This window comes from Enterococcus sp. AAFC-DPL-5146, from assembly GCF_058216635.1.
Genome location: NZ_CM177103.1, coordinates 1,960,311 through 2,075,653 on the forward strand (window position 1 = coordinate 1,960,311; position 115,343 = coordinate 2,075,653).

Here is a 115,343-nt window from a genome sequence, read left to right on the forward strand (position 1 = left end):
GTACACGCTCTTTAAAAATCTCAATAACATTTTTTCCTAATAATTCTTCCAGCATAAATCCCAGTAGAATCGTTCCGGTATCCGTATAAGCAACCTGATTTCCCAAGTTTTCCCCAGATCTTACTTTGGAATATGCCTCTCGTAATTCTTCTTTTGCCAACTCATCTCGATTTTTAATATAGCTTTGAATATCAGATGTATGAGTCAAAAGATGCCGAATCGTTATTTTTTCATCTTCAAATGCTGGATAATACGTTTGGAATGGTGCATCAATATCTAAAATTTTAGTTTCCATCAATTGCAAAACAACAGTAGTGGTACAAATCACCTTAGTCAAAGACGCTACATCAAAAAGCAATGATGTATTCAGTGCTTCGACAGATGGTTGTATTTGAGCGTTTCCCCAAGTATAGTCTTCGTCTTTACTTTCAGTTATAAAAGAAAAACTGACGCCTGAGAAAACCCCTTCATTCATAAATTCGTTGATTTTTTTTCTTGTCTCTTTATATATCATTATTTTTTCCTCATCCAAGTTTTGCTTTATAATTTTTTGATTGATTTAATCCCTCACAAACCACCATTCGATTTCACTAGGATCATAAATAGTTAAAATTTTTAATTTCTTATCAACAAAAAATTCTTGTTCATTTTTTTCTAGATGTTTTTTTAGTTTCTTCATCTCTTCCTCATGATCTAATGTCAAAACGAAAAAATCGACACCTAGTGATTCTTCACTATCTATTTTTTCCTCAGAAGATTTTACCCAATCATCTAAATGAAGCAAAAAACGGCCATCGTTCATCGATAATTTATCTAATGTTTTTTCTTCTGAGACCATCCCCAAAACATTTTGATAAAAATAATGATGTTCATCTTTGTCTTCAACACTTAGCTTAATTTGATCAAAGCGAACACCTGCTGAAAGACCTGAATACAAAATCTTACTTTGATTTATTAGCGCATCTATATCCAATAACTCAGTTTTTGCTTCATTCTGATCAGTATTCCCTTCTTGATAACTGATCGCAAGCTCATTACCTTCAGGATCTTTTAAAAAGATACTTTGCCGGTTTCCTTTTTTTACTGATTTTTTTATTGGGTAGTTATGATCAGTTATTCTTCTTAACACACTACAAAACTCTTCTTCAGTTGGCATTAATAAGGAAAAACAGAGCGCTTTTTCAAGAGACGTTGTTGGTCCTTCCTTAATGTTCGTTTCTTCTAATATTAACAGTCGACTATCTTTTTCTTGCGAACCGAATATCGATAAGTTATTTTCTTCTAACTTTAAAATAAAGCCTAATACATTCTTATAGAAGTTAACCATTATCTCCACATCGTTCACACGAAGCGCAATCGTCTTCACATATACATCTTGCGATAATTGAAACTTTTCCATCCGTCTTCCCCCTCCGAATGCCTTACTCTATTTATTCTAAACATCTCTAGTAATTTCGGCAAGCAAATGCTCTTTTCAAAAAAACATGTATACAAGAGATATTTGAGAATTATAAAGCTTATGTACCTATACCAATTGATTTATTTTATTTCTTCTTTTTACTTTTGTATGACCTTTACCAATTTAAATAAAATAACTTGTATGAATACTTTAAAGTACTCATACAGCAAAAAAGATGTTGAATTTCTTATTCAAACATCTTTTTGCAGCTCAGTTTTAGCCTAATAGTTTTAATTATAAATTGCTTTGATCGGGTCCATTCTTGATGCACTAATCGCTGGAATGATTCCAAAAATGATTCCCGTAAAAATAGAAACCAATGTTGATATAGCAAAAATCGATGGTGTCATAACTGGAATGATATCTACAAAGCCTCCGACTAATGTAGAGAGAAGGTAACCTAATCCAACACCAATTAGTCCTCCTAATAGTGTTATAAATGCAGCTTCTAATAAAAACTGCATTAGGATCATCCGTGGTTTTGCACCTATTGCTCTACGAATGCCTATTTCACGTTTTCTTTCAGTGACCGATACATACATGATGTTCATCACACCAATGCCGCCAACTAATAATGAGATCGCTGTAACAGCCATCAAGAACATCGTAATACCGCCAATTGCATCTTCCATTTGTTTTTGATTCTTCTGCTCTTGATCGTTTTCTTTAAAAATCCCCTTAACATCTGGATGGCTTTCATTTAAAATAGCAACGGCTTGCGCAATAACAGCTTGCTTATCTCCGCCTTCTTTTACTTTAAAATTAATACCGCTAATTGATTTTGAGGTCGCAAGTTTATTGTACGAACTCCTTGAGACAAAACTACTGTTGATAATATTCCAATCTAATGACATGGCCTCAGTATTGTCTATATTATCATAATCAAATGGTTCTAAAATTCCGATTACTTTATACATGTAGTTATTGATTGATACTGCTTTTCCGATTAATTCGCTTGGATCATCCATCTTCAAACTCGTATCAAAAACATCATGATTTAAAATAATCACATCTTTATTGATATCTCGATTATCAAAATCTCGCCCATATTTAATTTTATTCTGTCCTCGATTAGACGTAACCATTAAATTGGCTTTAGCACCGAAATAATCCAATTGCAGATTTAGATTGTCTCCCATTGTACCGTCTCCATATTGAGGATAAATAGATTCAACACCATCTACATCTCTGACCTTTTTCATGTCAACCCTGGAAAAACTAAAATCTGGTTGTTCGTAAGACATCATACCAGTAGAACTTTCGTCCTGCATTGTATAATGTAATTTGACAACATTTGTATTCATAGCACTAGTTGCAGACATTACTTGCTTCTTCATACCTTCACCAAGTGTCGAAATTGTGACAACAGACGTGATCCCAATGATAATTCCGATCATCGTCAGAAAAACCCTTAGTTTGTGTGCTCTTAAACTCAATAAGGTGCTAATCAGTAAATTTGAAATCATCGGATCACCTCTTCTTCAAGAAAACGGCCATCTTTCATATGAATCACGCGAGTCGCATATTTTTTCATATCTGCATCGTGAGTAACCATGACGATGGTTTTACCTTGATGGTTCAATTCGGTTAATAACTCCATGATTTCTATGCCTGTTTCACTGTCCAATGCCCCTGTTGGTTCATCAGCCATAATCAACAACGGATCGTTCACTAAAGAACGAGCAATTGCCACACGCTGTTGTTGACCGCCTGATAATTCATTTACTTTTGCTTTTGTCTTCTCACCTAAACCAACTAGTTCTAAATATTTTTCAGCAATTTTTCGTTTTTCTTCATTACTCTTCTTGCCTTCATAGACACATGGTAATTGGACGTTCTGACTAACATTCAATGAATTGATCAAAAAGAACTGCTGAAAAATAAAACCAAGATATTCATTTCTAAATTCAGATTTTTTATTTTCTGAGAGAGTCGAAACATCTTCTCCCTTAAAAAGATAATTACCATCAGAAACTCTGTCTAGAAAACCGATGATATTCATTAATGTGGTTTTTCCACTACCTGATTTTCCCATAATCATAATAAATTCACCTTCATTGATGGTTAAATCCAGTGATTTCAATACGTGCAATTTTTCTTTTCCAACTGGAAAATATTTGTTGATTGCCTGCATCTGAATGAGAGGTCGCGGGTTTTGATCTTGTTGTATCATATCTGCTTCCTCCTATTCTTTAGCTGCTGGAGCTGCTGCTTCTGATTCTTTATTGCCTTCTTCGATCAAATCTCCTTCTTTGACTTCTTTCTTAGAAGAAACAACAATTCGATCACCAGATTCTAAGCCTGAATTAACAACTGTATTATCACCTTTTTCTTCTCCCACTTGAATGTCACGACGGATAATTGAACCAAAATCATTGACCAATACGTATTTTTTACCATCTTGATCATGGATTGCTTTTTTAGGAACTTCAATTGGTTTATTTTCACCTAAGTTGATTGTCGCTTGCATATGATAGCCATTTTTGATTCCTTCTAAACTATCCAACGCTAATTTCACATTATACGTAGACATTGATGCTTGCGAACCGCTATCTTCTCCTTGACTTTGGTTTGCTTTAGCTTCTGGCGGATTATCATCAATATAAGAAATTTTCCCTGTCACAGATGTTCCACTTGATACCACTGAAAGATTAGCTTTTTGATCGATTGCGATTTTCATTAAATCTTTTTCATTCACTTTTCCAGCAACATATAAACCGTCTGATGTTAAACGAAGAATTGGTGCATTCTCATCTTTTACTTCCGGAATTGAGACACGACCTTTGAATTTTGATTTTGTTGAAATGTATTGTTTTGTTGATAAATCTTCAATCGTCTGATTCGAGAATAAGATTTCTTCATCAACTGCATCAATTTCAGATTGATGTTGTTCGTTGATAGCGGCGCCCGTTGTGCTTCGGTCTTCTTCTTTTGCTTTATTATAATTGTCGATTGCTCGGTTCCATTTATTATATATATTCTGTTTTTTAGTAGCTAATTTACTTAAAGTATTATTCTGAGTTTCAATCTCTTTGGTTACTTCTTTATCTTCATACGTAAATAACTCAGTCTCAGGTTCAACAACATCTCCGTTTTTCACTTTGATTTCCGGATTACTAGTCATTTTATTATCTTTTGAAAAAGCTTCTGCTTGTTCTGGCTGTACGACACCATTAATATAAACCTGTTCAATATCTGGAACTTCAAAATACTCAATTCCTAATTCATCGGAGGCTGTTTTCTTTTCCAGTCCAGCTTCTTTTTTTCCACCAAAAACACTTGGAAGAATAAAAATACCGACAAGTACTACTGCAACTACACCTATAATAATCATTGTTCTTTTCTTCATAACCCTTCTCCTCATCTCCTTTTGCTTAATAAAACGATCATTTCTTATCTATATCAGTGACCTTACTCTTTTATTTAACCATTATTTACTATGTCATACAAGTGACATTTTTGTAATTGAATGAACGTTCTGACTTTTTTTATAGCAACTAATTGGCAATATTTGAATAATTCGTTCTTCTCAGCAGCCTTAAACTAAGTAGAAAAAGAGAGCGAAACAAAACTAGAAATCAGTTTTGTTTCGCTCTCTAAATCCTAATAAACGTCAAGTAAGAAGCAACTTCCTCTTATTTCTCGGAGCTAAACACTTTTTTCTTTATCTCTTTTTATTTAATGCTCTTAAGCAACAATGAAGGATTTAAACATTGTATAAATCATTGCTATTTATATGCACCCTTTTTCAACCAGTTTAATTTGATTTTAAAGCTTTGAATAATAAAATCAATATCGTATGAAGGATCTTTTGCAAGTTCTTGGTAGCTTTCAGCAATTGAAGAGAATACATTATTCATAAGCATTTGCATCAACAGTTTAAATTCTTGTTCATTTTGAATGTTTAATTGAGAACGATTAATCAGTTTATAAAGCTTATGTCCAGGGTACTTTTTCTGGTATTCCTCCCTCTTTTTACCACTTGTTATAAATTGAGGAGAAATTCGCCTCGTCGACTGGTAGTCTATATTCATAAAAAAATGTTTATAAAACGACGCATTTTCCCCAGTCAATACGTCAAAAATCATTTTTGAAAAATACTTGTCCATACCTTCAAACAAATCCCCGTTTGCTTCTTGCATACATTTTTCAATATTTTTTTTGCTAGTTTGTTTCAATAGATCAAAATAATAAAAATACAAATCTTCCTTATTCTCAAAATATTGATAAAAACTTCCTCTAGGTATTTCAGCCAATGTAATTATCTTAGCAATTGACGCTTCTTGTAAAGATGTTCTTGAAAATTCGATTTTGGCAGCTTTTAATAACCTTTGCTGTTTCTCTTGAGTTAGATGAAAAAAAGTACTTTTTGGCATCTAGTGCACCCCTTCTTTCATAATAACAATAAGTCATATGACACGATGTCATTATAGCACCAAGAAATGGAAAATCAATAGAACTTATTTAAATAATTTTTTGAAAAAACTAGGGAAAACAACTTGTTTTCCCTAGTCTATATTTATTATATTATTTACCGCCTGCCTCACATTTTTGACAACCTCTTCATAAGGTTGATTGGCATCTATAATGAAGTAATTTGGATACGTCATTATTTTTAGTTTATTCTGAGATTCTTGATCGTATAACGCTGTGCGTTCCCTTATGATTGCTTCATCGTCTTCTCTATTCTGCAATCTCGATAATACGTTCTTTTTAGATACCTCTAAAAAAATTGGAATCACCATATTGCCAAATCTTTTTTCTATTTCTTGGAACCCTTTAATCGTTAGTACATCATATGCATAATGAGCCGTTGTTTTTTGAATCAGCTCATCAATTCCCACTCCATATTGATTGCCATGATACGTGTCATGTTCGGCTAAAGCATTTGTATTTAGTAAGTACTCAAACCGTTCTTTCGTCTCGAAATAATAATCTACACCCTCTTGTTCTTCTTTTCTTCTTAGCCGAGTTGTATGAGAAATCACTTTATATTCAGCGGGAAAAACAGCTTCTGCAACTTTGGTTTTCCCTGAACCACTTGGGCCAATGAGAACAAAAAAAGGATACATGAGTTTTTTTCTTTCCATTAGTTATTCCCCCTTTACAAACTCACTATACAACAACAGATGATTCTCTTCAATATAAATGAAAACAAGACTCAAAGATAAAACACGTAGCTTCATCCTTAAGTCTTGTCTATTTTTATTTTAAGTTTTGTCCATTTGTTTCAATGACTTGTTTGTACCAATTAAATGATTTTTTCTCATAACGATTCATTGTACCTTCACCGTTATCATCTAAATCAACATAAATAAATCCATAACGTTTACTCATTTCACCTGTCGAAGCACTCACTAAATCAATACAGCCCCATGGTGTGTATCCCATCAGATCAACACCATCTTTTACAGCATCAGACATTGCTTCAATATGTCGACGTAAGTAGTCAATACGATAATCATCTTCAACGTAGAAGTTTTCGTCTACTTTATCAATTGCACCTAAACCATTTTCAACGATAAACAATGGTTTTTGATAGCGATCATATAATTCGTTTAACGCAATTCTCAACCCTTCTGGATCGATCTGCCAACCCCATTCACTGGCTTTTAAGAATGGATTACGAACACCACCAAATAAGTTGCCAATGACTGTATCATCTTCTTCTGCCGTTTCATTGACTGCAGAAGACATATAATAACTAAAACCGATATAATCTACTGCATATTTTCTCATTAACTCTAAATCATCCGCACCGATTTCTAGCTCAGATACACCGTATTTTTCAAACATTCTTTGTTGATACGCTGGATATTCTCCACGAACTTGGGCATCTGTACAATAAAAATTGAATTCTTGATTTTGGGTAAGGGTTGCCATTTGATTGACCGGATTTGCATCAATGCTATAAGTTGTCGCATAGATAATCATACAGCCAATTTGCATATCTGGATTAATTTCATGTCCGATTTTCACTGCTTTAGCACTAGCAACAAATTGATTATGCCAAGCTTGGAACACATTTTGATAATCGCCAGCACCAGTTGCTTTGACCATTCCTTGACTTAATGCTGGGAAATGGAAAGCTGAATTAATTTCATTAAATGTCATCCAATATTTCACTTTTTTACCATAACGAGTTAAAACGACCCTCGCATAGTTTTCAAAGAAATCAATTAATTTACGGTTTTTCCAACCGCCATATTCTTTCGCTAAATGTAATGGCATTTCGTAATGAGAGATTGTAATTACAGGTTCAATCCCTTGTTTCAGACACTCGTCAATCACATGATCATAAAATTTTAAGCCAGCTTCATTTGGAGCTGCTTCGTCACCTTTAGGAAAAATTCTTGACCAAGCAATGGAGAATCTATAGCACTTAAATCCCATTTTCGCAAATAAAGCAATGTCTTCTTTAAAACGATGATAATGGTCGATACCTCGATGGTTCGGATAAATAAACTTGTCTTCATCGATTTCCCAATTGAATGTATCACTCCCTAAAACTTGAAAACGTTGTTTGCCACCTGGCATTGCATCTGCTACTGATAAACCTTTACCATCTGAAAGATAAGCACCTTCTAATTGATTGGCTGCAGTTGCTCCGCCCCATAAGAATCCATCCGGAAATACTGTTGTTTTGTTTGACATTCGTTTTTCCTCCCTATTTTATAAATATGATATGCTCGTTCAGACTTGATGACTTAAACTGTAAAACTAGCTCATAAAACTAGATAGTATTAATCCTGAACGAGCTAACGTAGCCTTTAATAAAAATTAAACCCTTTGATTAACGTACGATTGCTAAGAAATCTTCTCCGTGTAAAACATCTGTTTGATCCATGTCTAGTATATCTAAATAATCACCGCTATTAGTAACTACAACTGGCGTTACAATCGGATGTCCTGCTGCTTTGATTTTTTCAACATCAAACTTGACTAACAGATCTCCTTGTTTTACTTTATCTCCTTGTTTAGCAAATAACTCGAAGCCATCGCCGTCCATCTCGACTGTATCCATCCCAATATGCATTAATACTTCTACTCCATCTTCAGTTACAATGCCTACTGCATGTCCTGTTGGAAATAGTGTAGTAATTTCTCCATTAGCAGGTGCATAAAGTTCACCCACTGTTGGTTCGATTGCAATTCCTTTTCCTAAAGCACCCGATGAAAATACTTGATCTTCTACTTTATCTAGAGGAACGATTGTACCAGTTAAAGGACTTGTTAAAATAATTTTATCATTTTTTTTACTATTTTGTGTTTCTGAGTTAGAGTTATTTTCTTTTACAGAATTGTCACTGCCTGATTCTGGTTTATCTTCGAATTTCAAAACAAATGTTAATACAAACGCAATTACAAAGGCAATCACAGTTCCGATGATTGCTGCAACCATTCCAGAAGTGTCTTTTGTCTCTTGAGGAATGAATCCAGGTAAACTCAACAAACTAATCAAACCAAACACATAGTTTTGAACATGACTGAAACCGATAAAAGCACCACCAACAGCGCCACCAATACATGCAGCAATAAATGGTTTTTTCAATGGTAATGTGACACCATAAACAGTCGGTTCAGTAATACCAAACATCGAAGTGATTGTTGAAGATAAAGCTAAGCCTTTTAATTTAACATTTTTTGTCATAAAGAAGACAGCTAACGCTGCACCACCTTGTGCCAATACTGCTGGTAGAAGCATTGGTGCCATTGTATCAACACCACCGCCTGCTGCAGAAAGGTTCAACAACATAATTGGAACAAAGCCCCAATGCATACCGAACATTACAAATACTTGCCATAAACCACCCATAACTGCACCAGCAATAATTGGGCTAAAACCATAAATACCATCATAACCTTTTCCAAGTAAATCACCTAAAATCGTACCGATTGGACCAATTGCAATAAAAGTAACTGGTGCCATCACAAGGAAAACAGCTAATGGAACACAGATTATTTGTAAGAAAGTAGGAATGAGTTTCTTAAAGAAACGTTCTACATGACTTTGAACATAAACAGCTAGAATAATCGGGATAACTGACGATGTATAAGCACTCGCACCGATAATCACTGGAATTCCAGCAAAACTTAATGTTTGACCTGCTAAGGCTGTAATACTAGGGTGAACCAAAGCCATTGCTAAACAGACAGCTAAAAACTGACTAGTTTTGAATTTCTTCGCTGCTGTAAAGGCTAAGATAATTGGCAAGAAGGTAAAAATTCCATCTGCGATTGCAAAAAGAACAACATAAATTCCTGATTCAACAGTCAGCCAATCTAATGTAACAGCTAAGGTAAGAAAACCTTTTAAGACCCCCGCTCCTGCCATAGCGCCTAAGAAAGGTGTAAATATAGAAGAAATAATATCAATTAACTGATTAAAAATATTTCCCTTAGGTCCCTCATCTTTTTCTGAATTGTCGTCACCTAAATTACTATGAGCCATCAACTCTTTATACACATCACTTACATGGCTACCGATCACAACTTGATACTGACCACCACTACGAACAACTTGAATCACATCGGGATCTTGATTTAATTGTTCCGTATTCGCTTTTTCTTCATCTTTTAATTTGAATCGCAAACGTGTTGCACAGTGAACGACGCTATTCACATTCTCTTCTCCGCCAACTAACGTTAAAACGCGTTCAGCTATTTCTTGATTTTTACTCATTTTGTTTACCTCTTTTCCTTCATTTTTTATATAAAAAAACCTAAACTGAAAAAACAATAATCTACTATACTTTAAAAGACATAAATATAGATAAATCGTTTGTTTTTTCAATCTAGGTTTTGCCTGCTAATCAGTAACAATCCGCTTCGATTGAATGTTATATTTTTTTCTCTCCAACTACTCGTTGGATGTGAATCGTAAGATAAATTTGTTCTGCTTTATCAATTGGTTTTTCGTATTTCTTGATAAGATACTCGTTGATTCTCTGTACTGACTGAAATGCTTTTGGGTATTTACTTTGAATCAATTCATAAAGAAAATCATCTTCTTCATCATGTGCTTCATTTTGCAAATAACGTTGCGCAAAATATTGTAAGTGAGTCACGATTCTTTGATAGTTCAATGATTCTTCATCAAATGGTTTACCAAAATAACGACTGATGATTGTTAGAATATCTCGTACCATTTCAGTACCAGTCATTGTCATCTCCATGTTTCCATTTGCCTGCTCACTGTTCACAATATGAAAAGCAATAAAACCTGCTTCATTTTCCGAAAAATCAATACCTAACTTTTCCCTAATCAAAGCTACGCCTTTTCTAGCAATCGCAAATTCTTTAGGATAAAACTTTTTTGTCTCAAACATTAATGGGTTGGGCATCTCAAGCCCTTCTTTGGCCCGTATAATTGCATAGTGCACATGATCGGTCAATGTTAAATAAATATTTGATGAAAGCTCGATTCCTAAATCTTCTTCTGCTATATCTACGATTCTTTTGACAAGTTCAACTTCTTCTAACGGTATATCTGCAAATAATTGCTGAAACTGTCCTGAAGTAATCGAATCTTTAAGTACGAACTCTTTTTCAATAAAGGTTGGATCAATCACATCACCAATTTTTTTTTGAAAAGCAAGTCCTCGACCCATACAGACGATTTCTTCACCTGATTCATTTTTTGTCATGACGACATTGTTGTTTAAAATTTTTTCAATATTCATGATGAAACCTCACTTTTACAAATACAAATGAAAAAAACCTAGAATCCACCCAAAAATAAATAATATGGAAGATTCAGGTTTTGCCTGCCGAACAGTAACAATCCTTATTGCATGCATAGCATACCATTATTCTAATTCATTTGCAAGCCTTTTCAAACAAAAAAAACAAGGCTTATTTTTTAAACAACTATTAAGATTAATCCAAATTCAATTGTAAACTTTCTGAAAAAGAGTTACAATCTATCCCAGAGTTTTAAAAAATATATATTTTCAAAGGATGAGTTACATGTTTGAATCAATTTCAACACCCGATTTTGAAACACTTTATACTGAAAATGAACTTAACGTCATCGACATTCGTGAAACCGATAGTTTTATTCAAGGACACTTAGCTCACTCCATGTCACTACCTGCTACTGTTTTACCAAATATGTTAAAACAGCTAAATAAAGAAAAGATCTACCATATCATAAGCTACAGCGGACGACGCTCAAAAGTAATTGCGTCTTTTATGGCTTCTAAAGGCTTTCATGCTGTTCATGTTATTGGTGGTATGAAACAACTATCTAAAATCTAAAGCTTCTTAAACAAGTGTCCAATTATTGGATACTTGTTTTTATCTTCATAAAACAAATTTACTGTTAAAATGTTTATTTTTATCAAATTTACACAAAAACATTGCATTCCTTACTTTTTATTAGTAAAATGGTTTTGTTTATAAATAAAATGATACCTAGGTATTCAAAGGAGATTTTACATGTCAAAATTACTTGTTGTTAAAGCACACCCACTTACCAAAGAAGAATCTCGTTCTGTCCGTGCATTGGAAACCTTTTTAGAAAGTTACCAAGTACAAAATCCAACAGATGAGATTGATTTTCTTGACGTCTATGCTGACTTTATTCCAGAAATCGATGAAGAATTACTTTCTGGCTGGGGTGCATTACGCACTGGTACTGAATTCACTGCTCTAAACGAAAGTCAACAAACAAAAGTTGCTCGATTCAATGAATTGACCGATCAATTTTTAAGTGCTGACAAAGTGGTTATTGCCAACGCCTTATGGAATTTAAATGTCCCAACTCGTCTAAAAGCTTGGGTGGATACAATCAATGTCGCTGGAAAAACATTTAAATATACTGAAGAAGGACCTAAACCGTTAACTAATGGTAAAAAAGCCTTGCATATCCAATCAAATGGTGGTTTTTACGAAGGGCAAGATTTTGCTTCTCAATATGTAAAAGGAATTTTAAACTTTATCGGTGTTTCTGAAATTGATCAATTATTCATCGAAGGAATCGATCATCACCCAGAAAAAGCGGAAGAATTATTAGATACAGCAATGAACCAAGCAACAACTCTTGGAAAAACATTTTAAGATAAAAGAAGCTGAAACGGTCTAATCCGTTTCAGCTTCTTTTATTCTTCTAACCTCTTTAATTCCTCTTCTTCATGATACAAACTTGAAACATCCTTATACCATTCAAAAATGTGGGTAATAAGCACCTTAACTGCAGCATAAACTGGTATTCCTAGAATAACCCCAACTACACCAAATAACTTTCCAGAAGTCAACAACACCAATAAAATCGTCACTGGATGGATAGCAAGTTGGCTCCCTAACACAAGAGGTGAGATTACTCGTCCTTCAATCGTTTGCTCAATAACAAAAACGACTAAAACCTTAGCTAATAAAACCGGTCCGCCTACAATTCCTAAGAAGACCGCTGGAACCATCGCCAAAAATGAGCCCAGATAAGGAATCAGATTAAGAAAACCTGCTGTGATTCCTAATGTAATAGCATAATCCAAGCCAATAAATGAAAAGCCCAAAATAAACATCACAGCTACCGCAAAAGCCACGGTTAATTGACCACGGATATAAGAAGAAACTTGTGAATTCACTTCGCCTAGTACTTTTAATGTAGGTTTACGCATTTTATTGGGTAAAAATTTCATCAAATAAGGTGCTAACTGTTTCCCGTCTTTCAAAAGGTAGAATAAAATGAATGGCATCGTAATAATCGCCACCACAACAGTTGCAACAGCCCCAACAAAATTTCCTAGCCCTTGAACAGTAAATGTAGAAATATTGCGAATAATATCACCTAAAGAACTGATTAGTTTATCGCCCATATCCTCTAGTTGACTTCTAAACTGTGCAAAGAAAGGATCACTTAATATCTCTTGCATTTTTTTATCGATAGTATCAATATATTGAGGAAAATGATTTCCAAAACTGACTGTTTGTTCTTGAATTTTTGGCACAATTACAACAAGTCCCCAAATGATTAACGCAACTACAATAATAAATAGTCCAATAATACTCCAAATACGAGGTACTTGTTTTTTCTCCAAATAATCAACAACCGGATTCATTAAATAATACAATATCCCTGCCATGATTAAGGGTAAGCCAACAACACCAATAAATTGCCAAACAGGTTTAAATAAATAAGATACTTTAGTAAAAACTAACAGAATCAATAAAATCAACAATACAATCAATAATGCTGTTACTACTTGATTATTTAAAAACCAACGCCAAAACCACGAAAAACGTTTATCTTTCTCTTTTTCCATTTAATCACGCTCCATGGGAGATATATTCTAAGGTTGACCCAACCTTGATTATTGGAAACACACTTGGCGTAAGATACATTCCATTAACGATTGCATCATCTTCTGGAACGTCATCAAAAACTAGTGTCACATGAGCAATACTATTTAAGTTATTATTAGCAAATGGTCCAACATACAAAATTTTATATTCTTGTTCATCAATCTTTAATGAATCGCCTTTTCTCATCTCTAAAGATTGTGTCCCTTGAAATTTTTGAATTACAGAATATTCTTTTAATCCGTCTGTGGTGCTTTCGCCAAAAAGTATGATCATCGGCTCTTTCTCATCTAATGCTTGAGCACCAATTTCAGTAACTATAGCTTTCATATCGTAATCTCTCCCTCTCCCAATAATCAATCCTTATTATAACATATAACTTTTTTTCTTATTCAATAATTTGTATTTCAAAAAAGATAAAAAGACGAACAAGAATTTAATCATCCTGTTCGTCTTCTGATAAATACATACTTCATTATATATATGACACGTTTATGATAAAACCGTTACCTCTACCTGTTTTCTTCCCCACTGGATACATTGTGCTACATCAGAAAAATGTAAATCAATGATATTTCCTTTAATTGCGCCACCGGTATCACTGGCAATAGCTTCACCATATCCTTCAACATAAAGCTTTGTGCCTAAAGGGATGACAGAAGGATCCACTGCAATCGCCATTGGATCAACTCGAAGATCTTGTCCCATAGCTGTTAAATTTCCACCGCCAATATAACCTTCATTACATGAATAAGCAGTTGCTTCCATCATCATCTTTTGTCCAGTTGGTTTGGCATTTTCTATTTTTTCTTTATCTAATTGAGCTTGTTTCTCCTCAGCTTCTGCTTTTTCTTTAGCTACTTTCTCAGCTTGAGCTTTTTTATCAGCTTCAACTTTTGCTTTTTCAGTCTTTTCTTTTTCGATTTTTTCTTTATTTAAAATAGTTGTTTTTACTAGTTGAATTGCCTTACCTTCTGTCAATGAATAAATCATGGACTTAGATAAATTTTTTGCAGTATCCTCCGACACGACTTTGTAACTAGTTAAACCTTCAAATTCACTACTTTTATTTTCAGCTGCATATACTGGAATAACCGACCCAGTAATAAAACAGGTAATGATAATCAAAATTGGTAACCATCTTTTCTTCATTAAATTGTTTCCTCCCTAAAATTCGTACGAGAGCTATCATATCACGGAGTAAAACACTGATGGTTACTATTTAATTAAGGCTAGGTTACAGTATTCAAGGAAGCGTTTTATTGATTGTTACATTGGAAATATTTTCTTTTTTTTTAGTAAAAAATAGCAAAATGATATTAAAGAAGCTTGATGCATCGGGGTTTATATATTTTTCATTAGAAAACTCGCAAAAATAATTAACGGCCTCTTCCAGCGTTATATTTATACTTAATATAACAAATACATTCCTATAGAAATACCAAAAAATCCTTACATTACAGTAAGTTTACAAAAAATTCTATATGAACACCAAAAAAACTATCGTTATTTAATGGCAATCAAAAAACCATTACATACTGAAAACACAGCGTGTAATGGCCATCTACTTATACCTATTTAAAAAAGTCTAGAATATGAGTCCAAATCTCTTCTTTGAACACATCTTTTGGATGTCCTCCACCGATCACTCCATAACCGATCATGGTTCCGGCAACGAATAAAATGATCACTAAGGCAATCACTACTAAAACTTTCAACAAAGTCACTATAATATAGCGTGTCGAACTCATATCACTTTCCCCTTTTAACTAACAGTTGACATTTTCTTTTCTACAACTTTTTCGTCATTTACTCGTTCCACTTTTGCTCCTAATTTTTGAAGTTTTTCATGGAACTTATAGTAACCACGATCTAAATATTCTAGGTGAGATACACGTGTAATTCCCTCAGCACGTAAACCTACTAGAATCAAAGCAGCAGCGGCACGTAAATCAGTAGCTGCCACAGCAGCACCTTGTAATGACTGACTGCCGTTAATAATCGCAATATTACCATCGATTTTCACATCAGCGTTCATACGTTGCATTTCTTCCAAGTGTTGGAAACGATTTTCAAAAACAGTTTCTGTTACCACACTTGAACCTTCTGCCACCATTTGAATTGCAGTCATTTGCGCTTGCATATCTGTTGGGAATCCAGGGTGAGGTAATGTTTTAACATCAGTTGGTTTGATTACTTTAGAACCAACTACGCGTAAACCGCCCCTCTCTTCACGAATAACAGCACCCATTTCAGTTAATTTAGAAATAAGTGGTCGATTGTGTTCTGGAATAGCTTCTTCAATCAAAACGTCGCCTTCTGTCATTGCAGCTGCAACCATGAACGTTCCCGCTTCAATACGATCTTGAACAATTGAATGCTCAACAGCGTGAAGTTTTTCCACACCTTCAATACGCATCATTTCAGTTCCAGCACCAACGATTTTAGCGCCCATCTTATTAAGAATATTAGCTAAATCAACGATTTCTGGTTCTCTAGCAACGTTTTCAATAATAGTCATGCCTTTAGCTTTAACAGCAGCCATCATGATATTTTGAGTGGCACCCACACTTGGGAAATCTAAATAAATCGTATTACCGATTAATTCGTCAGCAATCGCTTCGATGTAACCATTCTTTTGAATGATTTTAGCACCTAATGCTTGGAAGCCTTTCAAATGTAAATCAATTGGTCGTTTACCAATTGCACATCCACCTGGCATAGCAACTTTTGCATGGCCATTACGAGCTAATAGAGGGCCCATAACAACGATTGACGCTCTCATTTGACTAACATACTCATAGTTTGCTTCGATGCCCAAAGGCTCAGTTGCATCGATTGTGACTTGGTTCAAGTCTTCATTAAATTCAATATCTACATTTAAGTGTTTGATTACTTGATTCATTGTAAACACATCAGAAAGAATTGGTACATTATTTAAAGTTGTTGTTCCTTCTTCAGCTAAAAGAGTCGCTGCTAAAATTGGCAATACTGCATTTTTAGCCCCTTCGATTTTCACAGTTCCTTTTAATTGGTTACCACCATGAACAATAATCTGTTCCATTTTGTTCCCCCCAAAAAAGTTAGAATTGGATACTTTAATCCAAAATCTTTTCTATTATACCACTATTCACCAACAATTAGTATCTTTTCTTTTTATTCATCTATCCTTATGGGAAAATTACAATAAATAAGTTACGGCACAATGCAAGAAACTCTAAGAAAAATGAACTTGCAGTGAAACCTATAACAATTGAAAAAAGGACAATCAGTAAACGCACTTGTGAGGTTTGATGAGCTTTAAAAAATTGTTCTACTCGAATGGATTGCATCGCCCAAAAACTAACGTAAATGAACATGATATGACTGATGATGCGAACCATTGCATCAATACCAAAAAATTGCATAAATTGTATCTCCTTAATTTTAAAGCTTAACGAGCTTATATAACCTCGGATAAGAAATGCGAAAAATTAAAAAATGGTGCTTTCGACAGTTACTGATTTTATCTTTTTTCCGAGAGGTTTGTTCATAAAGCTAAATAAGTAATATAAAGGTAGTTTATCATAAATTGTTTAAAACAAAAAATAAAGTTTCTTCATTCTCATAAAAAGAACATATGTACGTTTCTTCTAATTAACATAATAGAGGGCCGAGACAACAGAAAGTCCATTGCCTCAGCCACTCATAATTTTACGTATGTTTCGATACGTTGATTCGATTGATTGCTCGATGCAGTGCAACAGTTGCACGTCTCAAATCGTCCTTATTCGCATTTTCTTTTGCTTTTTCAATCATACGTTCAGCACGTTGTTTTGCACGCTCTGCACGAGACACATCAATGTCACGTTCACGCTCTGCACTATCTGCAATAATTGAAACAACATTATCACGTACTTCCATTATCCCACCATTAACAGCTATCCAATCGACATGAGTTTCAGAATCCGTTCTTTTCACTCGAACTTCATCGATTGCTAGAGGTACAATAATCGGTGCATGTTTAGGCAAAATACCGATTTCACCATCTGTCGTTTTAGCAACAACAATCATTGCATGATGATCATAAACTAGTCCATCAGGAGTCACCACATTGACAGTTAAATAATCCATTTCTGTGTCTCCTCCTTCTAGTAGTTCAATGTTTTAGCTTTTTCTATAACGTCTTCAATTCTACCTACACTACGGAACGCTTCTTCCGGTAAGTCATCATATTTTCCGTCAAGAATTTCTCTAAATCCTTTAACTGTATCAGCAACAGGAACATAAGAACCTGGTTGTCCAGTAAATTGTTCAGCCACATTAAAGTTTTGTGATAAGAAGAACTGGATACGACGAGCACGACCAACCAAGATTTTTTCTTGATCAGATAATTCATCCATCCCTAAAATAGCAATGATATCTTGCAGCTCACGGTAACGTTGCAATACATGCTGTACTTCTGTTGCTACAGCGTAATGCTCGTCCCCTACAACTTCTGGTGCTAAAGCACTAGATGATGATGCTAACGGGTCAACGGCTGGGTAAATACCCATTTCAGTTAAACGGCGCTCCAAGTTCGTTGTTGCATCTAAATGGGCAAACGCTGTTGCTGGAGCCGGGTCAGTATAGTCATCGGCTGGTACATAGATTGCTTGAATCGATGTAATTGAGCCTTTTTTAGTAGAAGTGATACGTTCTTGTAATTGTCCCATTTCAGTAGCAAGAGTCGGCTGATAACCAACAGCAGAAGGCATACGGCCTAGTAAGGCAGAAACCTCAGAACCTGCTTGAGTGAAACGGAAGATATTATCAATAAATAATAATACGTCTTGACCTTCAACATCACGGAAATATTCCGCAATTGTCAAACCAGTTAAAGCTACACGCATACGCGCACCAGGGGGCTCATTCATTTGACCAAAAACCATGGCTGTTTTTTCAATAACGCCAGAATCTTTCATTTCAAAATAAAGGTCATTTCCCTCACGAGTTCGCTCACCAACACCGGTAAATACAGAGATACCGCCATGTTCTTGGGCAATATTATGAATCAATTCTTGGATTAAAACAGTTTTACCAACACCGGCTCCACCGAAAAGTCCAACTTTACCACCTTTTAAATAAGGCGCTAATAAATCGATTACTTTGATCCCTGTTTCTAAAATCTCGTTACTTGTACTTAATTCATCAAAAGCAGGTGCTTTTTTGTGGATACCGCTACGTTCAGCGTCTTCTGGAAAGGGTTCTTCCAAATCGATCGTATCTCCTAAAACATTAAATACTCGTCCTAGTGTTTCTTTTCCTACAGGTACAGAAATTGGTTTTCCTGTATCAATGACTTCCATCCCACGCTGAAGTCCATCAGTGGATTCCATTGCGATGGAACGGATAACACCGTCACCTAATTCTAAAGCTACTTCTAGAACAACTTTTTGTTTTTCTTCACCGTTTTTATAAACGACTAATGCATTATTTATATCTGGTAAGGATTGATCTAATGAAAATTCCACGTCAACAACGGGTCCAATTACTTCAACAATCTTTCCTGAACTCATGTTTCTTTCCTCCGTTTCGTCTAAAAGAGGTTGTGAAAAACTAAGAGTGAACAGTTTTATAACTGAAGAAACTCTTACTATTTTCATACCGCTAAAGAGGTTGTAATAAAAACTTGTTTCCTCTATTACTTTGTAAAATCTTTAAGTCAAACTGATTGTGTGCCTGATTGTTATTCTAATGCTGCAGCACCCGCAACAATCTCAGTGATTTCTTGGGTGATGGCTCCTTGACGAGCACGGTTATAAGAAATCGTCAAATCACTAATAATATTTTGCGCATTATCAGTCGCCGTCTTCATTGCTGTCATTCCAGCGGCATGTTCTGCTGTTTTTGCATCAATAATTGCACCATAAATTAAGCTTTCTGCATATTGAGGTAATAAATTATCTAAGATAGCTTCTTTTGAAGGTTCTAGGATATATTCTTGCTCAAATGTTGTCGCTTCATCTGGATCTAGATCTGAAATTGGCAGCATTTTCTCTACACGAAATTGACTTGTTAATGAATTGATGTGGTGATTATAACAAACATATAACTCATCAAACACTTCGTTTTCATACATTGTAGTAGCCGTTGAAACGATTTTTCTGACTTCATCAAAACTAGGCTGATCCGTCAATCCTCGAAGTTCATATGCTACATTTATACCTCGAGCTTTAAAAAAATCTGCCCCAGTTCCGCCTATAGCAATCAAAACGAATTCTTCTTGTGATTTGTGATCATCTTCTATCATTTTCATGGTCTGTTTTAAAATTGAACTGTTATAGCCACCAACTAATCCCTTATCAGACGTAATCACTATATAGCCTGTTTTTTTCACAGGACGTGATGTAAGCATCATATGATAATTTCCAGTTTCTGATGCTCCTTCGCTGTCATATGCATCCAATTCTGCTAGATCACTTAATTGAGCTGCAACAAGATGAGTAACAACAGATCGAATTTTTGATGCATATTCTTGAAAATTTCTAGAAGCTGCTTCTGATTTTGTCAGTTTAGCACCAGAAACCATCTGCATAGCGTTGGTAATTTGACTAGTTTTTTTAGTTGAAGCAATGCGTTGTTTTATTTCATTTAATGAAGCTCCCAATTCTCGTCACCTCTCTTACGCATTTTGAATAGATTCAATTGTTTCTTCTGCTATAGAACCTTCTGAATTAGATGCACTAAAAATCTCTTTAAATTCACTGATTGCTGCATCTAAATCTTCTGATTGTGGTAAATCTTTAGTTGTACGAATTGTTTCAAATAATTCTGGATGTTTGCCGTCTAAAAAGTCGAATAATTCTGCTTCAAAATCCAAAATTTTTGCAACACTAATACTGTCTAAAAATCCATGTGTTAATGCATATAAAATCACTACTTGTTTTTCAACTGCTAGAGGTGCATGTAATTTTTGTTTTAAAATTTCAACAGTACGACGACCGCGATTTAATTTTGCTTGTGTTGCAGCGTCTAAATCAGAACCAAATTGTGTAAATGCTTCTAGTTCACGATAACTTGCTAAGTCCAAACGAAGGGTACCAGCTACTTTTTTCATTGCTTTGATTTGAGCTGAACCACCAACACGAGATACTGAAAGTCCCGCATCAACAGCTGGACGAGTCCCCGCATAGAACAAGTCGCTTTCTAAGAAAATTTGTCCATCAGTGATGGAAATTACATTTGTTGGAATATAAGCTGAGATATCTCCAGCTTGTGTTTCAACAAATGGTAAGGCAGTCATTGAACCCCCACCTAATTCATCACTTAATTTTGCTGCACGTTCTAATAAACGTGAATGGAGATAGAACACATCACCTGGATAAGCTTCCCGACCTGGAGGACGACGTAATAGTAATGAAAGTTCACGATAGGCTACAGCTTGCTTTGATAAATCATCAAAGATGATCAAAACGTGTTTGCCGTTATACATGAATTCTTCACCCATCGCAGCTCCTGCATAAGGTGCAATGTATAGTAATGGAGCTGGTTGAGATGCTCCTGCATTCACAATGATCGTATAATCTAATGCGCCATATGCTCTTAAAGTTTCAACTTGGTTACGTACCGTTGATTCTTTTTGACCGATAGCAACATAAATACAAATCACATCTTGGCCTTTTTGATTGATAATCGTATCAATGGCAATTGATGTTTTCCCAGTCTTACGGTCACCAATAACTAATTCACGTTGACCACGACCAATCGGTACAAGGGCGTCAATTGCTTTAAGACCTGTTTGCATTGGTTGATCGACTGATTTTCTTTGCATAACGCCAGGTGCTGCGGCTTCTACGGGACGAGTTTTATCTGTTTTAATCTCGCCTAAACCATCGATTGGCTGTCCCAAAGGATTTACCACACGACCAATCATAGCTTCTCCTACAGGAACTTCCATGATCTTACCAGTCCGTTTTACTTTGTCTCCTTCTCGAATGGTTTCAAAATCACCTAAAATAATAATCCCTACATCATTGGTTTCCAGATTTTGTGCCATACCGTATGAACCATTAGAAAACTCAAGCAGTTCCCCACTCATTGCGTTTTCTAATCCGTGGGCACGAGCAATTCCATCCCCCACATATGTGACAGTTCCAATTTCTTCAACGGCTAATTCTTGTTGATAATTTTCTATTTGTTCCTTAATCAAGGCACTGATTTCTTCTGCTTTGATAGCCATTCAATTCACCTCTTTATTGTGCTGAACGTTATTTTAATAACAATTCTTGGATTCGTTCTAATTGTTTATGGATACTGCCATCAATCACTTTATTGTTCGCTTCTATTACTACACCGCCAACAATAGCCGGATCGATCAAATTAATTAAATTCGCTTTTTCATAACCTAAAAGTTCAGCTGCTTTTTCTTCCATTAACTGATGTTGCTCTTTAGTCAATGGGATAGCTGTTAAAGCTGTTCCTAAAAGTAAACTCTTATGTTCATCGTAACGTCTTTCGTATTCATCGATCATCAGTAACAAATCATTCATACGTGAATAGTTGTAAACAACATATAAAAAGTGTTCAACGGTTCCTTCAAAACCATTAGTTAATTGTTTCATGATTTCATCTTTTTCGTAAGGTTCAAGACGTACATCACTTAAGATATCTCCTAAACCTGGAACTTCGTGAAAAACTTCTCTAAGCGTTAAAAGTTCTTGATAAATACTATCGGCTTCTTGCTTTTCAATTGCCAACTCAAACAAAGCTTTGCCGTAGCGTTTACCTACAGTATACTTATCTAACTTCATTTGATTTACCTAAACCTTCGATATAAGAATTGATTAATGATTCATGTGCATCAGGAGTCAATTCTTTGTTTAAAATTTTCTCTGCAATTTGTAAAGACAAATTCGCCACTTCGTCTTTAACAGATGCCATTGCTTCTTCATGTTCTTGAGAAATATCTTGACGTGCTTTTTCCCGTAAACGTGAAACTTCATCATTGGTCTCTGTTAAGATTTTTTGACGGTTTTTATCTCCGCTCTCTTTCGCATCTTTAATAATTTCTGCAGCTTCTGATTTAGAAGAAAGTAATTTTTTTTGACGTTCTTCTTGCAATTTTGCTGCTGCTATTCGAGATTGTTCTGCAGAATCTAAATCATTGGCAATTTTCTCTTCACGTTTTTTTAACATATCAGTGATTGCTTCCCAAGCGAATTTCTTGATTAGAAGCATCAGAATTAGAAAAGCGCCACTTACAACAATCATTGTGCCAATCGTTGTACTAGGGCCTGCTTCGCCGATTACTAAATAATCTAGCATGAAGTTTCAACTTCCTTTCTCTGCAATTCTCCGTGGTAATGTTGTTGAAATAGTTGATAATTTATTTTCTTTTTTATCAAAACTCTATTCTATAAGCTTTTATAGTTGCAAACCAAAATAATTTAATAACGTTCAATGTTCTTTTCGGTCTGCTTGATTTCAGCAGAGCTTGATGTTTTTTGTAATAGGTTACTTCTCTCACTGCATTCGTCAAGTACTGCTCAACATCAGCTCCGCCAATGGCAGTCCCAGTGTTTCGCAGCAAAGAAAGCAGTAACGCGTGGCGTTTTAAAAACTCAGCGTCCTGCCTTCTAAAGAGATTATTTAAGCACTAATAACAATGCAATAACTACACCTAGAATAGGAACCGCTTCGATTAAGGCAACCCCGATAAACATTGTTGTTCTTAGTTGTCCAGCCATTTCTGGTTGGCGTGTCATTGATTCGATTGTTTTTGAAATAACTTTTCCGTTACCGTATGCTGCTCCAACTGCTGCTCCGAAAACTGCGATTGCTGCTGCGATATAATTCATTATTGTTTTCCTCCTAAGAAATAGTTGTTTTAATTTATTGTTTATTCTTCGACTTCAACTTTGTGAGCCATGTAAACCATTGATAATGTTACAAATATAAATGCTTGAATTCCACCGATGAATAATGAAAAGGCTAACCAAATCATTTCTAGTGGTATTGCTAAAGGTATTGTCCAAAGTCCCACACTTGATACAAGTCCGGCAATCAGCCCCAATAATACTTCTCCAGCGAAAATATTTCCATACAAACGTAACGCTAAAGTAAGCAAGTTCGTAAATTCTTCCATCAACTTAATTGGCATTAGAAAAGATACTGGACTTAAAAAACTATTTTTGAAATATCCTTTTAGCCCAAAGCGACTAACACTGAAAAAGTGTGTTAAAGCAATCATAATCAACGCTAATGTTAAGGTGACCATTGGATCAGCGGTTGGGCTCTTCCAATAAGTATAATCACCAATTGCAACTTTAGTCACCAAACCAATGATGTTTGCAACTAAAACGAACATGAACATCGTGAATGCTAACAAGTGAAAGTTGGTTACTTCTTTACTCGGCATATTGTCAGTAATGATACTTCGAACAAAATCAATGAGATATTCAATAACATTTTGCTTGCCTTTAGGTTTGACTTGAAGGTTCCTTGTGCAGAAATATACTATCCCAAAGACAATGACACATGTTAGCAGTACCATTAAGCAAATAGTACCGTCAAACCAAATCGGCCCAATCTTGAAGAGTAGTGTCTTCTCTTCCAAATTATTTCACCTCTTTTCCAACAAACTTGCGAGAAGCTTACAAAGCTTCTATTTCTTAACCATCCGTATCATACCACCAACGATAAATAATTTCAAAAAAATTTCATGAAAATTCGACACTTCTTTTAATGTGACAAAATATTAAAAGAACAGGGTCTTATTAGTATTCGGCAGTAATAAGGGTGGTTACTGAAAAAACGATGAAAACTCATCAGTTCCCTTACACTCTATCAAATTTTCCACATAATATAAAGAAAAGAAATGAAATATGCAAAAAAGAATAAATTGGATGTTAAAACTGCTGACTATTGTTCAAAAACAATTAAATTTTGACTACATTATCTTAAATTATTTTTCAGTGTCCGACTGATTTCACGATTGATTTCTTTACGTTTCAAATCTTCTCGTTTATCATACTGCTTCTTCCCTTTAGCGAGACCAATCAGCACTTTTGCATAGCCATTTCGAATATAGACTTTTAGCGGGACGATTGTGATTCCAGTATTTTTGGTTTCAACAATCAATTTCGCTATTTGTTTTTTATGCAATAACAATTTTCTCGTCCGTAACGGATCGTGATTAAAGATGTTTCCCTGCTCGTAAGGGCTGATATGCACATTGAGCAGGTAAGCTTCTCCATTTCTGATTCTAGCAAAACCATCTTTTAAGTTGATTCGTCCATTTCGGATTGATTTAATCTCTGTTCCTTGTAACACAATTCCAGCTTCCATTGTATCAACAACAGTATAGTCATGCCTAGCTTTACGATTTTGGGCAATCAGCTTGCCTTCTCCTTTTGGCATAGCCATTCCTCCATTTTCTATTTTTTCTTCTGTTTCTTACCTTTTTTCTTTTTGGCCACTTCTTTGTAAAATGGCTTTTTGCCTTTTTTCTTATTTTTCTTTTGTGTGAAGGGCTTCTTATCTGCATCATTGCGATCTGAAGTTCGTTTCCGGCGCCCATCTTGACGTTTTTTTTGTTTTGGTGCTTCAAGTTTCTCTACTTCTTCTGCTTCAAGAAATTCAAAATCGATTTCTCTTGTTTCAGGATCGGCTTTTTCTACTTTAACTTTGACTTTTTGGCCAATCTTCAAGGTCATTCCAGTTCGTTCTCCCACAAGTGCCATATGATTTTCAATAAAGTGGAAATAATCCTGTTTCAAATTATTAACGTGGATCAAACCCTCGATCGTATTAGGCAATTCTACGAAGAAACCAAAGCGAGTAACAGAACTAATGATACCATCGTACTCTTCACCAATTTTATCTGCCATAAATTCAGCTTTCTTCATTGAGTCTACTTCACGTTCTGTTTCAACTGCCCGACGTTCCATTTTTGAACTATGATCAGCAATATCTGGCAAATCTTGTGCCCATTTTTCTTTTAATTTTTCAGAAACGTTTCCTTCATAGCTACGAATCAATCGGTGAACAATTAAATCTGGATAGCGTCTAATTGGTGAAGTAAAATGGGTATAATATTCTGCCGCTAAACCATAGTGTCCATAGTTATCTTCTGAGTAACGTGCTTGTTGCATGCTACGTAATAACATTGTATTGATAACAGCTTCTTCTGGTTTATCAGCTACTTGTTCTAAAACATTTTGTAGGTCTTTTGGTGTGATATCAGTCTTTGTTCCTTTGACTAAAATTCCTAGTACGGCTGCAAAATCAAAGAAACGCTGCATTTTTTCTTCTTTAGGCTGCTCATGTATCCGATAAATAAACGGCAACTTCAACTCATTATAATGCTTGGCTACTGTTTCATTAGCTGCTAACATGAATGATTCAATCAAACGTTCACCTACACCACGTGTTCTCAACAAAATATCGTGAGGATGACCATCTGCATCAACGAGAACTTTAGCTTCTCGATCCTCAAAAGAAATGGCTCCACGATTTTCACGCATACTCTCAAGGATATGATGTAATTCTCCCATTTCTTTAAACATAGGCAACAATTCTTTATAGCGCGCCATCGTTTCTGAATTTTGCTCTTCTAAAATTTCATTAACTGCTGTATAGGTCATACGTTCCGTTGTTTGGATTACACTTTGGAAAATATCATGCTTGACAACATGACCTTCTGGCGTAATCTCCATCTCACAGCTCATAGTCAATCTAGGAACATTTGGATTTAATGAACAGATACCATTAGACAATCGTTGTGGAATCATTGGTACAACACGATCGGTTAAATAAACACTGGTGCCACGTTCATATGCTTCTTGGTCTAATTCGCTGCCTTCTGTTACATAATAAGATACATCTGCAATATGCACGCCTAAAAAATAATTACCATTCTCTAATTTACGTACTGCTACCGCATCATCTAAATCTTTAGCATCTTCTCCATCTATTGTTACAATCTGCTGATCTCGTAAATCTCTCCGGCCTTTGATGTCTTCTTCTGAAATTGTATCTGGTACTTTATCCGCTTCTGCAATCACTTCATCTGGAAAGCTTGTGGGAATACCATGGGCCACGACAATTGATAATATATCCATGCCTGGATCATTTTTGTGACCAACCACTTTTTTCACTAAACCTTCTAAACTTTTTGGGTATTCTTTTTCAGGATAATGGGTAACTTCTACGATCACAATGCTACCGTCAACAGGTTTGATTCCTTGTGCAGCAATGTTAAACGTCAATCCAGCCATTTTTTTATCTTTAGGAACCGCATAACCATAAAGGTCTGTTTCGCTGACTTCTTTTTCATCATAGGCGATGAATTCACCTACGACTTGTGTGATTGCTCGTGTTTTAATTTCTATTACTTTACCTTCAGCACCTCGATCTGAAAAAGGATCTGCCGGCTGTATGATATCGATTGCTACAACATCTCCGTCCATTGCATAATTAACAGCTTCTTTTGGGATGTAAACATCTGCTTCTTCTGGATCGATGGTCACAAAACCAAAACCTCGTTCATTGGCACGAAACGTTCCTTCAATGGCACTATTTTTTTGTGGCAAACGAATCTTACCTTTTTTGTTAAATTCTACTGTTTTTTCTCGCTCCATCGCCGCAATTGTTTGAACTAGCAGTTTAAAATCTGCACTTTTTTGCAATTGCAACCCTTCAGCGATTTCTTCCATGGAAAAACTTTTCTTTGTATGATCTTCCATGAAGAATAGGATTTTCTCCTTGATTGTTTGTTTTGTCATTCTTTCTCCTCATTCCAAGACAACGTATCTAAAAATGCTACTACGTCTTGTTCTAATTGTTTATGATCTGGTCCAACAGTTAATACGTGACCGCTGTCTGGATACCAGTTTAATGTAAATCGTGTTTGAGATATGGCCAAAGCTGTCTTATAAACGCCCATCGGATCGATCATTTCATCTTTTCCAGCTTGTCCCATAAATACAGGAACCTTGACTTGTCCAAGTTTATTAGCGGTTCGTTCAGAAAAAGTCTCGATATCTTTTAATTGGTTATATGACGCTTCTTTGATTTTTATCATTCGTTGCGCTCGTTCTTGCTCCGAGACACCTGCCATTTTTAATACCCCTTCAGAATAAAGTACGAAATTTTCAGGCACATTATTTTTTACTGGGAAAATTGGTGAACAAAAAAATCCACCGCCGATGATTCCTTCTAATTGACTTGTTAAAGCCTCCATAGTAAATATACCACCCATTGAAAGGCCAAAAACAGCTATTTCACGATAGCCTTTTTCTTTTAAAAACGCAAGAGCATCAAGGGTGTCTTGCCACCAATCTTTTGTTGATTTCTCTAAAATATTTTCTGGTGACGTTGTCGCATGACCGGAAAAATTAGGAGAATATACGGTATAATTTTCTTTTTCTAAATAACGACTTAGCATACGGACATCATTGCTGCTTCCTGAATAAGCGTGCAAAAGTAAAACCGCACGAGAACCATTTTCTGTAAATAATGGTTTAGGTAGACTTATTTTTTTCACTGTTCTATTCACCTCATCCCCATTTTAGCACATTATCCTTCTAAAACCTTGTGAAAAGAAAGATGTTTACAGAACTTTTCAGAGATTATTATTGATTCGTTGACAGAAAAAAAAGCCCCTCAGTAAATGAGGGACTTCAAAGGTCTTACTTTGATGATAACAACACTAAAACAAATAATAGTAACATCCAAACAGCACCAATAATAGCTGTTGCTCGTTGCATAACAGCTTCAAATCCACGTGCTTTTTGTTTGCCGAAAAGTTTGTCAGCTCCACCAGTAAAGGCACTTGCTGCACTGTTTTGTTTACTTGGTTGCATCATTACGGCAATAACCATCACTACTGATAGGATGATTACAAGTGTTAAAATAAAATTATACATAGTCTAATTCTCCCTTATTCACAAAATACATCTATTATACTGTAGCATATTTTTCATACAAATACCAGTTGAATTTGTATAGGAACTAAAAAAATGATCTGAGTTGTTTTTCTCTTACTCAGATCACATTTCATTATTTTCTTAATACGTCACCATATTCAGGTTTTGTATCAAACTCTTTTTTAGCAAACGGACATAAAGGAATGATTTTTTTCCCTTCGCGTCGTGCTTTTTCTACGCCATTATAAACTAATTTTTCTGCTAGTTTTTGTCCTCTATAGGTAGGATCAACAAATGTATGATCAATAATCATCATTTCTGTACCAGCATCTGACCATGTCATTTCACCAATTTCTTGGTTTTCGTCGTTGAATAACACAAAACGATTACTTTCTTCTTTGATTTCCATAATTATTTTACGTCCTTTCGAATATACTTTAATGCACCACTTGGGCAGGTATTAATGACACGAATATCGTCTTCAACGCTACCATTATCTGTAATGATCCACGGTCTTCTTCCTACTTCAAAAACATCTGGATTACCACGAACACAATTACCGATATGAGCACAAATATCTTTACTATAGTAAATATCCAACTCTTCACCTGAATATTTGCGGTATCCTTCTTCTAAAAGTATCTCTTCGGTTACCGATTTTCCGTTGATTCTACTTCCATCCATCTTTTTTCCTCCTTAACTCAAAAAAGTATATCATTTTTATAATCTAATTCTAACAAGTAAAAAAGATACTTGCAACCGACTCTTCTCGTAGTAAATAAAAAACGCATTGCCAGTAATAGTAATAATTCCATATGCGAATGTTGCTTGATGTAAGACGAACTCAAAAATAAAGCTAAAATTCCAGTTACTATAGTAATAATCAATTTTGTTAGATGCTTCATTTACGTTTACGTCTTCATGTTAAGGTTACTCTCGGAAGATGAAATATAAAAGCCAAAAGGCTCAAATGATTGTCATTCCTTATTAGATTTATATTCAAAAAAAGCAAAGACATTGAGTTCGTCCTTGCTTTTACACCTTAAATCACACGTTTTTTCTTCTTAAGTTTTCTATTTTCTTTCCTTTTTTCAACTTCATAAACTGCTCTTGTCATAAATAGAGAGATATAATTGAAAATTGAACGACTCCCAAGAATCAATGGTAAGTAGAATAGAACATTCCTTGTAAACAACGATGTTAACATGAAGAAGTCACCGAAAAATAAGAAACAAACTATAAAGGCAACCAATAAAAGTCCAACCATGATCTGTTTTTTCAAATCTAATGGTCTTGCTGCTCTTAATAACACTTGAAAACCGACACAACCTGTAAGTAATACAGACATAGTGGAAACCTCTTCGTGAGGTAAATTAAACCAAATTCCTGCAGCTTGTAACACTAAAATATTAAAAACAACCGTCAAGGCTCCCGGAACTGATATTCGCAGTATATTGGTTAAAAAATGTCCTTTGATACGTTGATAATTCGGTTCTAGTGCCAAAATAAATGATGGTATTCCAACTGTCAACGTATTGATTGGCGTTAATTGTAATGGTGCAAACGGGTAAGGCAAGAATAAAAAGATAAACGTTACAGCAAGAACCGCTGAATAAATGGTCTTTACCATGTACATTGACGCAACACGTTCAATATTATTGATTACTCTACGCCCTTCATTCAGCACTTGAATCATCGAACTAAAATCAGAATTCAATAAAACAACATCTGATACAGCGCGAGCCGCATCGCTCCCGCTAGCCATTGCCACACTGACATCCGCTTCTCTTAAAGAAAGAATGTCATTAACACCGTCACCGGTCATACAAGTTGTATGACCATTTTGTTTTAGCGCTTGAATAAGCTCTCTTTTTTGATACGGTGTAACTCGTCCAAAGACGGTTGTATTTTCAACTAACTCATTAAAATTTGCCGAATCAGAAATAGTGCTCATATCGACAAAATTTTCCGCACCAGCAATTCCCGCTTGTTTGGCTATTTGTGACACAGTAATTGGATTATCTCCTGAAATAACTTTTAAGGTTACATCTTGTTTTGCAAAGTAAGAAAATGTATCGACAGCATTTTCACGAATTGTGTCAGAGATAATGAAAATAGCAACCGTTTCTTTATTTTGCGGCAATTGAGGACTCGTTAACTCTTCAGAAAAATGAACTAGAATCAGTACACGATCTCCTTGTTCATTATACGGAGCTAGCTTTTCTCTCAACTCTTCTGGAACTTCAGAATAAATAAATTCAGGTGCTCCCATTACAAAAGATCCTTTTTCTTCAAAGCTTACACCACTCCATTTACGATCAGAAGAAAATGGAATGACTTCTTTCACTTTCCACGTTGATTGATGTAATGGGAATCTTGACCTAAGGACTTTTGCTGTTGCATTTTGATCAGATAATCCAGCCATCATTTCACTCATGGCACGCTCGATTTCACTTGCTGGAAAACCTGCTTGTGGGATTAGTTCTTTAAAGGTTAAACTACCATCTGTAATGGTTCCTGTTTTATCCAAACAAATGGTATCCACTCGAGCAAGTGTCTCAATACAGGCTAAACGCTGAATCAAGGTTTGCTTTCTAGCTAAATTAGCTGCCCCTACGGCAAATGCAACGCTTGTCAACAGCATTAAACCTTCTGGAATCATGCTGATTAAGGCTCCTGAAACCCCTAAAACAGTTTTTGGAAAAGATTGCGTAGATTGATATTGGGACCAAAACAATAGCAACCCGATTGGAACGATTGCAAATGTTAATCCTTTAATCAAAAGATTCAACGAATTCATCAATTCAGAGGTGGATTTTTTCTCTGTTTTTGCTTCTTTTGATAACTTAGAAACAAAATTATCTTCACCAACTGCAGTAATTTTAACAAAACCTAATCCGGAAGTAATAAAACTTCCACTCATAATTTTATCGCCATTTTGTTTCGTGATCTTATCCGATTCACCTGTCAATAAAGATTCATCGACTTCCATGCCTTCTGATTCAATCACGATTCCGTCAGAAGGTACTTGATTTCCTAAAGTAAGAACCAGCACATCTCCTAGAACAATTTCGTCTTGGAAAATTTTTGATAGTTGATTCTCTCTTAAAACCAACACTTCCGTTTTATTGACGATGGATAGTTTATCAATTGTTTTCTTCGCATGGATTTCTTGAATCACACCAATTGCTGTATTAATAATAATTATCCAAAAAAATAACGCATTTTTAGGATAGCCCACTGAAAAAACAGCGACTGCTAAAAATAAGTTGATGAAATTAAATAGTGTCAACGAATTGTCAAGAATGATTTGTTTCGTCGTTCTAGATAAATCTTCAACCTCCATATTGTATTTACCTTGTGTATAAAGTTGGTCTACTTCTTGATTTGTCAGACCTTTGATATTGTCTGGAATTCGGATGTCAGTATGATTTATTGTTTGTTTTTCGTCGTCAGATGAAAGAAACCCTTCGTTGTCAATGTCTCTTTTTTTCCTAAATAACTTTTTCATTTTTTCCTTCACCTTCTTGTATAGGTATTGTTATGTTAATTGTAAAACATTTTCTTGATTATGTCTGATAACCTGTTTAAGTTTACACTTTTTTTAACCATTTGAACAAAAGGAAGATGTTTTTAATTGAAATTGGCTAAAAAAAAAGACTAGGCTAGTCTTTTTTAGATCTGATTATGATTTATAAATCACCTTTCTCCTTGATAACAGAGTAAGATGCACTTGAAGAAACTTTTAATCAGCAGTAAGCAGTATTTCAATCTACTCACTCAATAAAGAGTGAGACCGTGAAAAAAGAGTATTATCTGACATAAATCATCAAAATCTACCATTTCCCCACACAAATCAACAGAAAAAATTAAAATAAAATGAGGAAAAAGAAGAATTTAACTCTTTTTCCCCGAAAATCTGGTGCGAACCTCTCAGTGATTTTATGGGCACTTAGGGTTCGCACAAAAAAATTATTTGTCTTTTTTCTTACAAGTTTTTACTTCCAAAAATCATCAAAAATCGAAATAGGCATATGTCTTTTATGTTGCGTCTTTTTATACCAATTCTCAATAGTTTCTTTTGCTTTATTTGAGACTTCTTTTCCTTCAACGTAGTCATCAATTTCATCGTACGTTACACCAAGTGCTACTTCATCTGCTACTAATGGTTTATCATCTTCTAAATCAGCAGTCGGAATTTTTGTATACAATTCAGAGGGTGCACCTAACTCTTTTAACAACGCTTTTCCTTGACGTTTATTTAAACGGAATAATGGTAAAATATCTGCTCCGCCATCTCCATACTTTGTATAAAAACCGGTAATGTTCTCAGCAGCATGATCTGTTCCGATTACAGCTCCAGATTTCTCTCCCGCAATAGCATACTGAACAATCATTCGTTGACGAGCTTTCATGTTCCCTTTATTAAAATCACTAATAGAAACACCTGTTTCGCTAAGAGAAAGAACGCATGCATCTATTGCTGGTTTAATATTTACTCGTAAAGATACGTCTGGCTGAATAAAATCCAGTGCTTTTTTTGCATCTGCTTCATCTGCCTGATGACCGTATGGCAAACGAACAGCAATAAATTGATACTGCTCATCTTTGGTCTCATCACGCATTTCTTCCATAGTCAATTGAGCTAGACGTCCGGCTAGTGTTGAATCTTGTCCCCCACTAATACCTAAAACTAGTGTTTTTAAAAAAGGATATTTATATAGATAGCTTTTCATGAACTCGATACTTTTACGAATTTCTTCTTTCGGATCGATTTGCGGTTTTACGCCCAGTTCTTCAACAATTGATTTTTGCAATGGTTCCATCAAAAAACCTCCCATTTACTTATCTTCACTTAATGCTTTTACATCAACTCGAACTTTTTCTAGTAAACGCATTTTATGATTCCAACACTCAGTTGACAGATCCACTGGGTATTTCTGTGGATTAAGGTCACGTTTGTATTCTTCCCAGAGTGAATCAAGATTTTCTTTTGCATAGCTTTTGATTTCTTTCAAGGTCGGCATATCATATACTCGCTTCCCTTCAACAAAAATATCTTGTAAAACAGCTCTTGCATCAAAATCTCGAACCGTTTTATTGATAAATGTGTGTACGGGATGAAACATATAAATTTCTTCTTGCTTGCGAGGATCTTCATCCCACAATGTTACATAGTCGCCTTCAGATTTTTTATCTGATTTACGAGTGATCCGCCAAACCTGTTTTTTACCAGGTGTTGTCACTTTTTCGGCGTTGCTAGAAAGTTTGATTGTATCTTTCATCTGACCATTTTTATCTTCAATTGAAACTAATTTAAACACAGCACCTAAAGCAGGTTGATCATATGCCGTAATCAATTTCGTTCCTACACCCCAAACGTCGATTTTCGCTTTTTGCATTTTCAAGCTTAAAATTGTATTTTCGTCTAGATCATTTGATGCATAGATTTTTGCCTCTGTGTATCCTGCTTCATCTAGTTGCTCACGAACTCGTTTAGAAATGTAAGCCATGTCCCCACTATCAAGACGGACACCAAGGAAATTAATTTTGTCACCCATTTCATTTGCTACACGAATCGCACTTGGCACACCTGACTTTAAGGTGTCATAGGTATCCACTAGAAAAACACAATCTTTGTGGGTCATTGCATAAGCTTTAAAGGCATCATAATCATTTCCGTATGATTGCACAAGAGAATGGGCATGGGTCCCACTTACTGGAATACCAAAAACCTTCCCAGCTCGGACGTTACTTGTCGCATCAGCTCCGCCAATGTAAGCAGCGCGAGTTCCCCAAACAGCTGCATCCAATTCTTGTGCCCGACGAGTTCCAAATTCCATTAAAGGATCTTCTCCAATAACAGACTTAATCCGTGCCGCTTTCGTTGCAATAAGCGTTTGGAAGTTAACCATATTCAACAAAGCAGTTTCGATCAGTTGGCACTGAGCCAAAGGTCCCTCCACTTGAATCAATGGTTCATTATTAAAAACTAAATCACCTTCTAAAGCTGAGCGAACCGTACACTTAAATTCAAATTCTTTCAAATAAGTCAAAAAGTCTTCTGGGTAATTCTCTACTTCTCTAAGATAAGCAATATCTGTTTCCGTGAAGGTTAGATTTTCTAAATAATTCACTAGTCTTTCTAATCCGGCAAAAATAGCATAGCCATGATTAAAAGGCATTTCTCGAAAATAACATTCAAAAACAGAATGTAAGTCTGCACGTCCTAATTTCCAATACGTTTGCATCATGTTGATTTGGTATAAATCAGTATGTAATGTTAAACTATCGTCATCATAAACTTTCTTCATTTTATTATGCCATCCTTTACTTTTTATAAAACGTTCTTCTTATTATAACAAAAAATTATTTTTTCAACTAAAAACTGGTTTTCGACTTCACTTTATGGTGTTTTTTTCTTAAAGATAAAAAACTTACTGAAAAAGTAATTCAATACAACTACTGCAACTTGGGTCACCATTTTCGCCCAAAAATCTGAGATATGCATCACTTCTATCATTAGAATCATTAGCGCCATATCAACAATAAAGGACAAAACACGATACCAATAAAAGAGCAACATTTCTCTGATAAAAGACAACATATCCTGATGATTACTGGCAAAAACAAAATATTTATTTGTGAAAAATGCGAAAAGTACTGATAAAAACCAGCCGATAGCGTTACTTACTTTATAGTCTATTCCTAATACATCTTTACAGACAAAGAAAACAATTAAATTAACAATCGTTGTTGCCACTCCAAAAACTAAATAAGAAATCACTTCTCTATATTTATAAAATAATTCTTTCAACATTCACTCTTCCTTTCGGTTCTATTAATATTTTATCAAAGATAGAATAAAAAGCCTACTTCTTTTCTACTTTCTCATAATTCGTCTTACGCTGACTATTCATAAAAAAAACTAAATAAAAATCCCCCAGAGAATCAAGCGCTTCGTTTTCTCTGGGGGTTCTTATGTTTATGATGGATTTACGGTTTGTTGGATCACAATGATATCTTTTCTAGGTGCGCTAAAAGAATAGCCTCTTTTTTGCATTTCGTTCTTAACACCGATATGCACAGTCACTTCTTCTCTTGTCGTATTCAAAAGTTTCTTGATGGCATAATCCACTTCATTTTTGGTGATTTTCTTTTTGGTATTGATCATGATTATATCGATCTTATCAAATGCGTCTGCATATACAATCTGAGTTCGATCCAATGCATATAATTTAAAGAATTTAATTGCTTTAGTTCCAAAAACAAATTTAGTAATATTTGGATAAAAATATTCTAAATCCAAATTTCTATTGATAGGTGTTTCGATTAATTTCATTCCATCAGCTCCCTATTTCTTTAAACTATGTCCAGAAGACTTTACATAAAAATTTTACTATTTCCACCTCTTTTTGTAAATCAAATAATAAACATTCGTAAAAAAAAGATGAAATTATGTTATTCTATAAAAAACACTTGACCTTCACGTCAGGTAAAGGTTTATGCTAAGTTATACAGGAGGGAATTAGATGGAATACACAATAAAAAAAGTCGCAGAATTATCCGGAATCAGCACTCGAACATTGCGTTATTATGACGAAATCGATCTTTTAAAACCGGCGCGTATTAATTCTTCTGGTTACCGTATTTACGGGACGAAAGAAATCGATAAGCTGCAGCAGATTCTTTTTTACCGTTCATTGGATATGAAATTAGAAGAAATCCAAAAATTACTGGATACACCCAATTACGATCCACAGCTTTCGTTACAAAATCATTATCAGCAATTATTGGAAAAACGCCAACAAATCGATCATCAAATCCTAACTGTAGAAAAAACATTACGTTATCAAAAAGGAGAATTAACTATGACAGATAAAGAAAAATTTATAGGTTTTAAACAAGAAAAACTACAAGAAAATGAACAAGTTTACGGCGAAGAAATACGAGAAAAATATGGAGAAGAAGCAGTTGAATCATCTAATCAAAAATGGTTGAACCTCAGCAAAGAAGACTTTACAGGCATGGAAATCGCCGAAAAAGAAATGTTTGAAGCCTTAAAAATCGTGATGCAAACCAAAGACTATCAATCAAAAGAAGCTGAATCTGTTTTCTTCAATCATAAAAAATGGTTGAGCTATACATCACCTAATTATTCAGCTGAAATGCATAAAGGTCTTGGTCTGATGTATATCGGTGATGAACGATTTGCGGCATATTATAATGACCGAGCTGGAAATGGTGCAGCTGAAACATTAAATCAAATCATTCAAACTTTTGCAAAATAAACGATAGCGATTATTTTTAGGCTCTAACATAGAATGAAATAAAATAATAAGAAAGATCTGACTTGTATTTAATGTTCAGATCTTTCTTATTTGTTCAGTTTAAATAACACTGTCTTTTCGATTAAATTTTAATGACTGTAATATAAACGAAACTGCTTTGTCAGGGGCAATCAATTGATCATTCTTTTTACTATTGATCCTTAATGCTACTGAGCCATAGTTCCCCTCTGATTCAAAATAATAAGCATAGACTGCCATAGAGTTATCCTCTGAACTACTTATTTTCTCTTGTTTTGTTTGTTCCATATATTCATGTACAAAAATGTCAGAATGTAATGTCTCTTCTTTCTTTTCTACAGAAGAATCATCTCTGGTTTGAGTGGCTTTTTTTAAATAAGCAACAAAAGTAGGATACGCTGATTTTTCGACCATACTTATATCAAATGAAAATGTATCACTTATAAATGACTGATAGGAGCGCTCTTTTTCATCATCTACTTTTACATAGTATCCCTCTGTATTTTGATAATCTTTAGGTAAATCTATTTCTATCGTCTCTTCGCCTCTTGAAATAGAGACATTTTTAATCGTTGTTTTTTGTTCAGTCGTTTCTTCTTCTAAATATTCTCTTGCTTGTTTTTCAACTAATGATAAACGGTGCTCTTTTACATAGGTTTGCCAACTAAAATACAAGACTGTACCAACCAAAGCAAGACCAACCAGCGTCAGTATAATTGTTTTGATCCTTCTTTTTCTTCGTTTAGCAATAAAATTGGTGTTTTTCAATACCTCTTTTTTGTAATTTTCTGAATGTGTAATCTGAGTAATATCATAATAATAAAAATGAAGTGGCTGTTCAAATCGAACGTTATCTGTCTCAAAATTAAAGCCCACAAGTAGCGTATATTGACGAATTTTTGAAGGGAAATTACGAATATTTTTCTTATTTAACTTAACCAATTCCCCTTGATCATCAAGAAAATAGTAGGCTTGATTATCTTCTTGTATCTGGCTCTCTTCCATCAGCGGAAAGGCCTTAATTAATTTATCTGGAATTGTTTGATAATACGCTTCAAAAGAAACATCTCTTATAAACCTTAATAAATAAAATAAGCCAACAATTTCCGCTATAAAAATCAAAAGTAACAAACCTCTTAATAAGGAAGTAGAAATACTAATCCCTGTTACCGTCAATAGCATCGTTGCGATTAATCCCATGATATACATTTGATAACTTTTTATATACAATTGCCTGATTCCGGATTTATAGTATTCCAGATCATGTTTGATGTTTTCATTTCTTTCTTCCATTTGTAAACCTCCCAACTTTTACTCCTCAAAAATTACTCCTGAATATATCCTTTTAGTTCTTACTATTTTACAGGAACCTTATGTAAATAACAATAACAGCAAGCAGTTCGTTCTCATCTGGTTATTGCTATTTTAAAATAAGTTAAATAAAAAACTTACTTATCTATAATCAACTGATCAAAAATAAACTCTCCAACTCCGCCATCTTTACACTCACTCACAATATGCTTACATTTTTCTTTGACGCTGTCTTTTGCGTTGCCAACTGCTACAGCAACATCCACTACATCAAGCATTGCGATATCATTTTCTCCATCACCAATTCCATAGCTTTTAGCATTAGGAAATTTTTTCATAAACTCTTTTAATGCATAGCCTTTACTGCTAAATGGATTAACCATTTCTAAACATTGAATAAAAGACGAAAATACGTACATTGTTTCACTTGTTAATAATTCACGTAAGGATTCAAGCTCTTGATCATCAGCTTCCATCACCTCTATTTTTACAACTTTCACCTCTGGATGCGCCTTCAAATATTCTATTGGATCTTCTACATGTTGACATTCTTCGTTGAAATAGCCTTCTTTAAAGTCCATAATTTTTTCACCAGTTTCTCCCAGTGGTTTCAACTTTTCTCTCAAAGCTAAAAACTGTTTTTTATACTGCTGAATTGGTTTTAAAATAACACCATCACTTGTATGAACATGATAAAAAATAGTTCTAGATTCCAGAATATCGATTGCTTTTTGGCACTCTTCAATGGACAAATCATGTTGATAAACAGGCTCTTCACCAATCAATTTGTATCCTGCACCATTACTGAAAATAACATCACAGTCACTTTCTATCGAATCCATTAATTCCGTCAGCTGACCATAGCCTCGACCACTGATAAAAACAAAATGATCTCCTTGTTCTTGCAATGCATAAATAGCATCATAATTTATTTTTGGCACATCTACACCAATATCTTGAAATGTTCCATCTATGTCACAAAAAACCACATTCATCCCTATATCTCCTTTTAATTTATGTTCAATTAGTATAGCATAAAAGGGTTCCCGAAAAGATTGTTCTTTGAATTTTTAGTTAAACTGCTCTTCTTGTATGGTAAAATGATGTATCAAAACAATCTATTAAAAGGAGCACGTTTTATTGGAAACAAAAGACTTTTTCTCTGGCAGCCAATTAAAATGGATTGCAATCATTGCGATGTTGCTAGATCACACAGCAAAAATCATTTCCTTTCAATCAACACCTGGGATGTCTGTTCCTTATGCGGTTGAACCCAACCATCTACTTGAATCAATTCAAAGTATCTTTCCTATTTTTATTATGATTGGACGTTTAGCTTTTCCACTATTCTGTTTTTTACTTGTAGAAGGATTTATTCATACATCTAATATAAAAAAATATGTGGTACGTTTGTTTCTTTTCGCTTTGATTTCTGAAGTTCCATATGATTTGGCCTTTTCACATCAGTTGATTGATTTAGAAAGTCAAAATGTATTTTTCACTTTATTGATTGGTTTGTTGGTTATTATCGGGTTGAAGAAATTTAATACTTATACTGTAAAAAATGTCCTTATTTCTCTGATAATAATTGGAACTGGTATCTTTTTAGCGGAATGGATGCAAACTGATTATGGAGGTTGGATCGGGATTTTATCGATTGTTAGTTTGTATTTGTTTAGAAACTTTCCTCTGTTGAAATGCATTTTGGGTGGGTTGATCCTTTTACAAAATAGCTTTTTTGGCCCTTTAGCATTCATACTGATCTATTTTTATAATGGTCAGCGTGGTAGACAGTGGAAATATTTTTTCTATTGGTTTTATCCAGTCCATTTGTTGGTTTTAGTAGGGATTCAGCAGTTTTTGATTGCGCCATTTTTGAATAATATGTAGTATCCGGGAGGTAACTTGAAATTTGAATAAAAAGTTCATTTATTAATTGAGTAGAAATAAATATAGAAGTTTTTTTATTCTCCTAATATTCATCTTTTTAACCCTTTAAAAAGCACAAAAATCACCGTAAAAGATGATTTTTGTGCTTTTTACTATTTCACTTTTCTACTTTTTCTAAAATAATTTCCACATACCAAAAGGATAAATAAAACACCAATCATCATTAGTACGTTATTTTTATCTTCCCCTGTTTGAGGAAATGAATTACGTTGTTTTTTTGATTGATAGGTTTTTGATTCAGACTTCAAAGAACTATCAGCGGGATGTTGAGTCGTTGGCTGGCTAGCGATAGATTCGCTATTCCCTTGTTTTTCAGGTTGTTTAGTTTGTTCTGCCTCCGTTGAATTGTTAGTTGAATTACCAGTTGACGGTTGTTCAGGTTTTGTATTTTCAGCAGGTTCTTTTGGTTTTTCCTGCTCTGTAAACTGTATAACTGTTTTAACAATCTCACTTTGATTTCCAGCATCATCATGACTTTGGGCCCAAACTTCTGTTGCTTTTGTTTGTTCAAAAGGTGCGGTATATTCTTGATAGGTTTGACCCTTATCTAAGCTATAACGAAGATGAGTGTATGCCTCTTGCTCTTTTGTTAACTCTTTTTCATACGTAATCGCTACTTGAACAGGAGGAGTAAAACTTAATGTTCGTTTTTTTGAAGTAACATTTATAATCGGTTGTGCAGCTATTTCACTTTGAATGTTGGTGACTTCGTAGCTTGTTACCTCAGATGTATTCCCATAACGATCAACAGCATTAAAATACACTTTTTGATTTGCTACAACAGCGACTCCATCTATATAACGTTCGTAATACTCACCATCAAAACTATAAAATATTGTTGTATTATCTTCAGCCGTAGCTTTTAGTGTAACTGCTTGATTGGTTAAAGTTGTAGGACTTGCTGTAACTGTTGGTGCTTTGGGTAAGTCATTTTTATAAAAGACTGTAATGGCTTTACTTGTTGTATTTCCCGTGCTGTCAGTTAGTCCAACCTGTAAATGATTTTCTCCATCAGTTACTGGAACTTTATAATCGAAAGCAGCTGCTGGCTTTCCTTCAAAGAATTTTTCATCGAAAGTATTATAGTCAATGTCTGTATGAATATTTTCATTGTTTACAAATAATTTATAGCCAGAGAAATTATCTGAAATCAGCCCTTTTAGATGAAATGGATTTTCATTGGTGTAAACAAAATAGTTTCCTTTTTCATCAACATCTAAGTTATCCATTTGCAGCGTCGGCAAAACAGTATCAACAATTACATAGTAGCCTTCGTTGATAAGCGGCTCTCCATAATTTACTTTATCTAATTGAACATAGAAAGCAAGGCTTTGTTTTCCTTGTTTTAGTTCAATCGGGAAACTGAAGGTCAACGTTTTAGGATCATAAGAGACTTCTTGCTTATTGATTGTAAAATGATCCACTTTTACACCTAAACGTCCTCTAACCGTATAAATTCCAGTAGTTGAATCATAATCTGGATTCCCTACGCCAATAGAGGTAATACCGCTAACGTTGATATTTTCTAACGAGAGAATGTCCGTTTGTTGATACCCTGTTGTTGTAATCATTCGTTTTTGCACGGTTTGATTCCCATATTTGTCAATTGCACGAATTGAAATCAAATTTTGACCATGAACCAGTTTTAGCGTTGTTTGAAAGTGTCCATCTGATTGAATTGAGTCTGTTAAATCGATACTTTCATCGTTACTTGCCTGTTCTAATTCCAATCTTGTTGTTGTTTCTCCTGTGATTCCAGTCAAAGTATACACGATTTGCTCAGTCTGGCTATTTTCTTGACTCGGATCGATAATAGATAGGTCAGGCTTCTTAGTGAAAACCGTTATTGGAACTTTTTTAATGATCGAGTGTCCTTCAGCATCGTTAGAAAACGTAATTGTTTTAGTTTCATTTGTTAAAGGTACGGCTACTGTAAATAACTCTGCGTTGCTCGATACTTTAATACCATTGACAAATAATTCTTGCGGATATGAACCATTGATAGTTAAGGTCTCCTCCACAGTTGAAAAATTAGTAGTGTTGCTTGTGATCACCTGATCGTCTGCTAGATTAAACAGAACTAAACCAGCTTTTGTACCATATTGGATGTATTGATTTTTATACCCATAATTTCCTGCGTAATCCGTCACTAAAATTTCCACTTGATTTTGACCTGCACTTGGTTTTTGTGAATCTGCTAAAGGAATTGAAACAGTGCCTGCTTTTTGCTTGCTAAGATCATAGGTTTCGATTTTCCCGTTAATAGAAACGGTTACTGACCTTAAATCTACCCCACTTAATTGATCCGTTAACTTTATATTTAAGATTGGTTCTGTTAAAGAGTTTCCAAAGTTAATTTGCTCAATATTCGGTTCAGTAGTATCAACTTTTATCGGTAAATACATTTCTTGAGGTTTAGCATCAGCGATATCTGCTTTAGCGACAACTTTTAATTGATATTGACCATCTGGAACAACTTTATTTTTCCCTGTTTTTACATCATAAGTCGTACCATCCCAATTGGCGTTAGTAATAGTATGAGCCGAAAAACGACCTGTTCTGGAACTAAAAGTGTCTTTACGAATTTGTTTTTCTTCAGCTAAACGACGAATTACCTTTTTATTGCCATCAACAATTTCATAGGTGACATTCTTAGCATTACGTAAAAAATTCAACGTTGGTTTTGCTTCATCTTTACGATTATCTTGATTCGGTGAAATCGCAACTAAATCAGGATTGATTGTATTATTTTCAAGGCCTAATAATGTATTATTTTTATCTGTAAAATAACCAAATCCTTGGATTGAAGCCTCATCATAAATTGGTGCGTCAATAACAGGCGCGACACTGTAATCCCCATAAAATCCAACAAATGGCATTGTTAAATCGGGTTGCGTATCACTCGTAAACCCAATATAGCCTTCTACAAATTGCTGTTTTGGAAATGAATCTGGTAAGTCTAATTGAAGTTGAATTGTTTGTGTTTCACCTGGTTGAATTGTCATCTTTTTTTGATTAGGTGTGATTTGAGCATCTTTGATTTTTGCTTCATAGACTTCTGCTGTACTTGTTTGAGTTTCTGTATAAACACCACCAAAATCAGTAAATCGGTAAGTTGCCGCTTTCTTACCATTGTTTTGTAGATTAACAGAAATTGTGGTATTCTTACCGATTTGTTTTAGAGCTAATGCACCATCGCCATCAATTGAATCTGTTAAACTAGTGGTATTTTCAATTGCTTTATCCACCTTTATTTGACCTGCTCCTTGTCTGCGTGGCGAAATAAGCACATTATCATGGTCTTTATCTAACATTGGCAAAGCCGTATTCATTACTGATAACTTAGCAAAACGAGTTAGATCAGTTCCAGCAAGAGTCGTATTTCCTTTTTTCAACGCTTGATATATAAGAGCCTCCGAACCTGCAACAAAAGGTGAAGACATTGACGTTCCACTTTTTGTTTGGTAGCCGTTATTATTGACTGTGGAGTAAATATTGCCTCCAGGAGCTGAAATTTCTGGTTTAAATTCTAAATCAGGCGTTAATCCCCATGAAGAAAAGTCAGACATTTTCCCTGTTTTTGGATTAGCAAATTGATAACCATCAATATCAAAGCTAAACTGCTGATTTTTTGTTTCTTTCACTAATCCAACTAAAGCTTCTCCATCCTCTTTTGTGAGACTTAATGTTAAATAGGTAGGATCATCTAGTTGCATATTGATTGGAGGACTATTTGGTGCATTGTTGTAAATAAATGCTGCACTTGCGCCATGCTCTTTAGCGATTCGTTGTTTATCCGAAAAAGTGATTGAACCACGCTGAATCAATACGATTTTCCCTTTAACCTCTTTACCTTGATAATCACTTTCTATTCCCATCCCAACTTCAATTAAATCTGTCGTTTGATTTAATAAACTTGTATCGGCATTTGTTCCATTAGAAAAAACGATAGCACCTGATGGAGAAGTTGAGGTTTCCATTTTATGAATATGCTTTGTTCCATCATTATCAACTAGTTGAACAAGCAATCCGTCACTTGTAATATAAGTATTTTCTGCAGAAGCAACAGTCAAAGCTTCTGTAGTAACACCAGGAGAACCCAATGTTCCCGTATCAATCGTTCCCAATTTATTCTGAGGATCAACACTCGTATTGTCCGTTGTACTGATGCTACTATTACCAGCAGAAATCACAGATAATACACCAGCTTCAGCCGCTTGTTTAATGACTAATTGTTCTGGTGAATTAGGATCTACGGTACCAGAAACAGAACCTAAACTCATGTTTAATACATCGGCTCCAAGTTTCACTGAGTCTTCAATGGCAGCAATTACATCATCATCCAAGGCAGTCGCTACTTGAGTATTATTTGGAAAAACCTTCATTGCCAGCAACTGTGCTTCTGGTGCTACACCTAATACAGCTTTTGCTGGATCATCGCCAATCCCATTTGCAGCGACAATTCCTGCAACGTGCATACCATGCATATTCGTTCCTGGATTAGTATCTATAATGTCTTCATTATTATCGGCATAATTATGACCATAAGGTACTTTTCTTGTGAACGCTTGACCATATCCAATGTTTTTAACACCTTGCTCTCCTACTTGAAGAGAAATTTTTTCTTTTGTATTTTCTGATAAGCGTAAATCTTTATGAGTCGGATCAACCCCTGAATCAATAATGGAAACGACCATTCCTTCCCCTTTAAGCTGGTGATTTTGCCATACTTGCTGGACATTGGCTAATTGGTTTGCATCAATAGATGTTGGATAGTAGACTTTTGCAGCAGAAACAGATTCAACTCCACCCATGGATTGGATGGTTTCAACATCTTTGTACTTTGCATCAATTGAAAAACCATTGATTAAATAGCCAAAAGCACGGTCACTTTTATTACCTGTGAGTTTTTCGATTTTCTTTTTTACTGTAGATTGACTCTCAATGACAGAATCAGTTGCTTTTTCAATTGATTGAACGGATGCTTTAGAACCTGTGGGAGGGGCTAATTTTTCAATAGCAGCATCTTTTTTCAATTGTACGATTAAACGAATTTCTTGATTATCATCAAAAGCGTTTTCATTAAATTGACTCACATCAAAGCCTCGGCTTGCTAATTGAGCTTTTACATTTTCTTCGAAAGCTTTTTTGCTAAGGTCATTTGTAGATGACTCTTTCTTTTGATGAGCATCCACTAATTTTTGATAATTTGTATTTTGCTCTTGAGATGTGTTTTTCTCTCCCAAAGCAATTGTAGAAAAGGTACTAACACTTGTTGATAGCATTAAAACTGTTAGTAAAAATAAACTATTCCATTTCTGTTTTTTTGTGTTGCCAAACTTCCCCATATCAAAATCCTCCTATTTCATTTTTTACAAAAAGTTAAATAAAAATAATTATATATATTCTAATCTAATTTTAATTATAATTCAATTGTTTTTTTGTTTTAAAAAAAAGAAAAATGTACTTTTTTAGATCCGTTGTATTTATTAACCAATAAACTCCCTAATTCATAAAAAATTGCAACAAAAAAGAACCTTAAAAATATCAAGGTTCTTTTTTGTTCTCTACATCATGTCGCCAATAATCAATCCAAATAACTTATTATCCTGTACTAATTTTTCACATTAAACGGTATTCATATTTTTAATAAGTTACTGACTCATAGATACCAGGAGCTACTCCATCATATCCTTTAACAAACTCATTTCCTGAGTTATAAATAATATCTGCTTCTTTATTCGTCCATGCTGAATTAGATAAACCTATAGTATCTACATTTTTAAATCTAAAGTCTTTTCCTAAAATTAGTTTTGATACAGTTGAGTTGGCAAATAGACGGCTCATATCCGTTACTTTAGCCGTATTCCAATTGCTTAGATCAACTTCTTTTAATGATGTTGTATATCTGAATGTTTCAAACATATCTGTTACATTATTTATCGTTTCATTATTTAAATTGACACTTTGTAATCCTTCTGCTCCTCTGAACATATAATCCATACTACGTACATTACTCATATTTAATTGACTCATGTCTACTGTTTTAAGAGATATAGCATCCATAAACATGCAAATCATACTTGTTACTTTACTTGTATCTAAATTATTCAGTTGTTTAATTTCTCTTAAGTTAGTTAAATCTTCAAACAAACTATCAGCAGATTCTAACTTTAATTTCTCTGAGAAAACGATTATTTCTATTTGTTGTGGATCAATATTATTTTGTTCTGCGAATGTTTGCATTGTAAATTCATTCGCAAAAGTCCCTTTCTTAAAAGTGAGTGTTTTATTTGTTTGATCCCAAATGTGATCTGCAGTAGTATTACCAACTGTATAAGTTCCCGAAGCTGCTCCATCATATTCTTTGGCAAACTCATTTCCTGAGTTATAAATAACATCTGCTTCTTTATTCACCCATGCTGACTCATCTAACCCAATAGTATCTGTATTTTTAAACTTGAAGTCTTTTCCTAAAATTAGTTTTGATACAGTTGAGTTGGCAAATAGACGGCTCATATCCGTTACTTTAGCCGTATTCCAATTGCTTAAATCAACTTCTTTTAATGATGGTGTATATCTGAATGTTTCAAACATATCTGTTACATTATTTATCGTTTCATTATTTAAATTGACACTTTGTAATCCTTCTGCTCCTCTGAACATATAATCCATATTACGTACATTACTCATATTTAATTGACTCATATCTACTGTTTTAAGAGATATAGCATCCATAAACATGCAATTCATAGTTGTTACTTTGCTTGTGTCTAATTTCTCTAAACCAATGATTGTTTCCAAATCATATAATTCAGCAAACAAATCCTCAGAGCTTTCACCAGCTTTTACAGGTGTAGCAAATCGAATTTTTTTAATTTTTTTATTATTTAAAATAGTGTCTTTTTCAATTTCTTCAGCAATAGATTTCTCTTCTGGAAATTGACCACCATAAAAACTTAACGTTTGAGATTCTTCATCCCATCTCCATTCAGAAGTTCCAAATTTCCCCATAGCCTTACTATTAGTAGTGTACAAATTAATATCGAAAGCAGCCGGTTTGTTTTTACCTTCATCATTTGTTTTCCAGCTAATACGACGTCCACTTACTTCATCCTCATCAGAATATTTAGCATAATTAGACCCAAGGATATCCTTTTTTAAAAACGGGTACTTCTTGTAATCCATGGAACTATAATAATAATCTATGCTATTATAAGAAGGATTATATTTATATTTCACAACAACAGAAATACTTTCATCACTTGTAATCTTTATTGGTTTTTTTAATGTAACTCTTTTCGTCCCAGAACTCTCCATTACCCCTGAAGCAACTTTCTCATAATCCTTCAAAGTCGCTTTTTCATTGTTCTTTGGATTGATATAGATTTCATATGGAGCATTAGCTTGCTCACTTCTAATAGATACTGCAAAAATTGTCTCATCTTTACTTGCATCAACAGAAAAATCATTTGATAATAGTACTGATTCTGTTGGCTTCTCTAACCGTTCAAACCACCATTTCGTTTCACCTACTTGAGAAATATAGCTATTGTCATAATTTTTTTCATCGTAAACTTCAGAAATTGCTCCTATACTTCGACCAAATAAAAACATGTCTTCATAGGAAACATAGTAATACCCCTCCTTACCGAATCGGGTGCCCCAACTATTCTTCATCACAAAAGCACCATTATTATTAGGACGTTTTTCCTTCTTAAAATTGTCTTTATTATAATGATCGTCCCAACCTACCAGAATCGTTGAGTGATTTGTACCTGGAAATCCTTCATAACTATTATAAATTCCACCAGTTACTTCATTAATACTTTCTTGAAGGTTTGTATTATATTCATAGGTAACTGCACCATTTTCTTTAATTAGTTTTTTTATAAATTGAACAACTTTCTCTTTTTCCTCGTTAGTTGACTTGGATGAAGCATAAAATTTTACATAGGAAGCAACATCTAAATCTGAATTTTTACCTAATTCTTCAATTTTAATTGGATCAGTTGAATAACCTTTATCAAAATTTTGGGTAAGAACAGGTAATCTACCTTGTGTATATAATGGCATTGTACTTGACCAATTCCCCCAATCTCCTATATTTCGGCTTCCATGAATTGTATAAGGATTTTCGCCATCTGTTCCTGTTGCATTATTAGCTGAAATATAATCAACATATCTTTCCGAAAACTTATACTTCTTTCCTAATTTAGTAGCTGCTGCATGTTCAACTAAACCAGTTGATGCATATGCCCAGCAAATTCCTAATTGACCTTGATGTTTGATAGGTGTTCCTAATTTACCATCGAAATTAAACGTTTCGGGTAAATCATTCTTATATTTCCTAGCGTTTCTTTCAAATTCTTTTGGAAACTCAAATTTGTCTCGTTTAATCTCTTCGTCTTTAACAACAGGGTTATTTTTATTGAATTCATTAATAAAATTTTCTTGTTCTTTTGTTAATCCCTCAGTTGCATTGGCTCTAAGTGGAAAAAACATCCCTATACATAAAACAAATAACAACAAACTAATCTTCTTCACTAAAAATTCCTCCTTTTCGTTATAAATTTATTATAACCAATATGTCGTATAAAATAAACAAAAATATTAAATTTATGTATTTTTTATGTATTTTATATTTAAAAAATCATTGATCTCTATAAAATATATTCGTTAAAACTTGTATTTAATTAAACGAATCTTGTTATAACAAGATTGTAAAAAATAAATTCCATCTATACTGTAACTTTCTATAATTCACTTCCACTGTTTACTATTTTGATTATTATAATGCTGAGAACAAAAAAAAGAACCTTGAAATATCAAGGTTCTTCATTCATTCTTACATCATGCCGCCCATTCCCATTGAAGGGTCCATTGGAGGCATTGAAGCTCCTGCTGGCTCTGGTTTATCTGCAACAACAGCTTCTGTTGTTAATAATAACGCAGCAACTGATGCAGCATTTTGTAAAGCTGAACGTGTTACTTTAGTTGGGTCAACGATTCCTGCTTCTACCATGTTTACCCATTCACCATTTGCAGCATTAAAGCCAATACCTAAATCAATGTTTTTTAATTTATCAACTATTACTGAGCCTTCATATCCAGCATTTTCAGCAATTTGACGAATTGGTTCTTCTAAGGCACGAACAACAATTTTCACACCTGTTGCAACATCGCCTTCTGTATCTAAAGCAGTTACTTTGCCAATCACATTCACTAGCGCTGTACCTCCACCAGATACCATACCTTCTTCAACAGCCGCACGAGTTGCATTTAAAGCATCTTCAATACGTAATTTTAATTCTTTTAATTCTGTTTCCGTAGCAGCACCAACTTTAACTACCGCTACACCGCCAGCTAATTTCGCTAAACGTTCTTGTAATTTTTCACGGTCAAAATCAGAAGTTGTTTCTGCAATTTGGTTTTTCAATAACTGAACTCGAGCATCAATAGATACTTTTTCGCCAGCCCCTTCAACGATTGTTGTGTTGTCTTTATCAACAACAACTTTGCTTGCATTACCAAGATTCTCAATTGCAGTATCTTTTAATTCAAGCCCTAAATCATCCGTAATCACTGTTCCACCGGTTAAAATAGCGATATCTTCAAGCATTGCTTTACGACGATCACCAAAACCAGGAGCTTTAACAGCTACTACATTAAATGTTCCACGAATTTTATTTAAAACTAATGTTGGTAAAGCTTCTCCATCTACATCATCAGCAATGATTAATAATGGACGACTTTGTTGTAAAATTTGCTCTAACAAAGGCAAGATGTCTTGGATGTTAGAGATTTTCTTATCCGTAATTAAGATATATGGATTTTCTAAAACTGCTTCCATCTTATCGTTATCTGTTACCATATATTGTGATAAGTAACCACGGTCAAATTGCATTCCTTCAACCACGTCTAATTCTGTTTCGATTCCTTTTGATTCTTCAATCGTGATAACACCATCGTTACCAACTTTTTCCATTGCATCAGCAATCAATTGTCCTACACGATCTGAACCAGAAGATACAGCTGCTACTTGTGCAATTGCTTCTTTAGAATCAACCACAGTTGAGATATTGTGTAATTCTTCAACGGCTGTTTTTGTTGCTAGTTCGATACCACGACGGATACCTAATGGATTAGCACCAGCTGTTACGTTTTTCAAGCCTTCACGTACGATTGCTTGCGTCAATACTGTAGCAGTTGTTGTTCCATCTCCAGCGATATCATTAGTTTTAGACGCAACTTCTGAAACTAATTTAGCTCCCATGTTTTCAAAGTGATCTTCTAATTCGATTTCTTTTGCGATTGTTACACCGTCGTTTGTGATTAACGGAGAGCCAAATGATTTTTCTAAAACAACGTTACGGCCTTTAGGACCTAATGTTACTTTTACTGTATCCGCTAAAATATCTACTCCACGAAGCATTGCTGCACGTGCATCTTCTGCAAATTTGATTTCTTTTGCCATAATTCCTTCACCTCAAAAGTTTATTTTTCTATTTAAATGATTTGTTTCTGCTTGATAATGAATTATTCAACAATCGCAATGATGTCTTTTCCAGAAACGATCAAGTAGTCATTTCCTTCGTATTTTACTTCTGTACCAGAGTATTTTTCAAACATCACTGTATCGCCTTCTTTTACATCGGCAGGAACTTTTGTACCGTTCTCTAAAACACGGCCTTCACCGACTGCGATAACTTTACCTGTTTGAGGCTTTTCTTGAGCAGCTGAAGCTAAGACGATGCCTCCGACTGTTTTTTCTTCTTCTTTCGCGACTTCAATAACGACGCGATCGCTTAATGGTTTTAACACAATAAATCCCTCCATAAAAAATTAATTTCATTTTTAGCACTCTTGTCTACCGAGTGCTAACTCACACTATTTATAATACTCATTTCGCCTTCATTTTGCAAGTCTTTTGACCAATTTTATAAAATAATTGTTACTACATTAAAGGAACGGAAACAATCTGAAAATCAGTTCAAAAAATAAAGACATCAAGTTTCTTTAAAAGTTGATGGTCCACTTCCTCTCTCTTATCGATTTCATGATAAAATAAATGAAAAGAAAGAGAGGCGATTAAAATGAAACAACGAATCACAGCAGCTTTGATGGCAACTGGGCTTTATTTAATTATTGCTAATATTGGTAACTTCTTTTTTGGTGTAAACAAACGCTTTGATTGGACGACTACTTTGTGGGAAGCAGCTTTCTTCTTTGTTTTTATCTTTCTATTGTTAGGCTATCGCAATAATCATAAATAATTGGCGGATATTTTAAGAATAGTCAGTTCCAATAAACGTAAGCTATGGTATACTTTTTATATTCTACAAATTATTGGAAGGAGTTTTCTGTCTATATGACTACCAATCTGTCTATTAAAAAATTAAGCATTACAACAATCTTATTATATGGACTCGTCTTTTTGTCCCCTTTTATCTTTAGCCCCTTTTCACCAAATGTAGTAATTGGCGGCACAACGTTCACCTATATTATCGGTGCAACTCTAATGATTTGGCTTTATCTTAAAAATAAAGAATCTGCTGTTACTATGGTAGAAAGAGACACGAAGCTGACTTCTCCTGTATTTATGTTATTACTAGGTATCAGTGGGATTTTCATTGCGATGATCATTCAAGCAATTGTCTTTGGTATTGAAACAGCAATCACTGGCGTTAAACCTAATTCAGAAAATACGCAAAATATTATTACTATTATTTTATCCAATCCTCTGTTCATCTTAGCAACAACTATTGGCGGGCCAATTATGGAAGAATTTGTTTTTCGTCGTTCGTTGATTGGTTTGACTGAACCCTATACTGGTTTTTGGATTTCAGCTATTATCAGCTCTTCTCTCTTTTCCTTGATTCACATGGACGGGCATTTCTTTGTTTATTTTTTCATGGGCTTCTTTTTTGCTCTATTATATAAAATGACTGGAAAGATTTGGACTTCTATCATTGCCCATTGTGGAATGAATACACTTGTTGTGATCGCTCAACTTGCATTGCATTTTGGAAATATTGAATTACCTAAATAGAAAATAGTATAAAGCCCCTGTGATTGCATTTTAGAAAAAAGTGCTATCACAGGGGCTTTTTAATTATTCTTTTTCTTCTTCGATGTCAGTATCAGCTAGTTCGCTGTCATGATGCAAGAAGTAAATCAATGTTTGCAGTTCATTTGTCAAATCTACATTTTGAATTAAAACTTCCGGCGGCGCTACTAAGCGAGCTGCAGTAAAGTTTAAAATACCTTTAACACCAGCATCTGCAAGCTGACTGACAACTTCTTGCGCTTTTCTCGCTGGTAAAGTCAAAATTGCAACTTCAATTTGTTGTATACGAATCTGTTCCATCATATCTGTCATTGGATAAACTGGAATACCATCGACAATTCTGCCAACAATGTCATCATTAACATCAAATGCACAACTGACACGAATACTATTACTTTGATGAAATTTATACTTCAGTAAGGCACTTCCTAAGTTACCTACACCGATTAAGGCTACATTTGTTAGTTCATCATCGTTCAATGTTTTTGCAAAGAAGTTCATTAAGTTCTCTACATCGTAACCATACCCGCGCTTACCTAATTCTCCGAAATAAGAAAAATCTCGTCGAATCGTTGCGCTGTCTACTTGTACAGCTTCACTTAGTTCAGTAGAAGAAACTTTATTTTTGCCTGCATCATGCAGAATTCTCAAATAACGATAATATAGGGGAAGGCGTCTTGCCGTTGCTTTTGGAATAATTTGGTCTTTCACAATCGTACCTCCAATACTCTAAATATAGACAAATATCCACTTCTCATAATATCAGGTGTTCTAGATAAAAAGCAATATTACAGCTCACGAAAAGAAATAATTTTCAAATCTTTTTTATTATTCAAATAAATTTTGAGTCTATCTGTAGTATAGGTGCTATTTTCAGTCAATTTATGCTAAACTAAAAGTATTCAACTAGAAATGAGGATGCCCCATGATTTTACTCCAAGCAAACCAGATTGCCCGTTATTTCGGCGCAGATACTTTGTTTGAAAACATACAAATGGAGATTAGCACAAATAGCCGGATCGCTTTAGTTGGCCGTAATGGTGCCGGTAAATCTACTCTTTTAAAAATAATCGCAGGAATTGACGCGCCTGACGCTGGAACGATTGCTAAAAATAAAACTGCTAGTCTAGGCTATTTAGCTCAAGATACTGGACTAGATTCTGATAAAACCGTTTGGGACGAAATGTTGGAAGCCTTTGAAGAAGTTATCACAATGGAAAAACGAATGCGTGAATTGGAGCAAATTATCAGTGAATTGTTGCCTGAAGCTTCTAATTATGAATCCGTTATGAAGGAGTATGACCGTCTCCAACATGAATTTTCAGAAAAAAATGGCTATGGTTACGAAAATGAAATTCGCTCTGTCTTGCATGGATTTGGCTTCAAAGAGGACTTTTATGTCAAAAATATCAGCACACTTTCTGGTGGACAAAAGACCCGTTTGGCTCTAGCACGTATGTTGCTACAAAAACCGGATATTCTGATTCTTGATGAGCCTACTAACCATTTAGATATCGACACCCTTTCATGGCTGGAAAATTATTTACCTAGTTACTCTGGCGCCCTTTTGATCGTCTCTCATGATCGCTACTTTCTTGATAAAGTAGTAACAGAAGTTTACGAAATCAGTCGCCATAAAATGCGTTATTATAAAGGCAATTACTCTAAATATTTAGAATTAAAAGCAGAACAGCTAACAAGTGAATGGAAAGCCTATGAAAAACAACAAACTGAGATTAACAAACTAGAAGATTTTGTTGCACGAAACTTAGTTAGAGCATCCACAACCAAACGAGCACAAAGTCGCAGAAAAACATTAGAAAAAATGGAACGTTTGGATCGACCTCAAGGGGACGAAAAATCTGCTAATTTCCTATTTGCTATTGAAAAAATTTCTGGAAATGTTGTTTTGCAAGTTGAAGATGCAGCTATCGGCTACGATTCTCGTATATTATCGGAGCCTGTTTCTTTAGATATTCGCCGACAAGAAGCTATTGCTTTAGTCGGACCAAATGGAATTGGAAAATCAACGCTACTAAAATCGATTATTGGGACAATTCCCTTCATTAAAGGAAAAGCTAACATTGGTACAAACGTTCAGATTGGCTACTACGATCAAGAACAAGCTAATCTTCACGGTACTAAAACTGTTTTGGCAGAACTTTGGGATGAACACCCAACTACACCTGAAAAAGATATTCGCAATATTTTAGGTAGCTTTTTGTTTAGTGGAAATGATGTAGAAAAGACTATTCCTCTTTTGAGTGGTGGAGAAAAAGCTCGTGTGGCTCTTGCAAAACTATCCATGGATAAAGAAAACTTTTTAATTCTTGATGAACCTACCAACCATTTGGACATTGACAATAAAGAAGTGCTGGAAAATGCTTTGATTGATTATGAAGGAACCCTTTTATTTGTTTCACATGACCGTTATTTCATTAATCGAATCGCTACTAAAGTAATTGAACTTTCTGAAACCGGCAGTAAACTTTATTTAGGTGATTATGATTACTACCTAGAAAAGAAAAAAGAAGAAGAAGAATTAGCTCAGCTATTAGCAGAAAAGTCTTCTGGAACACAAGCTGAAACAGCAAAGCCTAAAAATGACTTCTATCAAAATAAAGAACAACAAAAAATTCTACGTAACTTGACTCGAAAAATTACCCAAATCGAAGAAAATTTGGCTACTTTAGACACAACAATCGATCAATTAGAGCAATCAATGAGCGATCCGTCATTAGTCGATGACCACGTAAAACTCATGTCTTTAAACGAAGAATTAGAAACGCAGCGTAAACAGCAAGAACAATTGCTAACAGAATGGGAAGATCTTAGTTTAGAACTTGAAGAACTAGAAGAAAATAATTGACGAAAGGTGGACAAACATGACTTCAAAACGCATGAATGTGACGAAACCTAAATATCAACAGATAGCTGTTGATGTAGCAGCAAAAATTGCCGATCAAACATTTATCGTTGGTGATAAAATACATGCACGCTCAACTCTCGCTAATAAATACAGCGTTTCTCCTGAAACTGCTCGTAAAGCTATCAGCGTCTTAGTTGATTTAGAAATCGTCCAAGCGAAACATGGCAGCGGATTTTATGTTCACTCAATGGAAAACGCTAAGCTTTTCGTCGATCAATATCAAGATGTTCAATCGATTCACGATTTAAAAGAAGATCTTATCGGAAGTGTGCAAAAACAAAAAGAAGAATTAAGTCACTTCTCAGAAATATTAGATAAACTTGTTGATCAGACAAAGCGATTTGACTCTTTCAATCCACTAAATCCAGTTACATTTACATTAACGAATGACGCCTCTCATTTGGAGATGACCATCAGTGAATTAAATTTATGGCAAAGCACTTCTGCCACATTGATTGCCATCAAACATGGAGATGAATTACTTGTCTCTCCTGGACCATACGCTAAACTTACTGCTGGAGATACGATTTATTTTGTTGGTCACGAATCAACATTACAGCGTGTTCAGAATTTTTTCTACCCTAACTCATAAAAGAAAGAGCAATCAAAACAATTTTGGTTTTGATTGCTCTTCTTTCCTTATGCCAGTGATTTGACAAAGTGACTACACGATGTTAACCTAGAATGGTCACTTTTTTTACAGAAAAGATAATGATTTTCTTTACATGAAAATCAAGATTTATAGCTCATCAGACTTGCTCCTCGGAAAAAAGATAAAAATGAGTGAGGCATAAAGCATCTCAATCATTTTTTTCTATTTTCAGTCGGAGCTAAATGAGTTCAATCAGCTTTTAAATTTAGGAGGAATTTTGTTTTGCCCAAAGTAAAAGTCTCACATTTAACAAAAATATTCGGTAAAAAGTCAAAACAGGCTCTGGATATGATCAAAGAAAACAAAGATAAAACCGAAATTTTGAAAAAAACCGGTGCTACAGTTGGAGTTTACGATGTAAATTTTGAAGTAGAAGAAGGAGAGATCTTCGTAATCATGGGACTTTCTGGTAGCGGAAAATCAACATTGATTCGATTGTTGAATCGTTTGATTGAACCAACATCTGGAAATATTTACATTGATGATCAAGAAATCGCAAAATTGGATAAAGAAGGTCTCAGAGAGGTTCGCCGTAATAAAATGAGTATGGTTTTTCAAAACTTCGGTCTCTTCCCTCACCGTACAATTTTGGAAAATACAGAGTATGGCTTAGAAGTTCGTGGTGTTCCAAAAGAAGAACGGACAGCTAAAGCAGAACAAGCTTTAGAAAACTCAAGCTTATTAGCATTTAAAGATCAGTTTCCTAATCAATTATCAGGTGGGATGCAACAGCGTGTTGGATTAGCTAGAGCCTTAGCCAATGATCCAGAAATCCTATTGATGGATGAAGCTTTCTCAGCTCTTGATCCTTTGATTCGTCGAGAAATGCAAGATGAATTAGTTGATTTACAGGAAAACGTGAAGAAAACAATCATCTTTATCACTCATGATTTAAATGAAGCCTTAAGAATTGGTGACCGCATTGCTTTGATGAAGGATGGACAGATTATGCAAATTGGAACAGGTGAAGAAATTTTAACCAATCCAGCAAATGATTATGTTCGCACATTCGTTGAAGATGTTGACCGTTCGAAAGTCTTAACAGCGCAAAATATCATGGTTCCAGCACTAACAACCAATATTGAAATTGATGGTCCTACAGTTGCTTTAACACGGATGCGCCAAGAAGAAGTGAGTATGCTTTTAGCTGTTGATAAAAAACGTCAACTAAAAGGTGTGGTTCGAGCAGAACGTGCCTTAGAAGCGCGTAAAGCTGGAAAACCATTAACTGACTATGTAGATACAGATATCACAAGTATTGATAAAGATATGCTCGTCAACGATATTTTCCCGATTATCTATGATTCACCTACACCAGTTGCAGTAACAGACAACAATAAATTGCTTGGTGTTGTTATTCGGGGCAGCGTTCTTGAAGCACTAGCAGAAACTGAGGTGACGATCAATGACTAATTATCAACTTCCTGTAGCCAGCTGGGTTGAAACAATCACAGAATGGATGACAAATACATTTTCTGGATTATTCAGTTTCTTCCAAACTACTGGTCAAAGTTTAATGGATGGAATAACCTCTTTATTAGTAGGAATTCCACCAATTCTATTTATTATTATAATGACAGCAATTGCTTTCTTTATTTCAAATAAGAAAATTGGCTTAAGTTTATTTACATTGGTTGGTTTACTTTTCATTTATAACCAACATTTATGGACTGACTTAATGAACACTGTAACTTTAGTCCTACTATCTAGCTTAGTTTCAATCGTTATTGGTGTTCCTCTTGGAATTCTTATGGCTAAAAGTAATAAAGCTCAGAGTATCATTACGCCTATCTTAGATTTCATGCAGACAATGCCTGGTTTTGTTTATTTGATTCCAGCTGTAGCCTTTTTCGGAATCGGTATGGTTCCTGGGGTGTTTGCCTCAGTAATTTTCGCATTACCACCAACCGTTCGTTTTACTAATCTTGGGATTCGCCAAGTACCTAAAGAATTGGTTGAAGCTTCTGATTCATTCGGTAGTACTGGTTGGCAAAAATTATTCAAACTTGAATTACCTTTAGCTAAAAATACCATCATGGCTGGTATCAACCAAACAACGATGTTGGCTCTTTCTATGGTCGTTATCGCATCAATGATTGGTGCACCAGGACTTGGCCGTGGCGTTCTTTCTGCCTTACAACGTGCTCAAGTGGGAAATGGTTTTGTTAATGGTGTCGCATTAGTTATTTTAGCCATCATCATTGATCGCTTTACTCAAAATTTAAATAAGAAAAAAACAGCACCTTCAACATCTAGATTTTCTAAAAAACAAAAAATCGTTGGTACTGTCATTGCTGCTATAGCTATTATTGGTTTAGTTGTTGCCCCTTCCCTTTTCTCTTCTGATAAACAGGAAGAAAAGAACATTTCTCTTTCATATGTGGAGTGGGATACAGAAGTCGCTTCAACACATGTAGTTGGCGAAGTCTTAAAAGATATTGGTTATAACGTTTCATTAACGCCTTTAGATAATGCCATTATGTGGGAATCAATCTCAAAAGGTGAAACAGATGCCATGGTTGCTGCTTGGTTACCTGGAACTCACGGTGAACAATACAAGCAATATAAAAACAAAGTAGATGATTTAGGTGAAAACCTAAAAGGTGCTAAACTTGGCATTGTTGTTCCTAAATATATGGACGTCAATTCCATTGAAGACTTAAAAGATCAAGCTGGTAAAAAAATCACTGGAATCGAACCTGGCGCCGGTGTTGTCGCTGCTGCTGAGAAAACACAAAAAGCATACAGCAACTTAGCAGACTGGTCAGTTGAAACTTCTTCTTCTGGTGCAATGACTGTCGCACTTGGACAAGCCATCAAAAACAAAGAAGACATTGTAATCACTGGTTGGTCTCCTCACTGGATGTTTGCTAAATATGATCTTAAATATTTAGAAGATCCAAAAGGAACAATGGGAAATGAAGAAGCTATTCATACCATGGCTAGAAAAGGGTTAGAAAAAGAAAATCCTGAAGCCTATAATATTTTGAAAAACTTCCACTGGACAAAAGAAGACATGGAATCTGTCATGTTGGAAATCAACAATGGAACTGAACCAACTCAAGCTGCTAGAAACTGGATTGACAGTCATTCTAAAGAAGTAGCTGAATGGAAGAAATAAAAAAAATGCAGCCATAATTTTTATGGCTGTTTTTTTGTATGTATATATAGGCTATTTAATGATAAGATTGTTTATATTTACTTTCTCTCACTTCGTTTTCCAAGTATTGTTCATCATCTGCTCTGGCTTAGCCAGTCTTTTGCTTTTACTACTTTTTATTTGTACTTTTATGAATCTCTCTTCTATTTTTTGTTTCAACGTTTAACTGTTGGCGATTCTCTAGTATGGTAACTTCGCTCACTTCGTTCGCCAAGTATTGTTCATCATCTGCTCTGGCTTAGCCAGTCGCAGTGATTCACAACAAAACCACTCGGCTGGGTGACCGAGTGGCAAGGAGTTCTTTTTTACTTGAGGAGTAAAAATGAAAAAGTGTTTAGTTTGGGTTTGTTATTGGGTATGTATTTATAATAGCTAAAAGTTTTGAAGAAACTATGCCTAAAAGATTGAGGTTTTCTATAGAATGATTAAGAAAAAGTAAATAGACACTTTAGCAAACTAAAAAAGCCAATAACAACATCAAACTATCCGTCCGACATTATTATTGACTTCTCTTATTTAGAAATTATTTTGGTGTTACGTAAGCTAGAGTATCTGCTGTATTTTTGTCGATAACTCTAAATGAAACCATGCCTAAACCAGCAACGTTCATTTCTGAAATTAGAATAGAACCATCTTCATAAACATGTTCTACAAAAGCAACGTGTCCATAAGTTCCATCTGCTCCAGCAACTGTTGGTTGGAAGCTAACCGCTGTTCCAGCTTTTGGTTTGTTTGATACTTCATAACCGTTCGCTTTTCCAGTTGAACCCCAATCCATTCCGTTACCCATGTTGGTTTCAACATAACCACCTAATTGAATAATACGATTGTAAACATACTCAGTACAGTTTCCAGCAGCGTATGCTTGTGATCCAGCAAATGTTTCACCTGAATACTCAGGGAAATCACTATCTACATGTGTATCTGCAACAATGATACCCGCTGCCGTCTTAGATGGTTCAGCCTTGTCATATTCAGTCAAGTTATATTCTTCGATAAAAGCATTTAGCTTTTTATCGTAACTTGTATCTGTTGCATAAACACCCGTTAAAGATTTTGTTGCTTCTTGATAAGTCGGTGCATTTGATTTCCAAGTTCCAGAATAAATTTCTGAATTGGAGTCAGTGCCTTCTTTCATCAATTTAGCGTAATCTTCAAAAGATTCTTTGTAGCTAGGATATTTCTTGAAGGCTGCATCAATTGTGTACATGTTTCCAGAACCATCGTCTTCTTGAGTAGAGAAGACAACATTCTCACCGTTGTACTCTCCTTTAATCCCAAAAAGATTATGATAAGGTTGTTGACTTAATTGGCTACCGCCAGATCCTGTTTCTAAAACAGCTTGAGCAATCATAACTGATGCATATAGCCCATGTTTTTGTCCGACAGATCGAGCCTTTTCACCAATGCGGCGAATAAATGTTTCTGTAGGCTCATTTTTCACGACAGAAATCTCTTCGTTTGACTGAACAGTCAACCCATTATCCAATACTTGTGGTAATGACTCAATAGGTGCCTCTTCATTTTGAACAACTGGCTGTTGTACTTGCGGCTGCTCCTGTTCATGATTGTTTGCAGGCGGTTGTACTTCTGTTGAAGATTCTGTGGTGGTACTTGATTCTGTTGTGCCAGTTTCTTCTCCAGCTGTTGATGAATCTGTCGTTGTTGTCTCTTCTGTAGAAGAACTTTCGGTTGTTTCAGTGGTTCCTTCTTCGATGGTACTCGAATCTGATTGCGTTAATTCATCTGCAAACCCAACTACGGGGATTAAATTAACACTAAGCAGAACACAAATCATCTGGAATGATAATAGTTTACGCTTCATTCAGTTTAGTTCCTCTCGTAAATAATAGTAAAGATTAAGATTCCTTGTCTTTCACAGAATCTATCACTTATCTTTTCGGGTTGATTCTTTTAGTATCAAATCTCTTAACTAAGAATCTTCCTTTTAGCAGTTCCGACTAGTAGTAATTTACAGTGTTTAATAACTACTGTCAGTGGAATTTTTTTGATTTCTCTCCATAAATCCACCTACCCTTTGTCTCTAAAAATCGCGTTTAACCTTCTATAAGTTGAATTAATTTTACCATAAGTATGGCGTAAAATCTTCCACTTGACTCAAAAGTTTGGAAAGTTTCGAAAAAAATTCACTTTTAGAGCAAAAAATAAACGATTTTTATCTATAATTCTCTTTAAAATCAAAATGAATCCCTTTAGTTCAGCAAAAAAATTGCTGTTCATTAAGGGATTCATTTATTTTATATTCACTTGCGGTACATATAAATCACCATATTCTGTTTCTTTCTTTTCAATTCTTACAGGTACTTTTCCTTTTTTTATCAGGGAAAATTGTCCTTTTTGAGGTTTATTATCTAAAGTCACTTCAATAGTTTTATTTGTTTCTACTACTACTTTTTTTAGTTCACCTTGATTAAATAAACCATCGGGCGCAGTCACTTCACTAATAATAACGGTTGTTCCTTGAGGAATATCATTTATTTGGCCCAGTCCGTTAGAATCTGTTATCACCTCTTTAGTTTGATTATTGTACTCAAATTTCAATTTAGCATTTGGTAGAAGTCTTCCAGTTTCTTTACCTTAATATTGCCATTTAGTTTCGCTTTGACATTCAGATTGAATTCACCCGCATTGGAAAGTTTAAAGGTGGCAACTTTTTGTTATTAGGCTTTGCATAAACAAAGCTTTGACCCACTGAATTGGAATAAGCAATACTATATTTAATGGTTCCAGATTCCTTTGAATCTTTCGTAGCAGTCAATGTTAGTTTATTGCCATTTTTCTCAATTTTGAGGTTAGCTGAATTACTAAGCTGCTTAACATATTTGGATAAGATATTGTTTTTATCTTCTAAAGTAACGGACTCACCAACTTTTAGATTGATGGTTTGGTTATTAAAAGTCGGTTTAATATTATGATTTTTGACTTGATTTACTATCTCATTTCTTCGGTTGTCAAAATTTGGAATATTTGTGGTTAGTAATTCATCACCAAATTCGAGCCAAACTAAATTTTGAGTAATTCCATAATTATCAATAGTTGGGTTTACTTGATAACCATAATACGCGATTAATGAAAGGCGTTCTTTTTCTGCGATAGTCAGTTCTGATGGAGTGAAGCTAGAGCCACCAGTAAGAAGTGTTCCATGTTCAATACAGAAATCAGGTTGATTGTCCGCTTTAATCATGTGGATTCCTTCATCAGTCCAATGTAAGCCACCTAATGATTTGACGTGCCATGTGGAAATATAGTTCGCTACTTTTTCATAATTTACTGTAGCAGCGAATGAAGTGATTGGGGGAATAAAAAAAGCGATTAGGACTGTTAGTAAACTAAACAGCGTAATCGCTTTGGTTCTTTGTTTATTCATTTGTTTTCTCCTTTACTTAAAAGTTCACTTGATTTAGATTGAAGTTGAAATTCTTGTTTTAACTATAGCAATTTCCTTCAAAATAAAAAACCTTGTTTTTACAAGGTTTTTAGCACTACTTACAATTAATGTTTCTTATCTTGATGACTTTTTAAAGTTTTTCCTGCATTGGATTTTGCAGACTTACTACTGCTTTTAGATGACAAAGTCTTACCCGCTTTCCCTACTTTTCCACCACTATGCTTAGCCATTTCACACCTCCTAATTTTTTTTCATTTGAACAATTTTTCCTTTATTACTATCACTTAGTACATCTAATGATATTCCAAGTAATTCAGCAAGAATATCGTTAGGCAAACTAATTCCGTACTGCCTATTTAAAAGTTCGGCTAATGTATCATTTCCAATTATATTTGCTTGCACTAATAGTTCATATGCTTGCTTCATAATTATAGGCTTAGGGACTGGATGAACTGAATCAAATGGTTCACTTCTTCTCCATCCTCTTGAGCTCATTCTTTTTTGCAACCTAAGATATTGTTCAGAAGAAATCAAACCCAAACTCTTAGATCGATAAACCATACTAGCTGCTGATACTTCCCATTTTGATTTTAATTTTAGATACATATCTAAATCATCTTCATATCCTCGAATATCCTTAGAAAAAGCTTCCTCAGGTAACAAAAAATTGGAAGCGAAAATATTTGCTTGTTTTTCCATCTCTCGGTATTCCTGCGGTTCTAGTTCTTGAGGATTAATAGATTTTGAATGCAGCATCCAGTGTCCTAATTCATGAGCTAAACTAAATTGTTGACGATAAAAAGAGTTATTATCCTGATCAATTAGAATACAATAATAATCTTTTCCATTAACTTTAGTTTGACTACCAAAAGCATCTACTTTTTCCGAACTAGAGTTAATAGCTGCTATTTGAAACCCATGAATTTCTAATAACTGAAGTATATTAGGAATTGGAGAACTACCTAATCCCCATTCCTTCCTTAAAAATTGAGCAGAAACAATAGGATCTTCAATGTGACTAAGTTCTTTTAATACTGGAAAATCCACATAACTTTCAAAAAAATTAGCCAACACTGCTAAATATTTTTTTAATAGCTCACTAGGTTTTTTTTCCGATTGAGTAGATGATAATCTACTTCTATAAAACGTTCCTAAATCATCATACGAAAATTCATCGCCTTGCTGGAAAAAGCTTAAAGGAAACCCAAGCGCCAACACCAATTTTTGATATGTTTTTGGACTTGGTTGAGCATCATTATGCTCATATTTTGAAATCATTTGCTTTGAAATATCTACTTTCTCAGCAAGTTGCGGTATAGACAGTTGTCTAAAACGACGTGCTTCTTTCAATCTTTCTCCGTTGAAAAGCATAGACATCGTATATCACTCTTTCTATTCTGTTTTTTTGATGCTTTTTAAAGTTACTAAAGGTCGTTCAGATTCCATTGGTTGAGTGCCATCATCGTCCATTACGATGTCACCTGAATACGCAGTATTTAGCATGAATGAGACATCTTTCTCAAATGACAGTTCAAAATTAGATGTATATTCTTGAAGTAATGCGGCAATTGCCTCTCCTTCATGGTAAGAAACACTTACCATAATAACCTTTTTTACATTTTCAGCATTTTTGCCAAGCATTTTTTCTATATCTTTTTGTCTCTTTAAATTCAATCTTTCAATTTCTTCATCCGTAAAAGGAATCAACTCTACTTTCTCACCGTCTATTGGTAATAGCCCCACGTTTTTTAGTAAGAAACTAACTGAATAATGAGTACTTTTACCTTTTTTCACGTATTTATTTCTAATTTGCGATAAAGTAGTATCTGAAAATAAAAGATAAATATTTCCAGTTTTCTTATCAAAAACAGGATCTATTTGCCATAATTTAGTTCTTTCAATGTGAAAAACTTCAATATCATCATATTTAGCAAATTGATTTTCCAGGTCATCGCTACGCCTAGCCCATACATTAAACGATAAACCATTTTTGTTAGTTTTTGAAATAGAACCTTTAAAATCGTCGATAACATCTTTTTCAGTAATTGACATTGCATGGAGAATGCCATCAGTAATTATCTGTTCCTTAGAGGTAGCGATATCCATCGAAAAAAACACTCCTAACATTTTTAGTATATATGCATTATACATCTATAAGTTGACTTTTTCAAGTGTTTTTCCTATAATATATGACAAAAAACGGATTTTTTATAATTTTGTCTACTGAAACTACTTACTAAATGAAAAATTTTTTAATAGAGTTTCATTCTCATTGAGTTACCATTCTTAAGGACTGACATTTAAATAGAAAATTAATCCATACACATCAAGCTTTCTAGCTAAAAATCTCTGGTAGAAAACACCAAAAAAGCGACAATTTCGTCGCTTTTGGTAGAATTTTGGAAAACTGGCAGTAAAAACGGTGGCTTATTCTCCTGAATTTTTGTTGATTTAACACGTTTTTACTGAGTTTTCCAATCATCGGCGGTACATCTTAAATTCAAGAAATAAATCATTGTAAATACCTAAATATTTTGAGCCTAAATCTTCATACACTTCTAAATGTTTAATAACTTCATCCTTTGGATAAAATTGTTCATCGCTAGAAATTTCCTTAGGCAGTAACTTTTTGGCTACTTTGTTTGGTGTAGAATAACCAATATACTCTGCATTTTGGGCTGCATTTTCTGGTCTTAGCATGAAGTTGATAAACTCATACGAACCTTTAATATTTTTAGCGGTTTTAGGAATAACGATATTATCAAACCAAAGATTCGATCCTTCAGATGGAATAACATAATGCAAATGCTCATTGCCATCCAACATTTCAGCGGCTTCTCCTGAAAAAGTCACTGCAACGGCGCTTTCTTCGTTAATCATATACATTTTGATTTCGTCTGCTACGATTGCTTTGACATTTGTTGTTAGTCTGTTTAGCTTATCGGTTGCTTTGCGTAGCTCTTGATTGTTTTTACTATTTAGTGAATAACCTAAACTATTGAGAGACAAGCCAAGAACTTCGCGAGCTCCGTCGATCAGCATTAAGTTGTCTTTCAGCTCCGGCTTCCACAAATCATCCCAATGTTTGATTTGATCTTTCCCGACAAATTTATCGTTATAGATGATTCCGAGCGTTCCCCAAAAATATGGGATCGAGTAGTTATTCTTCGGATCAAAATCAAGATTTAAAAAACGCTCATCAATGTTTGTTAAGCCTTTTAATTTTGAATGATCGATAGGTAAAAGCATTTTTTCTTTCATCATTTTTTGAATCATATATTCAGAAGGAATCGTAATATCATAAGCTGTTCCTCCTTGTTGGATCTTAGTAAACATCGCTTCATTTGAATCAAAGGTTTCATAATTCACTTTATAGCCTGATTCTTTTTCAAATTTACGCAGCAAGTCAGGATCAATATAATCTCCCCAATTGTAAATCGTCAATGTATCTGCACCAGCCATTCCACTGGCTTTTTCTAACTGATGAACCCCTAAAAATAAAATGAAGATAATCGCTAAAATCCCAATAAGCAAAGATTGTAGTTTTTTCATTTGAGTTTAGCCACCTCGCTTTGTTCCTGACGCATTTTTTTCAGTCTCTTAGGTGTATTGTCTTGGCTGATAAAATAATAGCCAATCACTAAAATCATAGAGAAAATGAACACTAACGCACTTAAAGCATTGATTTCTAAACTAATTCCTTGTCGCGCACGAGAGTAGATTTCAACTGAAAGCGTGGAGAAACCATTTCCTGTAACGAAAAAGGTCACTGCAAAATCATCCAATGAATACGTAAATGCCATAAAGTAACCAGCAATAATTCCAGGTGCTAAAAACGGTAAGATGATGTTTTTGATTACTTGAATGTTATTTGCCCCAAGATCACGAGCAGCATCCACCATTGAGTCATTCATTTCTTGTAATTTCGGTAAAACCATTAACACAACGATGGGGATACTAAAGGCAATATGGGAAAGTAAAACACTAGTAAAACCTAAACTGATAAACCCAACAGCCGTGAAAAATATCAAGAAACTAGCCCCAATAATTACATCTGGTGAAACTAGTAAAATATTATTAAAACCCATCAATGTTGTTCTCGTTTTTCTCCGGCGAGTATAATAGATCCCCATAGCACCAAACGTTCCAATAATCGTTGCTAATAATGCAGATAAAAAGGCCAACAAAAAAGTATTCAGCACAATAATCAACAATCGAGTATCCGCAAACACAGCCGAATAATTGGCAAGCGTAAATCCAGTGAATTTATTCATCGTATCTGTATCGTTAAAGGAGTAAAAAATAAGATAAAAAATCGGCGCATACAATAAAGCAAAAACGATGATCAAGTATATATAAGACCATTTAAATTTTTTCTTTGTCATTTCACACGCCCCTTTTTCTTCTTCTCACCTGTCAACAGCATCACGACAAACATCGCAACAATTAAAATCACACCAATTGTCGAGCCCATGCCCCAGTTTTGTGTGACTAAAAAATGCTCTTCAATCGCTGTTCCCAATGTAATCACTCGGTTTCCGCCAATCAAACGAGTTAACATGAATAACGAAAGAGAAGGAATAAAAACGGCTTGTACGCCACTTTTCACACCATTTAAGGACAAAGGGAAAATCACGCGCTGAAAGGTTTGAACACTATTTGCACCTAAATCACGACTGGCACTGATTAATGAAGGATTCATTTCTTCTAGTGCATTAAAAATCGGCAAGATCATAAACGGAATTTCAATATATGTTGCCACAAATAAAAAACTAAAATCGGTAAACAAAATCTGCTGAGAACCAATTCCAATAAAACTTAAAAACTGATTAACATTCCCATGAATACTAAAAATCCCAATAAAAGCATAAGCTTTAAGCAAAAGATTTACCCACGTCGGCAAAATCACCAACATCAGCCACAACTGCTTGTGCTTTAATTTCGTTAAAAAGTAAGCAGTAGGATAACTGATTAATAAAGTAAATAAGGTAATCAAAAAAGCGTACCAGACAGAATTCAGCGTCATACTTAAATAAGTGCCAGAAGTAAAATAGGTTTGATAGTTAGCTAAAGTAAAGTACCCATTCATATCAAAGAATGACTGATAAATAATCATTAAAACCGGCGCAATGACAAACAATAACAGCCACATCATGTAAGGAATCGAATAAATTCGACGCATTGTTTTCATTCTTCTTCCTCCTATTCTTCGTAGCTTTCTAAACGAGCATCGAAATCTTCTTCTGACTCATTGAAACGCATAACATGAATATCTTCTGGTTCAAAGAAAAGACCCACTTTCCCGCCTTCTGTCGCTTTTCTTGTTGAGTGAACCATCCATTCATTATTGTCTTCATCGTGACAAATAATTTCATAATGAACGCCACGGAATAATTGTGTATCAACTGTTACCACAAGTTTTCCTTTATCTGGTGTTGTAATCGTCAAATCTTCTGGTCGTAAAACAATTTCAACAGGCTCATTTTTACGCATACCGCCATCCACACATTCAAAACGTTTCCCAACAAACTCAACTAAATTATCTTCGATCATCGTTCCATTGACGATATTACTTTCCCCTACAAAGTCAGCTACAAAATGATTGATCGGTTCATCATAAATATCAACTGGCGTCCCACTTTGAACGATGTGCCCTTTGTTCATCACAAAAATTTCATCACTCATTGCCAGCGCTTCTTCTTGGTCGTGAGTCACAAAAATAAATGTGATTCCTAAACGCTGCTGCAATTCACGTAATTCATATTGCATATCTGTCCTAAGCTTCAAATCCAAAGCCGATAACGGTTCATCTAACAAAAGAACTTTTGGTTCATTAACGATCGCTCGAGCAATTGCCACACGCTGACGCTGACCACCAGACATTTCACTGATTTCTCGTGTTTCATACCCTGGTAATTGCACCATTCGTAAGGCGTCTTTAACTTTCTTTTCGATTTCTGTTTTTGGTGTTTTTTTGATTTTCAAACCAAAAGCGACATTATCAAAAACATTCATATGAGGAAACAATGCATAATCTTGAAAAACGGTATTCACTTGACGTTTATTCGCTGGGATATCATTGATTCGTTGACCATCAAAATAAATATCACCTTCAGTAGCATCTACAAATCCTGCTAAAATCCGTAAAATCGTTGTTTTCCCACAACCAGACGGGCCTAATAGCGTATAAAATTTTCCCTGTTGAATGTCAAAACTCACTTTTTTCAAGACTTTCTCATCGTCATATTGTTTGACGACATTTTCAAACGAAATAATATTTTTCTTCACGCATTAATGCCTCCCAGATAAAAGTATAACGGGCTCTCTTAGCCCATAAAACTAGCTATTATAAATAAGATTTGGTTGCTACAATCAATACTCGGCTTTTGCCTTTTGAATGATTGATTAGCTGATGAGGTTCGGCCGCTTGATAATACATTGCCTCCCCTTTTTTGGCAGAATAGGTTGCTTCACCTAATAATAATGACACGGAACCGTCAATCACATAAATAAAGGTTTCTGATAAAGAGGGTTCAAAGGTTTTATACTCACCATTTTTATCAAAGGTCAACACAACTGGTTCCATCTCTTTTTCATTTGATTCTGGAATCAGCCATTTTAATTCATAGCCGTTTTCTTCATCATAATAAATCGTACTGTCTTCATCTTTATACACGATTTTTTGTTCTACGCTTCCTTCACTGAAAAATTCTTCTGGTGTGATTCCTAACACTTCCAAAATAGTAAAAAAGGTCTCCATCGAAGGCGAACTTAAATCACGTTCCAACTGAGAAATATAGCCTTTCGTCAAGTCAGTACGCTCACCTAGCTCTTCTTGAGTCAAATTTTTTTGTATGCGCAAATTGCGCAGCTTCTCGCCAATCTCCACCTAACCACCTCGTTTCAATTTATCAAAATATCTATAAAAGTTTTCTAATACTAAACTACAAGTTTAATTTTACCTTCTCTAGTATACGAATTTTTCAAAAAATAGCAATAAATTTTAGCAATAAATCGTCATTTTTTTAGTTTCATCTCATACTTTTATACTAGCACTGATCGACGGATTTTGACAAAATAAAAAAGCGTCTGCTATTCAGACACTTTCTCACTTTTCCTACCTATTTTCAGCGGAATAAAATAGTTCACTAACAGGGCTATCCCCATACCGATAAAGCTATCCACTACTCGATCAAATGCATAGTCATAAGAGCGATCAGCTGGGATCATGAAAACAATCGTCAATAACGTTGCACAAGCTCCAACCGTTCCTTCCTGATAGCCAAAACTAGCTAATAAAGCAATCATCACCATGATAATCAATGGAATAAAGATCAGCTGTACAAGTTCTGTTTTACCTAACAAATTGAAAACAGCAATCACCGCAACCGACATCACCGCCCCAAGTACATTCCCGATGATTCGATGTTTCCCGTATTTCAACGTATTTTCCATATCTTCTCTTAAAGTAAAAATCGTTGTAATTGCAGCCACCACATAGGTCTCTCTTTTCAATAAAATACTGATTAAAATACAAAAAAAGACACTTAACGCTGTTTTAAATGTTCGCATACCAATTTTAAATTTCAACAAAACAAATTCCTTTCAAACGATAAAAACTATCTTACTTCTTATTTTCGGCTTAATATACTTAAACACATCTTCCCTATTCTAACTCATTTTTCTCCTATTAAGAAGGGGACTTCAAGAAGAATTTGCTAAAGATAAAAAGAGAATATGTTATGATAGTAACAATAATACTAAATTTTGTTTGTCTAACTTTTCTAAGAAAGATAAATGCCACGTTTAAATCTACCATGAAAGATAATAAAGGAGGATCTTATGGAAAAATTTTCTGGATTTACTGTGAAAAAAACAGATGAAATAGTAACTACAAGTATAGAAAAAATGGAACTGAACGAATTATCTGACGGGGATGTACTTATTAAAATTGCATACTCTTCAGTAAACTATAAAGACTCTTTAGCAGCAATACAAAATGGTGGTGTCATTCGCAATTATCCCATGATTCCGGGAATTGATTTAAGCGGGACTATTTTGACTTCAAAAGATGCTCGTTTTAAAGAAGGACAACAGGTTTTAGTGACAGGTTATGGACTAGGGGTAACTCATACAGGAGGCTTTGCGGAAATCGCTCGTGTTCCTGGAGATTGGGTGGTTCCCTTGCCAGATGAATTAAGCTTAAAAGATGCGATGGTCTTTGGTACAGCCGGCTTTACTGCGGCTTTATCTGTCCAAGCACTTGAAAATCATGGCTTAGCGGAAAATAAAGAAGCAACTATTTTAATCACTGGTGCCTCTGGTGGTGTAGGTAGTTTAGCGATTGCCATGCTAAAACAACTAGGCTATAAAAATATTTTAGCCTTAAGCCGGAAAAAAACAGCCGTCGATGCTTTGAAAAAAATCGGAGCGACTGACGTTCTTTTATTAGATGACTTTATGCCGGAAAAAATCAAACCTTTAGCTAAACAAACAATTGATTTTGCTATCGACACAGTTGGCGGTGACATAACCGCTGCGCTATTGCCTCAACTTCATTACGGAGGTAGCGTTGCTATATGCGGAAATGCGGCAGGAATCAAGCTGAATACAACTGTTTTACCTTTCATCTTGAGAAGCGTAAATTTGTTAGGCATCGATTCAGTCAATGTCCCAATGGAACCACGTTTAGCTATTTGGAAACGATTAGGTACTGATTTAAATGTCAGCCGTCATGAGCTAACAAATCAAATAACCTTATCAGAACTTCCAAAAACTTTGGAGCAACTGCAAGCAGGCACGCACATGGGTCGTACCATCGTTAAAATGAATTAAAGGAGCCAGTTATATATGAATATTTTAATCACAGCGGGGGGAACCTCTGAAAAGATCGATAACGTTCGTTCCATTACTAATCATTCTACCGGTCGTTTAGGTAAAGTAATCGGCGAGACATTTTTATCTCACGGACATCACGTGACTTACGTGACAACGCCTCAAGCAGTCCGTCCAACTAATGAAACGAATTTAACCTTTATTGAAATCGAAACAACAAAAGAGTTAGAATCCGCACTGCTTGACCAATTTCAGCAACAAACATTTGACAGTATCATCCACAGCATGGCCGTCAGCGATTTTACAACTGAAACCACGCTATCAGAAGAGACTTTTATCGAAAAACTTGCTGCAAAGCTAGTAAAAGATCAGGATCTATCTGATTTAACCACCTTAAAAGAAGCACTTTCCAACAGCTTAGATGAAATTGGTGAAACGATTCAGAATGAAAAAAAAATCCCCTCTGGAACCGATCGTCTCTTGCTTTTTTTAAAGAAAAACCCTAAAATAATTGCAATGCTTCGAGAAAAACAACCTCAGGCAGTTCTTGTGGGATTTAAATTATTGGTTGGCGTTTCTACAGAGGAATTGATTCGTGTCGGTGAAAGTATTCTTGCTAAAAATAACTGTGATTTCGTGTTAGCCAATGACCTTGAAGATATTTACGGCGAACAACACAAAGGCATTTTAATCGATACAGACGGACGCACTCAAACAGCTGAAACGAAAGCTGAGATCGCTCAGTTAATCGTAAACAGCGTTGAAGAAAAATGGAGGAACCGATGATGAAAAATATATTATTAGGGATTTCCGGCAGTATATCCGCTTATAAAGCCGCCGATATAACTAGTCAGTTCACTAAGTTAGGCTATAATGTTGATGTCATTATGACCACCAACAGCACAAATTTTATCACGCCTTTAACACTACAATCTTTATCAAAAAATCCTGTCCATACAGATGTGATGGAGGAAATCGCACCAGATAAGATCAACCATATTGAACTGGCGAAAAAAGCCGATCTCTTTTTAGTTGCGCCAGCCTCAGCGAATATCTTAGCGAAACTAGCTAATGGGATTGCGGATGATATGTTGTCGACCGTGGCTTTAGCTTTAAAAGAAGACGTTCCGAAATTTATTGCTCCTGCCATGAACACTTATATGTATCAAAATCCTATCACTCAACGAAATTTAACAACCCTAAAAGAAGTTGGGTACCAAGAAATCGATCCTCGAGAAGCACTATTGGCTTGTGGTGATTTTGGTCGAGGCGCCTTGGCAACAGTTGAAGAAATTGTTCAAAAAATCAATGAAGTATTAGCGAAATAATTTTGAGGAGTCATTTATGAAAAATACAAAAACATTTACATTAACTGCTATGTTTTTAGCGATTTTGATTTTACTAGCATCTGTTCCATTCTTAGGCTTTATTCCAATTGGCCCTATCAATGCCACGACAATGCATATTCCTGTCATCATTGCTTCTATCGTTTTAGGACCAAGAATTGGTGCCTTCTTAGGTGGCGTCTTTGGTATCATTAGTATGATCCGCAGCACAGTTGTCTTAACGCCGCTATCCTTTTTATTCTCTCCATTTATCCCTGTAATTGGAACAGATCAAGGGAGTTGGAAAGCGATCATCATTGCCATGGTTCCACGTATTCTGATTGGTGTGGTTCCTTACTTTGTCTTTATGGGATTGAAAAAGATCACAAAAAATAAACCAACCTCGCAAACTTTTAGCTTGTTTCTTGCAGGTTTTCTAGGTTCAGCAACAAATACGATTCTTGTCATGAACTTGATTTATTTTTTATTTAAAGATGCTTATGCACAAAGTATTGGAGCAAGTGGAACAGCGATTTATACAGGGATTCTGACAGTCATTTTTACCAGTGGAATTGTTGAAGCGATTGTTGCGGCAATTGCTACAGTTGCAGTGACTTCGGTGTTGTTGCGTTTAGTGAAGAATAATGCGACACAGAAATTATAAGCAATAGGGTCATGGCTTGAGATAAACTAGATGGATAGTTTATCCCAAGCCTTTTCAATCGGCTTCCTCCAAGATAAATTCATCCGTGATAAATCAAACGTTCCTGAAACTTGATTCCACGCCGCACCTTTTTCTACTTCCGCCAATCCTACATCTAAATTAGCCAATTGTGCTTCAAATTCTGAAAATAAATTGGGTGAACTCGCATTAAACTCATACAACTTCTGTAATTTTTCCTCATTCTTTTGAATCGAACTCTTTACGCCCATATACCGTTGTTCTATTCGTGGATTGGGTTCTTTTTCTTTCGCCATCGTGCGTGCCATATTCTGCAATAAGGCTTGTCCTTGTGCAATCTCTGCTTTTAATCGTTCTTCAATCACATCACACGTATCAACCGATGACTGAAACTCTTCCGGAAATTTACTATGCGCTTCAATTAAGGCCTCACATGCTAGTATAAATCCACTTGCCAAAGATGGATAAACCGCTGAGAAATAAATTTTCGCTGAATCGTACGTTTTACTAGAGAGCGGTGCATCCATAAAACTGTTCACACTAGCTTTCAACATTCCGCAAAACTGGATGTACTCATTTGCCATTTGTTTGGCAGCGGCGCTTTGGGATTTCACTTCGCCTATGTAAAAATCAAGAGACATAGCACGTTGCCTCCGCATCTTCTATAAATAATTTTCTTCGTACAATAGCTAGTTCTTTTTCTTTATTTTGTAATTGTACTTCTTCATTGACTAAACGTTCTGCTATGTCTTCTAACCGTTGGCGCTCATACTGGTGTAGTCGAATAGCCTCTTCATCTAATTCCATAAAATGTCCTACATACTGTGACCCTTGATTATTCCCAATCAATTCTTGATAATAGCGTTGTTCTTGTTGATGGATCGAAAAATAATCCGCTTCCAACTCTTCTAATGCAAGAATCTCACGACGATTGTCGTCTTGATCAAAGTTTATTTGTTGAAGTTGTTGATTGATTTTTAATTCTTTTTCTTCTACATTCATCGACCAATCCCTCCAAGAGTTGGAGAAAATAGTGGTAACTCAACGTTTTTTTTGATTTTTTGATCGATTTTGCTGAATTCTTTCGCTACTGAATGAATATTATTGCCATCACGGGCAATCGCATTTGCCACACGTAATCCTCTGTTATGAATACTCGTTAAACTATTTTTTGCATGATTATTCCCACTAACGGTCGTTCCTTCAGCTTTGCTTGCAGCTTGATTAACGGCGGAAAATCCACTTGCAACTTGACGAAATTGTGCCGAAACGTCTCCTGCTACAGTTAGACTACTTTTGATTCCAGTCATAGTACAAACTCCTTCACCTTGTTGTTCTCGTTTCCCTTACCTTCTATTTTGACATATTTTTCTGTCTTATAGTTATCATCTTTTTCTCTAAGAGGCTAAGAATTTGGAAATTTGAAAAATGTAGTACAGATTTTGGCTAGGAAAAACTATTGCTCATTATTGTCTCTTGTCTATCTGACTGGCTTATTTAAACCTAAATTTTCGGTTGTAGTTGAAAAAAATTTTGTTATTTTTCTTTATATATAAGGGAGCGGATTTTGATGTTATTTAATGGGTGGAAATGCCGAATTTCGTTGCGGTGGGTGGTGTCTTTCTGTATAATAAATTGTGTAGGATAGAAATTCGAATCGTTGAACGATTCAAGACATATAAATAAAAATTGGCACTTCAATCGTTCGGCGGCAACCTTACGATCGAAGCCTTGTTAAGACGCCCAAAGCTGTCCAAACAAGTTGCCAATAGCGCTAGCAACTTGTACTAGCTTCTTTATTGTACCTAAAATAAGTTGAGATTTCTAGAGAATCTTTGCTTTTTCTGGGTGTGATTGGTTGTTGTGTATCTGGGGTTAGACTATTGTCGACGGTATTGGGCATCTGCTCAATGCCGTTTTTTTCTGTCCTATGACTATTTTTGAAGGGAGGTAAGGTTTTAAGAGTTGATGAAAAACTGGATAAAACAAAAAAGGCACTTCACCATTTGGCGGCAACCGAATGGTGAAGCCTTGAATAGACACCCAAAGCATGTCTACACAAGTTGCCAATTTGCTAGCACCGAAGCACTAGCTTCTTTATTGTACCTAATTTTCTTTTGAAATTCTAGTTTGTTTTGGGAATTTCTTAGAATTGATGGTTGTTTAGAGGGAATTGTGGGTTTGGTTTGGCTGATTGATGACGGTATTGGGTTTAGGATGATAGAAAGTTATAAGACACATTGAACATTTGATTAGATACAAAGGTAGCAACAACTGTTTTACAGTTCTTGTCCTTTTCATCATCAAATTACTTCGTTCTTTGTGATTCAAAGCAACTTTTTCTCACTGATTACTTTAGTATCGTTTTTTGTTTTACTCTGGGAGAAGGCGTTATGAATACCGCAAGGCTTTGAAAGTCGTTTGTAGCGCTGGATTATAGGTTTGCCTCGTTAATGCGCATATAGAAAAAGATCTGTTGAAGCCAGAAATTCAGCGGAAAAAATGGCGGGAGAAGTTGTTTATCAACTTCTCTCAGCCTCATTTAAAGGAGATCAGGAGAATGGATAAAAAAGGACATAATTTAAAGGCAGTTACTTATCAGGATATTATTGAGTTGAGGGATTTTATGGAGAAGATGGCTTCTTGGCAGGAACCGTTGGCTATTTTGGATCATTTTTTTCAGTTTCGGACTGGGCCGATTAATAAGAAGCGGATTGTTAAGGAGTATTATGCGCGGGGGCAGATGTTTCATGCGTTTTATGAGGATTATAATCGGTTGATTGAGGTTGGGGATGAATTGGTATTGGAGATGGTTAGGGCTGAGAAGGTTGAGACTGGGTTTGAGGTTAAGAAAATGGATTTGGAATAGATTGCGTATGTTTTAAAAGAGGATGGGAAATGATCCATCCTCTGAAAAAGTTATTTTTGTTTTATGAAATCGTAAGTTTCTAATGGAACTGCTTTTATCTCATTTACCGTACATAAGAAAAATACGTAAAAAAATTACTATAAACTTATTGAATTGTGCACAAAAAAAGGTATAATCAGAACGTATGTTTCATCCCACAACTACCTAGTTACTTTTTTAATAATTATAAGTTATAATACTTAAATGATAAGGAGAGATATTATGCCGTACGTTATAGATCTGTTTTGTGGTGCTGGCGGTTTTAGTGAAGGAATCATTCAGGCCGGCTTCGATATTGTTTTTTCTAGCGATAAAAGTTCTGAAGTCATGACAACATATAAAAATCGACACCAACAACTTGGTCTTATTGAAGGTGAAAATACTCATTTTGAGTTAGCCGATATAAGAGAATTAACTGGTGACAATATATTTAAAAAAATAAACAAACTGAAAAAATATAAAGATATGAATTTTAAACGTGGTGATATTGATGTTACGTTTGGAGGTCCGCCATGTCAAGGTTTTAGTAGAGCTGGTAAAAGAGATTCTAGTGACCCTAGAAACATGTTATTTCACGAGTACTTAAGAATTATTCACGATGTTTATCCAAAATATGTTGTTATGGAAAATGTCGAAGGTTTTATGGATATGCAAATGTTAGACTTTCCGAGTGTTTTATCAAAAAACAAAATTTATGAAGGGCAAAGATTAGCTAAAGACATTTTAGAAACTGAACTAAAAGGTTTAGGATATAATATGTTAAAGCCTAAACTTCTAAATGCTTCGGATTATGGGGTTCCTCAAAATCGAAAAAGAGCCGTATTCATAGCTTGGCGAGATGGCATGAATGAGCCTGAATATCCGACAAAAATTAACCAAAAAGTAACTGTGAAAGAAGCTTTATCTGGAATCATGAACAACTATAGATCTGAGTATGCAAAACAATCTAAATCTGGTAGAACGCCAAACACCATTGGTAATTATATTTCAGCAACTAAAGTAAACAATCAAGAAATGTCAACACACACGAAAAGTGTAATTCAGCGATTCTCTATATACAATCAAGGAGAATCAACCCGAATGGCTAGTGAAAGATTAAAGCAAACAGGATTAGATTTACAAAACAGATATCCAGAACTTTTTTTTGAGACTCTTTTTAATGTTAATAAGTCATCCAACATATTAATAATTGAAGATATTATACAGGAACTTGAAATTTCACTTGAAAACTCAAAAAAAGAAAGATGGCTGGGTGATACTAATAAAGTACTAAGTATTTTATTTATGGCTAAACCAAAAGAAGAAATATACCACATATACTTTTCCAAACTAAAAAATCGTATAAATTCTAGTGAAGAAACTACACAAAAATTTCTTAATATGTGTCATAGTAGGTTAAATCGTAAAATTAGCTCAAGCCAGCTTTCTAAAGCATGCATAAGTGGCTCTGGATTGACTGATGACATTTTAGAAGCTCTGTTTACAAAAAAAAATAGTAGGAAACGTCTTGATTCTCTTGGTCAAGCTCCTACAATGGTTACTTTACCAGATGATTTTATTCATCCTTTTGAAAATAGAATTTTGACAGTTAGAGAAATGGCTAGACTTCAGTCTTTTGATGATAGTTTTGAATTTTTAGGAAAAAGAACCACTGGAGGAGATAAAAGAAAAAAAGAGGTTCCTCAGTATACCCAAGTTGGAAATGCAGTACCTCCTCTTATGGCGAATGCAATCGCTAATTCTATCATGGACTCACTTAATAATAATTAAAAAAGCAATTAAAGTTCAATATAATTTTGAACTTTAGTTGCTTTTAATTTTAGGCTTCGATATAAAAACTAATTTTTTATTATTTTAATAGTTCAATTACCTCAATATTGCCAAATAAGTACTGACGATATTTACTGCGTATTCGCCAAGCATTTCCATGATTTTTACCTTTATAAGCTCCTTCTGGAGAAATATATCCTCTCCAATCATAAGTAATGCCACCTGACTTAATTAATGAAATAAAAGTTGAAAATTGTGGAGATCTTGATAGTTCTGCTTCAGTGTAACAAAATTCAACAATATCTCCAATAACTCGTTTCTCAGCTTTGACCCATAATGTAGCCGGGTGTTTTATATATAATTCTTCTTGTAGATCAGAGAAAAACCAATAAGCTGTGACCTCTCTTTTTTTTGTTATTGGATCTTGCCCCCATATTTCAACTCGTCGGTCTTCCTCATTAACTTCTAAATAAAAGTTTCTAGCGTTTTGTGGAGCTTCCTTTGAGCCAATAGTGATATACAAGCTTTTATAGCCCTCATGTTTATCGGAATCATAGCCATAATATCTTGCAAAAGCTGATACTCGATTTCTATCTTTAGTTTCATACTTTTCTATTTTTGTCCCATCAAATCTAGGTCGTAAAGTAAATAATGTATCTAAAGTTTTCGCTAGCTTAGTTTTTATTTCGATTTTCCCTTCAAAATCTGCTTCAGGATTATTATTAGTTTTTATTCCTAAAAGATATTCAAGTGTATCTCCTGAATCTTTTGGAGATAACTTTCCTACTCCTTTTGAATTTCTATGATATCCTAATTTTGCTATAGATTTCACTTGCGGAATTAACCTGCTTGCAGAGTCAGCAATTTCATCTATACCAAACATTTTCTGTAACTCTACTTCAGTTGGAGTATTATTTGTAAGATTAATAATAATTAAATCATTTTCAATTAGATTGGAAAATGAAATGTATAATAGATCACCAATGTTAACTTTGCCCTCTTTAAGAAGTGCACTAAGACCATATATAGAAAATCTACGATCACCACGAGTCATAGTACGGTAGAAATTCATTTTTACACTAATTTGTGTATCATTCAATAAAAATTCCGCATTTTTCTTAACTCCATTTTTCCCACCATTCAAAAGAACTTCATATTTTACAAGTCCTTTATTACGAAGTAAATCTCTAAAAAGTGCATTTGCATCGATATTATTTTTTTCGATCATAGTAGCTGTTAATCGAATCAAAATATACTCAGTTTGGTTATACTTATGTATAGTATTTATAACTTCCATTTCATCAATGTAAGGTTCAAATATCATCTTCATGTCCTCCTCTTGTAAATAGAATACTCAAATCTTTTTCAATGCTATTTGCTATGGAAACTAAGGAAGATATTTTGGGATTAGAGACATTTCCAGTAAAAAGATCACTAATTGTGGATTCTTGTATCCCTGGGCTAGTCGATAGTGACTTTTGTTTTTTTCCTTTGATTATTCTTTTAACATTTCCAGTAAAAATAATTAGGTAGTTATCTTCTTTGAAAAAACTAACTTTGCTAGCATCAAAATTCCGACTAAATAAGTCAGGAAAGTTATAATCTAATGCTCTAGAAATACTTATTGCTGTTTCTAATGACATATCTTCATTAGCTTTCCTATTAAGACCTAATACCTTATTTACAGTTTGCCTTGTTAGCCCTGATTGCTTAGCTAAATCCTCTTGTGTCATACCTTTTTGATACATAATTTTTCCTATGTTTTCACTAAATACAGCTTTCATTTTTATACCTCCTAAAAATTTGAACTGTCTTTGTTTTTAATATACCTTTAAAAGCCACGTTATAATTCATTTACCTTTACATTTAAATGGTTTTAAACATTATTTTTCATAGATATATAATATCTTTTGAAATTCCAAAACAAAAAAGCTGTTAAGAAAATCTTTTTTCTTAACAGCTTTTTACTTATTCCATGTGGAAAAAGATAAATATAAACAAGCACATTTACAATAAAAACTACAATAGTTTTTTTCCTCAGAACTCTTATTTTTAAGATACGGCCACCAGTGCCACTTCCAAGCCTAACAGAGGTTATCTTAATTATTATTCTCCGTACCATTCTTCTTTATAATACCCATATATTTCTCTAAATTCTTCTGAATATTTCGTTACTAGTTTATTTTGAATTCTTAAATCAGCTTTGAAGCTGATATAAGTAGGTATCAAAGAAATAATTATCATAAAAAATGCCCCTGCAATTACGATTAACGTCATACTTATACCTAAACCATTTATTGAGTCATTTATACTGTCTTTATTTATCCAACTTTTATTTATTCTATATAACTGAACAATTACTATTCCTAAAATCATTATTATTCCAGCCATTTTTATCAAGAGAGAAAGATTCTTATTGGTTTTATACTCTTTTTCAAACGTTACATTAATATATTCTATTAACATATTCTTTTCCACTGCGTAATATAGATATAGACAAGTAGGCACATAGATAATTATAGTAACCAAATTAATAATATAATTAGAATCTACAGTTCCTATGGAACCACAAATATAAGATAAAATAAAATTTTCAAACTAGAATATATAAACTCTTTGTAACCATAGTTTTTAAGATAGTGTCTACTTTTAAAATATGAAAATAGTGCTATTAAAATAAAGCTTATGGCTGTTGTTACTGCTATAGTTCTAGAGAATAAAGTTATTACTATGTTATCTTTAGCACTTGTATAAGACATTATCATCATAATAGGCATAAATAAACTTATGGCTAAAAAGCCTATCTTTTTTAATCTAATTGGAAATTTTGCATCAGAATTGCCTTTAATTAAATAGTCAATTTTGTTTCGACCTATTTTAACGTACGCTTCTTCAAAACTGATGTTGTTAACATAGTCCTCTATTTTCTTCATAAATCCGCCTACTTAATTTATTTTACCACTCAGGTAATCCTGTATTAAATCTGACTGTAAGGACTAATTGATGAAAAAAATTATTTTCACACCATACAAAGCTCTACTGGCATTTCCATAAGCTGGGCTTTTAGTATTGCTGTATTCATTGCGGACTAAACTATCCAAACTAAAGTCATCTCCTAAAACTTTTTCAACTGCTCTATATTTTTTAAAATTCGGCTACTTTTCCTAGCATGTTCAACTTATTGAATCCTATTTTTGTTCCTGCGATAAGGGCTGATTCTGGTGTCGATTTGAATACTATATTAGCCACGTGACTTATACGTGCTAATACAGCCCAACTATTTAATAAGGTTTCTATTTTTCTCGTTTTGATGGTTCTCGTTTTTGATTAAGTAGGGAGTTTGTTATTAATTAATCTCGTTTTGACCTATCTAGTGATACGAACTGAAAAAGCTAATTATCTCCATACCACTCTTTTTTTGAATAGTCATATCGTTCTCTAAATTCCTCAGCATACTTTTCAACTAACTTATATTTAACTATTTTATCTGGTTTTATCAATAAAGTAGGTAGAAGAGTTAGTCCTATTAGAAGAAAAATTAATCCTCCGCCCCACAATATATATTCTGTAATGCTTACACTCTCAAATGTTATATCGACATTTAATAACCACCATCTATTAATACGGTAAATTATTGTCCCCAAAATTATCAGAATTACAAAAATTTGTAAGAGTTTTGATGTTTTTGTTGCAAATAACTCACTTTTTTTGCTCCATTTATCATTTCCTAAGTTATATTTGGCTCTTAATAGACTCAATGTTTTAAAATATACAATAAAAAGAGAGAGCATGTAGCTAATTATTATATATATTATTGGAACCATATGATACGAGTCATTTTTTATATATAAAAAAACCGTAAGGAAAAAAATAATGCCCGTTTGTAATATCATGTATAGATAAGTATTGTAGTTAACTACTTTTTGAAAGTTGTCTAAAGTAAGATATTTTATTAAAAGAAAAACAATTATGCTTAAAGAAACCATAGATATACCCCAGTAGTAATTTAGTGATGGGAGGCTTATCAGCGCTGAAAAAAGAGAAGAGAATATAATTTTATTGGTGTACGAAGAACTATTAGATGACATAGAAACAACTGTTTCTATGTCATCTAAATATATGTCTTTTTCTGCTTCTTCAAATGCTATTTTATGCATATTTACCACCTCGGTAATCCTGTATTAAAATCTCCTGTATCAACACGGCCCTTTTGTTTTCCAAACCAATCTTCTTTAATTGCCCCAATTTCTCCACTCTCCAAGTTTTCATGTCTTCTATCATAAATTTCATATTGTTTTTCTATCCATCTATCAATATCTTCTTTTGTTCCAAATCCTGCTATTCCATCCCATCCGATTTTTCCATCATCACCAAATTGTTTAAATGGAGTTTTTATTTTTATTCCTTGTACAACTGTGTTCATTGTACCAGCAATAGCTCCTGGAATGAATCCGTATTGTGCCCCTTCTAAAGGACCAATTGATACAAAAAATTTATTTTGACCACCATACAACGCTTTACTAATATCTCCATAAGCTGGACTATCAGGATTGATATATTCATTGTATGCTAAGCTGCCTATACTAAAGCCATCACCTGCTACCCCTACAACTTCTCCAACTGCTTTGTATTTCTTTAAAAAGTCGGCTACTTTTCCTAGCTTTTTAAACTTATTGAATCCTATTTTTGTTCCTGCGATAAGGGCTTCTCCCGCTGACGATTTGGATAATAGATTGGTCATGTGACCGATAGGTGCTAATACCTCCCAACCCTTGTCACTCAAATTTATCAACACTCCATATACTTTAGCTTGTACATCTATGGATTGATCAATCAAATATAGACCAAATTTTGGATTATTTAAAATTTTTGTTGCCAAATCTTTAGGTAACTTATTCCAACTTTCTTGCGCTATGAAGATATCGAGTACAGTATCTTGTATACCTTTAGGTAATTTTTCCGAATCTAAGAATGTAATAAGGTACTCAAATAGACGTTTATTATTCTTTACTTTCTCAATTGCTGCCATTGGATTTTTAGAATACAGATCATTGATTTCTTTCATTGCCTTTTCTAAAGCCGTTTTTTCCATTTTATCTATATCATTAGAATTTTTTAAAGAATTAAACCAACTGAGATCAACACCTTTAGGTAATTGATAGGTCCCATCACTATTGACTACCGTATTATTCAATACTGTTACACCCTGCATAGCAATTTTCATATCATTCAAGCTATTGCTAAAAAGTCCATTTGTTTGTGAAGAAAATTGTTGTAGTTTCTCTAGCTTCTTTTCTAATTCTCGAATATCCTCTTCAAAATCATTCGACATACGAGTCAAGCTTGACTGAACATTTAATAACGCATCTAAGACTTTAGCAACTGGATTATTTCTAGATAATGCTCTTGCTATTGCTGCAGAAGCATCCACAGAAGCTTTCATTGCTTTTTTAGTTGCAATTTGTTGGTTTAATTTGTCCTCATCTAGCGTTCCTTCTGATGAAACTAAAAGATCTGCTGATACGTACGTTTGCAATTCGCTTTCAATAGTATCGATGGCAGAGGTTACTTTACTAATAGTTGGTAAAATTAAATCACTAAATAAGCCTTTTCCTGCTGTGTAAGCTGCACCAGAAAGTGTTTTTCCATCTACAGCAGAAATTACTTTTTGACTTCCTGCTTTTAACTGTTCAGAGGCTTCTTTTCCACTTTGTAGATTTTGCTTTAGTGCAGACATTAATTGCAACGAATCGGAACTTGAATAAATTAATCCCAAGGAATTGCCCCCCTTTTTTTATAAAGATCCTCAGTTTCTTTATCGAGTGTTTTTCGTTGTTCTGCATAATGATCAGATAACGTTTCTTCTGCCTCTTGTAATTGGCGTCTAAAATATCGCTCTTGTTCTTCATTTTTTCGTTGCATACGAATACCTTCATGGTTCTCACTATGTACTTCTTCTTCGTTTATCATTGCTAAGGTATGATAGCCTCGTTGTAAATCTTCTTGTAAGTTTCGTAAACTGTCTTCTATTTTTCGTTGTTCTTGTTTCAATTCATCATTGATATTTTCTTTTTCTATAATCAAACGGCTGTATTTTACTCGCTCTTGATCATTTTTATTCTCCACAACATTCTCCTTAGAATTTAATTTTGCTATCCTCTATAGCGATTATTTCAGCGATTTTAGGGAATTTTTGACTTTGCTCCTTCACGCATTCAATCAATTGTGATAGATCTGAAAGTAACTGATTATTTACTTCTGAACCTTGTTTCATACTACTGACATTGCTTTTTCCTAAAGAAACTTGTGTCCCTTTATTGACAGGTACAGCATTTATACTTGAAACTGCCCCAGTCGCAACCCCAATATCTGAAGCTATATTTACCATTGTAACACTCCTATACTTAACTTTTAGTCATGTATAATTTTATCATAGACTGAAATTCTAAGATACTCTTTTTTATTCCCTGGTAAACATAAATAATCTTTGTTTTTTGAAATCAAAATATTCTAAGAAAAGAGATTAGAGAGGTAATTACGACTGCATGAAGTGCGTAAAAACATTGATCTCACGCCCCTAACGATATAATGAAAAAAGCTACATCGAAATCATTCATCGATGTAGCGCTCTTACTATTTCTTATTGCCAATAAGCTGGAATCTTCGCTTCATAAGCCGCAATCTCATCATCATGCGTCAAACTAATCGCAATATCATCCAACCCATTTACCAACTTATGCTTCCAAGTGCTGTCAATTTCAAAAGAATATATCCCATTCGGCGTAATAACTTGTTGCTTCGGCAAATCAATCGTGATTGTCTCATCTGCCCCAAGTCCTGCCAATGCATCCAACTCATCATGGTTCAAGACAATCGGCAGTAAGCCATTTTTTGTAGCATTCATATAAAAAATATCACTAAAACTACCAGCAATAATCGCTCTAAACCCATAATCATCTAACGCCCAAGCCGCATGTTCCCTCGATGATCCTGAACCAAAGTTATCCCCTGAAATCAAAATCGTCGCATTTTTATATTTAGGTTCATTCAACGTAAACTCAGGGTTTGGCGTACGATTTGGTAAATAACGCCATTCGTCAAATAGAAATTCACCAAAACCGGTTTTTTCGATTCGTTTTAGAAATGATTTTGGAATAATTTGATCCGTATCGATATTGTCGTTCATTAATGGAACCGTGGTTCCAGTATGTTTTGTAAATGCCTCCATTATGCACCAAGCTCCTCTCTAATGTCTACAAATGTTCCTACGATTGCGGCGGTTGCTGCCATTGCTGGGCTGCAAAGGTGAGTTCTTGCTCCTTTGCCTTGGCGTCCTTCAAAGTTTCGATTAGAGGTTGACGCACAATGTACACCTGCAGGTACTTGGTCTGGGTTCATACCTAGACACATAGAGCATCCTGGCTCACGCCATTCAAATCCTGCTTCAGTGAAGACTTTATCTAAACCGATTTTTTCAGCTGCTTTACGAACAGGTCTTGAACCTGGTACTACGATTGCAGTGATTCCTTCTTTGACTTTTTTTCCTTTAACGATGCGGGCTGCTTCTTCCAAATCAGACAATCTGCCGTTGGTACAAGAGCCGATAAAAACGTAGCCGATTTCAATATCTGATGGGCGTTGCCCCGGTTTTAGATCCATATAATTATATGCACGTTCATCATTCATATCTGTAATTTCTGGGAACGTTCCTGTGATTGGAATTCCCATTTCTGGATTGGTTCCCCATGTCACAAAGGGAACTAGTTCCTCTGCATTCAGTTCTAGATTGGTGTCATAAACAGCATCTGGATCACTTGGTAGTTTTTTCCAATCAGCAATCGCCGCTTCCATGTCTTTCGGAGCATATTCTCTACCACGCACATAGTCAAAGGTTTTTTCATCTGGCGCCATCATCCCCATTTTTGCGCCGCCTTCAATAGCCATATTACAAATGGTCATCCGTTCTTCCATCGTTAAGTTTTCGATTGTTTCACCATAAAATTCAACTGCATGTCCTACACCAAAATCAACCCCATATTTTGCGATCAACGCTAGAATAATATCTTTTGCGTAAACGCCTTTCGCTAGTTTTCCAGTGATTTTGACTCCCATTGATTTAGGTTTATTTTGCCAAATACATTGTGTGGCAAAAACGTGTTCCACTTCGCTTGTACCGATTCCAAATGCCAATGCACCAAATGCGCCATGTGTGGCGGTATGTGAATCTCCACAAACGATGATTTTACCAGGTTGAGTCAATCCGGTTTCAGGTCCTACCATATGAACGATTCCTTGACGGTCACTGCCGTTATCACAAAGTGTTACACCGAATTCTTCACAGTTTTTCTGCAAGGCTTCGATTTGTTTTTTTGCTACTAGGTCAGTGATATTAAAGATATCTTTTGTTGGTACGTTATGATCCATTGTGCCGAAGGTTCTGTCTGGTCGACGAACTTTTCTGCCAGCTTCTCTTAGTCCTTCAAATGCTTGCGGAGATGTGACTTCATGGATTAGATGAAGATTGACGTAAAGTAGTTGTGGTTCTCCAGCAACACCTGATACCACATGTTGTTCCCAAAGTTTATCAAATAGTGTTTTTCCCATATTAGGCACCTCTCAATTCTTTTATGACTGCTTCTGTAAATTCTGTAGTCGTTGCATGTCCACCTAAATCTGTGGTCAAGATTCCCTGATTCATCACAGATTCACAGGCATCTTCAATTTTTTTCGCTGCGTTTTCTAATCCAAATGATTGACGCAACATCATCGCTGTCGACAAGATCATAGACATTGGATTGGCGATATTTTGATTGGCAATGTCTGGAGCCGATCCATGGATTGGTTCATATAATGACGGACCCGATTCACTGTGACTAGCACTTGGCATCATACCCAATGATCCTGGGATTACCGATGCTTCATCACTTAGGATATCGCCAAATAGATTTTCTGTGACAATTACATCAAAGGCTTTTGGTTTTTGAATCATCACCATCGCCGCTGAATCAACTAATTGGTGTTCCAACGTGCAATCTGGAAATTCTTGTGCCACTTCTTCGGCTGTTTGGCGCCATAATTTACTGGTGGCTAGAACATTTGCTTTATCAACTGATGTGACTTTTTTGTTTCTAGTACGGGCAATTTCAAAGGCTTTGCGAATGATACGTTGAATTTCAGCTTTTGAGTAGGTACATAGGTCAGAGGCTTCTGTTTCGCCTAAATTTTTTTCCCCAAAGTAAATACCGCCAGTTAATTCACGAACAACAATAAAGTCAACGCCACGAACGTTTTCTTCTTTTAAAGGAGACAAATGAACGACAGCATCTGGTACCGAAATTGGTCGAATATTTGCGAATAGACCTAATGCTTTTCTTAAACTAAGTAATCCTTGTTCCGGACGTTTTGGTGCATTGTCCCATTTTGGTCCACCGATGGCACCTAGCAAAATAGCATCTGCCTTTTCGCAGGCTTTTAACGTTTCTTCAGGTAATGGATCGCCTTTTTCATCAATACCCGCACCGCCAAAAGAAAAGCGTTCAATGTCAAAATCTAAATTATCTTGAATCATGATTTCTGCTAAAATCTTTAGTGCGCTATCCATGATTTCTGCTCCGATGCCATCTCCTGGCAATGCTACGATTCGTTTACTCATTAGGCTTTCCCCACTTCTTTTTGAAATTGTTCGCTGGCTTTGACATAGGCTTTGGCTGACGCTTGAAGAACATCAAAATCAATACCGATGCCGTTGAATTGTTTGTTATTTGTATCAGCTAAGGTTACGTGAACTTCGGCTTGAGCGTCTTCACCGCCTGTGACGGCTTTGATGTAATACTCTTTTAGTTCTGGTTTTTGGGCTAGTATTTTATCGATAGAATTATAAATTGCTTGGATACTTCCTGAACCGATAGCTGATTCTGTTTTTGTTTCATCTTCTCTTGTGTTGATAGAAACAATTGCACCTTGACTGCCGTCTGAAACGTATTGTAATTGTACACGTTCTAAGCGATAGGCTTCATTACATTCTTGGGATTGTCCGATCATCAATGCGATCAGATCATCTTCTGTGACTTGTTTTTTCTTATCGGCTAATGATTTGAAGCGTTTGAAAGCATCTTTTAGTTCTTCTTCTGTTAGTTGGTAACCAAGAGCTTCCATTTTGGTTGCAAAAGCATGTCGACCAGAAAGTTTTCCTAGCGGCAATGAGTTTTCGTTTACGCCAACTAGTGACGGTGTGATGATTTCGTATGTGTCAGGATTTTTCAGTACGCCGTCTTGGTGGATTCCTGATTCATGAGCATAGGCATTTGCTCCTATGATTGCTTTGTTTCTTGGTACGGCCACACCAGACAAACGGCTGACGAGGTCACTAGTTCTTTTGGTTTCCTTCAAAGTGATATTGCTTTGTGCTTTGTAGAAATCTTTTCTAATGTAAAGAGCTAATGCAACTTCTTCAAGAGCAGTATTACCCGCTCGTTCGCCGATGCCGTTGATGGTTCCTTCTACTCGACGCGCGCCATTTTCAATTGCTGCTAAGGCATTGGCCGTCGCCATTCCTAAGTCATCGTGACAATGGGAAGAGAAAATGATTTCTTGGTTGCTTTGGATATTTTCGATCAAGAATTTAAATAGTGCCCCGTACTCAGTAGGGTTAGAATAACCCACAGTATCAGGAACGTTGATGATTGTTGCTCCGGCGTCGATTGCAGTTTGAACAGCTTTTAGTAGAAATTGTTTTTCTGTTCTAGTCGCATCTTCTGGTGAAAATTGGACTTTCTCGAATTTGGTTCTTGCATAGCTGACATGTTCTTTAATAGAAGCGATCACTTCATCTGGTGTCATTTTTAGCTTGTATTCCATATGAACCGGGCTTGTTGCTAGAAAAACATGAATTTGTGGGTGCTTGGCATTTTGCAAGGCTTCATGAGCACGATCAATGTCGGCTTTTTGACAGCGAGCGAGTCCAGCGACTGTCATCTTTTCGGCATTCTCTGCAATGGCTTTGACTGCTTCAAAATCACCAATTGATGCAATCGGAAATCCCGCTTCGATTGTATCAATCCCCCATTTTTCTAGTTGTTTGGCGATTTGAACTTTTTCTTTTGTGTTGAAATTCACGCCTGGTGTTTGTTCCCCGTCTCTTAGAGTGGTATCAAAGAATTGGATACTTTTCATTTTTCATACATCCCTTCTGAATTGAGTAATGGTTTTCTTCATTTTTTAGGTTAAGAGAAACGAATGAGACTTCTCTCTCTTCGTTCGCCAAGTATTGCGCAACATCAGCTCTGCAAGCAGTCGCTGTGTTTTGCAATAAAAAAACATCCCACGAATATGGGATGTCTGGTCATCCCGTTCATGCAATGCGAAAACAGGACTCTCAACCTCTGATAAGAAAAAGCTGTGCTTCAGCTAGTTTCTATAAATCAGTGTGATGAGTCCTTCAGTAATAATAAGAATGTAATTGTCGTTGTCTGCTTGTTCATCATCTTCAACATCCTTTATTGTCAGAATTTTTGGATAATTCAAACTATAATGTTAAAGATACAGAACTTTCAAATCAAAGTCAATAGTTTTATGGGAATTTTTTTAAGAAAGTCAAATTTTATTTATTAATGATGATATTCATAAACTGCATCGTTGTACTAATCCAGAATGTGTATTACTTTTTATGGATTGTACAGGACGTAGAAAATGGTGCTCAATGAAAATTTGTGGAAATCGTCATAAAGTTGAGGCTTTTGCAAAAAGAAAAAAACAAGTGTCAAATGAGGAGATAGAACAAAAAAGGTGAACAAAACATATAAACGTTTTGTTCACCTTTTTACTATATTTTTTCTAATGCCTGTTCCAAATCTTTCAGAATATCATCAATATTCTCAATTCCAATTGATAGACGAATCAATTCTGGTGAAGTTCCAGAAGCGTTTAATTCTTCTTCACTTAGTTGAGAATGTGTTGTTGAAGCAGGATGAATGATCAGTGATTTTGCATCTCCAACATTAGCTAAGAGTGAAAATAGTTCGACATGATTGATTAAGTTCTTCCCTGCCTCGGCTCCACCTTTCACACCAAAAGTAAACACTGAACCTGCGCCTTTAGGTAAATATTTTGCTGCAAGCTGATGATAACTATTATCAGGTAAACCCGGGTAATTGACCCATTGAACTTTCGGGTGTTTATTCAAAAATTTCGCAACAGTCAGAGCATTTTCTACATGACGTTCTAATCTCAAAGATAATGTTTCTAAACCCAAAATCAATAAGAAACTATTAAATGGCGAAATTGCGGCTCCTGTATCTCGTAATAAAGAAACTCTTAAACGAGTGATATACGCTGCGGCTCCCACGTCTTTTGTATAAGAAAGTCCGTGATAACTTGGATCTGGATCAACTAATTTAGGAAATTTACCATTTGCCCAATTGAATTTGCCTGAATCAATGATGACACCGCCTAAAGCCACACCGTGTCCGCCAATAAATTTTGTTGCTGAATACACAACTATATCCGCACCAAAATCAAAAGGACGATTTAAATAGGCTGTTGCAAAAGTATTATCGACAATCAATGGAAGCTCATGTTTATGGGCGATTTCTGCAATCGCTTCTAAATCTGCCACGTTCGTGATAGGATTTCCAATTGTTTCTACAAAAATCGCTTTTGTATTTTCTTTGATGGCTTCTTCAAAATTAATTAACTGATCTGGATCAACAAAAGTTGTTGTAATGCCAAACTCTGGCAATTTATGGGCAAATAAATTAAAGGTTCCACCATACAACGTTGAAGCCGAGACAATGTGATCACCACTACTTGCAAGATTCTGGATTGCATAAGTAACAGCAGCCGTTCCAGATGCTACTGCTACAGCTCCGACACCACCTTCTAATTCGTTTAAACGATCTTCTAAAACTGCTGTTGTAGGATTTGTAATCCGGGTATAGATGTTTCCTGCTTTAGATAACGAAAATTTTTCAGCTGCATCTTGCGTATCGTCAAATGTATAAGAAGTTGTTTGATAAATCGGAACAGCCCTTGAATTTGTCTCTTTATCCGGTGTATGTCCACCGTGGATTTGGATCGTTTCGAATTGATAGTTAGTGTTTGTCATTATGCTTCATTCCTTTTCTGTTTTTTATTTTATTTATCTTTTTTACCTTACTGATGCACATGTCATCTTCTTGCATAATGACCACCTCTTTTTATTTATTCTCATTAAAAAGGAACTAAAAAAGCCGCCCCCTACTAGCAATATGCTAGTAAAGGGCGACTGTCGCGGTACCACCTTTATTGGAAACAACTTCCATCTCAACCCAAACGCAGAATTTCTTCTTGATTTGGTGCTTTGTTAACGGTGGCTGCCGTAAAAATCAATATGATTTTTCCTCTCTAAGATCATTTTCGACAAGTGTTCATTACTTTCTTTCACCAAATGAAAGCTCTCTAGTTCCAGCTAAAAATAAATTCGTTCAGCTTGGTTTAAATGTCTGCTTGTGTACTCTTCTTTTCACTGAGTTTTATTATTGAAATCAATATTAAAATAAACTTATTTTTTTGTCAACTTTTTTCCTTTTATTTTCATTTTTTATAAATTTTTAAGTAAAACAGGGTGTCCCATTTCTCTTTCTATCTATTTTTTATTATAATTAGGAAAACTGGAGGTCGATTTAATGTCAGCAAGTAATGAAAAAGTGGAAATACTTTTGTCTTATCTATCTGAAATTCACACAAAGAGTTTATCTTTATATGATCTTGTTACTAGTCGTACGCATTCTGAGGATACTCGAATCCTTTTGAATATGAATGAAGTATTCACCTATTATCATAGTGTACGTGTTTTTTACTTTAGTAATAGTGAGTTGAACGCACCACAAGTACACTCATTCTTCAAGGCTTTTGAAGATTTTTATTTTGAATTAAAACAGCTCTTCTTCCTTGAAGATGATGATAGCGCCCTACTTTATAATAAGTTAACAGCTATGCAAGATTATTTTGAGCAGTTGACGAATGAATTTAATGTTTTATAATAGAGTAGACAACACGTAAAGAAGGTGCCCAAATGGATCAAAGCGAAGTAGTAGATCGCTTACGCGAAGAGTTGGAAATTCCATTTTTTAATGGAACAATCGAAGAACGTGAATACACAGAAGCAGAGTACCAAAAGATCAAATCTGACCTTGTTCAGTATTTTGATGACTATGTCCGTAATGTAGAAAATTGATAGAGCTCTTACGTTATTATTTAAAAAGTCTAATCCAACGCTTATTCACGTTGGATTAGACTTTTTATATTTCTCACTTTTAATTAAAAAAACAAGCAAATAATCTGTCCGATTAAAATAGAATACAAATAGATAAAATAACTTTTCTTTATTTAAAAATAAATAGAATAAATATATTATCATAGAAATTATAATATGTTGATTTTTGAAAAATAAAAAACCACCGGCTGAAAAGGCCGATGGAAAAGGAGTATTACTCAATAAGAGTAAAATGAAAAATAAAAAGGTTGTTGTTGGTATGAACATATAATACAACACAATTTTTCTTTTGTCTACTAAAAATAACATTAAAACAAAATTAAGCATTCCTTTTTTTAGTCATTTTTTTGTTTATCTTTTTATTTATTTAACAAAAGATTACTCATTCGTGTAATTGCAAACGAAATATCGTCAGTTGCTTTGTCTTGTTTTTCTTCAGAGTTGTTGAATAAATCAACATCTACACCTTTTTCTGGATCTAAAGATAAAATCATTTCATTACATCCAGCTAAATATTCGATATATGAACGCTCGAATTTTTTATGAATCCCCATTACACGTGCTGGCGGACGTAATTGCGTGACTTTCTCCAACATCGCTGTATACTCTTTCGTCCCATCTTGAAAAATACGTTGAATTTCAGCGATTCTTTCAGGAGCTAGCTCAGTCACCTTTCCTTCATCAATTGCTTTACGTACTTCTTCGTAGTAGTCGTTCATTTTTTCTCCGACTTCTTCTGTTTCTTTTACAATATCATTGATTTTTTGAACATAATATCCTAAGTTTGGTTTCACTATCTTTCCTACTTTCTTTTAGTAATCACTTAATTTTAACTTTTTCACCTTCACATGACAAGGACTATCTGCAAATCCTTAATTTCAAGTCAAAAAAAACTGCAAACGGCTTTGTTTGCAGTTTCTTAATCTTATTTGATTTCGTCACTTGTTTTGATGATTTTAGAAATCATGCCGTAATCTTTCGCTTCATCAGCAGACATCCAAAAGTTACGGTCTGTGTCTTTAGCAATTTTTTCATAGGTTTGACCTGTTGCTTCAGCAATCAAACGGTTCACACGTTCACGCATGCGGATGATTTCTTTCGCTTCGATCTGGATTTCTGTACTTTGTCCTTGAACACCGCCAGCAGGTTGATGAATCATATAACGGGTATTTGGCAAGCTGTATCTGTTCTTGGCATCAGCTGCTAGATAAATTGTAATTCCAGCACTTGCAACCCAACCAGTACCGATCACAATAACTTCTGGTTTTACAAATTTAATCATATCATGGATTGTATCACCCGCTTCAACGTGTCCACCTTGGCTATTAATAAAAATCTTGATTGGTTCATCTCCCATTGCTGCTAGTAAAAGCAATTGAGAAGTGACTTCTCTGGCTAAATCTTGATTGATTTCACCGTAAATCAAAATTGTTCGTTCTTCAAAAAGTTTTTTCATAAAGGCATTTGGTTGTTGTTTTTCTTCTGTTTCTTCATTTTCATCTAAATAGTTCATGTCTAGTGACCTCCTTATTTTTAAAAGCAGAATGGGCTCGGTTCTATTTTTTACGAAAAAGCTGACCCATGCAGCTAGATAACATACAAGCTGAATAAAATCATTTAACATGTAAAGTTAAATGTCTATATTAATAATACCGCAATCTGAAAATTTGTCCACTTTTTTGACTTGTTTTGACCTTAAAAAATATAATTTGAATCTAGTAAAAATTATACCAATAAAAAAGTAGAAATGCATCTAAAGACACATTTCTACTTTTCATTTTTCTAAATAAATTGTATTAGATTTTACCCATTCTACGTTGAACAAACTTCACGATTTCCACAATAGGAACAATCGCAAATGATGTTCCGGCAACTATTGCCCATTGGTAAGCATCTAAAGATGTTACGCTAAACAAGTCATTGAAGCCTGGAATCAAGATCGTCGCTGCTAATAGTAGGAACGATACCAAGATTGCCCAGTTGAATGATTTGTTTCTAAACAAACCAACTTTAAAGATTGATTGGTAAATAGATTTCACGTTAAAGGCATGGAACAATTGAATCAAACCTAATGTCGCAAAAGCCATGGTCAATGCATCTCCATGTTGTAAATCATATAAAGCCGTTGCAGATAGGTTTGGCATATTGGCTGCTGTATGTGCTGGGAATTCGATTGCCATTTTGTAAACGATCAGTGTCAATGCACCTTGTGTAATCCCTTGATAAATGACACTGCTCAAAACACCACCAGAGAAGAAGTTTGATTTTTTCCCACGAGGTGCATGGCTCATAACATCACGTTCTGCTGGTTCCACACCTAAAGCAATCGCTGGGAATGTATCTGTTACTAAGTTGATCCACAATAAGTGAACTGGTAGTAAGGTGTCCCAAGCTAACATTGTTGCAATAAATAATGTTAATACTTCCCCTAAGTTGGCAGAAAGTAGGTATTGAATTGTTTTTTGGATGTTAGAGAAGACTTTACGTCCTTCTTCAACAGCGACGATAATTGTAGAGAAGTTGTCATCAGCTAAGACCATATCAGAGGCGCCTTTTGATACTTCTGTACCAGTAATCCCCATTCCGATACCGATGTCTGCTGCTTTCAAGGCTGGCGCATCATTCACACCGTCACCTGTCATTGCAACTACTTTTCCTTCTTGTTGCCAAGCTTTTACGATACGTACTTTATGTTCAGGTGATACACGTGCATAAACAGAGTAATGTCCAACGACTTTAGCAAATGCTTCATCAGATAACTCATTTAATTCAGCACCTGTAATGACCGCATCATCGTCACCTTCTTTGATGATTCCTAGACGAGCAGCAATTGCTTCTGCTGTGTCTTTGTGGTCTCCGGTAATCATGATTGGACGAATACCAGCTTCTTTAGCAACTTTAACCGCTTCTGCCGCTTCTTTACGTTCTGGATCAATCATGCCGACAAGTCCAGCAAATACTAAATCTTTTTCGACTAAATCAGAATCCATTTCACCAGGAACTGCATCAACGATTTTGTAGGCCATTCCTAACACACGTAGAGCTTGTTTGGCCATTTTTGTGTTGTTCGTTAAAATATCTTTGCGTCCTGATTCATCTAAAGTTGTTGTTTGATTATTTAATAGGACTTGATTACAACGTTTCAATAACTCATCTGGTGCACCTTTTACAGAAACTAGGAATTTTCCATCTGTTAATTGGTGAACAGTTGTCATTAATTTACGATCTGAATCAAATGGAATTTCAGCAACGCGAGGTTCAGCTGCAACTTTTTCAGTTACATTGAAGCCATGGTCTAAACCATATTGTACTAACGCTGTTTCGGTGGGATCACCAATCAACGTACCGTCTTGAGCAATTTTTGTATCATTCGTAAATGTCATAATTTTTAATGCCATATTATCCATTGATACATCTGCAGTAGCTGGTGCTACGTTATTATCAGTGTATAGTGCTTCAACGGTCATTTGGTTTAGTGTTAATGTTCCTGTTTTATCAGAACAGATAATGTCTGTACTTCCTAATGTTTCAACAGCAGGAAGTTTGCGGACAATTGCGTTTTTCTTGGCCATTTTTTGTGTTCCTAAAGCCAAAATGATTGTAACGATTGCAGGTAATCCTTCTGGAATCGCTGCAACGGCTAATGAGATAGACGTTAATAACATATCAATCCATGTACGACCGTTCATCATCCCTACAACAAACATCACTGCGGCGATTACTAATATCGCAATCGTCAACATTTTACCTAATTGGTTTAGATTTTGTTTTAATGGTGTTTCTGTTTCTTGTTCGTTAGCTAGCATACCGGCAATTTTACCGACTTCTGTATTCATTCCAGTTCCAACAACCACACCGATTCCTCGACCATAGGTAACGTTACTGTTTGAGTAGGCCATATTGATGCGGTCACCAATACCAATATCATCTGCTGTTCCTTGCAAAACAGCTATTGCTTTTTCAACAGGAACAGACTCACCTGTCAATGCAGCCTCTTCTATTTTTAGAGTAGCTGCTTCTAATAAACGTAAATCCGCTGGTACAACATCTCCAGCTTCTAATAAAACAATATCACCAGGAACTAATTCATCACTTTTGACTGTGATAACATGTCCATCACGACGAATATTTGCATTAGGTGAAGACATTTCTTTTAGTGCTTCAATTGCTTGTTCTGCTTTAGCTTCTTGAATCACACCAAAAATGGCATTTAAAACAACAACCAGTAAAATAATAATCGAATCAACCACATCATGTGAAAATACTGCTGAAATCACCGCAGCAAACAACAAGACAATAATCATAAAGTCTTTAAACTGCTCAAAGAATTTTACAACGATTGATTTTTTCTTGCCTTCATCTAATGCGTTGGCACCATAACTTTCTAATCTTTTTTTCGCTTCTTGATCTGATAGACCTTCTACAGTCGTATCAAATTTTTGTAAGACCTCTTCTTCTGACTGCGTGTAAAATGCTTCAGATAGTTGAACCTTTTTTTCTTCTGACATGTTCTTCCTCCTCTTTAATTTTGCAGCTACTTAAATCTATTTTACTTCATAAAAGCAAAACGAACACGTTTTTGAACTTCTGACTTAACAGGATGGTTCGCAGCAAAAACGAAAAAAAATAGACCTCTGTATGCTACCTAAATAGAACATACATAAGTCTCACCGTTTAAGACAACACCAGAAATTGCTTTCGGAGTTGGTGATGTTGTCGCAGCTAGCGCCGCCAGTTACTCCCTCATGAAATAATATGGTGGTGATTAAAAACGTGAATCACCAATAATTATTGTTACATTGATTATACCTGTTCTTTTCATGTTTTTCAAATGAAATCGTAGTAATTTTCAGAAAAGTCTTTGTTTAATTTGAAAAATAAGTATAGCAGATAGTTGACTTTAATCATTAAAAATCCCCTAAAGTATCAACTACTCTAAGGGAATTTGTTCCGTGTGATCATGTTAGAATTTTAGATTTTCTTATTTTTACTCCATCGGTTTCATTGATTTCATCCAGAAATTTCCAGCTGTTCCCTGTTCCATACTCATAATAAATTTCTCTCGAATATCAGGATAGTTTTGAGCCAAACCACTTACAAGATGTTTGATTTCTTCCCGTTTCGTTTTCTTATCAACTGGACAAGGATTGAAAATCACTGGTAACTCTTCTCTTTTAATAAACTGAATGATTTGTTTTTCTTCTACATAAAGCAAGGGACGAATCAATGTGATATCTGTTTTTGATAAATAGCTGATTGGTTCAAAGCTAGCCATTTGTCCATGAAATAAAAAATTCATAAAATACGTTTCGATTGCATCATCTAAATGATGACCTAAGGCAACTTTGTTACAGCCCATTTCTTTTGCTTGCTTGTATAAAATCCCACGACGCAATTTGGCACACAAGGAACAAGGGGAACGTTCTTCTCGAATATCAAAAACAACTTGGGCAATATTTGTGGGAACTACCTCTAATTCATAGCCTAATCCTTCTACAAATTCTTGCAGCGGAGTAATATCCATATCAAAGCCCATTGCCAAGGTAATAGGAACGATCTCAAATTCAAAACCTAAGCGTTTTTGTTTACTAATCATGTCTAGAAAATACAAAAGGCTGGTACTGTCCTTACCACCACTCATTCCAATAGCCACTTTATCACCGGGCTGAATCATTTGATGGTTCAAAACCGCTTTACGAATTGGATTATAGTAGGTTTGATTATCTTTCTTTTTAAAACTCATCCTGTTCTCCTTTTTAATCACTTAACTCAATTAAAAAAATCAGTTTTTAAACTATACTTTTTACCAGAAACAATATCATATTGGATCAAGCGATAGTCTTTATATAATTCTTCTTGCGTTTCATTCAAGGTAAGAGTTTTAGTCCATTTTTTATCTTTATAATAGAAACCTTTTTCAAAAGCAGGGACTTGTTTTTCCAATTCAGCTAGCATTTGGTAAAATCCTGTCATCTGCATACCGCTTTGATCAAATAATGTTGGTGCAAAGTAAAATGGACTGCTAAGCGCATCATGGGTATTTCTTCCAGTTAGTTTTCCTTGATTATCGTACATTAAAAATTCCGTTTGATGCATTTTCACTTCAGCATTTTCAGCCTTGATTTCATCTGAATAAATACTTGGTAAATGATCTCCCCAGAAAACAACTAAGGTTCGTCGTTTTATATCTTTTAATGCTGTTGTGAACTGTTTCAATGCTTCACTGCTGTATGCGACATCTTGCATATAACTGTCGATTGCTTGTTTATTTCCTTGGCTTTTCGAAGAATAATTAGAAGTCTTATATTTATCACTGTATGGCATATGGGTTTGCATCGTCACTAAATGCACAAACTGCGGAGTCCGATCCTCTTCCAATAAATCTAATACTTCTTTGTATGCTGACTCATCGGAAATATACGGATTGTTTTGAATCGTCTCCTTATATTTCATTGTATCTTCGCTGATAAACTGGTCAAAGCCCATTTTGTTGTAAACATCCTTACGCTTATACATGGATGTATTATATGGATGGATTGCTGTTGTTTGATACTTCTGATTTTTCACCAGTGAAACAATAGATGGAATTTCTGTCATTTTCGGAATCAGCATAGTATAAGGTGTCGTCAATTGCGGGTTAAATAGTTCCATCGAGAAGCTGGTTAAGGCTTCAAATTCGATATTTGCTGTTCCACCACCATAGTTTTGTGACAGCATTTGTCCGCTATAAGTTGTTTTGGCAATATCGTAATAGTCCTTTAATGGATCTGAATTAGCCGTTACACCTTTTAAATTCTGAGGATTTGAGAAACTTTCGCTCATAACAAAGATAATATTTGGCTGTTCTTCTAATAAACCATTTGTTTTTTTTACTTTATTTGTGTATTTATTCGTAATTTTTTCGATATTTTTTTGAGAATAATTTTCTGGTTCATCCATCGCTTCTACTTTTAAATTATATAAAAAACCGCCCATAAATCCCGTATTGTAGTAATTCATTTTTTGGCTGTAAGGAATCCAAAGTGCTGTCCGATCGTAAGCTTTTCTCAATAAATTATTCGAGTTGTTAAAATTGCTAGTATAAATCAATAAACCCACTGTTACCACTAAAACTGAGAAACGTATAATCTGTATTTTTTTCGATAATAGTCGACTTTTATAAACGGCTCTTCCAAAGAAGAATAAACCAACTGCGGCAATCAGTAAAATTAAAATAAAGGGTACTGTTCCGATCATTTCTCTAAGTAAGCCAAACTCTGTAACCATCTTTAAATCATCTGGGTAAATCGGCTCTGTTCGATAAAACATTTTTTGGTAATCAGCGAAACCTAAAATTCCGATTGTAATCGTATAAAGTAAACTCCCTAAAGCAAGGGATCCTGCTAAACTACACAAAAATAATAAAACGATCATCAAGACTAGACAACCTAATACAAATTTTTCTGTATGCCATGAAAAGGCAAATTTAAACACTAAATCCATTGATAATTCATTTTGACACCACTGTAGATACAAGTTGCTGATAAAAACTAGCAGGATCATTCCAACAATGATCAATGGATATTTAACTGATTTTTTTTTAACTATTTTTAGTTTTTCTTTCACACAATTCTCCCTTTTCTCTTTCTAAACACGTCCTCTAATATTTTATGCTTAGACGAAAAAAAAGTAAAGCTCCTTCATTGAGGAACATTACTTTAAGATTAGTTATAAGTACTTATTTTGTTAATCTTTTGAATACCAGAAGCGTTTCTTCTAGCCTACATATATAGCATATATCCCTTAGAACGAACAGTTTTTATAAAACTTGGATCGCTTCCACTTGATTCTATTTTTTTGCGTAAATGAAAAATGAGATTCGCAATCCGATAATTTCTACCATCAAGATCTGTTTCAAGTGTCCATAATTTTTCTTGAAATTCTTCATATGAGACAGTTTTACGTGGTCTACTATATAAAATTTCTAGCGTATTATATTCTTTTTTGGTTAATGAAATTTCATTTTTTCCATCAATCAATACACTCAAATTATTAGATATTAGTTTCACTGCTTTTTCCTTGGAATATTCTAATCTATTCTCTAGTAACTGATTATCTTCACTTTTAGAAAAATGCATAAGTAAATTCGTTAACGTATAATAAAGCTCCTCAGGATCCATCTTGGTCGAAAAACAAGCTTCCACTCCTAATTGTAGATAAACAATATTTGAATGAGACTCATCAATTTCAGATAATAAATAAATTGGTAAATTTGCATGTATTTTTAGTTCCATCAGCCAACGACAAGTTTTTGACATGGCAACATCGAAAATAACAATAGCATCTAATTTATTCTGCTGCTCTAACGTATCATTTATATTGATTATGGGTAAATCCCAACCTTTTTCTATCAAAAAATTTAGATGCATATTATCTTCTAATTCTTTTTCTGACAAACATCCAATCGTAAACATAAAATATTCCTCCATTTTTTATTTAAAATTATTTTATTTTATCTATATTACACTTAATTAAAGATAAAAAAAACAACAAGTATACGCTTTCAAATACCAATTATACTTTTTTTATAAATACTCTATACTCTAACTGGTAAATAAACAATTGAGGCAAAGGTAATGCCTTCGGAAATAAGAAAAAACTCACAAAAATTTGAAGAACAATTTTCGTGAATTCCTTCTTATTTCTTAGGATTTAATAATTCTGTCCTAAGCTCTTCTTTTATAAGGCTAGGTTCTAACTAAATTTCACTTTATTTAGATTACATAAAATTGAACGGTTTTAATTTCAGTGTTTCCAGCAGAATTTGTGATACTATAATTTATTGAATAGATTCCAGAAACAAGAGTATTTACTTTTCCGCTTACCTTAATATTTTTACTGATATCTCCATCTTCTTTGTCCCAAGCTTTCGCATGTTTTAATGGTTTAAAAGAAGTCCCTTTAAGAATCACTCGAGCAGTAGCCTTTATTTCTGGTTTGTTATTAGTTAATGCTTTCAAGGTTGTTGTTCCATCCTCAAAAATGTAATGTCCGTGACCATCAAAAACAACAAAATACTGTGTATCTGAACTAACTTTCCCGTTGCTAGACACTAATGACACACCTTTTAGCGGATTAAATTGCTTATCTAAAGGTATTGTTCTCTCTTTCTCCTCACTAAATTCGAGTTGTACTGCTGTTTTACTATGAGCATTTGCTTTTACTTTAGCAATCTTTGAAGTTAAATTTGTACCAAGTACAACTCCCGCTAGAATACTCGATACAATAACAAACTCACAAAATTTTTTCATAAATACCCCCTCCTAGATAAACAACTATCGTTATATTAACTGCTATTTAAAACCGAGAATCCAAAGTTATACTTTTTTTTCTCGGTCAGTGCAATTATTCCCTTCCCGTTGGCGCATCTACTAATTGCCATTCAAGTTTCCCAGTATAAGCATCTTTATAGTTACCAGTAGTTGACTGTTTATAAAATAATCCACTTTTATCATTCCACTCTTTTGATACATCTATTGTTCCCGCATTTGGTTCGCTCGTTCCACTTTCAATCGTTGTAAACGAGTCTCCAGCTAAAATTTCTACTGGTACACCCTCTTTTGCTTTATAAAAGTAACTTCCTGACATTGTTCTCGTTTTGCTTTTCAGTTTACTTGGCTTAATCTTTAATTGCCACTGGCTATTCAAGCGATTATCAAACACACTTAAACTATCTTTACTGGAAATTTTCACTGGTTGATGCTCAAAATCACCTAATTTCAAATCCAGTGATAACGTTTTAGGTACTTCACTTAATTTATATTCGCGAAGATTTACCCCAAATTCAATACTATTGTTTGGATTTTTAACAGCATCATCCATCACCACTTGATAGATTTTACCAGAGTCAATTTTAATTTCCGTACTTTTAATTGCTTGCCCATCATATAGTACTTGACCATTCTCTTTATTGATAATTTTGAATGTATGTCCTGAATACAGTTCAACATCTGTCATATCCTTTTTTCGTGCCCGAAGGTTAAGAAAGCCTTCATTGATCGAATCAAATGGTTTTATGATTGCTCCATCATCTGAAATTAGAAAACTCTTATTGCCTGTCAAGGCTAGACTATTCTTCCCTACAGCAAATGTTTGCTGATACTGGATTTCATTACTAATGAAACTTGGACTATTATTTTCATTATACGTTAGCTGAGTATCTCGTATGTCAAAATTAGAAAATGGTCCTAAATTAAATGTAGGTAGAATCCCAACGAGTGCATTTTTATTGATATACACTTGTTTTAGTTTCGTTAATTTTTCAAGTCCAGAAGGAACTGTTCCTGTCAGTTTGTTATCATCTAGAGCCAGAAATTCAAGATTTTCTAATTTTGATACTGTTTTGGGGATTTCTCCTGTAAAACTATTCCCGAATATTGATAGTTTCTTCAAGTTTGTTAAATTTCCTAACTCATCTGGCAAACGTCCACTAAGGTGTTTATCTTTTAAATCTATTACTTGCAAATTTTGAAGAGCCTCTATATTTTTTGGAATATGTTGGTTAGGAAAATCTGCTCCTGTTCGGTTAACGATTGACGTAATATCTAATAGATCTAACATATATAGATTTTCATCTATTTTCTTGCCTTTACTTGAAAACTGGCGATTTATTTCATCAATCAGCCAGACTTGATTTTCAAAATAATCTGACGTAACAATCGGATTTGGCAAAATAGTTACAGGGACATCGATCTTAACTGTTTTATATTTATTTTTAATTGAAACAACTGCAATCTGATTCCCTTCAAGGCTCGTATCTAGCTCCAATCTAGTAATTTCAATATTACTGCCAATTTCATCTTTTAGGTCCGTTACAAAATCACTAGCTTTTAACGAATTGATATCTGTGTATTGTTCTATTACTTGAGGTTTAGGTTTCCCAACAGGAGTGGGATATGCAATCTTATATTTTAAGGCTACTCTATTTGATTGAAACATCCCATCACCCCTTGCAGAAAACTCCACAAAGTGCTCTCCATCTCTATAATCTGAAGTATCTACTTGTGCTGAAAAGTTTTGTGTTCCATTCTTTATAGGGATGTTTTGTTCAATAAGCTTTGCCGCATCTGTATCAAATTGAGCATATAAATCAAATTGTTTAAATTCTGAATCCGTGTATCTTCCATTAACAGTTAATTTTTCGCCTGCATAAAAGGTATTGCTTTCTCCTGAAATAGTTCCTATTACTTTGATATTATCTATAGTTGGAATTGCTAACTCTTTTTTCTTTTTTAGAATCCATTGCTGTCTATAGCTTGCATCGCCACTACTTTGATATCCTTGCAGTTGTAATGCTCTACCCAAAGTATCTCCAGCAATAGTATCAGTAATACTGTAATACGTTCCATATTGAGCGTTTTTTATTATGACAACCATGTCGCCATTTATTTCAGTCTCTTTTGAAAACCCTAATAAATTTTTTTTCTCATAATTATCCATAAATCCTAAAGAATTTAACATAGTGTTTGGTGGGCTTGTAGCACTTGTTTGATTAAGTAACAATCGCTTATCTCCTGCATTTGATAAGATATATTGATTATCATTAGGCTTAAATAGTAAAAACCATTCTTGATTTTTCTTTGATGCCCCCCCATAAGGATAAGCAATAATATCTCTGTTTGCTCCAACACCTCCATTAATATCCCACACCATATTCGGATTATAACGATTACTAATTGTATAAACCCCCAACATCGTTTCAAGTTTATATAACTGTGAATCATCATTCATATATGGTTTCAAAGTTATATTAGTAGATACCTCACCAGTATTTGTAATATATAGGCCAGTTTTTCTATTTGATAATGTATAATACTTTCCAGTTACCTTTTTTATATCCCATATTAATTCATCTTCCAGAACACTTAAGCTATTCACTACATTTGTTTGTTTAGCAACAGATACTTCTTTTTTTATAGCATCAGCCTTTAAAAGTTCTTGTTCATCTCTAGATAATTGGATAATATATCCGTCTTTTTCTGGTCTGTACTTAAAGGAAAATAACTGATTCCCTAATCCATGATAGGGATAGGTAATCAAACTTCCTGTATATATAGAGATATCTAAAACATATTTCTCATTTTTTTTTGAAAAAGCAACATACATGTTATCGTTCACTGTTTGTTGAGCATTTACAACCGTAGGCTTCCCCCATACAACTAAATATAGTATGAATAAAAATAAAATATTGAGCGCTGTTTTTTTTATCAAATAATGTTGTTCCCCTCTCTTTAATCTCCACATGGAATTCATCTCATACCAACCTTTCTTATACGGTAAATTTGTTAAATTAATAGTATTATCAAAATTAAAGTAGATTCCATTTACATATGAAACGCAGTGAATTTCAAGACTATTTCCAGCTTAGAAACAATGCCATTATCATTAATTAGCAAAGAGACAGAGATCAAAACAGACTTTATTCTTGACTATCTCCTGTCGGCGCATCTACTAATTGCCATTCAAGTTTCCCAGTATAAGCATCTTTGTAGTTACCAGTAGTTGACTGTTTATAAAATAATCCACTTTTATCATTCCACTCTTTTGATACCTCTATTGTTCCTGCATTTGGTTCGCTCGTTCCACTTTCAATCGTTGTAAACGAGTCTCCAGCTAAAATTTCTACAGGTACACCCTCTTTTGATTTATAAAAGTAACTTCCTGACATTGTTCTCGTTTTGCTTTTCAGTTCACTTGGCTTAATCTTTAATTGCCACTGGCTATTCAAGCGATTATCAAACACACTTAAACTATCTTTACTGGAAATTTTCACTGGTTGATGCTCTAAATCACCTAATTTCAAATCTAGCGATAACGTTTTAGGTACTTCACTAAGCTTATATTCGCGACGTTTTGCTTCAAACTCAGTACTATTGTTTGGATTCTTATCAGCGTTATCCATCACCACTTGATAGATTTCATCAGAATCAATGGAAATTTCGATTTCTGGATTTGCGGGTCCATCGTAAATTATTTTACTGCTTTTCTTATTTATAATTTTAAATGTATGACCTGAGTAAAGAGCTACTTTTTCCTGATTTTTTTTTTGTGCATGAAGCTTAAGAAAGCCTACATTATTGGGATCAAATGGTTTTATTTTCGTGCCATTATTAATAATTGGTAGATTGGAAATACTTGCTAACGATACATTATTATCGCCTGGTATGAACGTTTGTTGATATTGAGCAGTTTTAGATATAAAACTTGGCGCAAGTTTATCATTGTATGTCAACTGAGTATCACTTATATCAAAATTCGTAAAAGGCCCTAAATTAAATGTAGGTAAGATCCCAACGAGTAAATTTTTATTAATATAAACTTGTTTTAGTTTCGTTAATTTTTCAAGTCCAGAAGGAACTGTTCCTGTCAGTTTGTCATCATCTAGAGCCAGAAATTCAAGATTTTCTAATTTTGATACTGTTTTGGGGATTTCTCCTGTAAAACTATTCCCGAATATTGATAGTTTCTTCAAGTTTGTTAAATTGCCTAACTCGTCTGGCAAACTTCCACTAAGGTGTTTATCTTTTAAATCTATTACTTGCAAATTTTGAAGAGCCTCTATATTTTTTGGAATATGCTGATTTAGGAAATCTGCTCCTGTTCGGTTAGTTATTGACGTAATATTTAATAGATCTGCCATATAAAGATTTGCGTCTATTTTCTTACCTTTAGTTGAAAACTGGCGATTTATTTCATCAATAAGCCAGGCTTGATTCTCAAAAAAAGCTGAGGTAACTGGTCGTGCAATGACCTTAGCTGGAACCAATATCTCTTTTTTTATTCCTAATAGTCCACTTTTCAACGTTATTGGGATACTTACATTGCCTACTGTATTAAATTCAACCTTATTTTTAAAGGTTGCAATTACTGTATCATTTGGAAAATTACTAGATACATTCGTGATAAACTCATTTTCACTATAATTATTAGTAGAACTTTCAATATCTACTGTTTTATTATTCCCATCTGCTTTTAATACCAGAGGAAATTTAACAATGGCATTATTTGTCACTTCAATTTCTGTTTTACTAACAGAATTTTTTATACTAGTACTTTTTAGTCCCAATGGAAATTTAAAATTCTGCTTGGCTGTGTCATAATACGATAACGTCTTTTTATCTGAATAATCAATGTCGCTGCTGAATTTTATTTGTACCTTTTTTCCTGCATATTTTTTTAAAAATGAATTGGGTAAGATCACTTTATTGTTACTAAAATTATACTCGTTAACTGCAATAACCTTATTCTCAGAAAAAATAGTTGGTTTTGACAACCTTAAGTTACTTGTTCCTTTAGAGTAATCTAGTTCAAGTTTTTCGGGATAATAGACAGTGAGTTCTTGTTCAGGAACTTCTTGCTCGATTATATAATTTAAATTACCCGATTCGTTATCAATTGATGTAACTGACACTTTATTATACTCTTGAGGGCTGATTATTTTAGACTGAGAATCAAATAAACTAAAACTTGTACTATTAAAGCCGTCACTAACATAAGAACCTAACTGTATTCCTTTATTTAGAGGATGTAACAAACTCATCTCAAATACTTGATACTCAGTCGTCGCTCCTCCTACAGCAATACTATTAAAATAAGTATTAAATTTAGATCTAAGTAAATTTTTTTCTTGGCCCTTATCTGAAACAATTAAAGGAATATCATATGGGATTACCATAGCTGTTATGTAAGTAGACCATCCTGATATTATTCTGATAGGCATCATGACTTTAACGTTATCGTTTATTTCTTGTCCTGATTCCTGATCTACCAAAGAGTAACTTATTCTTGGTGTAGCTTTCACCATTGAAGAAGACCCATTCTGAAAGGTCATTAGAGCAGTATTATTTTCTCTAGAGGCTATCCTTACAGACAGCGCTTCTAAGGACGTAATTCTAATTTCCAATGCTTTACCTTTATAAATACCTACATTTTTAAGACGTAGCTCCTGACCTTTAGAAAAACTAATGTAAGCGTTTAGTTTTGGCAAAGAATTTTGAATTCTAACATCTTCTTCTAATTTTGTCCCAAAATAATTCAAATTAATAATATTCGATGTTAGATCAATTTTTTCTTCTGTTTTTAGATTAGAAGCGATCCCCTGATTATTTAGAATATATTCATTTGGCAAATACCCAAAACGACTCCACCCAGTCACATCTATAGCATAACTTATCTTCGGTAAAATTAATAAACTAGCCATAAACAAGACGATATATAAAATACAACCTATTTTTTTCCGTACCATTATTTATTCAACTCCATTTTAGATTACCCTCATTTTTTACGACGCCACAATAAGAAGAAGATTACGAACAAAAGAATAGTAATTAAACCAATTGATAAAATGATGATCCACACAAATTTATTGCTCGTTTTACTCTCAACTTCAATAGCTTCTTCGTTCAAACGAGCAGCTTCTTCATCCGTGATTCTAAATTTTTTAGTAAACGTCCATTCATCATCTTTTGAATGTGCAACTACATCTAACTCATAACTTCCTGCTGCTAATTCTTGATTTTCTAATGAAATTGGAAAATTGAAATTAGAATTAGGAGCCATCGCCATTTCGGATTTTTCTGCTTCATAAAGTACTTTACTTGAGTCATTCTTTCTGATTTTTGCTGTTAATGTTAAGTCACTAACAAAATCCGATTTGATGTTCTGGATATTTGCAGTAATTGCCGTTCGGTAATTGAACAAACCTGCTTTGACTGTATTTAGCTTAAGTTCTGGTTTGATTTTATCCAACTTTTCCCGAAGTTGTATCCCAATCACAACAGAAAAAACATTTTTTATTTGAACATCATTTTTCTTTGATTCTGACTCTTTTGTTGCCTCATTTGCCTCATCGTAAACGTTAAAGCCTCCAACTATTTTCCCTTCAAACGCTTTTTTTGGCATTTTTAAACTAAAGGTCACTCTTTTTGTTTCTTTCGGTTTTAGTGTCACTTTTTGTTTTCCTGAAATTAGTCTAGTAATTGGATAAACTAACGTTGAATCATTTTTTTCAGGTTCCACACTATATTCTAATTCTCCATTTTGATTGGTTGTGCCTATGTATGGTACTACAGCTAAATTTAACGTCTCTTCACTAGAACTTTTTATTTCTAACTCTATATTCTGGGTTTGTCCAGGGGTCATCTTCAAGTCAAAGTACGTTTTCGATTGATCTATTTGATTTTCTGGAATAACCGCTTGGACTGAATAGCCCATTCCATCCGCATATGCACTTTCACAAACACTTACGAACGTCACCATTAAAACTACCGTTAAGCAATTTTTTATTGTTTTAAAAAATGTCATCTATTACTCTCCATCTAATTTTCTGCACTCGGAACATCTGCTAATTTCCAAGAGATTGTTGCCATGTATTCTCTTCCTGCCTTAGCAGTATTAGGCAAAATGTCCAGTGTAATCTTTTTATTTACCCCTTTTTCACTTTTCCATCTTGTTGCCCAAACCCCTTGACCAGCGTTTTTATCGGCTGTCATCACTTTTTGTAAATCTTTGTTCAGTGAAACAGAGTGGCTTTTGGGAGGAGCGGCATATTCAGAGTTGTGTTCTTGAATATCTCCTTTTTGTATCGTTAAATTCGCTCCACTTAATAAGTATCTTTTTTGATTTGTTGTTGTAGGCTCAGAAACAAAATTAGATATCTTCGCATAGAGTGACCAGCCGCCTAAGTTTCCTCTTAAATCCGACACTTGGATATATGGATTAGAATTGATTGCGTATTCTTCTTGATATAGCCCACTTCTAATCACTTTCCCAAAACTAAAATTTGGGACTCGATCAATTTTTAATAAGCCCGAACTGTTGGTACCATTGTTTGTTGGATCTTCTGGATCTTGACCAAACGATGGGGGGACGGGACTCTCTTTCCCTTCGATAATGACTGCATCAATATCTGATTTTAAAGCATCGCTTGTTTTTGCTAAAACAGTTTCTGCTACAAAAACTGGTGATACAACTAAACCTACTAAAGCAACTTTTAAATATTTTGATTTCACTATTATCTATCCTCCCATTTTTTGATTTACCAACAAAAAATTCTTATCTCAGTTTTAATTTGGTGTATTTGTTAATGTCCAATTCAGTTTTCCGATATAGCTTGCTTTACGTGCTGTATTAGGAATAGATAACTGAACACCAGTTTTTCTAGTTACTTCTTGTTTGTCGGCATATCGTTCAAAAATATTCGTATAACGACCCATTCCTTTACCTGCATCTGCTTTGAAAACTACGCCAGATAAAGTGCCTGATATCTTCGCTTCTTTTCCGACTGGTGTATTTTCAGGTCGGATGGACGCACTTTTTGAGGTAACTTCAGCTGTTGGGATTGTTAATTCCCAGCCCTTTAAATCTTCTCCGTCATTTTCTCCGCCTTTGACTTTAAAAGAATCCATCGATACTTTGACATTCCAGCCAGTACCATTTCCCGTTACATCGACTACTTCAAGACCATATGCTTTATCTTTGGCAATTGTTGCTGCTCTTGTTTCCCCTAAAGGTACGGATGGATAATTAAAATCAGAGACTCCTTTGATGATAAACTCTCCTTCACGAGCTGGTTTATCTGAGATTTCCTCTTCCGTTGGCCCTGCCCCTGTTCCAGCATCAACATTTACCGTTATATCAGATTTTAACTCATCTGCTTTGGCTGCAACTGGTAATACTGTTGCACCAAAAGTGATTGCTATAATTAAAGTTGTTATTCTTTTTTTGTTCATAAACATTTCCTCCGTCATTTTTTCTCTATTCAACAGCTTACTACGACAACTTCCCTCAAGATTAAAATATTCCGTATTATGTTTTTTTATTTTTTATATGTTTAAATTAAATTGTATCTTCTAAAGACCAGCTAACAGTACCTGTGAATTGTTTGCCATTCGCATCGTCTTTTTGACCAGAATTTACAGCTAACTGAACATTTCTAATTTCAGCTGCAAAACCTTTACTTCCAGGTTTTGTTCCAACCATGATATCTGAACTACCTGTAGCTCCTGCTACTAGAGATACCTTAGTAACACCAGTCACTTTATCTTCATCATATTTTTTCAAATCTGGTAATTTTCCAATAGTCGATGGCAATTTACCCGTTTCTTTATCTCTTTGATCTGTTAAATCAAAAGTAGAAATATTTGCTGAATTCATCGTCATTGTTGAAACTAATTTTTTAGTTGCATCTGTTGTACTAACCAGATCAGACAATTTAGCAGTCAATTTCCAGTTTGTTTGTTGAGCTTCATCACGATCTTCATATACTGCGATGTATTGTTTTTCTTTTAATTGTTGGTAGTATACAGAGCTAAGTGCGCTTGCTTCATTTTCCGTACCAAATTTGAAAGCAGTTGGTTTGTTAATCAAACTTAATGCTTCATCATAAGGTCCAGGGATTACAGTATTATCATCGTCATTGCTAAATCCAATACCAACTCCTGTATTTGCTTCTCTTTCCGCTGCTTGAGCTGCTTGTGGCAATAAAACTGCGCCAACTGATAAACCTAAAACTAGTGTTCCTAATACTTTTTTATTCATTGATTTTCTCCTAACATATTTTATCTTTGAGGAAGTTACCGTAGTAAACTGTTGAAAGAGAAATGTTTTTTAACTCAGATTAAAAATATTGATTTGTTTTTGAATATACATAAATACATAGATCAGCAAAAGAAAACAGATGATCGAAACAGCTAATAAAAGCCAGTTTACTAGTATTTTTGTTCTTTTAAATTTTAGTTTTTTTAATAAAATATTGTCTCTATTTAAGGAGAAGAGAAACATTCCTAAAGAAATTGCGCTACATGCTCCTAAAATATATAGCCATATATGGACTCTCATAAAAAATATTCTCCCTTAATCAAACTTAAAGCGACTCTTTTCTTTACACATGGATTAATGGTTACTTGCCTTAATTTGTTTATCTAAAATGACTGCAAAACTAATCACGATTAGAATCATTCCACTTATCAATAACGTCAACTGCTTTACTGTTTCTCCAGTATTTGGAAAACTAACTCGTTTATTCGTCGGTTTGCTTTTATCTGCTGTAAGTGTATTATCTCGCACAGGCGGCGGGGTCTCATCTTCTGTTTCTTTAAAAGTGATCCCAACTTCTGCTTCTCCCGCCTCATTAGCAAATACAGATGGTGCTAAAAAGAGGTTTAGGCTAAAAAAGAGTATTATTGTGACCAATCGTTTATAGGATAGTTTGTTAAGACTCGGATTCATCGGACTCACTCTTTCACTCGTTTATTTGTTTTATTTTTAACTCGTTCTGCCTTCTTTCGTTTAGCTTTTTTCGCTTTTCTTTTTTTAGCACGTTCTTGAAGCATTTTTTTCCACCGCTTATTTCTAATTGCCAAAATAACAAGTACTAATATAAGTGAACCAATTGCTAAAATAACAACATAAGGTAACCAAGCAGGCGATTCTACCTTAAAAACTGTCTCTTCATTCATTTTCTTTGCTTTTTCTGCTGAAACGCTGAAGTCTTTTGCCCATTTCCAATCTTCTTCATCATTTTGTGCATGAACGTTTAGTATATATTCACCAGGGTCTATCGCATCAATTCCCCAATCCACTGAAAATTCATACGTACTATTTGGCGCCATCCGGGCATTTTCAACTGTTTGTTTTTTTAAAATATTTTTTGATCCTTTTTTAGTGACGGTCGCCTCGATTTTTAAATTATCGGCTATTTTAGGGTCTGGATTATGTATAACTGCTGAAACTTGCTTACGCCCAAGTTTTAAACCAAGTTTAGCTGAAGTCAGCTCTAGATTTTTAGCATTTTCGTATTCTTCTCCTGTTTCTGTAGTAATCAATCCAATTTTGTATTGATACTTACTAGATATTGTTTGATTCTTTGTCTGCTCTTTATCTTCGACAGATTGGAAAACAATTGCTCCTAGTTTGATTCCTTCGTAACTTTCTTTCGGTGGAGTTACAGATAATTCAACTATTTTTTCTTCAAAATTTTCTAACGTGATTTCTGAATCCTCAATATGAACAAATTCTGTTAGTGGATGCTTCAAGCTTTCATCAAATTCTTTTGTTGGTTTATCGTATTCAATATTCCCTGTTGAACCTGTTGTCCCATTCGCCACAAAGATATTTATTTTCAGTGGATCTTTTTGCGTCGATTTGACTTTCACCTTCAGTACTTGTGTCTCTTCCGGTTTTGTTTCAATAGAGAAATAAGATTTGTTCGTTTCAATTTGTGTATCCGGTCTAATTGCTTGAACGACAAAACCTAATGGGTCTGTCTCTTTTTCAGCCGCAATCGAATGAATAGGAGAAATAAAAAGTGGGATACAAATAAATAGAAACAATCTGTAATAATTTATGATTTTTTTTAACTGCACAATAATCTTAACTTCCTTTCTTAGTTCATCAATGACCAGAACTACATTGTTTTTTATACCTTGTTCATATTTGTTTATCAATGAACTCATTCATAGTACAATTAGCGTATAACAAATAAAACAGCAAGTAAGCGTTTCCAAATTACATTTCATCTTTTTATTTATTAATTTTATTTTTACAAAACGAAAAACTGACAAGTAAGCGTTCTCTTATTACATATACAACCTTTTTCATTTTTAATCTATTTAAACCTTTCTTTTTCTATCATTCTATTCTAGAATATATTAAAATTATTTATTTTTAATTTTTTACTTTTTTAGGAGGAAATATATTGACTTATAATACAACCATTTATGTAGTTGAAGATGATAATCTTTATAGGAAACGAATCATTTATTATCTTGAAAATTATCATTCAAGCCATTTTCACTATAGAATATCCCCATTGGATAATCACTTACTTTTTATGGAAGATATTCCAACACTTAACATCTCTGACAATGATATTTTCTTTTTAGATATTGATTTAAAAACCCAGTATTCGGGAATTGATTTAGCTAATAAGATTAGACAAGTCAATTCAAAGTGTAATATTATTTTTCTAACTAGTTTCGAAGACAAGGCTATTTCGATTATCAATAGTGATATCTTCCCACTTGGGTATCTCGTAAAGAATCCTGTTGATTCAACTGAACTAAAATCAACGATTGAAAATGTTCTTATGAAAGTTGAAAGTTTGACTAAAACAACCTGGAGACAAGATCAAGATATCGCAACTTTTATGAATGGATATGAATCAATTTATATTAATTGTAAAGATATCTTATATATTGAGTCACTTAAGGGGTTAAAAGGTCGTGTACTTATTAAAACACTTACTGAAGAATTGATCATAGAAGGAAAAATCGGTAAGGTCAAAAATAATTTAAAACAAGCGTACTTATTTTCCGCTCTTCAGTCTTACATAATCAATCTTGAAAATATCACTTTAATTAATCGTAAAAATGGCACAATTACTTTTTCAGGAGATAATGAACTTTTTGTAGGAACAAGAATCATTGATAAAGTAAAAAAAGGATTGCAGGAGTATCAATATGTTGGATAAACCTTTTTTCATTTCATTGATTGCACTGAATTTTTTGCAACTTCTTTGGTTGTTTGCTTATAAAAAAATTCTATCTTTTAGAGAAACGATGTTGCTTAGTGTTATTTTGATTGTTCAGATCATCATTGGATGGTTGATAGATGATCATTTTATTCTTTTGCTGCTGATTCCTTTTTTTATTCTACAGTTTTTATTTCCTGCAAGAAAAGTAAAGAACTGGATAATTCCAGCTTTATTTTTAAGCTTTGAAAATGCGATTGTTTTGCTTTCATGGCTTTTGACTTTAGATTTTTGGGATATTTTATTAATCAATCATCAGATATCCCCTGAAACATACTCAACATACCTAAAGTTCTTTATTTTTCTGCAACAATTTGTTTTCTACTTGCTTTTGATTTTTGCAAATTATTTAAATAAACGGTTTAAAGTAACAAAAACGCTTCATCTTTTACCTAAAAAATATCGCTTATTATCTGTTTTACTTTTATTTTTTTTATTTACAACAATTGTACTCCAACAACTTAGTGTTTTAGAAGGCTATCCACCCTCTTACTTCTATAGTTCTTTTATGATTATTTGTTTCACTGCTTTTCTCAGCTGGAATATTCTACTCGTAGTTAAACAACAAAATGAACAACAATACATTGCTATTCTTAATAAAAAATATGAACAGGATAAAGAAAAGATTGAACGTTCTAATGAATTTCGTCATGACTATAAACAGCTTTTAATTGGACTCACTTCTTATTTAGAAACAGACGATACGCAACAGGCACTGCGTCTACTTCATACGATTATTGATTATTCCAATTCACTGCTCACACCAAACTTATATAAAACGATTGCTGTAATCAATAATCCTCCGATTCAAGGTCTTTTGACCAGTTTCCTTAAACGCTGCTCAGAAACCGACGTCCAGTTAAAGATTCAAATCACTGAAAAGTTAACAAATATTGATATAAGTATTGTTGATTTTATTCGTTGTTTTTCTATTTTATTAGATAATGCTTATGAAGCAGTTCAAGAAACAGATAGTAAGCTTATTGAAATAACTATTACAGGAGATTCACAGTTTGTTAAAGTCATCGTAAAAAATAAGTATAAAGAAGTGAAAGATATCTCGTTCCATTCTTTTTTACAAAATAATTTTTCAACTAAAGAAAACCACCAAGGAAAAGGTCTTCATATTTTTGCAAAATTGATCGATAAATACAAAAAAGCAAGTTATCAAATTTCAAAAAAAGAAGATTATTTTATCGTTAGTTTTTCAGTTCCTAAACTAACCAAACAATAACTCATAACCAAATAAAAAAATGTAGGAAAGTGACTGTTACTCACCTTTTTCTACATTTTTTGTTATCTTTAGGGTCAGTATCACCAACCATTGTTTCTCCACTCTATTTCAATCGATCATTTTTCTGATTACTATTTATAATTTGAGACTTTCAATGGTTTTTGATATGATGAAATAAACCTACGATTTTTCTACGTAAAGGAGTATCCGATGCCATGGAAACCTATTTAGCAACTGAGTTATTTGCTATAAACTATCTCCAGCTTATTTGGGCTTTGCTCAATAAAAAATATATTGGTAAGAAACAATCAATCACTTTGTCTATCCTAC

Annotated in this window: 106 protein-coding genes, 1 pseudogene and 1 other annotated feature (2 of these 108 cut by a window edge); of the genes and pseudogenes, 22 read left to right on the plus strand and 85 right to left on the minus strand. The window is 34.5% G+C overall.

All coding sequences use genetic code 11. The features are described 5' to 3' along the window. The 10 genes from AC4BB2_RS08970 to licT form a co-directional block, all read right to left on the minus strand. A protein-coding gene (locus tag AC4BB2_RS08970; protein ID WP_490474686.1) for a serine hydrolase domain-containing protein crosses the window boundary here: on the minus strand, positions 1-511 show its beginning. 527 nt of this gene lie to the left of the window's left edge; 511 of the gene's 1,038 nt are visible here — the first part of the coding sequence; its start codon is at positions 509-511; the stop codon falls past the left edge of the window. Positions 512-559: 48 nt separating this feature from the next. Then, positions 560-1,399 carry a VOC family protein gene (locus AC4BB2_RS08975; protein ID WP_490472598.1) on the minus strand — a complete coding sequence of 280 codons (840 nt, stop codon included), beginning with the start codon at positions 1,397-1,399 and terminating at the stop codon, positions 560-562. A 290-nt stretch (positions 1,400-1,689) separates the two neighbouring features. Then, positions 1,690-2,925, minus strand: a complete 1,236-nt coding sequence (locus tag AC4BB2_RS08980) for an ABC transporter permease (RefSeq protein WP_490472599.1) — start codon at positions 2,923-2,925, stop codon at positions 1,690-1,692. Next, positions 2,922-3,632: an ABC transporter ATP-binding protein gene (locus AC4BB2_RS08985; protein ID WP_490472600.1), complete on the minus strand. Its 711-nt coding sequence runs from the start codon at positions 3,630-3,632 to the stop codon at positions 2,922-2,924. The genes AC4BB2_RS08980 and AC4BB2_RS08985 overlap by 4 nt, the downstream gene beginning before the upstream one ends. A 12-nt stretch (positions 3,633-3,644) precedes the next feature. Continuing rightward, the gene (locus tag AC4BB2_RS08990; protein WP_490472601.1) at positions 3,645-4,808 is read right to left on the minus strand and encodes an efflux RND transporter periplasmic adaptor subunit; all 1,164 of its coding nucleotides are present in this window, start codon (positions 4,806-4,808) and stop codon (positions 3,645-3,647) included. A gap of 379 nt (positions 4,809-5,187) precedes the next feature. Continuing rightward, positions 5,188-5,835 (minus strand): TetR/AcrR family transcriptional regulator, encoded by a 648-nt coding sequence (locus tag AC4BB2_RS08995; RefSeq protein ID WP_490472602.1) that lies wholly within the window; start codon positions 5,833-5,835, stop codon positions 5,188-5,190. A 132-nt stretch (positions 5,836-5,967) separates the two neighbouring features. Continuing rightward, a complete protein-coding gene (locus AC4BB2_RS09000) occupies positions 5,968-6,549 on the minus strand; it encodes a guanylate kinase (RefSeq protein ID WP_490472603.1) in 582 nt (193 codons plus the stop codon). A 115-nt stretch (positions 6,550-6,664) separates the two neighbouring features. Continuing rightward, entirely contained in the window at positions 6,665-8,113 is a 1,449-nt protein-coding gene (locus AC4BB2_RS09005) for a glycoside hydrolase family 1 protein (RefSeq protein ID WP_490472604.1), read from the minus strand. A 139-nt stretch (positions 8,114-8,252) separates the two neighbouring features. Next, on the minus strand, positions 8,253-10,142 hold the full coding sequence (locus AC4BB2_RS09010) for a beta-glucoside-specific PTS transporter subunit IIABC (RefSeq protein WP_490472605.1): 1,890 nt from the start codon (positions 10,140-10,142) through the stop codon (positions 8,253-8,255). Positions 10,143-10,299: 157 nt separating this feature from the next. Further along, positions 10,300-11,142 (minus strand): BglG family transcription antiterminator LicT, encoded by an 843-nt coding sequence (gene licT, locus AC4BB2_RS09015; RefSeq protein WP_490472606.1) that lies wholly within the window; start codon positions 11,140-11,142, stop codon positions 10,300-10,302. A 286-nt stretch (positions 11,143-11,428) separates the two neighbouring features. On the opposite strand from licT, the gene AC4BB2_RS09020 reads away from it, so the two are divergent. Together AC4BB2_RS09020 and AC4BB2_RS09025 are read left to right on the plus strand one after the other, a co-directional pair. Continuing rightward, positions 11,429-11,719 (plus strand): rhodanese-like domain-containing protein, encoded by a 291-nt coding sequence (locus AC4BB2_RS09020; RefSeq protein WP_490472607.1) that lies wholly within the window; start codon positions 11,429-11,431, stop codon positions 11,717-11,719. Between the two features lie 180 nt (positions 11,720-11,899). Beyond that, positions 11,900-12,520, plus strand: coding sequence for an FMN-dependent NADH-azoreductase (locus AC4BB2_RS09025; RefSeq protein WP_490472608.1), 621 nt, complete (start codon positions 11,900-11,902; stop codon positions 12,518-12,520). 41 nt (positions 12,521-12,561) lie between these two features. Here AC4BB2_RS09025 and AC4BB2_RS09030 read toward each other — a convergent pair whose 3' ends face one another. The 25 genes from AC4BB2_RS09030 to AC4BB2_RS09150 all read right to left on the minus strand — a co-directional run bounded on the left by AC4BB2_RS09030 (position 12,562) and on the right by AC4BB2_RS09150 (position 35,992). After that, complete coding sequence (locus AC4BB2_RS09030) at positions 12,562-13,725, minus strand: AI-2E family transporter (RefSeq protein WP_490472609.1); 1,164 nt, start codon at positions 13,723-13,725, stop codon at positions 12,562-12,564. A 4-nt stretch (positions 13,726-13,729) separates the two neighbouring features. Then, positions 13,730-14,092 (minus strand): PTS glucitol/sorbitol transporter subunit IIA, encoded by a 363-nt coding sequence (locus AC4BB2_RS09035; RefSeq protein ID WP_490472610.1) that lies wholly within the window; start codon positions 14,090-14,092, stop codon positions 13,730-13,732. A gap of 162 nt (positions 14,093-14,254) precedes the next feature. Then, positions 14,255-14,914, minus strand: coding sequence for a 3D domain-containing protein (locus AC4BB2_RS09040; protein WP_490472611.1), 660 nt, complete (start codon positions 14,912-14,914; stop codon positions 14,255-14,257). 422 nt (positions 14,915-15,336) lie between these two features. Beyond that, positions 15,337-15,513 (minus strand): DNA-directed RNA polymerase subunit beta, encoded by a 177-nt coding sequence (locus AC4BB2_RS09045; protein ID WP_490472612.1) that lies wholly within the window; start codon positions 15,511-15,513, stop codon positions 15,337-15,339. 14 nt (positions 15,514-15,527) lie between these two features. Next, on the minus strand, positions 15,528-16,826 hold the full coding sequence (gene murA / locus AC4BB2_RS09050; protein WP_490472613.1) for a UDP-N-acetylglucosamine 1-carboxyvinyltransferase: 1,299 nt from the start codon (positions 16,824-16,826) through the stop codon (positions 15,528-15,530). A gap of 106 nt (positions 16,827-16,932) precedes the next feature. Further along, positions 16,933-17,169: a DUF1146 family protein gene (locus AC4BB2_RS09055; RefSeq protein WP_490472614.1), complete on the minus strand. Its 237-nt coding sequence runs from the start codon at positions 17,167-17,169 to the stop codon at positions 16,933-16,935. 286 nt (positions 17,170-17,455) lie between these two features. After that, the gene (locus AC4BB2_RS09060; RefSeq protein ID WP_490472615.1) at positions 17,456-17,875 is read right to left on the minus strand and encodes a F0F1 ATP synthase subunit epsilon; all 420 of its coding nucleotides are present in this window, start codon (positions 17,873-17,875) and stop codon (positions 17,456-17,458) included. A 17-nt stretch (positions 17,876-17,892) separates the two neighbouring features. Beyond that, positions 17,893-19,299, minus strand: a complete 1,407-nt coding sequence (gene atpD, locus AC4BB2_RS09065; protein ID WP_490472616.1) for a F0F1 ATP synthase subunit beta — start codon at positions 19,297-19,299, stop codon at positions 17,893-17,895. A 170-nt stretch (positions 19,300-19,469) separates the two neighbouring features. Next, positions 19,470-20,390, minus strand: coding sequence for a F0F1 ATP synthase subunit gamma (locus AC4BB2_RS09070; RefSeq protein ID WP_490472617.1), 921 nt, complete (start codon positions 20,388-20,390; stop codon positions 19,470-19,472). A 15-nt stretch (positions 20,391-20,405) separates the two neighbouring features. Then, entirely contained in the window at positions 20,406-21,962 is a 1,557-nt protein-coding gene (gene atpA / locus AC4BB2_RS09075; RefSeq protein ID WP_490472618.1) for a F0F1 ATP synthase subunit alpha, read from the minus strand. Positions 21,963-21,990: 28 nt separating this feature from the next. Then, on the minus strand, positions 21,991-22,533 hold the full coding sequence (atpH, locus tag AC4BB2_RS09080) for an ATP synthase F1 subunit delta (RefSeq protein ID WP_490472619.1): 543 nt from the start codon (positions 22,531-22,533) through the stop codon (positions 21,991-21,993). After that, complete coding sequence (atpF, locus tag AC4BB2_RS09085) at positions 22,520-23,047, minus strand: F0F1 ATP synthase subunit B (protein WP_490472620.1); 528 nt, start codon at positions 23,045-23,047, stop codon at positions 22,520-22,522. The genes atpH and atpF overlap by 14 nt, the downstream gene beginning before the upstream one ends. Positions 23,048-23,367: 320 nt before the next feature. Beyond that, the gene (atpE, locus tag AC4BB2_RS09090; RefSeq protein ID WP_069645169.1) at positions 23,368-23,580 is read right to left on the minus strand and encodes a F0F1 ATP synthase subunit C; all 213 of its coding nucleotides are present in this window, start codon (positions 23,578-23,580) and stop codon (positions 23,368-23,370) included. Positions 23,581-23,621: 41 nt separating this feature from the next. Beyond that, a complete protein-coding gene (gene atpB, locus AC4BB2_RS09095; RefSeq protein WP_490472621.1) occupies positions 23,622-24,338 on the minus strand; it encodes a F0F1 ATP synthase subunit A in 717 nt (238 codons plus the stop codon). A 338-nt stretch (positions 24,339-24,676) separates the two neighbouring features. Next, positions 24,677-25,141, minus strand: a complete 465-nt coding sequence (gene smpB / locus AC4BB2_RS09100; RefSeq protein WP_490472622.1) for an SsrA-binding protein SmpB — start codon at positions 25,139-25,141, stop codon at positions 24,677-24,679. A gap of 17 nt (positions 25,142-25,158) precedes the next feature. Beyond that, on the minus strand, positions 25,159-27,507 hold the full coding sequence (rnr, locus tag AC4BB2_RS09105) for a ribonuclease R (RefSeq protein ID WP_490472623.1): 2,349 nt from the start codon (positions 27,505-27,507) through the stop codon (positions 25,159-25,161). Next, positions 27,504-28,280 (minus strand): alpha/beta hydrolase, encoded by a 777-nt coding sequence (locus AC4BB2_RS09110; protein WP_490472624.1) that lies wholly within the window; start codon positions 28,278-28,280, stop codon positions 27,504-27,506. Before AC4BB2_RS09110 ends, rnr begins: the two co-directional genes overlap by 4 nt. 133 nt (positions 28,281-28,413) lie before the next feature. Continuing rightward, entirely contained in the window at positions 28,414-28,650 is a 237-nt protein-coding gene (secG, locus tag AC4BB2_RS09115; RefSeq protein ID WP_490472625.1) for a preprotein translocase subunit SecG, read from the minus strand. 133 nt (positions 28,651-28,783) lie between these two features. Next, positions 28,784-29,059: a GNAT family N-acetyltransferase gene (locus AC4BB2_RS09120; protein ID WP_490472626.1), complete on the minus strand. Its 276-nt coding sequence runs from the start codon at positions 29,057-29,059 to the stop codon at positions 28,784-28,786. 2 nt (positions 29,060-29,061) lie between these two features. Continuing rightward, on the minus strand, positions 29,062-29,334 hold the full coding sequence (locus tag AC4BB2_RS09125) for a (4Fe-4S)-binding protein (protein ID WP_490472627.1): 273 nt from the start codon (positions 29,332-29,334) through the stop codon (positions 29,062-29,064). 358 nt (positions 29,335-29,692) lie between these two features. After that, positions 29,693-32,161, minus strand: a complete 2,469-nt coding sequence (locus tag AC4BB2_RS09130; RefSeq protein WP_490472628.1) for an HAD-IC family P-type ATPase — start codon at positions 32,159-32,161, stop codon at positions 29,693-29,695. Between the two features lie 487 nt (positions 32,162-32,648). Continuing rightward, positions 32,649-33,476, minus strand: a complete 828-nt coding sequence (gene nadE, locus AC4BB2_RS09135; RefSeq protein WP_490472629.1) for an NAD(+) synthase — start codon at positions 33,474-33,476, stop codon at positions 32,649-32,651. Positions 33,477-33,491: 15 nt separating this feature from the next. Beyond that, a complete protein-coding gene (locus AC4BB2_RS09140; RefSeq protein WP_490472630.1) occupies positions 33,492-34,964 on the minus strand; it encodes a nicotinate phosphoribosyltransferase in 1,473 nt (490 codons plus the stop codon). Between the two features lie 92 nt (positions 34,965-35,056). Next, a complete protein-coding gene (locus AC4BB2_RS09145; RefSeq protein WP_490474687.1) occupies positions 35,057-35,467 on the minus strand; it encodes a GtrA family protein in 411 nt (136 codons plus the stop codon). A gap of 168 nt (positions 35,468-35,635) precedes the next feature. Then, on the minus strand, positions 35,636-35,992 hold the full coding sequence (locus AC4BB2_RS09150) for a DUF1827 family protein (protein ID WP_490472631.1): 357 nt from the start codon (positions 35,990-35,992) through the stop codon (positions 35,636-35,638). 190 nt (positions 35,993-36,182) lie between these two features. Between AC4BB2_RS09150 and AC4BB2_RS09155 the strand changes: the two genes are divergently transcribed. Then, positions 36,183-36,941 carry a MerR family transcriptional regulator gene (locus tag AC4BB2_RS09155; protein ID WP_490472632.1) on the plus strand — a complete coding sequence of 253 codons (759 nt, stop codon included), beginning with the start codon at positions 36,183-36,185 and terminating at the stop codon, positions 36,939-36,941. Positions 36,942-37,040: 99 nt separating this feature from the next. Here AC4BB2_RS09155 and AC4BB2_RS09160 read toward each other — a convergent pair whose 3' ends face one another. Further along, positions 37,041-38,252, minus strand: coding sequence for a hypothetical protein (locus AC4BB2_RS09160; RefSeq protein ID WP_490472633.1), 1,212 nt, complete (start codon positions 38,250-38,252; stop codon positions 37,041-37,043). A gap of 155 nt (positions 38,253-38,407) precedes the next feature. Continuing rightward, on the minus strand, positions 38,408-39,265 hold the full coding sequence (locus AC4BB2_RS09165; protein WP_490472634.1) for an HAD-IIB family hydrolase: 858 nt from the start codon (positions 39,263-39,265) through the stop codon (positions 38,408-38,410). Positions 39,266-39,410: 145 nt separating this feature from the next. Between AC4BB2_RS09165 and AC4BB2_RS09170 the strand changes: the two genes are divergently transcribed. Continuing rightward, positions 39,411-40,160: a TraX family protein gene (locus tag AC4BB2_RS09170; RefSeq protein ID WP_490472635.1), complete on the plus strand. Its 750-nt coding sequence runs from the start codon at positions 39,411-39,413 to the stop codon at positions 40,158-40,160. A 152-nt stretch (positions 40,161-40,312) separates the two neighbouring features. On the opposite strand, the gene AC4BB2_RS09175 is transcribed toward AC4BB2_RS09170, so the two are convergent. The 4 genes from AC4BB2_RS09175 to groES all read right to left on the minus strand — a co-directional run bounded on the left by AC4BB2_RS09175 (position 40,313) and on the right by groES (position 51,044). After that, a complete protein-coding gene (locus tag AC4BB2_RS09175; protein WP_490472636.1) occupies positions 40,313-45,568 on the minus strand; it encodes a S8 family serine peptidase in 5,256 nt (1,751 codons plus the stop codon). A 298-nt stretch (positions 45,569-45,866) separates the two neighbouring features. Beyond that, positions 45,867-48,767: a BspA family leucine-rich repeat surface protein gene (locus AC4BB2_RS09180; protein WP_490472637.1), complete on the minus strand. Its 2,901-nt coding sequence runs from the start codon at positions 48,765-48,767 to the stop codon at positions 45,867-45,869. Positions 48,768-49,068: 301 nt separating this feature from the next. Further along, a complete protein-coding gene (gene groL / locus AC4BB2_RS09185) occupies positions 49,069-50,697 on the minus strand; it encodes a chaperonin GroEL (protein WP_490472638.1) in 1,629 nt (542 codons plus the stop codon). Between the two features lie 62 nt (positions 50,698-50,759). Beyond that, positions 50,760-51,044 carry a co-chaperone GroES gene (gene groES / locus AC4BB2_RS09190; RefSeq protein ID WP_086312420.1) on the minus strand — a complete coding sequence of 95 codons (285 nt, stop codon included), beginning with the start codon at positions 51,042-51,044 and terminating at the stop codon, positions 50,760-50,762. A gap of 272 nt (positions 51,045-51,316) precedes the next feature. Here groES and AC4BB2_RS09195 point away from each other — a divergent pair, with 272 nt between their 5' ends. Beyond that, positions 51,317-51,496: a hypothetical protein gene (locus tag AC4BB2_RS09195; protein WP_490472639.1), complete on the plus strand. Its 180-nt coding sequence runs from the start codon at positions 51,317-51,319 to the stop codon at positions 51,494-51,496. 107 nt (positions 51,497-51,603) lie between these two features. Further along, complete coding sequence (locus AC4BB2_RS09200) at positions 51,604-52,272, plus strand: CPBP family intramembrane glutamic endopeptidase (protein ID WP_490474688.1); 669 nt, start codon at positions 51,604-51,606, stop codon at positions 52,270-52,272. A gap of 63 nt (positions 52,273-52,335) precedes the next feature. Here AC4BB2_RS09200 and AC4BB2_RS09205 read toward each other — a convergent pair whose 3' ends face one another. Then, the gene (locus AC4BB2_RS09205; RefSeq protein ID WP_490472640.1) at positions 52,336-53,001 is read right to left on the minus strand and encodes a redox-sensing transcriptional repressor Rex; all 666 of its coding nucleotides are present in this window, start codon (positions 52,999-53,001) and stop codon (positions 52,336-52,338) included. A 214-nt stretch (positions 53,002-53,215) separates the two neighbouring features. Between AC4BB2_RS09205 and AC4BB2_RS09210 the strand changes: the two genes are divergently transcribed. The 4 genes from AC4BB2_RS09210 to AC4BB2_RS09225 all read left to right on the plus strand — a co-directional run bounded on the left by AC4BB2_RS09210 (position 53,216) and on the right by AC4BB2_RS09225 (position 58,992). Continuing rightward, positions 53,216-55,159, plus strand: coding sequence for an ABC-F family ATP-binding cassette domain-containing protein (locus AC4BB2_RS09210; protein WP_490472641.1), 1,944 nt, complete (start codon positions 53,216-53,218; stop codon positions 55,157-55,159). Between the two features lie 16 nt (positions 55,160-55,175). Further along, the gene (locus AC4BB2_RS09215; protein ID WP_490472642.1) at positions 55,176-55,811 is read left to right on the plus strand and encodes a GntR family transcriptional regulator; all 636 of its coding nucleotides are present in this window, start codon (positions 55,176-55,178) and stop codon (positions 55,809-55,811) included. Between the two features lie 282 nt (positions 55,812-56,093). Continuing rightward, the gene (locus tag AC4BB2_RS09220) at positions 56,094-57,284 is read left to right on the plus strand and encodes a quaternary amine ABC transporter ATP-binding protein (protein WP_490472643.1); all 1,191 of its coding nucleotides are present in this window, start codon (positions 56,094-56,096) and stop codon (positions 57,282-57,284) included. Continuing rightward, positions 57,277-58,992: an ABC transporter permease/substrate binding protein gene (locus AC4BB2_RS09225; RefSeq protein WP_490472644.1), complete on the plus strand. Its 1,716-nt coding sequence runs from the start codon at positions 57,277-57,279 to the stop codon at positions 58,990-58,992. Before AC4BB2_RS09220 ends, AC4BB2_RS09225 begins: the two co-directional genes overlap by 8 nt. A gap of 562 nt (positions 58,993-59,554) precedes the next feature. Here the strand turns inward: AC4BB2_RS09225 and AC4BB2_RS09230 are convergent. From AC4BB2_RS09230 to AC4BB2_RS09285, 12 genes and pseudogenes are all read right to left on the minus strand, one after another. Next, entirely contained in the window at positions 59,555-60,856 is a 1,302-nt protein-coding gene (locus AC4BB2_RS09230; RefSeq protein ID WP_490472645.1) for a glucosaminidase domain-containing protein, read from the minus strand. Between the two features lie 428 nt (positions 60,857-61,284). Further along, a pseudogene (locus AC4BB2_RS09235) lies at positions 61,285-61,611 on the minus strand (SpaA isopeptide-forming pilin-related protein); the annotation flags it as partial. Between the two features lie 49 nt (positions 61,612-61,660). Then, entirely contained in the window at positions 61,661-62,419 is a 759-nt protein-coding gene (locus AC4BB2_RS09240) for a thioester domain-containing protein (RefSeq protein ID WP_490472646.1), read from the minus strand. A gap of 125 nt (positions 62,420-62,544) precedes the next feature. Next, on the minus strand, positions 62,545-62,670 hold the full coding sequence (locus tag AC4BB2_RS09245) for a hypothetical protein (protein WP_490472647.1): 126 nt from the start codon (positions 62,668-62,670) through the stop codon (positions 62,545-62,547). A 10-nt stretch (positions 62,671-62,680) separates the two neighbouring features. Next, a complete protein-coding gene (locus AC4BB2_RS09250) occupies positions 62,681-63,790 on the minus strand; it encodes a helix-turn-helix domain-containing protein (protein ID WP_490472648.1) in 1,110 nt (369 codons plus the stop codon). A gap of 42 nt (positions 63,791-63,832) precedes the next feature. Next, entirely contained in the window at positions 63,833-64,546 is a 714-nt protein-coding gene (locus AC4BB2_RS09255) for a DUF5986 family protein (RefSeq protein ID WP_490472649.1), read from the minus strand. Positions 64,547-64,918: 372 nt separating this feature from the next. Continuing rightward, positions 64,919-65,992 carry an ABC transporter substrate-binding protein gene (locus tag AC4BB2_RS09260; protein WP_490472650.1) on the minus strand — a complete coding sequence of 358 codons (1,074 nt, stop codon included), beginning with the start codon at positions 65,990-65,992 and terminating at the stop codon, positions 64,919-64,921. Continuing rightward, the gene (locus AC4BB2_RS09265) at positions 65,989-66,825 is read right to left on the minus strand and encodes an ABC transporter permease (protein ID WP_490472651.1); all 837 of its coding nucleotides are present in this window, start codon (positions 66,823-66,825) and stop codon (positions 65,989-65,991) included. Before AC4BB2_RS09265 ends, AC4BB2_RS09260 begins: the two co-directional genes overlap by 4 nt. Continuing rightward, a complete protein-coding gene (locus tag AC4BB2_RS09270) occupies positions 66,822-67,631 on the minus strand; it encodes an ABC transporter permease (RefSeq protein WP_490472652.1) in 810 nt (269 codons plus the stop codon). Before AC4BB2_RS09270 ends, AC4BB2_RS09265 begins: the two co-directional genes overlap by 4 nt. Positions 67,632-67,642: 11 nt before the next feature. Further along, on the minus strand, positions 67,643-68,728 hold the full coding sequence (locus AC4BB2_RS09275; protein ID WP_490472653.1) for an ABC transporter ATP-binding protein: 1,086 nt from the start codon (positions 68,726-68,728) through the stop codon (positions 67,643-67,645). 58 nt (positions 68,729-68,786) lie between these two features. Further along, on the minus strand, positions 68,787-69,329 hold the full coding sequence (locus AC4BB2_RS09280; RefSeq protein ID WP_490472654.1) for a helix-turn-helix domain-containing protein: 543 nt from the start codon (positions 69,327-69,329) through the stop codon (positions 68,787-68,789). A 203-nt stretch (positions 69,330-69,532) separates the two neighbouring features. After that, positions 69,533-70,030 carry an FUSC family protein gene (locus tag AC4BB2_RS09285; RefSeq protein ID WP_490472655.1) on the minus strand — a complete coding sequence of 166 codons (498 nt, stop codon included), beginning with the start codon at positions 70,028-70,030 and terminating at the stop codon, positions 69,533-69,535. 252 nt (positions 70,031-70,282) lie between these two features. Here AC4BB2_RS09285 and AC4BB2_RS09290 point away from each other — a divergent pair, with 252 nt between their 5' ends. From AC4BB2_RS09290 to AC4BB2_RS09305, 4 genes are read left to right on the plus strand one after another with little or no spacing between them, the layout of a single operon-like run. Continuing rightward, complete coding sequence (locus tag AC4BB2_RS09290) at positions 70,283-71,275, plus strand: oxidoreductase (protein WP_490472656.1); 993 nt, start codon at positions 70,283-70,285, stop codon at positions 71,273-71,275. Between the two features lie 15 nt (positions 71,276-71,290). After that, positions 71,291-72,061 carry a phosphopantothenate--cysteine ligase gene (gene coaB, locus AC4BB2_RS09295; protein ID WP_490472657.1) on the plus strand — a complete coding sequence of 257 codons (771 nt, stop codon included), beginning with the start codon at positions 71,291-71,293 and terminating at the stop codon, positions 72,059-72,061. Next, entirely contained in the window at positions 72,061-72,603 is a 543-nt protein-coding gene (gene coaC / locus AC4BB2_RS09300) for a phosphopantothenoylcysteine decarboxylase (protein WP_490472658.1), read from the plus strand. Before coaB ends, coaC begins: the two co-directional genes overlap by 1 nt. Before the next feature lie 16 nt (positions 72,604-72,619). Further along, on the plus strand, positions 72,620-73,264 hold the full coding sequence (locus AC4BB2_RS09305) for an ECF transporter S component (protein ID WP_490472659.1): 645 nt from the start codon (positions 72,620-72,622) through the stop codon (positions 73,262-73,264). Positions 73,265-73,290: 26 nt separating this feature from the next. Here the strand turns inward: AC4BB2_RS09305 and AC4BB2_RS09310 are convergent, their stop codons facing one another. Genes AC4BB2_RS09310 through AC4BB2_RS09320 form a run of 3 tightly spaced genes read right to left on the minus strand, consistent with a single transcriptional unit; the run spans position 73,291 to position 74,592 of the window. Beyond that, on the minus strand, positions 73,291-73,923 hold the full coding sequence (locus AC4BB2_RS09310; protein WP_490472660.1) for a T7SS effector LXG polymorphic toxin: 633 nt from the start codon (positions 73,921-73,923) through the stop codon (positions 73,291-73,293). Further along, a complete protein-coding gene (locus tag AC4BB2_RS09315; protein WP_490472661.1) occupies positions 73,913-74,284 on the minus strand; it encodes a DUF3958 family protein in 372 nt (123 codons plus the stop codon). Before AC4BB2_RS09315 ends, AC4BB2_RS09310 begins: the two co-directional genes overlap by 11 nt. Then, entirely contained in the window at positions 74,281-74,592 is a 312-nt protein-coding gene (locus AC4BB2_RS09320; protein ID WP_490472662.1) for a TIGR04197 family type VII secretion effector, read from the minus strand. The genes AC4BB2_RS09315 and AC4BB2_RS09320 overlap by 4 nt, the downstream gene beginning before the upstream one ends. Positions 74,593-75,842: 1,250 nt before the next feature. On the opposite strand from AC4BB2_RS09320, the gene AC4BB2_RS09325 reads away from it, so the two are divergent. Both AC4BB2_RS09325 and AC4BB2_RS09330 read left to right on the plus strand, forming a co-directional pair. Continuing rightward, on the plus strand, positions 75,843-76,151 hold the full coding sequence (locus AC4BB2_RS09325) for a hypothetical protein (protein ID WP_490472663.1): 309 nt from the start codon (positions 75,843-75,845) through the stop codon (positions 76,149-76,151). Positions 76,152-76,412: 261 nt separating this feature from the next. After that, on the plus strand, positions 76,413-77,960 hold the full coding sequence (locus tag AC4BB2_RS09330; protein WP_490472664.1) for a DNA cytosine methyltransferase: 1,548 nt from the start codon (positions 76,413-76,415) through the stop codon (positions 77,958-77,960). 79 nt (positions 77,961-78,039) lie between these two features. Here AC4BB2_RS09330 and AC4BB2_RS09335 read toward each other — a convergent pair whose 3' ends face one another. The 12 genes from AC4BB2_RS09335 to AC4BB2_RS09390 form a co-directional block, all read right to left on the minus strand. Beyond that, complete coding sequence (locus AC4BB2_RS09335; protein ID WP_490472665.1) at positions 78,040-79,284, minus strand: MvaI/BcnI family restriction endonuclease; 1,245 nt, start codon at positions 79,282-79,284, stop codon at positions 78,040-78,042. Beyond that, the gene (locus tag AC4BB2_RS09340) at positions 79,274-79,744 is read right to left on the minus strand and encodes a helix-turn-helix transcriptional regulator (RefSeq protein ID WP_490472666.1); all 471 of its coding nucleotides are present in this window, start codon (positions 79,742-79,744) and stop codon (positions 79,274-79,276) included. The genes AC4BB2_RS09335 and AC4BB2_RS09340 overlap by 11 nt, the downstream gene beginning before the upstream one ends. 322 nt (positions 79,745-80,066) lie before the next feature. Further along, positions 80,067-80,426, minus strand: coding sequence for a hypothetical protein (locus tag AC4BB2_RS09345; protein WP_490472667.1), 360 nt, complete (start codon positions 80,424-80,426; stop codon positions 80,067-80,069). 92 nt (positions 80,427-80,518) lie between these two features. Continuing rightward, positions 80,519-80,893 (minus strand): hypothetical protein, encoded by a 375-nt coding sequence (locus tag AC4BB2_RS09350; RefSeq protein ID WP_490472668.1) that lies wholly within the window; start codon positions 80,891-80,893, stop codon positions 80,519-80,521. Between the two features lie 459 nt (positions 80,894-81,352). After that, complete coding sequence (locus tag AC4BB2_RS09355; RefSeq protein ID WP_490472669.1) at positions 81,353-82,117, minus strand: hypothetical protein; 765 nt, start codon at positions 82,115-82,117, stop codon at positions 81,353-81,355. Positions 82,118-82,119: 2 nt separating this feature from the next. Continuing rightward, positions 82,120-83,736: a T7SS effector LXG polymorphic toxin gene (locus tag AC4BB2_RS09360; protein ID WP_490472670.1), complete on the minus strand. Its 1,617-nt coding sequence runs from the start codon at positions 83,734-83,736 to the stop codon at positions 82,120-82,122. Then, on the minus strand, positions 83,727-84,086 hold the full coding sequence (locus AC4BB2_RS09365; protein ID WP_490472671.1) for a hypothetical protein: 360 nt from the start codon (positions 84,084-84,086) through the stop codon (positions 83,727-83,729). Before AC4BB2_RS09365 ends, AC4BB2_RS09360 begins: the two co-directional genes overlap by 10 nt. 10 nt (positions 84,087-84,096) lie before the next feature. Further along, the gene (locus tag AC4BB2_RS09370) at positions 84,097-84,348 is read right to left on the minus strand and encodes a hypothetical protein (RefSeq protein WP_490472672.1); all 252 of its coding nucleotides are present in this window, start codon (positions 84,346-84,348) and stop codon (positions 84,097-84,099) included. A 252-nt stretch (positions 84,349-84,600) separates the two neighbouring features. Next, positions 84,601-85,188, minus strand: coding sequence for a 3-isopropylmalate dehydratase small subunit (gene leuD, locus AC4BB2_RS09375; RefSeq protein WP_490472673.1), 588 nt, complete (start codon positions 85,186-85,188; stop codon positions 84,601-84,603). Beyond that, positions 85,188-86,564: a 3-isopropylmalate dehydratase large subunit gene (gene leuC / locus AC4BB2_RS09380; RefSeq protein ID WP_490472674.1), complete on the minus strand. Its 1,377-nt coding sequence runs from the start codon at positions 86,562-86,564 to the stop codon at positions 85,188-85,190. The genes leuD and leuC overlap by 1 nt, the downstream gene beginning before the upstream one ends. A 1-nt stretch (position 86,565) precedes the next feature. Further along, a complete protein-coding gene (gene leuB / locus AC4BB2_RS09385; protein ID WP_490472675.1) occupies positions 86,566-87,612 on the minus strand; it encodes a 3-isopropylmalate dehydrogenase in 1,047 nt (348 codons plus the stop codon). Beyond that, positions 87,612-89,132 carry a 2-isopropylmalate synthase gene (locus AC4BB2_RS09390; RefSeq protein WP_490472676.1) on the minus strand — a complete coding sequence of 507 codons (1,521 nt, stop codon included), beginning with the start codon at positions 89,130-89,132 and terminating at the stop codon, positions 87,612-87,614. Before AC4BB2_RS09390 ends, leuB begins: the two co-directional genes overlap by 1 nt. A 454-nt stretch (positions 89,133-89,586) precedes the next feature. Here AC4BB2_RS09390 and AC4BB2_RS09395 point away from each other — a divergent pair, with 454 nt between their 5' ends. Then, positions 89,587-89,748 carry a CGNR zinc finger domain-containing protein gene (locus tag AC4BB2_RS09395; RefSeq protein ID WP_490474689.1) on the plus strand — a complete coding sequence of 54 codons (162 nt, stop codon included), beginning with the start codon at positions 89,587-89,589 and terminating at the stop codon, positions 89,746-89,748. Positions 89,749-89,781: 33 nt separating this feature from the next. Here AC4BB2_RS09395 and AC4BB2_RS09400 read toward each other — a convergent pair whose 3' ends face one another. Next, positions 89,782-91,062, minus strand: coding sequence for an O-acetylhomoserine aminocarboxypropyltransferase/cysteine synthase family protein (locus AC4BB2_RS09400; protein ID WP_490472677.1), 1,281 nt, complete (start codon positions 91,060-91,062; stop codon positions 89,782-89,784). A 148-nt stretch (positions 91,063-91,210) separates the two neighbouring features. Then, positions 91,211-91,471 (minus strand) — a binding site (T-box leader). Between the two features lie 150 nt (positions 91,472-91,621). On the opposite strand from AC4BB2_RS09400, the gene AC4BB2_RS09405 reads away from it, so the two are divergent. Then, entirely contained in the window at positions 91,622-91,978 is a 357-nt protein-coding gene (locus AC4BB2_RS09405) for a hypothetical protein (RefSeq protein ID WP_490472678.1), read from the plus strand. A 32-nt stretch (positions 91,979-92,010) separates the two neighbouring features. Continuing rightward, positions 92,011-92,172: a hypothetical protein gene (locus AC4BB2_RS09410; protein WP_010763183.1), complete on the plus strand. Its 162-nt coding sequence runs from the start codon at positions 92,011-92,013 to the stop codon at positions 92,170-92,172. Between the two features lie 398 nt (positions 92,173-92,570). On the opposite strand, the gene AC4BB2_RS09415 is transcribed toward AC4BB2_RS09410, so the two are convergent. The 15 genes from AC4BB2_RS09415 to AC4BB2_RS09485 all read right to left on the minus strand — a co-directional run bounded on the left by AC4BB2_RS09415 (position 92,571) and on the right by AC4BB2_RS09485 (position 112,613). Continuing rightward, positions 92,571-93,005 carry a hypothetical protein gene (locus AC4BB2_RS09415; RefSeq protein ID WP_490472679.1) on the minus strand — a complete coding sequence of 145 codons (435 nt, stop codon included), beginning with the start codon at positions 93,003-93,005 and terminating at the stop codon, positions 92,571-92,573. A 131-nt stretch (positions 93,006-93,136) separates the two neighbouring features. Continuing rightward, positions 93,137-93,724 (minus strand): ATP-dependent Clp protease proteolytic subunit, encoded by a 588-nt coding sequence (locus tag AC4BB2_RS09420; protein WP_086312283.1) that lies wholly within the window; start codon positions 93,722-93,724, stop codon positions 93,137-93,139. A 283-nt stretch (positions 93,725-94,007) separates the two neighbouring features. Continuing rightward, positions 94,008-96,719 carry a cation-translocating P-type ATPase gene (locus AC4BB2_RS09425; RefSeq protein WP_490472680.1) on the minus strand — a complete coding sequence of 904 codons (2,712 nt, stop codon included), beginning with the start codon at positions 96,717-96,719 and terminating at the stop codon, positions 94,008-94,010. Positions 96,720-97,198: 479 nt separating this feature from the next. Beyond that, positions 97,199-97,954: a tRNA 2-thiocytidine biosynthesis TtcA family protein gene (locus tag AC4BB2_RS09430; protein ID WP_490472681.1), complete on the minus strand. Its 756-nt coding sequence runs from the start codon at positions 97,952-97,954 to the stop codon at positions 97,199-97,201. 26 nt (positions 97,955-97,980) lie between these two features. Continuing rightward, positions 97,981-99,816, minus strand: coding sequence for an LTA synthase family protein (locus AC4BB2_RS09435; protein WP_490472682.1), 1,836 nt, complete (start codon positions 99,814-99,816; stop codon positions 97,981-97,983). Positions 99,817-99,971: 155 nt separating this feature from the next. After that, positions 99,972-100,664, minus strand: coding sequence for a winged helix-turn-helix domain-containing protein (locus AC4BB2_RS09440; protein ID WP_490472683.1), 693 nt, complete (start codon positions 100,662-100,664; stop codon positions 99,972-99,974). A gap of 300 nt (positions 100,665-100,964) precedes the next feature. Continuing rightward, the gene (locus tag AC4BB2_RS09445; RefSeq protein ID WP_490472684.1) at positions 100,965-101,501 is read right to left on the minus strand and encodes an immunoglobulin-like domain-containing protein; all 537 of its coding nucleotides are present in this window, start codon (positions 101,499-101,501) and stop codon (positions 100,965-100,967) included. Between the two features lie 94 nt (positions 101,502-101,595). Next, on the minus strand, positions 101,596-104,460 hold the full coding sequence (locus tag AC4BB2_RS09450; RefSeq protein WP_490472685.1) for an RICIN domain-containing protein: 2,865 nt from the start codon (positions 104,458-104,460) through the stop codon (positions 101,596-101,598). 208 nt (positions 104,461-104,668) lie between these two features. After that, on the minus strand, positions 104,669-107,494 hold the full coding sequence (locus AC4BB2_RS09455; protein WP_490472686.1) for a hypothetical protein: 2,826 nt from the start codon (positions 107,492-107,494) through the stop codon (positions 104,669-104,671). A gap of 29 nt (positions 107,495-107,523) precedes the next feature. After that, positions 107,524-108,552, minus strand: a complete 1,029-nt coding sequence (locus AC4BB2_RS09460; RefSeq protein WP_490472687.1) for a WxLIP family cell surface protein — start codon at positions 108,550-108,552, stop codon at positions 107,524-107,526. Positions 108,553-108,566: 14 nt separating this feature from the next. Beyond that, positions 108,567-109,259, minus strand: a complete 693-nt coding sequence (locus AC4BB2_RS09465; RefSeq protein WP_490472688.1) for a WxL domain-containing protein — start codon at positions 109,257-109,259, stop codon at positions 108,567-108,569. 54 nt (positions 109,260-109,313) lie between these two features. Next, the gene (locus AC4BB2_RS09470; protein ID WP_490472689.1) at positions 109,314-109,979 is read right to left on the minus strand and encodes a WxL domain-containing protein; all 666 of its coding nucleotides are present in this window, start codon (positions 109,977-109,979) and stop codon (positions 109,314-109,316) included. Positions 109,980-110,085: 106 nt separating this feature from the next. Then, positions 110,086-110,787 (minus strand): hypothetical protein, encoded by a 702-nt coding sequence (locus tag AC4BB2_RS09475; protein WP_490472690.1) that lies wholly within the window; start codon positions 110,785-110,787, stop codon positions 110,086-110,088. A 354-nt stretch (positions 110,788-111,141) separates the two neighbouring features. Next, positions 111,142-111,477 (minus strand): EF2685/EF0750 family sortase-dependent surface protein, encoded by a 336-nt coding sequence (locus tag AC4BB2_RS09480; protein ID WP_490472691.1) that lies wholly within the window; start codon positions 111,475-111,477, stop codon positions 111,142-111,144. A gap of 5 nt (positions 111,478-111,482) precedes the next feature. Beyond that, positions 111,483-112,613, minus strand: coding sequence for a WxLIP family cell surface protein (locus tag AC4BB2_RS09485; protein ID WP_490472692.1), 1,131 nt, complete (start codon positions 112,611-112,613; stop codon positions 111,483-111,485). 332 nt (positions 112,614-112,945) lie between these two features. Here AC4BB2_RS09485 and AC4BB2_RS09490 point away from each other — a divergent pair, with 332 nt between their 5' ends. The 3 genes from AC4BB2_RS09490 to AC4BB2_RS09500 all read left to right on the plus strand — a co-directional run. Continuing rightward, a complete protein-coding gene (locus AC4BB2_RS09490) occupies positions 112,946-113,719 on the plus strand; it encodes a LytR/AlgR family response regulator transcription factor (RefSeq protein ID WP_490472693.1) in 774 nt (257 codons plus the stop codon). Continuing rightward, positions 113,709-115,013: a sensor histidine kinase gene (locus AC4BB2_RS09495; protein WP_490472694.1), complete on the plus strand. Its 1,305-nt coding sequence runs from the start codon at positions 113,709-113,711 to the stop codon at positions 115,011-115,013. The genes AC4BB2_RS09490 and AC4BB2_RS09495 overlap by 11 nt, the downstream gene beginning before the upstream one ends. 215 nt (positions 115,014-115,228) lie before the next feature. After that, a protein-coding gene (locus AC4BB2_RS09500; protein WP_490472695.1) for a hypothetical protein crosses the window boundary here: on the plus strand, positions 115,229-115,343 show its 5' portion. 1,151 nt of this gene lie beyond the right edge of the window; only the first 115 of its 1,266 coding nucleotides appear in the window; it begins with the start codon at positions 115,229-115,231; its stop codon lies beyond the right edge, outside the window.

Bases quoted from the DNA above. Each gene is read 5' to 3' on its own strand.
- AC4BB2_RS09120 (WP_490472626.1), bottom strand. From the start codon at position 29,059: ATGGAAATCAAAGAAGAAAGTAATCGTTTTGTGTTATTCAACGACGAA.
- AC4BB2_RS09355 (WP_490472669.1), bottom strand. From the start codon at position 82,117: ATGCATAAAATAGCATTTGAAGAAGCAGAAAAAGACATATATTTAGAT.
- AC4BB2_RS09495 (WP_490472694.1), top strand. From the start codon at position 113,709: ATGTTGGATAAACCTTTTTTCATTTCATTGATTGCACTGAATTTTTTG.
- groL (WP_490472638.1), bottom strand. From the start codon at position 50,697: ATGGCAAAAGAAATCAAATTTGCAGAAGATGCACGTGCAGCAATGCTT.
- murA (WP_490472613.1), bottom strand. From the start codon at position 16,826: ATGGAACAGATTATTGTTCATGGTGGTAACCAATTAAAAGGAACTGTG.
- coaC (WP_490472658.1), top strand. From the start codon at position 72,061: ATGAAAAATATATTATTAGGGATTTCCGGCAGTATATCCGCTTATAAA.
- AC4BB2_RS09025 (WP_490472608.1), top strand. From the start codon at position 11,900: ATGTCAAAATTACTTGTTGTTAAAGCACACCCACTTACCAAAGAAGAA.
- AC4BB2_RS09230 (WP_490472645.1), bottom strand. From the start codon at position 60,856: ATGAAGCGTAAACTATTATCATTCCAGATGATTTGTGTTCTGCTTAGT.
- atpE (WP_069645169.1), bottom strand. From the start codon at position 23,580: ATGAATTATATCGCAGCAGCAATCGCAGTTTTCGGAGCAGCAGTTGGA.
- AC4BB2_RS09125 (WP_490472627.1), bottom strand. From the start codon at position 29,334: ATGGATGGAAGTAGAATCAACGGAAAATCGGTAACCGAAGAGATACTT.
- AC4BB2_RS09350 (WP_490472668.1), bottom strand. From the start codon at position 80,893: ATGAAGAAAATAGAGGACTATGTTAACAACATCAGTTTTGAAGAAGCG.
- leuB (WP_490472675.1), bottom strand. From the start codon at position 87,612: ATGAGTAAACGAATCGTAGCATTGCCAGGAGATGGCATCGGAGCAGAA.
- AC4BB2_RS09405 (WP_490472678.1), top strand. From the start codon at position 91,622: ATGTCAGCAAGTAATGAAAAAGTGGAAATACTTTTGTCTTATCTATCT.
- AC4BB2_RS09400 (WP_490472677.1), bottom strand. From the start codon at position 91,062: ATGACAAACACTAACTATCAATTCGAAACGATCCAAATCCACGGTGGA.
- AC4BB2_RS09320 (WP_490472662.1), bottom strand. From the start codon at position 74,592: ATGACTGGAATCAAAAGTAGTCTAACTGTAGCAGGAGACGTTTCGGCA.
- AC4BB2_RS09370 (WP_490472672.1), bottom strand. From the start codon at position 84,348: ATGGTAAATATAGCTTCAGATATTGGGGTTGCGACTGGGGCAGTTTCA.
- rnr (WP_490472623.1), bottom strand. From the start codon at position 27,507: ATGACAAAACAAACAATCAAGGAGAAAATCCTATTCTTCATGGAAGAT.
- AC4BB2_RS09430 (WP_490472681.1), bottom strand. From the start codon at position 97,954: ATGAGTTTTAAAAAGAAAGATAATCAAACCTACTATAATCCAATTCGT.
- AC4BB2_RS09340 (WP_490472666.1), bottom strand. From the start codon at position 79,744: ATGAAAGCTGTATTTAGTGAAAACATAGGAAAAATTATGTATCAAAAA.
- AC4BB2_RS09160 (WP_490472633.1), bottom strand. From the start codon at position 38,252: ATGGAAGAAAGAAATGAAAACATCAAACATGATCTGGAATACTATAAA.
- AC4BB2_RS08990 (WP_490472601.1), bottom strand. From the start codon at position 4,808: ATGAAGAAAAGAACAATGATTATTATAGGTGTAGTTGCAGTAGTACTT.
- licT (WP_490472606.1), bottom strand. From the start codon at position 11,142: ATGAATATTGAAAAAATTTTAAACAACAATGTCGTCATGACAAAAAAT.
- AC4BB2_RS09210 (WP_490472641.1), top strand. From the start codon at position 53,216: ATGATTTTACTCCAAGCAAACCAGATTGCCCGTTATTTCGGCGCAGAT.
- AC4BB2_RS09470 (WP_490472689.1), bottom strand. From the start codon at position 109,979: ATGAACAAAAAAAGAATAACAACTTTAATTATAGCAATCACTTTTGGT.
- AC4BB2_RS09325 (WP_490472663.1), top strand. From the start codon at position 75,843: ATGGATAAAAAAGGACATAATTTAAAGGCAGTTACTTATCAGGATATT.
- AC4BB2_RS09270 (WP_490472652.1), bottom strand. From the start codon at position 67,631: ATGAAAACAATGCGTCGAATTTATTCGATTCCTTACATGATGTGGCTG.
- AC4BB2_RS09055 (WP_490472614.1), bottom strand. From the start codon at position 17,169: ATGCAATTTTTTGGTATTGATGCAATGGTTCGCATCATCAGTCATATC.
- AC4BB2_RS09030 (WP_490472609.1), bottom strand. From the start codon at position 13,725: ATGGAAAAAGAGAAAGATAAACGTTTTTCGTGGTTTTGGCGTTGGTTT.
- AC4BB2_RS09195 (WP_490472639.1), top strand. From the start codon at position 51,317: ATGAAACAACGAATCACAGCAGCTTTGATGGCAACTGGGCTTTATTTA.
- leuC (WP_490472674.1), bottom strand. From the start codon at position 86,564: ATGGGAAAAACACTATTTGATAAACTTTGGGAACAACATGTGGTATCA.
- AC4BB2_RS09440 (WP_490472683.1), bottom strand. From the start codon at position 100,664: ATGTTTACGATTGGATGTTTGTCAGAAAAAGAATTAGAAGATAATATG.
- atpD (WP_490472616.1), bottom strand. From the start codon at position 19,299: ATGAGTTCAGGAAAGATTGTTGAAGTAATTGGACCCGTTGTTGACGTG.
- AC4BB2_RS09265 (WP_490472651.1), bottom strand. From the start codon at position 66,825: ATGACAAAGAAAAAATTTAAATGGTCTTATATATACTTGATCATCGTT.
- AC4BB2_RS09345 (WP_490472667.1), bottom strand. From the start codon at position 80,426: ATGTTAATAGAATATATTAATGTAACGTTTGAAAAAGAGTATAAAACC.
- AC4BB2_RS09225 (WP_490472644.1), top strand. From the start codon at position 57,277: ATGACTAATTATCAACTTCCTGTAGCCAGCTGGGTTGAAACAATCACA.
- AC4BB2_RS09155 (WP_490472632.1), top strand. From the start codon at position 36,183: ATGGAATACACAATAAAAAAAGTCGCAGAATTATCCGGAATCAGCACT.
- AC4BB2_RS08980 (WP_490472599.1), bottom strand. From the start codon at position 2,925: ATGATTTCAAATTTACTGATTAGCACCTTATTGAGTTTAAGAGCACAC.
- atpH (WP_490472619.1), bottom strand. From the start codon at position 22,533: ATGAAGTTAGATAAGTATACTGTAGGTAAACGCTACGGCAAAGCTTTG.
- AC4BB2_RS09315 (WP_490472661.1), bottom strand. From the start codon at position 74,284: ATGAATGTAGAAGAAAAAGAATTAAAAATCAATCAACAACTTCAACAA.
- AC4BB2_RS09060 (WP_490472615.1), bottom strand. From the start codon at position 17,875: ATGGATTATTTAACTGTCAATGTGGTGACTCCTGATGGACTAGTTTAT.
- smpB (WP_490472622.1), bottom strand. From the start codon at position 25,141: ATGCCAAAAGGAGAAGGCAAGCTGATTGCCCAAAATCGTAAAGCTAGG.
- atpF (WP_490472620.1), bottom strand. From the start codon at position 23,047: ATGCTAGATTATTTAGTAATCGGCGAAGCAGGCCCTAGTACAACGATT.
- AC4BB2_RS09420 (WP_086312283.1), bottom strand. From the start codon at position 93,724: ATGAACTATTTAGATGAAAATGAAGAAACAGAAGAAAAACAACAACCA.
- AC4BB2_RS09045 (WP_490472612.1), bottom strand. From the start codon at position 15,513: ATGAGTTCGACACGCTATATTATAGTGACTTTGTTGAAAGTTTTAGTA.
- AC4BB2_RS09035 (WP_490472610.1), bottom strand. From the start codon at position 14,092: ATGAAAGCTATAGTTACTGAAATTGGTGCTCAAGCATTAGATGAGAAA.
- AC4BB2_RS09455 (WP_490472686.1), bottom strand. From the start codon at position 107,494: ATGGTACGGAAAAAAATAGGTTGTATTTTATATATCGTCTTGTTTATG.
- AC4BB2_RS09215 (WP_490472642.1), top strand. From the start codon at position 55,176: ATGACTTCAAAACGCATGAATGTGACGAAACCTAAATATCAACAGATA.
- AC4BB2_RS08985 (WP_490472600.1), bottom strand. From the start codon at position 3,632: ATGATACAACAAGATCAAAACCCGCGACCTCTCATTCAGATGCAGGCA.
- AC4BB2_RS09425 (WP_490472680.1), bottom strand. From the start codon at position 96,719: ATGTCAGAAGAAAAAAAGGTTCAACTATCTGAAGCATTTTACACGCAG.
- AC4BB2_RS09150 (WP_490472631.1), bottom strand. From the start codon at position 35,992: ATGAAATTAATCGAAACACCTATCAATAGAAATTTGGATTTAGAATAT.
- AC4BB2_RS09390 (WP_490472676.1), bottom strand. From the start codon at position 89,132: ATGAAAAGTATCCAATTCTTTGATACCACTCTAAGAGACGGGGAACAA.
- AC4BB2_RS09445 (WP_490472684.1), bottom strand. From the start codon at position 101,501: ATGAAAAAATTTTGTGAGTTTGTTATTGTATCGAGTATTCTAGCGGGA.
- nadE (WP_490472629.1), bottom strand. From the start codon at position 33,476: ATGGAACCATTGCAAAAATCAATTGTTGAAGAACTGGGCGTAAAACCG.
- secG (WP_490472625.1), bottom strand. From the start codon at position 28,650: ATGTATAATTTTATTTTAACACTTGTAATCATCCTATCAGTAGTGATG.
- AC4BB2_RS09000 (WP_490472603.1), bottom strand. From the start codon at position 6,549: ATGGAAAGAAAAAAACTCATGTATCCTTTTTTTGTTCTCATTGGCCCA.
- AC4BB2_RS09460 (WP_490472687.1), bottom strand. From the start codon at position 108,552: ATGACATTTTTTAAAACAATAAAAAATTGCTTAACGGTAGTTTTAATG.
- AC4BB2_RS08975 (WP_490472598.1), bottom strand. From the start codon at position 1,399: ATGGAAAAGTTTCAATTATCGCAAGATGTATATGTGAAGACGATTGCG.
- AC4BB2_RS08995 (WP_490472602.1), bottom strand. From the start codon at position 5,835: ATGCCAAAAAGTACTTTTTTTCATCTAACTCAAGAGAAACAGCAAAGG.
- AC4BB2_RS09480 (WP_490472691.1), bottom strand. From the start codon at position 111,477: ATGAATCCGAGTCTTAACAAACTATCCTATAAACGATTGGTCACAATA.
- AC4BB2_RS09310 (WP_490472660.1), bottom strand. From the start codon at position 73,923: ATGTCTCTTGATTTTTACATAGGCGAAGTGAAATCCCAAAGCGCCGCT.
- AC4BB2_RS09260 (WP_490472650.1), bottom strand. From the start codon at position 65,992: ATGAAAAAACTACAATCTTTGCTTATTGGGATTTTAGCGATTATCTTC.
- AC4BB2_RS09305 (WP_490472659.1), top strand. From the start codon at position 72,620: ATGAAAAATACAAAAACATTTACATTAACTGCTATGTTTTTAGCGATT.
- AC4BB2_RS09005 (WP_490472604.1), bottom strand. From the start codon at position 8,113: ATGTCAAACAAAACAACAGTATTTCCGGATGGATTCTTATGGGGCGGA.
- AC4BB2_RS09290 (WP_490472656.1), top strand. From the start codon at position 70,283: ATGGAAAAATTTTCTGGATTTACTGTGAAAAAAACAGATGAAATAGTA.
- AC4BB2_RS09335 (WP_490472665.1), bottom strand. From the start codon at position 79,284: ATGATATTTGAACCTTACATTGATGAAATGGAAGTTATAAATACTATA.
- AC4BB2_RS09010 (WP_490472605.1), bottom strand. From the start codon at position 10,142: ATGAGTAAAAATCAAGAAATAGCTGAACGCGTTTTAACGTTAGTTGGC.
- coaB (WP_490472657.1), top strand. From the start codon at position 71,291: ATGAATATTTTAATCACAGCGGGGGGAACCTCTGAAAAGATCGATAAC.
- AC4BB2_RS09020 (WP_490472607.1), top strand. From the start codon at position 11,429: ATGTTTGAATCAATTTCAACACCCGATTTTGAAACACTTTATACTGAA.
- AC4BB2_RS09255 (WP_490472649.1), bottom strand. From the start codon at position 64,546: ATGGATATCGCTACCTCTAAGGAACAGATAATTACTGATGGCATTCTC.
- AC4BB2_RS09410 (WP_010763183.1), top strand. From the start codon at position 92,011: ATGGATCAAAGCGAAGTAGTAGATCGCTTACGCGAAGAGTTGGAAATT.
- leuD (WP_490472673.1), bottom strand. From the start codon at position 85,188: ATGGAGGCATTTACAAAACATACTGGAACCACGGTTCCATTAATGAAC.
- AC4BB2_RS09330 (WP_490472664.1), top strand. From the start codon at position 76,413: ATGCCGTACGTTATAGATCTGTTTTGTGGTGCTGGCGGTTTTAGTGAA.
- AC4BB2_RS09165 (WP_490472634.1), bottom strand. From the start codon at position 39,265: ATGAATGTGGTTTTTTGTGACATAGATGGAACATTTCAAGATATTGGT.
- AC4BB2_RS09040 (WP_490472611.1), bottom strand. From the start codon at position 14,914: ATGAAGAAAAGATGGTTACCAATTTTGATTATCATTACCTGTTTTATT.
- AC4BB2_RS09475 (WP_490472690.1), bottom strand. From the start codon at position 110,787: ATGAATAAAAAAGTATTAGGAACACTAGTTTTAGGTTTATCAGTTGGC.
- AC4BB2_RS09130 (WP_490472628.1), bottom strand. From the start codon at position 32,161: ATGAAAAAGTTATTTAGGAAAAAAAGAGACATTGACAACGAAGGGTTT.
- AC4BB2_RS09245 (WP_490472647.1), bottom strand. From the start codon at position 62,670: ATGGCTAAGCATAGTGGTGGAAAAGTAGGGAAAGCGGGTAAGACTTTG.
- AC4BB2_RS09240 (WP_490472646.1), bottom strand. From the start codon at position 62,419: ATGAATAAACAAAGAACCAAAGCGATTACGCTGTTTAGTTTACTAACA.
- atpA (WP_490472618.1), bottom strand. From the start codon at position 21,962: ATGGCTATCAAAGCAGAAGAAATCAGTGCCTTGATTAAGGAACAAATA.
- AC4BB2_RS09140 (WP_490472630.1), bottom strand. From the start codon at position 34,964: ATGAAGAAAGTTTATGATGACGATAGTTTAACATTACATACTGATTTA.
- AC4BB2_RS09175 (WP_490472636.1), bottom strand. From the start codon at position 45,568: ATGGGGAAGTTTGGCAACACAAAAAAACAGAAATGGAATAGTTTATTT.